The organism is Winogradskyella pacifica (genome assembly GCF_013403915.1).
GTDB lineage: Bacteria > Bacteroidota > Bacteroidia > Flavobacteriales > Flavobacteriaceae > Winogradskyella > Winogradskyella pacifica.
Map to the genome: position 1 here is coordinate 57672 of NZ_JABFDI010000001.1, position 115343 is coordinate 173014.

The window sequence follows — 115343 nt, forward strand, 5'->3', positions numbered from 1 at the left end:
TTTACGGTAAATGAAACATTACCATCTGCACTTCCTGTACAGGTAATATTGTTAGAACTAACCGCTGTTGCAGTTAATTTTGAGTTAGTAGGAATTGGAATTGTTGCTGGCTCATAATAACTACAGAATGTAGAGGCATCATAGACAATAAATGTATATACTACACCAGGTATTAAATTTGTAAATGTTGCAGATTCACTACCAGGAGCATCTTCACTTAACCACGTTCCAGCCGGATATACAGTACCAGTTCCTTCATAAATACTGAAGAAAAATGGTCCGGCACTAGTTAGAGTAGAGCCAATACTTACTTCTGCTTCACCACCTGTAGCACAATCGAATGATGGTAAAATATCAATATCTAAATCTGTTGGAGGTGATGCTACTAATACATCTTGAACTAAAATAGAACAACCATTAGCATCAACCACATTAATTTGGTAAAGTCCAAAATCAACCACATCAAAACTAACAGATGTTGAGCCCATATTATTAAATTCAGAATTAGAATACCCATTGGTACCTGTAACAAAATAGTTATAAGGAGGTGTTCCACCTGTTACAGAGTTTACAATTACTGATCCTTGAGAAACTCCGCCTGCACCACAAGTGATATCAATAGCATTATAATCGACAACTATAGGATCTGGTTGGTCTATAGTTACAGTTTCAGTTGCTGTACACAATTTTGCATCTGTAACAGTAACGGTATATATCCCTGCAGGTAAACTAGATGTTTGTGTACCGTAATCGTTTCCTGTACTATCAGTTACATTAATTACAAAAGGAGGTGTTCCTACAGACGTATCAATAGTAACATCAATAGCTCCATTGGTATCTCCATTACATAAAATCTCTTGTGTTTGTACAACCAAACTTAAAGCAGGTAATGATATTGGAGTTACAGTAATTACTGAAGATTCAGCTGAACAACCATTTGCATCTGTAATTTGAAGTTGGTACGTTCCGGCAGTTGCTGCACTATAAGTAAACGGTGTTCCTGTTGTACCTAAATCGGTATAAGCTGCTCCATCTATAGATACTGAATAGGTATAAGGTGCGGCACCAGTAACAGTTCCTGTAAGTACCGCATCTGGTGATGCAGCACAATCTAAATCCTTTGTTAACACCACAGATAATGTTGGAGATGGAGTAGGAACAATAGTATGTGATTCACTATATACACAATCGTTTTCATCTTTTACTTGAAAAGTATAAGTTCCAGGTTCTAAACCTGAAAAATCAGTAGATGTTTGATAAGCAGTTACTGCAGAAGCAGGTGCTGTAATTTGATATTCTAATATGCCGACACCGCCAGTTGTTCCTGTAATAGAAATGGTAGCTGTATTAGAAGGACAAGCTACTGGGGAGTTACTAAACGTTAAATCGGTTGGTGGGTTTAATTCGTTAATTGTAATATCAGCCATTGCAGATGCACAACCCGTTACATCCATTACAATAACGGTATATGTTCCTGCTGATAAATTACTGAAATTAGCATTATTTTGAAATGTTACACCATCAATACTATAGGTGTATGGTGCTTGTCCGCCTGTAACTGCTGTAACCGTAATTGCACCGGTTGAAAGACAGGTGTAAGGTGCAGCTAATTCAACTGTACCAGTAATTGCTGCTGCTGAACCAATTGAAACTGTTTGTGGACTTGATTCACAAACATCGGTACCAGAAGTGTATTCTACTACGACTTCGTAATCTCCGATAGATAATCCTGTAAATACATTTGAATTCACAAATGTAACTCCGCCATCAATACTATAATTAATACTACTACCATTAGCATTGCTAACATTGATTGTTAATGCACCAGTGCCATCAGAACCAGCACACGCTATATCAGTTGTATTCACATTAAAATCTGGTCCGGAAATAGCATCAACATTTATAGTAACATCTGTACTACAGTTATTAGAATCTGTAACGACTACATTATAAACACCTGTTGAACTCACTACAATTTGAGGTGTAGATTGAAAATCTGTAGCACCATTTACAAAGTAATAATAAGGAGGTGTTCCACCTACAGGATACACTGTAATCTCACCGTCAGAACAATTTAAAGGACTTGTTAAAGCTATAGTTGCTGTTAATATAGGTGGTTCAATAATGGTAATATCTTCAGTAAATATACAGCCATTCTCAGATTCAATAGTCGCTGTATACGTTCCAGGATTTAAATTTTGGAATGTATAATTATTATCAATAATAGGACCAACAGTATTTACTACAGTTGCACCTTGAGAAAGGGTAAATACATATTGCGGATCAGCATCATTAGCGGATAAATGTATACTTCCTTTATCTCCATAACAAAGAGGTTGGGTAATAGTTGTAGAACCAGTAAATTCTCTATCTCTAATTTGCACACTAGGAACAGTAAACACACAAGGGTTTGTTGTTAAGTCTATTTGTCTTACATAAACTGTATATGTTCCTGCCGTATCAATTGAGAATACATTACTGCTTTGGAAATTGGTTCCATCTATACTGTATTCATATCCAGAAGGCACATTATTTACCGTAATACTTCCGTTAGTTTCACATATAATGTCTGTTGAATTAACTGTTGGGTTTAATTCATTCTGATACACATTGAAATAAAACTGAACATTACATCCACCAGGATAATTTATTGTAATTCTATATTGTCCGGCTGTATCAACTAAAAATCCAGATTCACTAGGAACTGCATTCCATGTACAAGATGTATTTTCATTAGCACAATCTGAATTTGAAACGGCATCACAACTCGTTTCATCAAGCACTTCCCAAATAATCGAGGTAGAATCGGAAACGTTTGTTTGAATGATTCTTATATCATCAGCACCACATAAAAAGATATTAGGTAATAATTTTCCATCATTAGGACAAGTCACAACTTCATCGGCATAAGGAATTACAGGGTTGGTTGTATTAGAACCAAAAAGCTGTACATTAAATTGCTGAACAATAGATTGACATGGAGCCACTGCAGTATTATAAGAATAATAAGTACCCGTTTCTGTAACAGTGATAGACTGCGAATTTCCTATCACAGGAACTCCTGTAGGACTTGTAGACCATGCATAAGAATCGTAGCCATTAGCTGCTGTTAACTCTACACTATCTCCACAAAGAATTTCATCATACTCAAAAGTACAGTTAAGATCCGCTAAAAAGTTAGTAGCCTGAGGTGAAATTAAACACCCTGTATTGCTACTTAAACTTGGATCATCTGTAATGGTGAAATCAGGGTTTATAGTTCCTTGATACGTGGCATAAGCTTGATTATTAACAATATTTGAACAAGCATCTTCTAATTGTCCACAGTCATCTACAACTTGTACTTCAATTCTTATTTCATAAACAGGATCATTCTCCTCAACAAGTGAATTATCGATATCTAAAATAAGTTCTCTTGTTGCCGCATTATAGCTTTGAACTGTAACACCAGCTGGTAGAATTAAATCTGTTGGATGGTTATAAATAATGTTTACAGGTAGAATATCTCTTATTGAAAAGTTTGTAGCATCATCATTACCCGTATTCTGAAACCCAATAACATAATTTAAAGAGGATCCTAAACCTACTAATTGTCCACCAATATCATTTCCTAAGTCGTCTTCAACAATTTTTGTTAATACGATATTAGGAGCAATGATCTCAATCGCAAAGGCACTAAAATAATAATAGTAGATGTCTAAATTACTACCTAAACTAATGTTTGCTGTGGTTGCATTGTTGGCAATTAGAGAGTTTCCTGGATTGGGGATATTTATAATACCAGCATCAAATCCTAAGGTGTTAGAACTATTTGGCGTTCTTGTGGTAAATAATTCGGAAGTATTTGTAAGTGGGTTAATATCGGATACAGAACTATTAAAAAAGTTATTCCCAGGTCGAATTGTTGTACCTGCACTGTTAGTAGCACTGATAGTAGTTCCGTTAAGTTTTAAGTAATCACCAGTATAACTTCTATCACCTTCAATAGTACTAAATGCGAACTTTGCACGAACAGGACCGGTTGGTATGGTTGTAAAACCACTTACAGGAAAGGTTTCATTGATAGAACTTGTAATTTTAGTAAAACCATCAAAAGACGTAATATACTTACTAGGTAGAAGCGGATCTTCATAAACCACGAATAAAGACCACCCTGCAGATAGACCTTCAGAATTTGGTTTCGGACCGACTAAAGTTGAAATATTAGCAACAGCATATGTCCCTTCAGGATCTGGTAAAGCTGTAAGCATGTCCGTTACATCATGGTAATATGCATAAGTGTTAGATCGGTTATTATTAGAAGCGTTTTGATAGTAAATTTCAGTTCCGGTAATGTCTTCATAAGACCCTCCAGGGACTTTAAACTTAATATCGGACTTTGGTTCATCTCCATCAACAACCGCACTCCAATATAAACCCGCATAAACAATAACATAACAGCTATCATCGCCTGGCACATCTAAATCGGCACTACTAGAGTTAAATGTACTAGCATCACCATCGATATCTACATATACCGCAGCATTTACGCCGTCGTTTGTAGAGTTTCCATTGTAAGGATTAGAAACATGTAATCCCACATTACTATTTCCTATTAAAAGTATATCTCCTTTTATGGCTTGATCGTACCGTGGAGAAAATGGCACGAGGTTTTGTGCAGATATGTACTGTCCCAATATTAGAAACAAAACAATTACGACTATTCTAGAAAAAGTAGGTTTTTTCATGATAACTTATTTTAATTAATCACTTTATTTCTTGGGGCAAAGACGTAAGTGATAGTTGGCTTAACTATTATTAATTTTCTATTTTAACTATTGACATTTTTCCATTATATGGTCTATTTCCTTTAGCTTCTAAAGCTTTATTGGCACTTCCTATATCGTTAACTTTATCATAGTATATGTAATATTTACTAGTGTTAACATCATGGAAGAAATCAACATTGGTTTTTCCAGAAGCAATAACTTTGGTTATAAATTCATCTCTACTTTTCGTATCACTATGAACTGCTATTATAAGGTAGTAACCACTTTCAATATGTTTTATATTCTTTAATATCTTGATATTATTTCCTTGTGATTCTCCAAAATCAAAATCTTCAGCTTTTAAAGGAGTTTCAGCTAATGGTGTTGTTTCTCTTATGTTTTTCAACTTAGCTCTATCTTGAGTATATCTATCATCCTCACTATTAAAAGCAGCGCGCTTGATTCGTCTTCTTTTTTCAAATTCAGTAGCTACTTTAATAGCCTCTAATTTTGTTTCTAATTGTGTGTTGACTTCATTCGCTTTTAACTGCTCTGACTGTAATCTTTTAATTTCCTTTTTATAGAATAAGGTAACTTCATCTAGGGCAAATGAACCATTAGCAACACGTTCTTCATATAGTTTAGTTAATTCATCTATTTTTTCGCTACGAGATTCTATAACATTATCTAAATCTGTTTTAATTGCTCTAAGCGCATTGTTTTCTGCAGTTACACTTTTAAACGGTTTTGGTTGTACTGTAATTCCCTGATCGCTTAAATCATTTTCTTCTTTTAAGTCTTTAAGATCTTGGTCTTTGATCGCAATGATATCGTTAAATTGTTGTAATAAATCAGTTTGAATTGCCTTAGAGTCTTCAGTGGATTTTGCTAAAGTTTGCATTGATTTAGCAAGCGCATCTGTTGGATTAGAAATAGCATCTTCCTCAGCTTCTTGCTCTGCTAATAATGCAGCTTGTGCATCAACTTCTTCTTTAGCTTTTTGCTCTGCTAATAATGCAGCTTGTGCATCAGCTTCTTCTTTAGCTTTCTGTTCTGCTAATAATCCAGCTTGTGCATCAGCTTCTTCTTTAGCTTTTTGCTTTGCTAATAGTGCAGCTTGTGCTTCAGCTTCTTCTTTAGCCTTTTGTTCTGCTAATAGTGCAGCTTGTGCATCAGCTTCTTCTTTAGCTTTTTGTTCTGCCTGTAATCGTGCTCTAGTTTCTGCTCTTTCTGCCGCTTTTTTGTCTGCTTCAATTTTATCAGATTTAGCCTTTGCTTCAGCTAATTCTTTAGCTTTTTGTTCTTCTATTAATTTTGCTTCAGCTTCAGCTTCATTCTGTGCTGCTAATATTTCTGCTTGTTTGTCTGCTTCAATCTTAGCTTGCGCTTTTTTCTCTGCAGCCAATTTTGCTTGCGCATCTGCCTCGGCTTTTGCTTTAGCATCAGTAGTCTTTTTAGTACTAGCTATGCTTGGCTTGGTCTTTTTAACTACACGACGTTTCTTAGTTCCACCTGAAGATAAAATACTACTTACTTCATCCTCTCGACTGTAATCGTAATAATTGTTGTTTTTAAATCGGTAAGCTAATGTGATTTCGTGCGAAGGTCCATAATTACTTAAATCTCCAAATGCCGTTTCAAAATTATATTCTATCGCTATTTGTGTTGTAATATTAAGACCAAGTCCACCAGAAGCTCCATAAAGTGTATTATATCCAGCTTGTGCCCAAATCCCTTTAGGAACTGTTACCATCGCAACTGCAGAAATTATAGTTTCTTCTTTTTGAAAATCTGATCGTAATAAACCTGTAAACTTACTTTCATCAAAAAAGCCTCTACTATCCATATAACCAGTATACATGACATGTGCTTGAATACTTTGCTGTGGATTATCTTCTATAAGTGCTGAGGTCTGGAAATTATATAAAGCTAAGTTGTTAATCGCTAAACCAAAATCTAAAAATTCAGTTCCATAATTAATTCCTGGGTTAACTGTTAATAGAAAGTTTTCTGGTACGTTTTGTAACGATGGATCATCAAAATTAGTGATTACGTTTGCTGTGTTAACTCCACTTTTATAGGCTCCGATGTTAAGTCCAAAAGTTAAGTTGCTATCGTAACCTAATTGTGCATTATATGCAAAATTCAAAATACCACCAAAGGTGGTTAATACTCCATAATTTTGTTGAAACAAACCTAAACCAGCTCCAATATTTTCTCCAAAACGACCAGAATAACTAGCTAAATAGGTGAGTGGTGCGTTTTCAAATTGAACCCATTCTCTTTTATTGTAAATGCTGATATATTTAGTTTGTTCTCTAACAAAGCTAAATGTTGGGTTTATAGTATAACGATTAAAGGTTAATGAGTTTCGTGTTGGTATGGCAAATGAAACCACTCCGTCATCTTCTTGAGCGTAGAAAGTCTGTATAGAACATATACATAATATAAGAAGTAAGAAATAGGCTTTCATATTATTTCACTACGGTTATTGAACCTTTTTTTGTTTTATTATCAGATGTTGTAATAATGTAATAATACACTTGGTTGATACTGGTTAATTTTAAATCGTTTTCTGGCCAATTGTTTTGATAGTCATTTGTTCTTAAAACAACTTTACCTTGATTAGACATAATAATGACTTCCGTATCTGTACCGCTAACATAAATTGCAGGTATGATCCAGGTATCATTAATACTATCTCCATTTGGGCTGATAAGATTTGGAATGTCTTCGACTTCAGGAAAAAGATCAAGCTCCTCTTCAATAGAAAATAAATATTCAATTGAAGTTGTACAGCCTGTAGATTGCGTAATAACGACTCTATAATCACCAAAATTAGTAGCTTCAAATGACGCTCCTGTTGCGCTAGGAATTAAATTATCATTTAAGTACCATGTAAACTCAGGCGTTATAGCAGTAGTGGTAATAGTAACCATTAAAGAATCTTCTGATGACATTTCATTAAATTCTGGAACATTGATTGAGCTATCAAATAATTCGCTTATTAAATCAATTGAACCAGAAGCAGAACAGTCTCCTAAATCTACTTGTACCGAAAAGGTACCAGATTCATTAGTTTGATACATTTGACTCGTAGCATCTACTATTATATTTCCATCCTTATACCATTGGTATGAAACACCACTTATGGTACTTAAATTAGTGAAACCTTCTCCCGGACAATATGGATTTCCTAAACTTGACGCTATAGTAGCATTTGCTTCACCTGATACTGCTTCACTAATAGTTACACGATTAGAAAAAGAATCAGAAGTACAGCTTCCGTAATTTGTTCTCACAAAATATGTCCCTTCGGTATCAACTGATAATGTTGGTCCGTCAGCGACAAAAACAAAAGTTGTTGGTCCTGTTTCCTTATACCATTTAAATGTAAGACTTGGATATAGTAGTGGAGAATCATTATTTTCATCACCAGGATTATCTATAGATAGTAAATAACTACCTCCTGCACAATAAGCACCAGTAGAGACTAAGTTGTTAATGGTAAATGGAGAGTCTTGAATTTTATAATAAGCAGCAAATGGAACCGATCTAGAGCTAGTTGCCACTGGAGCACTACTTTTAATACGGATACGATAATTTTCACCAGCCGTTGTTTCTGGAAGAGAAAACGACAAGGTCGCAGGAGAAGTAGTTACAGAACCCGCTTCTGTTGTGTGTATAATTGTTGAATTTGTAAAATCACCATCAGCATCAGACATCTCAATAGAAAATTGATTAGAGGCATTTAACACAGATTCTGGTGAAAAAATAAAAGTAGTATAATAGGTATTAAAAGACGCACTTGCACAAGCTTGACTAAATCCTAAATTTGGCGTACCAATTACTATTTGCGCATTAGCTCGTGTAGACACAAAAACGAGACATAGGCAAATTCCATATAAAAACGGGGTTAGGTAAGTAGGTTTAAGCATTGGTTAGGAGTTGTAGTTTTTTAATCTATAAGCTGTTTGGGGGTTTATCAGTGTCATAACATGTTTAAATTTTCATCTAAACATGTTATGAGTTAAAATTTATTGTTTACAATAATTAGTAGTGAATTATGTTATTCATCCTCTTCGTCATCATCAAATAAATCATTTGATGCTATAATTTTATTAATTCGTAATCTAAAATCTGGATTTCTACTATTTTCAGAATCAATAAAAGTTTCATCATCTGGACCTTTAGAGTACACATTGTCAAAAGCTCTACTACCATACCAACTCTCTAAATCATCATTGTTAGTATTTCCTTTTTTGAAAATATTTCCTTTACAGTTATTAAAGTAAGAACGGGTAATTTTAATCTTATCTAAATTTTCACTGTTAATTTCAATTTTATCATCTAAAATTACAGCAGGCTTAAACCCAGAGATCACACTTTTATGAATGTTAAACGATGCATCTGGCCCAATAAAAATAGCTTCTTGCACCAAACCTATTTTAATATCATATTTTAAATCATTACTAACATTAACTAGCGTTAGGTTTTCTGCTTTTACAAAAGTTTCCTTTTGAGAAGAATCAGCGTTCTCTTTTAAATCATAAGAACTTACATACATACAGCGCGAGCCATCCGCACTTGAAATATAAGGCGACCTTACAGCCAATGCATTTTTAATATTACATTGTGTTCCGTAGTTAAAATTATAATCGTTTTTATTAGATCTATAAGAAACTGTTTTAGTTAAGTCAACTTCTCCGCCTAAAACATTAAAAGAGCTTCCTTCACAGTAACTAACCATAATGTTGCTTATTGCAGTTTTTAGTCCAACACCTGCAAGGGTAAGTCCACTAAAATTTCCAAATGCTTTGGTCTTTTTACCAGCGTATTCAATTCTAATATAATTTAATATACCAGAGTTACTGTCAGAATTGTCACCACCATAACTAATACTTTCTGTAGATGAAGGGTTTAGACCATAATTAAGAGATGCTACGCTTCCAAATGTATTAATAGGTGCATCACCTAATATAAATATCCCACCCCAATCTCCAGGCTTTTTATCTGTTCTGTTAGAAGTGAAAATAATTGGATCCGTTGGTTTACCTTCTGCTATAATTTTAGAGCCGTTAGCAATAACTAAAGCGCCTTTTGTTTTATAATCACCAAGTATAACTGTACCAGGCTCTATAGTTAAAGTTGTACTATCTGTAACAAAAACGTCACCTAATAATAAATAAGTGTTTCTTTTGGTTAATGTGGTGTTCTCAGTAATGTTTCCAGACAATATCTGAGTAGGTTCTTCATAGTTCGCTTTGTTAGGTTGAAAGTCTGTCCATGAATCTAGCCAATTGTTATAGCCAGTAATTCCCTTTTCTTGTTGGGCAAATAAATTACCAAACACTAAAAGAAAGAAAAGTGTAGTAAAAGTAATTTTTTTCATAGTAGGTAAATTTTGTATTGTAAGGGGTTTAATCAATTAAGTCCAAACATATAAATTTTATCTATGAAACACAAATTATATCGACAAAATACACACATTTAACTAAAATGTATTGTTAATACTACAAATACCGACTGTTTGTCGGGTATATTTACAATTATTAAGATAGTGTAAAAAAAGGCCAAATAAAAAACCTTGACACTTTACGGGTCAAGGCTTTTTTAAACACATAATAATTAAAAAACTAACTAATCCTTTTTATAATCTTCATAGGTATGTAATGCTTTTAACGTTGATTCATAAAAAAGAATAGCTGCAATTAAATCTGTGGTATCAGAATAGGGCAATATCTTTTTTTGGAACTCAATGGTACTATCAAAATAAGACGTAGAAGCATCAATATTATCTTCTAAGGCTTTTCTATTATCTTTTGTATCTGGGATTCCTAGGTTCTCCATGGTTACACCAGGTTTCGTAGCAAATGCTATATTTGGAAGAATATTTACAATAACTTCTATTCGTTCTATATAAAGAACTAGCAAGTCACCTTTTTTCATCTTTTTCAGATCTTCTCGACTGTGGTATTTTGAGATATTTACTTTACCACTAATGATGCTTTGAGACTCGTCTTTCTTCTGAGCAAAACTCATACTGATCATTAGAAAAAATAGAGCACAAAATAAAGTAGATTTGGTATTCATATTCACGCTTTTTAGTTAATCTTAGTGCCACAAATCTATACAATTTATTAAATAAAACAACTATAACACGGCAATTTTCGCAAAACATTTTCGCTTACGAAATACATATTTTAAGGTTAAACTGCGTCTTTGCTTGATTAAATGCGTATTTTATCGATGAAATACTTTGTGGTTTTTTGTTTCAATTTTCGACATAGAATGAATGAATTTTGATAAAAACTGATAATTTAAATATGAAAATAGAGATATAATTCAAGATTAGAAAACAATTCATTTTTAGTGAGAAAACTCCTAAATCTAACCATTAGGTTAAGTCATATTGCTTTTTATTTTTGATTTTTTTCAAGGGAATTATTTGATTGATTTAAGAATTAAAATTATCAACGAAAAATGACTGTTTTGTGTTCTTACTTTGCAATTAATAAGTAGTATTTCATCGGTAAATTTCGCTCATTTTTTCAGTTTATCGTAAAAATCAAGCATTGGTATGATTTTTAGATGATTACGAGATAAAAGCATCAATTTTGGTGAAACCCAAAAGCTTATCCTCATGAAAAACCTAATTGCTTTATTCTGTATTATATGCTTCAATAGCGCATTTCATATTGTTGCAGCACAAGAATTAAAATTGAATAGCCCTATATATGATCGTGCTATAAATCAAATGAGTAACACAGATACGATTCCCGATTTTAGATCTAAAACAAGTAAACTAAAGTTAACCGGGATTATATATCAAAGTGATGGTGTAACACCTGCAAAAGATGTTATCTTATTTATTGAACAACCAGACGAAGATGGTGATTTTGATTTGAGAAATACAGGTGATGCACGTTATGTTTTCCATAGAAGTTGGGTTAAAACAGATTCAGATGGCAGATACACATTATATACGTTTGTTCCTGGAGGAGATAGAAGATATAATCAAATGCAACAAATATTTCCGTTAGTTAAAGAGCCATCAAAACAAGAGTATCAAGTAGACTCATTTTTATTTGATGAAGACCCACTACTTACAAAAACATGCAGAAAGCGCATGGCTAAAAAAGGAGATACAAGTCGAATTCTTAAGTTAAAAACGGAAGATGGTATGTTTGTAGCGGAACGTAATATCACTTTAAAAGCTGATAAAACCTTAGCAAAATTATAAATTGAAACCCTAAAATATTACCTAAGCGTCCTAAAATTATTTAGGACGGTTTTTTTTGTTCCTATTTCGAATAAGTTTGATTTACATTCAACTTAGTGATAATAATTCCTATTTTTAGTCATACGAAATATAGATATAATGAGTAAACAGACGTTTCACTTAGGTCTTTCTTTAGCAGGCGCAGTATCTGCGGGTGCTTATACTGCTGGGTTTATGGATTATTTGCTAGAAGCTCTTTCTGAATGGGAAATAGCCAAACAAGAACAGGCGAATAATCCTAAGAGTAATATTCCAAACCATAGGGTTGTTATTGATGCGATTGGTGGTGCTTCAGCAGGAGGAATGGTAGGAATGATTTCTACACTTGCGCTTTATGCTGGAAATTGGAAACCTGTTAAAAAAGTTTCGAATGTAAAAACGGGTAATTATCTATATGATAGTTGGGTGTTTTTAGATGATGACTTAACCTCAAACAATAAAAAGAGTAGAGCTAAAGCTACATTCGAAAAAATGCTCGATACTTCAGATATTGATACAGACCATGGAGCTCCTTCACTTTTAAATTCTACTCCTATAGATGCAATTGCAGAGCGTGTTTTTGATGAATTACCAAAAGATGCTGGTTTGCATAAATTACCGAGCTTTATTTCTAAAGATTTAAGATTGTTAATTACACTTACAAGTCTAAGACCTTTAGATTATAAGGTAAAATTAAGTAGAATTAAATCGAAATTCTTAGATGAAACCCCGTCTCATCGTGTTAGTAGTCATGATGTGGTTGCACATTTTAAACTGAATTACGATAGTAAAACTGACAAAGCACACTATTTACCATTTCTTCCACACAATCTAGATTCTAGAAATTTTTTAATCAAAGTCACAAAAGCGACAGGTGCCTTTCCTATAGGTTTAAAGCCGCGTTATTTTAATGATGAATTTGCTACTGAATACTTAAACAATAGTCTTAAAGTTCGCAAATCACTCCTAGAGGATATGGATGTTTTAATTGATGAAGAGGAGACTCCTAATTTTCAATTTACAGCTATAGACGGAGGTACAATAAATAATGAACCATTTGATGAAGTTTTAAGACATCTCATCAATACACATGGTGCACCAAATATAGAAAACCCAAAGTTTGGAACAGTACTTATTGATCCTTTTCCAAGTTTTTTCGATACTATCAAAACAGATAAAATTAATTATAAGATATCTAGCATTGTGGGCATACTTGGTGCTCTTGTACCAACCATTCTCAACCAAGCACGCAATAAACAAACAGATACTTATGGTGTTGGTCTATTTAAATTGATGTCATTTCCTAGAAAATTGAAGCCCGGAAAAATGGAAGTTAGAGATCACCCTCCTTTAGCTACAGGAGCTTTAGAAGGTTTTGGAGGCTTTATTGATATTAAATTTAGACAGCATGATTTTTTCTTAGGTAGAGATAACGCTCGGAATTTCCTAAGAGGAATTCTCTTTTTAGAATGTGACCAAAATGATCCTGATAATTTGTTTTATGGTGTAAATGATGCTGCCATAGCTGAATTTAGACGGCTTGTAAAACAAGATGATGGAAGCGAAAAAGTGTATATGCCTATTATTCCAGATATTAGCAAGATTGAAGGAGATACCAATCCCACAAGTTATGAAGTGGAAGACTTCCCAAAGTTTGATTCTAAAGCTTTTAAAAAGCTTGAAAAACCAATTAAGAAAAGAATTAAAGCCATTTTAAAAGCAGAACTTAATGGACGAATTAGCAGTTGGATATTACGACCAATTGTTAGTGTTTTTAGAGGTGTTTTTGCTAGTAAAATCACAAAATGGGTTATGGAACAAGTTGAAGCTGATTTTAAACAACGGAAGATGTAGCTGAAATCTTCTTTAAATATCAGTTCATCAATTCAAAAGCTTGTTTTGCAATTTCTAATTCTTCATTCGTTGGGATAACCATAATTTTGGTTTTAGAAGTTTTAGTGTTTATTTCTCTGATAGCTTTAGATCTAATGTCGTTTTTATTGGCATCTAAATTAATTCCGAAATAATCCATGTCCTCACAGACTAATCCTCTAATAAGACTAGAGTTTTCGCCAATACCTGCTGTAAATACAATAGCATCTAAACCATTCATAGCTGCAGTATATGAGCCAATATATTTTTTAATTCTATAGGCATTCATTATTAAAGCTAATTTACAATCCTCATTGCCATTAGCAGCTTGTGCTTCAATATCTCTTAAGTCATTGTAACCTGTTAGACCGAGCATGCCACTTTCCTTGGTTAATAGTGTATTTACTTTATCTAAATCGTACCCCAAGCTATTCACCAAGTAAAACACAATCGCATGATCGATATCTCCACTTCTGGTCCCCATAATTAAACCGTTAGAAGGTGTAAACCCTAAACTATGATCTATACTTTTTCCATCTACAACGGCAGTCATACTGCAACCATTACCCAAATGAATGGTGATTATTTTAGACGTTTTTAGTTGTAAATAGTCAAGTGCTTTTTCTGTGACATATTTATGACTTGTACCATGAAAACCATAGACTTGAATTTGCGCTTCGGTAAAAAGCGCTTTAGGAATAGCATATCGTTTTGCTTTTTCTGGTAAGGTTTGAAAGAAAGCCGTATCAAAAATGGCAGCTTGTTTAGCATCCGGAAAAAGTTGCTCGGCGACAACAATCCCTTCAAGATTATTAGGGTTATGTAAAGGCGCTAACGAGCCAAACTTTTTAATATCTTGTTTTACAGCATCTGTAATCAATGTGGTATTCGAAAATGAATTCCCACCATGTACCACACGATGCCCAATAATTTCAATCTCGTTGGTGTTTTTTATCACCCCTTTTTCAGCATTTAATAATAAATCTACCACTTTTTGTAAACCGTCAGAGTGATTTTCTATCTGTTCTATTTGCTTAATATCAACAAGATCTGTTTTATAATTAAGTATGGCATCTTTTTGACCGATTCGTTCTACCAATCCGGTACATAGTAATGTTTCGGAAGGCATTTGAATCAATTGAAATTTTATAGATGAGCTCCCTGAATTGATTATTAAAATATTCATACTAATTCCATGTTTTTAAATGCCTTGTGCTTGAATAACCGTTACGATTACGGTATTAAAAATATCGTCTGTTGTACAACCACGACTTAAATCATTAACAGGCTTGTTTAATCCTTGTATTATTGGTCCGATAGCTAGTGCTTTAGTTTCGCGTTGCACGGCTTTATAAGTGTTGTTTCCGGTATTAAGATCTGGAAAAATAAAGACGTTGGCTTGACCAGCAACTTCAGAATTAGGTAATTTTGATTTTCCGACATTTATATCAACAGCAGCGTCATATTGAATAGGACCTTCTATTTTTAAATCGGGTCTCATACGTTTCACTATTTCTGTCGCTTTTCTTACTTTTTCGACATCTTCACCAACACCAGAAGCACCCGAAGAGTAGGAGAGCATCGCTATTTTTGGTTCAATACCAAATCCTATACTCGTGGTTGCAGAAGAGATTGCTATTTCAGCTAATTCCTCAGCAGTTGGGTTAGGATTAATAGCACAATCTCCATAAACCGAAACACGATCTTCTAAGCACATAAAAAATACAGAAGATACGATAGACGTTTCTGGTTTGGTTTTAATAAATTGAAGTGCAGGCCTAATGGTGTGTTGTGTGGTGTGAATGGCTCCAGAAACCATACCATCTGCATCTCCATTGTGTACCATCATAGTCCCAAAATAAGAAACATCTTCCATTAAATCTTTAGCCATAGCTAAATTTACATTTTTGTGTTTTCTCAGCTCGTATAGCGTTTCTGCATATGCTTCAAACTTATCAGATTCAATAGGGTTTATAACGTTTACAAGATTTAAATCTAAACCAATATCGTGTGTAATAATTTTTTCTTCAATTTCTTTTCTATTTCCTAGTAAAGTGATGTCAACAGCACCTAACTCTATAAGTTGTTTTGTTGCCATTAGGATACGCTCATCTATCCCTTCTGGTAACACAATGTGTTTTTTGTTAGTTCGTGCTCTCTTTAATAAGTTATACTGAAACATACGGGGAGTAATGCCGTTGGTTTGAAACGTTATTAAACGTTCTAAGAGCTCATCGACTTTTACATGGTCTTCAAATTCTTTAATAGAGGTTCTAATCTTCTCTGTGTTTTCAGCATAGATTTGTGATTTAATTGTGCCGATTTGGTTAGCGACTGCAAATGTTCCTCCTTTGGCTGATAAAATAGGCACCACATCCGAAAGCCCTTCAATAAGTTTAATAATTGACTCTTCGGGTTTTAGGCCACCTGTAAGTACAATTCCAGAGATAGAAGGGTAGTTCTCAGAGATGTTGGCTTGTAAAGCGCCAAGAATAATATCGGCTCTATCACCAGGTGTAATCACTAAACCGTTCTCCTTAATATGCGTTAAATAATTATGCAATTGCATAGCACCAACACTGAAATTCCCAGCCTGATTATTGATATGAGCCTCACCAAATAAAACTTCAGCATCAAGCGCGTCAACAATTTCTTTTATGGACGGATTGGCTAAAATAGGGTTAAGCGGAATGGCATTAACAACCACTCCTACAGGTAGTTCCTTTTCTAATTCAGAGATCGTAAAAGCCTGATTATAGGGTTCTACTTTATTAGCAATAACGGCCAAAACTTCAACACCTTTATCTCTAAAAGAATCGAAAGCCATATGTATATTACCCACAAGATCATTCATCGTTTTACCAACTCCGCTTGCAAGAATTATAGCAGGAACACCTAAATTTTTTGCGATTAAGATATTGATATCAAATTCTATGATGGCGCCTTCACCAACAAAACTACTACCTTCAACTAACACAAAATCGAAACGCTCTTCAATAGCTTTGTATTTATCTATTATGATGCTGATGATTTTATCATCTTTATCGTCGTTTTTCATTTTAATAACCTCACTTCTTGTAAAAGCATAGGCATCTTCAAATTTTAAATCGAGATTAAAATAAGTCGTTACTGTATTGATATGGTTGTCAATTTTACCTTCAACAAAATCATCTATAATAGGTCTGAAATAGCCAACTTTTGCTGCTTTACCAAGTAATAATTGCATTAAGCCTAATGAGATTATAGATTTACCACTATTAGGCTCTGTAGTGGTTATATAAATTGCCTTATTCGTTGCTTTTTTATTCATTTTTATAGATCTATAAGTGTTGAACACAAGGTGTTAAAATAAAGTACAAATTTAAGGCTTCTAAGATATTAACTTATGAGATATGTCATGTTTTGGGATCGTTTTCATTAAAATTAACTGGACTTATGAAGTCAAAAAGGATAAGCAAGCCGATGTAAGTAAACCGCTTCACGTTAGTTATTGGAATAGGCTTAATTATCTAAACTATATGATCCGCACGAATTATAATTAAAATAAATGCAATAAAACATTGTATGTTTAAAAAATGGCATCATCTTTGTTCTTTAATAAGTTATATAAATTAAATTACATTACAATGAGTAAAGGAACAGTAAAGTTTTTCAATGATGCCAAAGGATTTGGATTTATCACTGAAGAAGGAGTTGACAAAGATCATTTTGTACACATTTCTGGATTAATTGACGAAATTCGTGAAGGCGATGAAGTTGAATTTGATCTTGAAGACGGTAAAAAAGGATTAAACGCAGTAAACGTAAAAGTTATCTAATACATATACTTCAAAGTTTAATAAAAAAGCCCATCAGTTATGATGGGCTTTTTTTATAGTATTAATTTATGATTAGAGTTAACTAATCTTTAATTCTAATGGGTTTTAATTGAATTAGTCCAACAGCATCTAATATTTTTATGATGACGTAAGTTAGATCTATTTCATACCATTTTACACCAAAATTAGCTCTACTTGCATATTTATGATGATTGTTATGATAGCCTTCACCCATCATTAAGAAATCAAATCGGAATAAATTTTTACTTGTATTCTTCATTTTAAAATTCACATAACCATAAATGTGACCAAACCAGTTGATAATAACTCCATGTATTGGTGCCATTAAAAAGGTAATAGGCAATAATAACCATTGCCACCAAGCCGTCGCAAAAAAGGCAAAGAATAAAATATACAATGAAATCCATAGTAATCGAGAAAAACGAGAACTAGCAAAACTATCAAATGCCTTCCACTGTGGTACATTTTTTGTAAAGCGCTCATCTACTTCAATACGTTGTTTATTAATATCTTGATAGATGGTTTTTGTCTTCCACATCATTGCAAATACATTAGAATCATATGAAGGAGAGTGCGGATCTTTTTCTGTATCAGTGTAGGCATGGTGCATTCTGTGCATTATACCATAACCATAAGCACTTAAATAACTAGAACCTTGAAAAACCCAAGTTAAAATAAAGGTTATACGTTCCATGGTTTTAGACATTGTAAAAACTTGGTGTGCTGCATAACGATGCAAAAAGAAGGATTGAAAAAATAGACCCCCATACCAAAGTATTAAAACGAAAAGAATTATAATCATAGTTGTTTTTTTGCAAAGATAACGACACAATACGTGCCAAACAATGAATCTAAATCAATAAAATATATATTCTTTATGTCATAAATACGCTAAACAACTAAATTTAAGGTAGATAACTAAACGCGTTTTCTAATTCTACTTAAGGCCTGTGCAGTGACACCAATGTATGAACTGATATATTTAAGAGGAATTATTTTAAGTAGCTCTGGACGTTCCTTAAATAGTTTTAAATACCGTTCTTCAGCAGTTAGATTCAATAAGTTTTGTTCGCGACTAGATTTTAACAAAAAAAGACGCTCTGCTGTTAATCGTCCAACTAAATTTCCGATTTGTGTATTTTTATAAACCTCTTGTAAATCAGAATAGGTCATGCGTAATAACGTTGTCTCCGTAAGCGCTTGTAATTGATATGCCGAAGGTGTTTGTGTTAAGAACGAATCATAAGCACTAACAAATTGATCTTTAAAACTGAAGCCAAAGGTGATTTCTTTATTTGGATTGTCCTTAGGAATAAATAAACGGACGACACCAGACTCAATAAAAGAAATATGATTCTCAATCTCATTTACCTGTAAAAAAACAGCCTTCTTCTTTATCACATGGCGTTGCAATTTGGACGTAAAAAAGTCCCAATCTGCTTGCGATATTGCTGCTATTTGATCTAAGTATGCTTTTATTTGTTCCAAGTAATGTGAGGCTAATTATTGAGCTTGTAAAGATATAAATTCAAACATTCATTAAAATGAAAAATTAGAAGAAAACAACTATATATTAAGACTTTCTTACTAAATCTATTATTTATACTATTTTTGCAATTAATTAATGAAAGTGATTATAATAATATGATATTGCTTTTGAAATCTATAAATAAAAATTTAAGACAGAACGATGATTAGAAATTTCATAAATAAATTATTTAATCTTAACAAAGAAAGCGAGACAAAAGAAGGTGTCGTTAAGTTTTTTAATGCAAAAAAAGGATTTGGATTTATAACGCTCGACGATTCTAAAGAAGAGATCTTTGTTCATACTACTAATGTTGTAGGTAAAATAAGAGAGAAAAATAAAGTTACTTTTAATATCGAAAAAGGTAAAAAGGGTTTGATAGCTACTAATGTTCGTGTTGTAAAATAATTACGAACCAATTATATTCTACATAACCATCTTAATTGATGGTTTTTTTGTTACATAATTTACAGAACGCTTCTCATTTTAGACTTTGAATGAGAATTGTTGAGGCTTTATAGTGCTTACAGGCTATTTTTGTTAATTCAACTTTAATTTTGTAACGTCTTTTTTTATTCTAATACCAAGAACGGTATTCTTACCTTTGCAAAAATATTTTTTTATGTCCAAACGTTTTTCCGATTTAGGAATTAATGAACAGCTACAAAATGGTTTAGCTGATTTACAAATTTCAGTTCCAACCGATATTCAAGAAAAAACAATTCCTGTGGTATTGCAACAAACTGATGATGTGGTTGCTTTAGCCAAAACAGGAACTGGTAAAACTGCGGCATTCGGACTTCCATTAATACAACTCATCAATGTAGATGATTCTAATATTCAAGCTGTAATTTTAGCTCCAACAAGAGAATTAGGTCAGCAAATTAGTGCTAACTTAGAATCGTTTGCAAAGTATATACCTGAAATCTCTATAGCTACAGTCTGTGGAGGAGTGCCTATAAAACCACAAATCGAACGTTTACAAAGTAATACTCATATCGTTGTAGCAACGCCAGGTCGTTTAGCAGATTTAGTAAAACGAAATGCCGTTGACATCTCTAAGATTTCTTATTTCATTTTAGATGAAGCCGATGAAATGGTTAGTGCTCTAAAAGACGGACTCGATGCTATTATAAAAGAAATTCCGAAAAAGAGACGTACGTTATTGTTTACAGCGACGATGCCAGGCACCATAAAACAACTGGTTCAAAATTACATGTCTAAACATGTGGTGCATATAGAAGCCGATATGGCAACTGTTGGGCATCAAGGTATAGATCATCAGTTTGTGGTGGTTGAGCCTATAGAGAAATTAGATGTTTTATTGCATTTCTTAAACTCTAAAGCAGGACAACGTGGTATTATTTTCTGTAAAACGAAAGCTGCTGTCAATAAATTAGCTAAAAATTTAGCGATTAATAAATTCTCTTCTGGTGCCATTCACGGTAGTTTATCGCAAGGTATTCGCGATCGTATTATGGGACAATTTAGAGAAGGCCATATTGATATTTTAGTAGCCACAGATTTAGCGTCTCGTGGATTAGATATTAAAGATGTGGAATATGTGATTAATTATCACTTACCAGACACTTACGATGCTTACGTACATAGAAGTGGTAGAACAGCTAGAGCAGGAGCAAAGGGGCTAGCGTTAACTATTTTACAGCAAGAAGAAGTTATTGATATTGCTGATTTTGAAGATGAATTAGGTATTTCATTTAAGGAATACAAAAAAGCAGATGCGCAAAGTATTGAAGAAAACAAAGCCTTATTATGGGCTAAGAAAATATTTAAGACCAAACCAAATCGCACCATTTCTGAGCAGTTAAGAAAAGACGTCAGAACCGTATTTCATCATTTAACAAAAGAAGAGTTAATTGAGAAAGTATTAGCGAATCAATTGGCACAAACAACTTTAGGGGTCCAGAAATCAGAGGATTCTAAACCTAAGAAAAAGAAAAAATAGTTATGGCGAATAATATTAAAGCACAACAAGATATTCTTGAGAAATTAAACATTTACGCGCTTAATGCAATGCAAGAGTCCGCTTTAGCAGCAATTGAAGCTAACGATAAAACAATATTATTATCACCAACAGGAACAGGAAAAACATTAGCCTTTTTATTACCGCTCTTAGAAACCTTAGATCCAGAATGTGAAGAAGTACAAGCCTTAATTATCGTACCTTCTAGAGAATTAGCCATTCAAATTGAAACGGTTGTTCGTAATATGGGGTCGGGTTATAAAGCCAATGCTATTTATGGAGGTCGTGCTATTTCAAAAGATAAAATAGAATTAAAACATACACCTGCCATTTTAATTGGAACACCAGGACGTTTGGCAGATCATTTTGAACAAGCTCGTTTTACCACCAAATTCATCAAAACCTTAGTTATTGATGAGTTTGATATTTCAATTGAAGTAGGAGCAGGTGGGGAAATGAAAAATATAATGAGTTATTTGGCTAATGTAAATAAGCGTATTTTAACTTCTGCGACAGAAGGAGCATCGATTCCTAAGTATTTAAAAATGGACGGAGCCAAGACCTTAAACTTTTTATCTGAAAGGCCAAGTTCTAAGCTCGAAATTAAAACCGTCATTTCACCTTCAGCTAATAAACACAATACTTTAGTCGATTTATTACATCATGTTGGTAGTGATCCTGGGATTGTATTTTGTAATAAAAAAGAACGCCTTGAAGATTTAAGTCGTTTTTTAGAGAAAAAGAATATTGCACACACTTGTTTTTACAGTGGTATGGAGCAGCATGATCGCGAACGTGCATTAATAAAATTACGAAACGGAAGTGTATCTGTACTTGTTGCAAGTGATTTAGCCGCACGTGGTATTGATATTCCAGAGATGAATTATATTATTCATTATGAAATGCCCGAAGCTGTTCAAGAATACACACATCGAAATGGTAGAACGGCCAGAGTAAATTCTAAAGGAACAGCGTATTTAATAAAAGGAGAGCGCGAAGTGTTTCCTGATTTTGTAGGGAAATCTCAAAACATCCGAGTTAATGCTGCCAAAGAAATAAAACCTCCATTTTGGACGACCTTATTTATTTCTGGTGGTCGAAAAGATAAAATCTCTAAAGGTGATATTGCGGGTCTATTCTTTAAACAAGGGAACATCTCTAAAGATCAGCTTGGTGTTATAGAATTGAAACAAGACTGTGCTTTTGTTGCCGTGCCTGTTAGCATTGCCGATGATTTAGTTGACAACTTAAACAATACACGACTAAAGAAAAAGAAAGTACGCGTTAGTATTATCTAAGATTTAACTAAAGGACCTAAAACCTCCCAAACTGTATTAGCTACTATTTTATGACCTTCAACCGTTGGATGAATTCCATCATTCTGGTTGAGGGCTTTAATACCTCCAACATCTTTCAATATAAAAGGAACAAATTCTAAGTCATTTTTTTCTGCTAAATCTGAAAAAATTTGTTTGAATCCCGTCGTGTAATCTTGTCCCATATTGGGTGGCAACTGCATGCCCGCAAGGATAATTGTGGTGTCTGGACTTTTCTTTTTTACACTATCTATAATATCTTGTAGATTTGCTCTTGTTTCTGAAAGTGGTACACCTCGCAAACCATCATTAGCACCTAATTCTAATAAAAAGATATCGATGTTTTGATTTAAAATCCAATCGATTCGTCCTTTACCACCAGCTGTGGTTTCTCCACTTAATCCTGAGTTAATAACTGTATAATTTAAGTCTAACCCATCTATTTTCTGTTGTAAAACACTCGGAAATGCATCATTAGTATCATCTAGTCCATAACCAGCAGTGATACTATCTCCAAAGCACAAAATGGTTTTGGTATTAGAATCTGTCGCGACTATTTCTTCTGTTTGTATTTCAGACAGGGTTTCTGTCGTTTTCTCTGTTTTATTATCACCGCAAGAAACCAATAAAAAGGCTGTTATAAAATAACAAAACTTTAAGAGTTTAGAAGCTGTTGAGATTGGCAAATTTAAAAGCAAATGAGTATTTTGAGCCTTCGACATAAATGGTCTTATAAATTAAAATTAGTATGCCAAATATATTAAAGATTAATGGCCTAGAAAAGACATATTCTAGCGGTAACAAACAATTAACAGTCTTACAAAACATTTCATTCAACGTAGAGGAAGGACAAACTTTTTCTATTGTTGGCCCCTCAGGAAGCGGAAAAACGACCTTATTAGGATTGTGTGCTGGTTTAGACCAACCCAATTCTGGTACAATAGAACTTTGTGGACAAGACTTAAATACCCTAAATGAAGACCAACGCGCTCAATTGCGAAATAAGAATGTGGGCTTTATATTTCAGAATTTTCAATTATTACCAACACTTACAGCGCTTGAAAATGTGAGTGTTCCTTTAGAGTTACAAGGTTCTAAGGATGCTGTTGAAAATAGTTTGGCTTTATTAGAAAAGGTAGGTTTAGCAGATCGTGTACATCATTATCCATCACAACTGTCTGGTGGAGAACAGCAACGTGTGGCTTTAGCGAGAGCCTTTGCTAATGCGCCTTCCATTTTATTTGCTGACGAACCAACAGGAAATTTAGACGAGGAAACTGGCGAAAAAGTAATTCAATTATTATTTGATTTAAATAAAGAAGCCGGAACCACTTTAGTGATTATTACACACGATTTGGATTTAGCCAACCGAACGCAACAAATATTACGACTTAAAGGTGGTAAAATTTTAACCAACGAACGTACAGCGGTACAGTAATAATCCATTTATAGATGAGTAAAAATACCACCTGGTTATTTAAAATGGCATGGAGAGATGCTAAAGCGAGCCGTGTACGATTATTGTTATTTATGGCATCCATTATATTGGGTATCGCTGCAGTCGTATCCATTCAATTATTTAGTAATAATCTGAAAGACAATATAAAGCTTCAATCGAAAGCCTTAATGGGTGCAGATTATACGATAGATACTCGGCAAGAACCAACGGAACGTGCACAAGCCATTATCGATTCTTTGCAGCCTAATGCTAAAGAAATCAACTTTGTATCGATGATAGCTTTTCCTAAGAATGGAGGCACTAAATTGGTTAAGGTGCGTGGTTTAGATGGCGCCTTTCCTTTTTATGGAAGCATTGACACAGAACCAAGCTCTGCTGCAGATACTTATCAGGACTTAGGTGGAGCGTTAGTTGATGCCACTTTAATGCTTCAATTTGATGTAAAACCGGGTGATTCAATAAAAGTCGGAGCCATAACACTACCTATTTTAGGATCTTTAAAAGCGATTCCTGGCAGCACAGCCATTTCAACATCTGTGGCTCCTCCGATTATTATGCCTTATGCTTTAATGGAAGCGACAGGCCTCATACAGTTTGGGAGTCGTAAAGAATATCAGTTTTTCTATAAAACGGCTGAAACTTTTAACTTAGAAGCGTTTGAAAAAATTATAGATCCCCAGTTAAAAAAGGAAGAAGCAGATTTAGACACGCATACAAGTACTAGTGAACGTTTAGGAAAACGCTATGATAACGTTGGTAAATTCCTAAATCTAGCCGCTTTTATTGCCTTATTATTAGGATGTATTGGAATTGCGAGCTCTGTTCATATTTACATTAAAGAGAAATTAAGTGCTATCGCCGTTTTAAAATGCATGGGAGCCTCACGCATGCAAAGCTTCTTGATTTTCTTAATTCAAATCGCTGGTATTGGTATCGTTGGTGGATTAATTGGAGCACTAATTGGTATTGGTATCCAAGAATTGTTTCCCTATTTATTAAAAGACTTTTTACCATTTTCGGTTGAAATTTCAATTTCTGCACAACCCATTCTTATTGGTGTTTTTCTTGGATTATTTATGTCCGTTTTATTTGCCCTATTACCCTTACTTAGAACGTGGTATGTCTCGCCATTAGAAGTCTTGCGCGTGGATGAAAAAGGAGCTCAAGAACCCTTTAAAGTTCGTGTGGCAGTGATTGCCGCAGTTTTAATTTTTCTATTCTTGTTTTCATTTTGGTTATTAGGCGATGCGCTGTATGCTTTAGGGTTTATGCTAGCGACTTTAATTGCTTTTGCAGTGTTAACAGGGGTTGCCTTGCTATTTATTAAGGGGATTAAAACTTATTTCCCAAAACGATGGGGTTTTGCAGCACGCCAAAGTTTACTCAATTTATTCAGACCCAATAACCAAACCGTTGTTTTAGTCGTTGCTATTGGTTTGGGAACCTGTTTAATTAGCACTTTGTATTTTACTAAAGATATTCTATTAGCAAAAACCGAAGTAGGGCAGAGCTCTAGTAGTGCTAATATTATCATTTTAGATGTGCAATCAGACCAGCAAGACACTGTTGAAGCGCGTATTAAAGCGAAAGATTTACCTGTTGTAAATAGCATTCCGATTGTGACGATGCGTATTCATAAAATAAAAGGTCGCTTAGCAAATGACTTACGCCAAGACTCTACCAAACAAATGCGGAATTGGATATTAAATCATGAATTTAGAAGCACGTATCGCGATGCCATGATAGATTCTGAAGAACTCTTGGAAGGTGAATGGACATCGCACACCACTCCTAATGCACCTATACTAGTTTCTATAGCAGATAATCTTGTGGAAGACGGTATAGATATTGGTGATAACATTACGTTTAATGTGCAAGGTGTCCTTATGGAAACTACAGTGGGTAGTATACGGAAAGTAGACTGGAGACAATTACAGCCTAATTTTAATTTTGTATTTCCTGTTGGAGCACTTGAGCAAGCACCACAATTTCGTGTTATTTCTACAAATGCAGCTGATGAAGCTAGTTCTGCGGCATTACAACGCGATTTAGTGGCCGAATTCCCTAATGTGTCCATTATAGATTTACGTCAGGTTTATACTATCGTAGAAGATATTCTAGATAAAGTGTCTTGGGTTATTAATTTTATGGCGTTCTTCAGTATTATCACCGGTATTATTGTATTAATTGGTTCTGTTCGAACGAGCAAGTACCAGCGTATAAAAGAGAGCGTTTTGTTGCGAACCCTTGGTGCTAAAAATGCACAGATTCTAAAAATTTCAGCTTTAGAATACTTGTTTTTAGGATTGTTAGGTAGTTTAGTCGGTATTCTATTAGCCTTAATTAGTAGTCTTTGTTTGGCATTATTAGTATTTAATGAACCTTTTGCTCCGTCAATGATTCCTTTTTTAGTGATTTTACCAGGTATAACAGTGTTAGTAATGGCTATTGGTTTAAGTAATATACGATCGGTATTAAGTAGTTCTCCTTTAGCTGTATTGCGAAAAGAAGCCTAGTGTATGTTGAACGGTAAATTGTAGCTTAAACCGATACATTATATAATGATGTAAGAATTTTCAATAGCGAACCCGCTTATCACCCGCTTATGACCCGCTTAAGATACGCTTATGACCCGAGTGTGCGCATGGGGGATTTATTTTAAGGATTCGCTTTGAAAAAGTATCTGTCATAGGTCCTTAAAAAATAAGTATATTTAGACCTGTCTAACTTATTGATAATTAATGCTTAAGTATTATACGTCATTCTTGTTTTTTTTCGCCGTAGTAATTTTTCCATTGTGGTCACAAACTACCACGCTTACTAGTGATACCTATTTTAAACAGTACGAACAGATTAGTGATTCCATGGCATCTGTGTTTCCTGAAAATGATATAAAAACGTATCGACGCGTCTCGTTTTCTGATGCTGAAATGCAACGCTATTTATCACTTCATTTTAAACGTTTAGATCTCTTAAATCATATTGAAGGGCATGCCAAATTCGTTTTAGACAGTTATTTGCATTCTGGAAATTGGTTTAGAGAAGTGGGTTTTCCAAAAGAATCTATAAAATCATATCTTGACTTTTTTAGGTATTATGAAGCTCATGAAACTGAACTAAGCCTAACAGAACGCAACAAATTTATGGAGATGCGTAGTTATGCTCGAAGTATACTTGCTGAAAATTATGCTAAGCTAGGTTTATTAGATAGCGCCGCAATTCAGCACAAAGTGAATATATCGTTTTCTAAGAACCTGAATTATATTTACCATCCATCGTCCATAAATAATTATGGCCTCTTTTTTTATTGGCACAAGAAAGACCTTGATTCTGCCATGTATTTCTTTAAACGTGCTTATGCACTTACAACGTCTAAATTCCCTAAGCACACTTTAAATGGAAGTATACGCGATAATATTGCTGATATTTATACCGACCAAGAGGATTATGAAAAAGCCCAGGCCTTATATCAGCAAAATTTTGATTTTTTTAAAACAGCCATTAACGAAGAAACGTTAGAAAATGACATTCCACGGTTAATTAGTGCCGGATCGCAATTGGTGATGACCAATACACATTTAAACAAACTAGAGGCAGCACAGCGCACTTTGAATTTCTTAGACAACATCGTAAAGCTTCAAGAAAGCAAGAATAATCTAAGCTCTAGTTCTAAATTAGAATTTTTAAGAGCTAAAGAAGTACTCTTACGTGCTAAAACTAATATTCCAGCGGCATATACAACTGTAAAGCAAATTGAACATATTTCGGACAGTCTTCAAACGATATTGAATCATGCTGATAAAAAATGGCAAGAGGAATTGAATGATATTACGATAGATAAAATTGAATTAAATTTTAAAATCGACCGGATTCAAAAGGAAAACATGATTAAAAACCAACGTGCTAAACTTTGGTTTATAGGACTTTTGTCTTCGATTTTTATAATTGTCTTAGTTTCACTAATTATTAGTAGACGGCAGCACCTTATAAATGCTAAGAACAAACAGCTATTAGCCGAACAACTACTTGAAAACTCTGCCTTAAAGGTAGAACAGCTTAATTCCGAGATTAAATCTAAAGAACGCGACTTGTCTGATTTTGCCATTAAACTCACGCAAGATCAGGATTGGGCTAAGTCGCTCGCCGACCAATTAGAAGTTATAAAAGAAGCAAATTCTGAAGCGCGTCCGGAATTAATTAATGAACTCGATTTAGCCATTTCAAATAAAATAAGCGTTGATAGCGATACGCAAGAATTTTTTGAACGCTTAGATAAACTGAGCGATGCGTTTTACAGTAAATTAACAAAGCGCTATCCAAATTTAAGCAAAAACGAGATTAGACTGTGCTCGTTAATTCGATTAAAAATTGAAAGTCGAAGTATTGCTACCCTTCAAAATATCACCTTAGCGTCCTTAAACACCAGTCGTTATCGCCTAAGAAAAAAACTTCAACTCTCAGAAGAAACGGATTTAGATTTCTTTATTCAAAATCTATAAGTCTTTTATTATTAGGTAATTATAATTCAGATCACGAAGCTGTCTATTAAATGTCTATCGCCTGTACATCAGTGGTCTATATCGATTATGCGGTTGTGCCTTACTTAACTTTTACTTTAGCAGTGTTCTATTTATACAACGTGTTTATTTAGAATAATGCTATTACCACTTTAATTATTAAGTATCACTCTAAAACCGTATCACTTATGAAAACATGTCTTCTTGGTTTAATTTTTTTAGGACTTGCCAACCTTAGTTCAGCGCAAAATGATTTAGCAATGGAAACGTCTCAGTTTAACGACAAGGACTATACACCGCGTTCCATTTCAGTTCTCAACGAACAGTATTTAAATTTAGAACTTACAGCAGCGCAACCTTTAGCGGTTTCTATTAAGAAATTACAAAAAGTAGCAGCAGATTTTGATGTCTCAAAAGATCCTGTTTATAGTAAGAACAAGTCTATGACGTATACTGTTAATTTTCAATCGAGCGACAATTCTATCACTGCCATTTATGATACTAAAGGTGTTATTTTGAGTTCTGAAGAATACTACGAAGATGTACGAATTCCATTAACAATAAGCAGTCAACTAGCAAAAGATTATCCGGGATGGGCGTTTCTTAATAGCAGCTGCACTGTTAATTATGAGCATACTAATGGAGCAGAGATTACTTACGTTATAACCCTAAAGAAGGAAAATAAATCGAAATCTATTTCCCTAACGCTATAGATATCTTATTTTTCTGAATCGAGAACAGCGCTTTTATGGTGCTGTTTTCTTTTGTAATAGAGATTTTTATGTCAGTTTGAGTGTTTTGAGTGCGCGAAAAACGTATCGAGAACACCAACAACCAAAAACCATCAACCAACAACTAACCAACTACAAATCCAACAAACGCGATCTCAAAATCTTCTGAATATCCATATTGTTTTTCTGAGGAATCAGGAACGTGTCTAAATCATCGATGTGGTTTATAGATTCTGTTTTATCAACAAAACCATAACCTAAATAGTCTCCGTTTTTCACCATAACGAAGGCTTCCTCATTATCGTGTCTGCCTTTTTCTCTTACAATGATGTCATTCTTTTGATCTGACATATCATGAATAGCCTCAAGAACTCTGTTATTATAATCTTCTACAGTTTCCTCATCTTTACAAATCCCTTTACAGTTTTTGATGCTGAAATGCGAACATTCCGAAACGGATTCTTGTAAATGGCAGTATTTAGGACATAAGTTATGCTTCTCACACATCTTTTCTAAATAGGCACGCACTTCCCTTATGCTAAATAGTGTAACGATAGGATTGGGCACTAAACGGCCTTTATTGCTTGCTAAATGCAGAATTCCTTTTCGGTCTTCATACGAGAATATGGCAAAGGATTGTATAGTGCGTTTCGCGACTTTATTGTGCACGGGGAAATGATGTTTAATGGCAGCATCTTCCATAAGTAGTGCTATTAATTCGCTACCTGAGCATTCAAAATCGATATCGCGCGTTTCTCTCACCATATCTTGCGCCTTTTTTGTTTTACTATAAAAATGGCTGAGTACTCTTTTTTTAATGTTTATGGCTTTACCGACATAAATGACGGTTCCTTTTTTATCCTTAAAATAATAGATGCCTGCGGTATCTGGCAAGGCTTCAAACGTTTCTTTGGGTAGGTTAGGAGGTAAGGTGGCTTCTTTAGAATTCTTGTTTAAAAATTCCTTAAAAACATCTGAAGCTTCAGGTTGTTGTAATAGTAATTCAAATAAAATAGTGGTGGCTTCGGCATCGCCTCTAGCTCTGTGTCGGCCTACCAAATTAATCTCTAAAGCACTACATAATTTCCCTAAACTGTAAGACCGATGTCCTGGTAATAAGCGTCGTGATAAACGGACGGTACAGAGTTTTTTTCTATTGAATTCTAAACCAATTCTACTGAATTCTCCGCTAATGACTTTATAATCGAAATTCACGTTATGCGCCACAAATATGGCTCCTTCAGTAATGTTTATAATATCGTCTGCAACCTCTGCAAATCGCGGAGCATCAGCAACCATATGGTCATCGATCCCTGTGAGTGCTGTAATATGCTGTGGAATATAAGTTTCCGGATTTATTAGTGATGTAAACTCGTCTATTACGGTATCTCCGTTAAATTTAAAAATTGAAATCTCAGTCATGCGATTGCTTTGTCCTGTGGTTTCAACATCAATAATGGTGTAAATCATGCTTTTTTACCTTCTTTTATTTTTTGCATCAATTTATTAATGGATTGTGCTAATGGGTGTTTAAGACTTACTGTAAATTTACGGTAGTAGATCAAAGTGATTTACTTTATAACTTAAAAATACAGAAATTATGTCTAAACCATGGCAAGATAAAGCAAAAGGCAATTGGAATATTGCTAAAGGAAAATTAAAACAAAAATGGGGAGAACTTACTGACGATGATCTAGATTACCAAGAAGGTAAAGAAGATGAAGTTGTTGGCCGAATTCAGAAGAAAACAGGCGAAACAAAAGAAAACGTCAATAGTTTCTTAAACGATTTAAAGTTCTAAAACTTCCTCGTTTTAAAACAACAGAAAATCCTGATTAACTCAGGATTTTCTGCGCTCCAGACCACACCTTATTCGGTACCACCTAAATCATATTTAAGCTGTAATGCAACAAGGATATTGGTTTTGTCTCAATTTTCTAAAGTTTAAATCCCTTCACTTATTCAATTTGCTGATTTTATAGGAGTTATCACATTTTCTTATAGCTCCCCTTTAACACAAGTTTAACCTCAATTTACCGAGAATCTGTATGCGATTCACTACATTAATTTTAGTTGAAATATAACAACCTATAATTAATAATTTTAACCAAACCCCTTCCTATGAAACTCCAAATTAAGTTTAATTATCATAAATATCTATCACTATTTTAGTGTGGCTTTGAATTCAATATCACGGACTCCATTAAAATAGTACTTAAAATTTAATCATTTTAAAACATATAGGATCATGAGAATTCAATTTAATACAACGCAACTTAACTCTAATAAAACCATACATATTAGCGAAAAAGATACGGCTTATCTTACGGCATTATTTGAATGTAGATTAGAGAATTATGAAATACATATTGCAGAAATAGACGTTCATTTATCTAATGAAAACAATAAACAAGAAGGGGATCACAGCAATAGGTGTTTATTAAGCACTAACATTGTAGGGCGACCGCTTCAACCAATTAGTTTTGAAGCTGATAATGACAATATTGTACTTGCGATATTACATGCAATTGATAAACTTACGGTTTCACTGATGGCATGCATCAAAGCAGGAGAGGATGCGTTACGCAATAATGAACGTGTTTTTTGTATTCGATAAGAAGTTATACCTATCATTACACAAACATAACATTATAGCAATTAGCTCATTAATCCTTTTAATTGTACAGCTGCAAATATCGATTTATTCTTTAGAAGCAGTTGTATTGCTCAACCCAAAGTAAACCCGACGAAGTTAGTTGTGAAACTTTGGGTTTTCCTAAAGCAAAAGCTTTGCGATATCTTCCCAAGTAACCACTCGGTTGTAGCCTGTATCATTCACATTATGAGGAGAATTAAACAATAATGTATCTCCTTGAAACTTCTCTAAGTTATACGACCTGTCATCAATAAGGACATCTCCATTTAAGATAAACTTATCTCCACACATAATACGGTGTTGCCACGTAATAAAAGGCATATGCTCATCTAACCACTCGCTCTTTTCTAATAAGGAATTTGGAAACTGCGTTGCTGCCGTAGCAATATAAACTTCATGTCTATTGTACAACGCTTCCATGACCAATATACTATCTTTAATAGGTTTTAAATCTCTAAAAAAGCCAGGTTGTAGGGCATGTTGCATAATACTTTCTTGATGTACTTTTGGGACATTATGCCATATTTCGCCCGAAGAAATTTGCGACATGCGTAAGTCTTGCTGGTGCTCTTTATTATATAATTCTATGTGTTTGCCGTAAGTGTCGGCTAACACGTCGTCCATGTCTACGAATATTGTCATTGGGGTTGTTTTTTTGCGAAGGTCTAAATAATAGTGGGAAATGGCAAGGAGAGGTGGTTTATTTAATGGTAGTTTAATGTTTTGGTTGATTTATCTCTTTTATTTGAATAGACGGTTAAATGGGGAGAAAAACAATCATATTTACCTAAATTAATTATATTCAAATATTTATGGTTTCCCATAAAGAAAAGTCTTACAGCTTTATTATATTTGGATTTTTCCTTAATAATTAGTTGCAGTGAATTAGTTTACAAACTTACTTTTTTGGATTTATAGTTTGTTGAAGAGTCTTTGTGCTCAAAATTATAATTTAAAAATATGGTCAAAATTAAAATGTATAAAGCAAATGAAGGTGATGCTTTCTTAATCTCATTTGGAAAAGACAAGGATATTAATATATTGGTAGACATGGGGTTATCAGACACTTATATAAATCATATAAAAAAAGACTTAATTTCATTAAATAATAAAACTAAAAGTATTCAATTATTAATAGTAACACACATCGATAAGGATCATATAGAAGGAGCAATATCTTTTTTAAAAGAGAATGGTGATAATTCAAATATCATAAAAGTAGAAGAGGTTTGGCATAATTCATTTAGACACTTACAATTTAATAAACAAAAAGTTGATAAAATCCAGATAGAAGAATCTAAAGCTCTTACATTAATCAAGCATCAAAATTCGAATAATTTAAAAGAAGATGGTATTACTGATACTAGTGTAAGTGAAGGAGTTACGCTTGCAAGTTTAATATATGAGAATAAATATAAATGGAACCATATGTTCAATAATAAAGCCATTTGTTTTGAAGAGAAAATTAATAATACAATAAAAAATGTAAAATTTATTCTATTATCACCTGATCATGAAAAATTAAAAAAATTATCTAAAAAATGGGAAGATGAACTGGATAGAATTTTTTATGATTTTAAGCTTAGCGATGAAGTAATATTTGACGATGCGTTCGAATTGTATATGCAAAATTTAAGTGATACTGAAGTTGAATTAAAAGATACATCAAGTTTTAATGATGTATATGATATAGATAAACTTGCTATGAATGAAGAAAGTGAATACACTGCAACTAATGGTTCATCTATTTCTTTTATAATTGAATATGAAGAAAAAAAGATGTTGTTTTTAGCTGATTCACAATCTAATATTATATATAAAAACATGGTTAAACTTAAAAATACAGGTTACCAATTGATCTTTGACTTAGTGAAAATTTCACATCATGGTAGTAATAAAAACACTTCCAATAAATTGTTAAGCTTGTTTGATTCAAAAAGATACTTAATTTCAACTGATGGAAAAAAGAACTCACATCCAAATTTGGAAGTAATAGCAAAAATTTTAAAACAAAAATCAAACCATACTAAAGAAATAATTTTTAATTATAAACATCCAAAATTAGAACCTTTTCAGAGTTTAAGTTTAAAAGAAAAGTATAATTATGAGATAAAAGTTCAAAATGAAATAACTATAGATTAATGTTCAATTCAACCTTAACAAGCTTAGTATACCAAATTAACTGTGGCACAAAAAATGGAACTGCATTTTTAATAACTAAAAATTTTGCATTGACTGTTTATCATGTAGTTTCAGAGCATAAATCACAAGACATTAAGCTATCTCAAAACGATAAGTTAATTGTAAAAGCAAAAATAATTTCAGATGATATTGAAGAATCAAAAGTAAAGGATTTTGCTATTTTAGAATTAGAAGAAGAGGTTTTAAACGTTTCCTTTTTGTGTTTAGCTAATTCTACAAATATAAAACCAGGAACAAAATGGACATCAAGAGGCTATCCAAAAAGTAAAATGGATACAGGTGAGAATATGTATCAAGATGATAATACAGTACATCAACATTTGTCCTATCTTAAGAGTAGGAAAATTGACATAGAATTAAATCACAATTTAAAATGGTCTAGCTATGAAGGTATTTCTGGTGCTCCATTAATTATTGATGATAAAATTATTGGTATTATTAATTCTGAATTGATTGAGAAACAAAAGTCAAAGGAATTATGTGCTTTATCTATCAGATACTTAGAGAAAATTCTTAAAGAAAAGTGTGAAATAATAATTAATTCTGAAATAAGGTCTAAAGAAATTGATATAGTTGCTGAAACTAGTTATGAAGAATTAATTCCAAATGATAAAAGAAACTTACCCGAAAAATTAAAAGAATCTTGTACAACTATAAGCGATAATTGGATTAATTTATACTGTAGAGAACATGCTTCAGGGAAGTTAGAAATAGAAAGGTACACGGATCAAGAAATTAGATCTATAAAGTTTGTAGTATTTGAAGTTTGTCAATTTGAACTTTTAAAGTTTGTAGACTCTAATATAAACAAGGAATTAACTTTAGAACAAATAGAAGGATTGATTAATAAATTTATTAAAAAAGGTAATAAGGCAATTAAAGATAAATCTTCTCAATATAGATATGTTGCTAATAACAAAACCTTTATGAGGAAAATAGTACTTGATTTAATTAATGATTGTTTTCTTTCATTTGACAAAAACGGGATATATGGCTGATAAACAGAGTGCTAGAAAAAGAATGATGTTTATACAAAAAGAAGATTATAATTACCTCTGTTATAATTTAATTTTAATATTAAATAATCTTGGTTGCACAAAAGAATCAAACGAATTTAGAGATTTTAGGAAAATAGCATATTTGGTTGATTTTACGAGCGCAAGCAAAAAGATTGATGATTTTTCTCAGGATGAATTAGGTAGTATTTATTCTAAAGCACACATCAAAAAAAAATTATTATCTCATCTATTAATAGTTTTAAAGAACAAAGATTACTTAGGTATTTCAATGAACAAAAGACATAAGTCTTTTGATATATGGTTAAAGACTGATAACCTTCCAGATGATTTTTTAAGTAAAGATATGTTCCGTCATGAGTTGGAAAATATTGAAATATTAAAAAAAGAAATTCGAGGTCTAAGAACCACAACCATAAAAACAATGGTGAATACTTTATTTACTTCTAAGAATATACTGACATGGGAAATTTAATTATTAAAAGAGTAATATATTCTGGTGAGAAATATTCGTTTACCTCACCTGAGTTTACAGTTGGTATTAATATAATAGTAGGTGATAATGGTTCCGGAAAAAGTACATTTTCTCATTTTATTACTTATGGCTTAGGAGGTTCTGTAGCTCCATTCAATCCTTCTTCAAAACAAAAAAAACAAAATAACTCTAAATACAGTCTAATAACGGAAGACACAAATAATTATGTTATATTAGAAATATCAATAAATGGTGAAGATTACATTCTAAAAAGGTTCATTGGTAGTAATGATGTTTTTTTCGAAGAAAAAGGAGAAATAAATAAGCTGCCAATCAAAAGAGATATTAGATATGCTCCAAGAACTTTTTCAGATTGGTTATTAGAAAAGCTTGGAATTAAAGTCTTTGAGCTGTATTTAGGTGCTTCTAGTTGGTTAATTGGTTTTAAGGACTTGTATAGGTTGCTATATCACGATCAAGATTCTGATCCAAGAAAGATTTTTAAAGAACCTTCAGCAGAAAATTATATAGCAGATTCTTCAATTATTAGAAAATCAATATTTGAAATTCTAATAGGGGTATCTTCAGAAGAATATAACATAAAATTTAACGATTTTAAAGAAGCAGAAAGAAAAAAGAATGAATCTAAATCAATTTTTGATAGTTTTAATAGAGTTCATTATTATTTAAAGGAAGAATCTCTACATAAAAGAAAAAATAAACTTCTAGAATTAGAAAATCAGTTAAAAAAACTGAATAGTAAAAGAGATTCTTATCAAAAGGAAAATACAAATACGAATGATAAAACTGGACAGCTAACAAATATTCAAGCTGAACTGATTGAATTAGAAATAGCAATATCTGATAATTCAATTATTGAAAATAATTATGAAATCGAAAAGAATAAAATCAAAAAACTATTAGATAATCAGAAGAATGAAATTTCTCAAATTGAAAAAATTATTTTCACTCATGATAAACTAAATTTATTTTCATTAGAGATATGCCCATTCTGTATGTCGGATGTAGATCCTAAAATTGGTCATTGTATTTGTGGCTCAGAAATTAAAGATGATGATTATGAGAAATTCGTATATAAATCGAGTGAATATAAAGAGATTTTTGATCATAAAAATAAAAGTTTAAAGAGTATAGAAACAGCCTTCGAATCTTATAATTCAGAATTGTCTTTAGTAAAATCATCTTTAAAAATAATGAAAGAGAAAGCATTTGATTTAAAAGAGAGCCTAAAGAAAATAATTAACTCTATTGAGTTTTCAGGTAACTCGCAATTAATTGATAAATTAAATGATAAAATCTTAGAAGTAAGAGAAGAAATTTTAATAACAGGAAATATTGTCAAGCTTTTAGAAGAGAAAAATATTTTAGAGGATAAGGAGAAAATAGATAAAAGTGATTTTGATACGAAGAAAACGGAGTATGAGAAAATGCAGAAAGAGTTTAGTAAAAACAATAAAGAAACTATAAAAGAGTTTAGTGAAATTTATTCCAAATTACTTTCAAAGTCATCCGCTTCAAGTAATTACGCTGAAATAAATGATGATTATATGCCATACATTGATCGAGGTGAATACAAAGAACGAAGTACAATAGTGCCTATTAGGTTAATGTATTATTTTACTTTATTGAGTATGGGTTTAAAAAGAGATACAGTGAAACATCCTAGATTTTTATTAATTGATACACCAGAAAGAGGAGGTATTGATAAAAGTCGATTGAAAGACAATTTAATGTTGTTAAATGAAGCTTTAGAATTATCTCAAAAAGGACAAGATAATCGAATAGAAAAATTAAAAGATTATCAGGTAATATTAACTACAGGAAAAGGTAAATATCCAGATAAGTTTGAGAAGTATGTTAAATTGAGGTTTGACAAGGAGGACAAAGAGGAATATATACTAAAAAAGAAAGTTGACGAACTTTGATATTGATGAGAATATTGGAATTACCAATTGGTTATTATAATCAGTAGAGAGTTTTAAAAATTAGATTTAATATTTAATGATAAGATTGCCACGTCCTTCGTCCTCGCAATGACAGTGCGTAATTGTTGTTGTTCTTTCAATTTTATATTTACTTAAGGTTTAAGCTTGCATATATTTTAGTTAGCCGAAGCCCCAGAATCCGCTATGGTTTGCAGGGCTTGAGAAATCATTTCTAATGTGTCGTTGTTTTCAGTTATACCATGTCTTTCTCCTATATAAAATGGGTTATTATATATTATATTGACATCACCATCACTATTTTCATAAATCAACATTTTTTGGGGTAAGTCTAAAGCCATAGTTCTTGATTCTGACATTAACGGTGTTCCTAAAGCTGGGTTTCCAAAAATTATTAACTTGGAAGGCAATAAATCCATAGCAACACTTTGAGCGTTAACTTGGTGATCTAACTCTGCGATAATTGACACGGCGTCTAAACTGTTTAAGGTCTCTAAAATTAGATTATAGGTTGTATTGAAGTCGTTCGTACTCGTCACAGAAATAATTCCGTCGTTTAATATGGGACTAGAGGAATTTATAACAACATCTTTTTCTGTTGCGCTATTTACAATGTTAACAAGTGCATTGGCTATCATATCTGTTGTTGAAACATTACTCAAACTATGTCTGTTAACTAAGTAGTCTACTGAATTGTATGCCACAATGGTATCTCCATTTTCATCAGTAAACACGGTAAGGCGTTGCGGTAAATCTAATCCGGCAGAACTATTATTTTGCATTAGTGGAGTTCCTAATGTCGGATTTCCAAAATATACGGTACGTGTAAAATCTAATTCTAAACCGACGTTCTGAGCATTTTCAGAATGGTTAACTTCTGCTATAATACCAATGTTCTCGTTACTATTTAATTGAGATATAATGTTGTCGTAAATACCAGAAGGAGACGCATCGGTTTCTACGTATCCAATACCTGCTGTATTTGGAGCATTATTATTGAAATTATTTTTATCATCATCCTTGCAAGCCGAGAATAATAGTAGCGTGCTAAATAAGATGGAACTAAATTTGAATGTTTTCATATGGTATGTTTTTAATTAATATCTAAGTTTTTGTTTCAGAGACATTAGGGTATTTTGCTGGCGATATTAGCCACTAGTCATTGCCATTGCTTTAATATAACTTCCAGATTTATTACTAACTATTAGGTCTACTGCTGTAATAACTGATTTGTATGTCTCTTTTTTATTTTTATTAATCATTTCGTGATTATTAATCATAAAATCGTCTCAAATTTAAAGATTACGGGCTGTAAGTCTTGACTTATAACATTAAAGTATTGATGCGTTTAGGAAAGGTTAAATCTATATTAATTGCTGTCTATCCGCTAAATTGGTGTTTGAAAATCGTAACTTTATATTTCAAATTAACACGAAAAAACACCTATGAATACGCAACATTTATTAACTCCCTATCATAAAAATATCACTTTAAAAAACCGTGTTGTAATGGCACCTATGACGCGTAGTCGTGCGGATAACAAAGAAAAAGTCCCTACAGACGATTTACAAGGTTTATATTACGAACAGCGTGCTTCGGCAGGTTTAATTATTACAGAAGGTTCTCAGGTTTCTAAGGAAGCCGTGGGCTATATTAACACTCCTGGTATTCACTCTAAAGCGCAAGTGGAGGGGTGGAAAACGGTAACCAACCGTGTGCACGCTAAAGGAGGTACTATATTTATTCAGTTATGGCATGTTGGCCGTATTTCGCATCCCGATTTTCATGATGGTGAATTGCCTGTTTCTGCATCTGCGATTAATCCCAAAGCGCAATCTTTTACTCCAAACGGATTTAAGGAAACCGTAACTCCAAAAGCGATGACGCTTGGAGATATTAAACGCACCATTAACGATTTTAAAAATGCGGCTGCGAACGCTGTGGAAGCGGGTTTTGATGGCATTGAACTGCATTCGTCTAATGGGTATTTATTTCAGCAGTTTTTTAATGGCTGTTCTAACACCAGAACTGATGACTATGGCGGCAATATTGAAAATAGAACACGTTTCTTTTTTGAAGTTTTAGACGCTATGAAAACCGTGATTCCACAAGAAAAAATTGGAGTGCGTTTTAATCCGTCGTTACATGGCTTATTTGGGATTACGGTAGATGAAGAGACCATTCCGACATTTGAATATATTATTAAAAAACTGAATGATTATAATTTGGCTTATGTGCATTTGTCCGAACCGTTTACCGATGTTTCTGAGGTGCCGTTTGCTGTGAGTGCTATTGCTAAGCATTTTCGTCCGTTGTATAATGGAACGTTGATGGCTAATACTAATTTTGATCAGGAAAAAGGGAATAAAGTGCTTGCTGATGGTGATGCTGATTTAGTGGCTTTTGGTAAGCCTTTTGTTTCTAATCCGGATTTAGTGGAGCGTTTTGAACAGGATTTAGAATTAGCGGAATGGGATAAGGACACGTTTTATACTGCTGGTAAAAAGGGGTATACGGATTATCCGTTTGCTTCTGAATAATTTTAGTTTGTTTTGATATTAGGATTGGCATTGTAGAACTTTTGTTTTATGATGCCTTCTTATTTGTTCTTTTAAGCTAATGTTTGTTTTAAAGAGCTTCGTCAGTTCGAGTGAATTTTACGATTGCAATGAGTGAAATTAGTATCGAGAACCTGTATTCTTATTTGTGTTTTAGTGTTGATCGTGGTTCTTATAATAATTCGATTAGAAGATTGGGATATTTGATCTGTTGATTTAATACGTTCATTTTTGAAGGACCAAAAACGAACCAAAATGTCCTTTACTGTCGAAGGTATTTTTAATAGCACTTTGGTGCTCTTAAAACCATAATAAAAATCCTAAATAGCTTCCAAGGCTTCAGCTATTTTTAACGGATTTTGATTATATATACTGCCGACAGTGGTTCCGACGATGGCGGAATTTAGGTGTTGATTGTTGGCTTGCGGTTTGTTCTTTTGTTAAGGCTTCAGGCTTAATTTCAACAAAAAAGTTAATATGTATATTGTCCCCTTGAGGATTAGTGATAAACAAAATATATTTTGTTTTGAAACTACCAAGCAAAGCTTATTATGGGTGTTTTTAAGCTCACTAGGTTTTTATTTTATTAAATTGGTGTTCGTGAATGCTATCACATTTGTCTTGATGCAAACTGCGCAGCACATCATGAGTTCCATAAAATAAGCATAAGCGAATAAACGAACCAAAAGATCAAAACGATTTATTAGGAGTTACTCATCCATTCTTATTGTTTAAATAGGTTTTCGTGAATGCTGTGCATTTGCTGAAGCGCCATTCGCTAATGCATTAATATTTTAAGGTTTTTAATAGACCTATATTTTCAATACTTGATACTGTAAATTAACTTTGTGTTTTACTCATTATTTCTGAAAATCGTTGGTTCCGACGCTGTCGGAATTTAGGAGTTGATTATTTACTTGCTGTTTGTATTTTTCTTACTTCTCTTAACTCTTAACTCTTAACTATTCACTCTTAACTATTCACTCTTAACTATTCACTCTTAACTATTCACTATTCACTAATCACATAGCTATAATAAAAAAATCAAAACCCAAAATAGCATTAATGAATTTAGCTATTACTATGGATTTTGATTGTTTATGCGTTTTAGGATGACTACCTAAATAAGATTTTGAAAACTATTCTGTCTGTGTGTTTTCAATATCTTGCTCAAGGTTTTCATTATGTGCACTACCTAAGCTATGATGTCTGTTTTCTTCATCTGGATATCTTTCGTTTGTGAGAGGTCGTGCATTACGGCCACCAGGAATATCTAAATTTTTAGCAGCAAAATCTGGTTCATTTGGACGTTTTTTTAGTATTTCATCATCGCCATTATCCTGTCTTAAGTTTCCAGATTTGTCTCCTAGAATCTTTTCGTCTTCTTTTGTAATATCTGAATTGTATTGTGCTTTTTTGTCTTCGCTTTTCATAACTTTTAATTTTTAAGATGTACTCAAATTTAAAGATTATGAGGCGCAGGTATTGACTGAGAAGAACAAAATCTTAATGGTTTTGCTAGTTATAGCTATGCTTTATGTAATTCTATAGAAAAAACAGGAATCACTAGAACTAATGTTTGATAAAATGTTTTTTATATGTTCATTTTGCCTTGATGCAAACTGCGCAGCACATCATGAGTTCCATAAAATAAGCATAAGCGAATAAACGAACCAAAAAATCAAAACGATTTGTTAGGAGTTACTCATCCATTCTTATTGTTTAAATAGGTTTTCGTGAATGCTGCGCATTTGCTAAAGCGCCATTCGCCAAGGCATTTATGATTAAAGGTTCTTATTGAATCTATATTTCCAATACTTGATTGTGTAAATGAACTATATTTTGAGCTCATTATTTCTGAAAATCGTTGATTCCGACCGTGTCGGAATTTGGGTGTTGATTGCTTACTAACTATTTTCTTTCTTTCTTGGTATGCGCTTTTGGTTTTGAATATAAAGAGTTTAGTCGCAGGTATTAGTTTAAAAACATGATTGGTAATCTAAATCATTAAAAAATACTCATTTCAGAATGTGTCGTAACCGTTTCTAGCAATTTCATGCCTTTAAAAGAGTTTCCGTTAGGATTTAATTTTGGACTCCAAACGGCAATCGTAAAGTTATTAGGGTATAAGGCTACAATACCACCGCCAACACCACTTTTTCCTGGAAGTCCCACTTTAAATGCAAATTCACCTGACTCGTCATAGAATCCACAAGTGAGCATTAAAGCATTGATTCGTTTTGCCTGACTGCTCGTTATGATCCGTTTACCATCGCTTAATTTTCTACCTCCGTTGGCTAAAAACGAAAAGGTATGTGACACTTGTTCACAATTCATTTCTAATGAACACATATCGAAATAAAAATCTAACACTTCGGCGGGATCGTTTTTAATATTACCCAACGATTTTATAAAGTTGCATAAGGCTACATTTCGGTAACCCGTCGCTTTTTCAGAATCAGCGATGTCATCAGAATAGTTTAGATCTGGAATATCACTTAAATCTCTAACAAATTCAAGAAACTCCTCACGTGCATTTTCTAAATGTGTGATTAAGATGTCGCAAATAACAATGGCTCCAGAATTAATGAACGGATTACGAGGAATGCCTTTATAAGTTTCTAGTAAAAGAAGCGAATCGAATTTTGTACCAGAAGGCTCAACGTCAATACGCGTCCAAATACGCTCTCCTAGAAATTTAACAGCTAATGAAAGTGACAAGACTTTAGCAATACTCTGAATTGAAAATTTCTCTAAGTGGTCTCCAATTCCGAAGTTATTACCATCTATTTTAGTGATGTGCACTCCAAACTTATCTGGATTTACATTTGCTAATTCGGGTATGTAAGTCGCTAGTTTTCCGTGATCTTTAATCGGCTTAACGAACTTGTATGCGTTTTCTATAATTTGAGTGTAATCTGAATTCATTCGGTTTAATCATTTAAAAAATTATAGCAAGTTAAGTTTTAAATTAGTATTACTAAACCCATTTTTTCTCACTACTTTATAGTTTTTACAATTTGATGAAGCATAACAACCAAGAGTCTGATTCAGTTGTCTTAATGTTAAATACTCCTTTTTAATTAGAATATAAAATTAGAAAAACTCCCATCATAATTCCTGCTAAAGGCACTAATTTTTTGCGCTTATTCTGTTCTTTAAAGACTAAACCACCAACGACTACGGCAATTAATATCTGACTTCGTTTAATGGCTGATAATAGCATTATTAAGGCATCAGGATCTTGCAAGGCTTTAAAATAGAAGTAATCTGCGGCTTGCAATAAAATACCAACGGCGATAATGGACCAGCGAAATTTAAAGGCTTTTCGTTTTTCGGCATGGGGAAACCATGTGATGGTTAGGATGACGAGTAGAATCAATATGGTGTAAAGGCAAAACCAGAATTGTAAGGTTTGTGGGTTGAGACTTAGATTTTGAATTAAGAATTTATCGTATAAACCACTGGACGCGCCTAAAAACGTCGCTCCGATAATGGCGAAAATCCATTTGTTGCGTTTAAAATTTATACCTTCTCTTTTACCGATTTTAGAGTAAAGCATTACTGAGAATATGATGAGGAAAAAGCCAATCCATTGCAAAGGACTGGGTTGTTCTTGGTAAATTAAAATCGCACCAATAAAGGTGAAAAACGGTCCTGCAGAACGAATAGGTGTGACAATCGTAATCGGTAAATGCTTTAACGCTTGGTAAGCTAATATCCAAGAACTCGCCATAATCGCTGACTTTATAAGGATAAAACCATGAATTTTCCACGAAATCTTTTGAAAGTTATAACCGTGCTCCAGCGCGTAATCTGGATAATAAATAGACAACCCATAAAACGCAGCGACAAACAAAAAACCACTAGAAACGGTTCCTAAAAGCACAGGAAACACTTCGTTGCCTTGTACGGCATGTTTTTTACATAAGTTGTGTAATCCTAAAAAAAGAGCGGCTAATAAGCCTAAATACATCCACATACTGGACTATATATTTAAGTAGTTAATTGAAGGAAAGAAGTAAGGTTTATTTACTCAAACGTGTGACGAATCTCACCCGTTGCTGATGCTTTTAATAAAAGATTGAACTGTTTTATACTGTCAAAATTTTCAGTGATAGCATCAGATACCGCAATGCCCGAAATACCAGTTTCTAAAATAGCGGTCACGTCATCTGTAGTGATATCGCCAAAACCGATAATTGGTTTTGCTGTTATTAAAGCATTACTGATAGCCGTATAGCCATCTAGACCTAAAGTTATAGTTGAACTATCTTCAGCTGATGATTTAAAAGGTTCTAAAATAATATAATCGACGTTTTTGGCGATTAACGATTCGCAATCTTCCAAAGTATTTGCTGTACCACCAATAATTTGCCAGCTGTATAAATCTGGTCTAACTACAGTAGGGCAGATGTCTGATTTTTCTAAATGCACACCTTCCGCCTTAACGTCTTTAGCTATTTTATAATTAGAATTAATGATTAATCGTGTTTGAAAATGAAAGGTAATTTCTCGAGCAGCTTTAGCTATTTCCAAATATTTAGCATCCGAAACATCTTTAAGATGTAATTGTACTAATTCCGCACCAGATGTACACGCCTTTTGAATGTTTTCTAAATGCGCTTCAGGAGTATTTCCTTGAGATATGTAATGTAGTTTAGATATAATCATGTTGTGGTGTCTTAATATTAAGCCTTCTCTTTAAATGCGGCGCAAAAATACAAATGTTTGGTGGTGTAGGTCATTAATATCGAATAGAAATAGAAAGCTTCTGTGATGCTTAAGACTCTGAATCTTAATTCAACACTCAAACAGTCTTATGCAAACAAATAAAAAAGCCTGCAAACATTACGTTATACAGGCTTTCCGCTATTAATCAACTAGGGTAATTATTTCAATGTTTCCAATAACTTTTCAGCTACTAATTCTGATGATGCAGGATTTTGACCTGTAATAAGATTGCCATCTTGTACAGCATATGGTGCCCATTTATCTCCATTAGAGTAGAACGCTCCATTTTCAATCAACATATCTTCAAGTAACAATGGTACAACTTCGGTTAAACCAACTGCTGCTTCTTCTAAATTTGAAAAACCGGTCACTTTTTTTCCTTTTACTAAGGCTGTTCCATCTTCATTTTTAACGTCCTTCAATACAGCTGGTGCATGACAAACAAAAGCGATAGGTTTATTTTGGCGATCGAATTTTTCAATCAATGCTACTGAATTTGCATCATTAGTTAAATCCCATAAAGGACCGTGACCACCTGGATAAAATACAGCATCAAAATCATCTGGATTCATATCTGCTAATACTTTGGTGTTTGCTATTTTATCTTTTGCATCAACATCCTTGTTATAACGGTCAGTAGCTTCAGTTGCCGCATCTGGCGAATCACTACTTGGATCTACTGGTGCAGCTCCACCTTTTGGTGTCGCGATTGTAATGGTTGCTCCTTTATCTAATAATGTGTAATATGGACTTGCGAATTCTTCAACCCAAAATCCTGTTTTCTTTCCTGTATCTCCTAATTTATCGTGAGATGTTAATACGAATAATACCTTCATGTTCTTTTCTGTTTTTAATTCTTTTTGTCCTTCTGAAACGGTTTCAGAAGCTGTATTCTCTTTACAACTTGAGGCTGTAATTAAAGTTAGAATAACTACTATAGTTTGTAGTGTTTTCATTTTTATAAAATCTAATGTCTGTTTGAGTGTTGAAAAAATTGATCTTGATACATTCCGACGTCAACGTCGGGACACTCAAACGGACATTTCGTTTAAAATTAATACGCCATTTTTACAATTTTTTCTACCTTATCTGGGGAAAGCGATTGGTGTTCACCTAATCCCAACCATCCACGATCAGTAAAACGTTTTGCTATTTTTTCAGCCGTACCTTCATAATCTTTAGTGTAATCGGACAACTTAGTATCGATACCTAACTGATGAAAGAAAGCTGTTGTTTTTTCAATCGCAGCATAAGCTTTATCGTCTGTGCTACCTTCGGTAACATTCCAAACGCGCTCTGCATATTGTGCTAATTTTTCTTTCTTCGCTTCAAAATTAAACTTGTAATGGCTTGGTGCAATTACGGCTAAAGTACGTGCATGGTCAATACCAAACAATGCCGTTAACTCGTGTCCCATCGCATGAACAGCCCAATCGTTTGGTACACCTTTTTGGATTAATCCGTTTAATGCCATAGTACAACTCCACATAAAGTTAGAGGCTGCTTTATAATCTGTAGGATCTTTCAATACTTTCGGTGCCACCTCAATGATGGTTTGTAAAATACTTTCAGCAAAACGATCTTGTAACAACGCACCAATAGGATATGTCATGTATTGTTCTAAAACATGGGTAAATGAATCCATTAATCCATTAGCTAATTGACGTTCTGGAATAGAGGTGATCACTTGAGGATCTAATATGGAAAACTCAGGAAATAAACCAGGTCCACCCATCGCTAACTTCTCTTGTGTCTCAGCTCTTGTTACTACAGCACCAGAATTCATTTCAGATCCTGTAGCAGGAAGCGTTAAAACGGTTCCGAAAGGCATTCCTTTTTCAGTTCTAATATTTTGGGTTAAAATATCCCAAGGAGTCTCACCATCATAAACCGCAGCTGCTGATAAAAACTTAGTCCCATCAATTACTGATCCACCACCAACGGCTAATAAGTATGTAATGTTTTCGTCTTTTATCACTTTTAATGCTTCCATTAACTTAGCGTATTCTGGATTTGCAGGAATACCTCCAAACTCAACAACATCTACTTTAGATAAGGCTGTTTTAACCTGATCGTAAATACCGTTTTTCTTGATACTTCCTCCACCATAAAGCAATAATACTTTGGCGTCTTTAGGTATTTCGTTTTCTAGTTTTTCTATCGTGTCCTTTCCAAAAATTATTTTGGTAGGGTTTTTAAATTCAAAATTATTCATCTTCTTTTCTTTTTATATTTTTTATAATTCAACTACCATTTTTCCTTTGTTTTTACCTTCAAATAAATCGATAAAAGCACTCGGAATGTTATCAAAACCTTTAACTATGGTTTCTGAATAGGTTAGTTTGTCTTCTGCCAACCATGTTGATAATTGCTTCATAGCTTCTGGGAATTTGTCCGTATAATTAGAGACAATAAACCCTTGCATTAAGGCACTGTTTTTTACTAAGAACGGCTGAACGCTCAAGCTTTTTGGTGCTTCCGTGTTATTGTAAACCGAAATGGCTCCACAAACAATGATTCGTGCGAGTCTATTAATATTCACTAAAACCGCATCTGAAATTGGTCCACCTACATTATCAAAATAAATATCTACACCATTTGGTGCTGCTTCTGCAATGGCAGCTTTCATGTCTTTTGTGGTCTTATAATTGATACCAGCATCAAATCCGAATTTGCTTTTTAGCATTTCTATTTTTTCATCTGTTCCGGCGACACCAATTACTTTCAGGCCTAGGATTTTTCCAATTTGTCCTACAACAGATCCAACGGCACCAGCTGCACCAGAAACTACTAATGTTTCTCCTGCTTTCGGTTTTCCAATTTCGGTTAATCCTGTGTAAGCTGTTAAACCTGTCATACCTAAAATCCCTAAATAAGCAGATAATGGTGCTTTAGACGGATCAACTTTAGTTAATCCTTCCGCTTTAGAGACTTGTTTTGTTTGCCAGTTGAGCATGCCAGAGACAAAATCGCCAGCCTTAAACTTGTCGTTTTTAGATTCTAGTACTTCAGCAATTACGCCAGACTGAATTGGCTTATCAAGTTGAAATGGTGGCACGTATGATTTAGCATCACTCATTCGTCCTCGTAAATACGGATCTACAGAAACGTATTTGGTTTCTAATAGTAATTCTCCTTGGTTTACTGTGTTTTCAGATTCCTCTGTTTTAAATTCGAAATCTGACATTGAAGGTTTTCCTTCAGGTCTATTTTTTAATAAAATTGTCTTTGTCATGATTCTTTGTTTTTTAGTTAATTACAGTTACTAAATCTTCCATAGGTTTTCTCACCTTAACAAGATCTACTAACCAATCTTCATTTTCTTTTCTGTAGCCAACAGGTAATAATACGGCACTACGTAATCCTTTTTCTCTTAGTCCTAAAATTTCATCGACTGCAGCCGGATCAAAACCTTCGAGTGGAGTGGTATCTACACCTTCAAAAGCTGCAGCAGTTATCGCTTGTGAAAATGCGATATACGCTTGCTTAGCAGCATGGTTAAAGTTTTCTTCCGCATCTTTTTGTGGATATGAGCTTAGTAGCATTTGGCGATAGTTTTCCCAACCTTCATTTTTAAAACCACGAATCTCATTAGTTAAATCGAACATATAATTAATTCTATCTGCCGTGTACGTATCCCAAGCTGCAAAAACGAGTAGGTGAGAGCAGTCTGTAATTACCGACTGGTTCCATGCTACAGGTTTAATTTTTTCCTTCACCTCTTGGTTTGTAATCACCATAATCTCAAAAGGTTGTAAACCACTTGATGTCGGCGCCAAACGTGCTGCTTCTAAAATGCGTTGTATTTTTTCTTCTGGTACCACGTTTCCATTCATTGCTTTAGCGGCATATCTCCAATTTAATTTATCTAATAATTCCATATTTATAATTTCTTTTTTAAGCGTTGATTCCTAATTTATTAATGTCATCTGACGTTATAATCACATCAGCATAATGGTTTGTATTTGCTAAGTGTATCATAGCTTGCGCTATGGTTTCTGCATTCACTATTTTATATTTTTTTAATTTACCGATGAATAAAGGCTGAATTACTTTAAAAATCACCAATCCTATTTTTTCTAATAATCTAGATTCTTGTCTCTCACCACCAATTAAAGATGGTCTTAGAATAAATGTCTTTTTAAGCTGCTGCTTTAAGACGTTGTGTTCCATTTCTCCTTTTGTCTTATTGTAAAACACAGTACTATTTTTATTGGCTCCCATTGCTGAGATGACTAAAAATGCAGGGATGTTATTTTCTTTTGAAAGCTTTGCAGCGGCAACCGGAATTCCGAAATCTATTTTCTTATAAAGTGTTTTGTCTGGTGTCTTTTTCGCCGTGGTACCAATACAGCAATACACCTCGTCTGCTGTAAAATCATCTTTAAATTGGTTAAGCTCTAATAGATCGCCAATAAATTGTTTGACTTTATTTGGTAAACCTTCAATTTTTGAGCGTGAAAACAATTTAATGGTATCGTAACGGTCGTCTTCAATTAATTTTTGAAGTACTAAACCACCAGTTAAACCAGATGCACCTAATATGATTGCTGTTTTTTTCATACTATAGACACGTTTTTATACTGCTCCAAGCCGATTGATAAGCCTCTTCTAAATGTGCTTTATCTAAGGTAAATGATCCTCGTTTTTGAGTCATCATTAAAAAAGATAAAGGGTTGATAGCGTAAGCATATAATATATAATCTGAAAGCGGTTTTATAACCCCTTCTTTTTTACCACGTTCCCAAAGATCGAGTAGTGGTTGTAAGTGCTTAATGCCTTCTTGTCTGCTTTCCTCATCTATCATTGGAGTATTATCACACTGTGCTAAAAACATAGCATGCTCGCATTCATTCAGTTTAAAATCGGCGATGCGTTTCCATATCATTTCAAAGCCTTCTTCAATTGGCATGTTAGGATCAAAATCGGCAAATGCATAATTGGTGTATTCCGCCTTAACATCTATATACGTTTGATTAACTAAGTCTTGTTTGTTTTCAAAGTATAAGTAAATGGTTGCCGGCGACACATTAGCCATTTTAGCAATCTTACTCATAGGAGTCGCATGAAACCCGTTGTTGTTAACCAACTCTATGGTTGCCTTAACGAGTGCATTACGTTTATCTATACTTTTTTGAAGTTTTGCCATTGTGTTTTAATTCTGATGCAAATATATAGCAAAAATGAACGTTCATTCTTTTTTTAACAAAGGTTTATGTTTAACTACTAAACGAGCGTCATAATATTCTAATAAGATGAGTGAGTTCTGTTTAACCTAATCCGTTTTAGAGTTTACGTTAATTTTAGAATTGCTTCTGAATCCAATAAATAGAGTAGTAGACAACAGTAGCAAAACTAAATACCACGTATTAGATACCAAATCCACATACGTAATATTACCATTCGCGAAACTTAAAATCATTAATACTTGCGCGCCATACGGTAAAAGTCCTTGTGTAATACAAGCAAAGACATCTAAGATTGACGCCGTTTGTTTGTTATCTAAGCCGTATTCATCATTAATAGATTTAGCTATAGATCCTGAAATAATAATAGAAACCGTATTGTTTGCAATGGCCGTATTAATAGTGGAAACTAAAGCTGCAATGCCGAATTGCGCTGTTTTCTGATTTCTAATCAGGGTTTTAATTTTGACTAAAATAAATTCGATGCCTCCATTGAAAGCTACCAAAGCTGCTAAACCACCAGTTAATAGAGATAGCAGGAAAATTTCGGTCATGTTGGTAAAACCTGTATAGCTGATTCTTGTAAATTCAATGATTGAAAAATCTCCATAAAACACTCCTAAAATTCCCGCTGAAATAACTCCTAACATCAAGGTTGTAAAAACGTTAATACCTATTATAGATAAAACAATCACAATAACATAGGGAGCAATCTTTAATATGGAATACGAATAGGCGATTGTTTCTGTACTATCTGTTTGCAGACTTAAACCTTGATAAATAAGAATACCAATAGTTACAAGCGCTGCTGGTAAGGCTATTTTTATATTGGCTTTAAATTTATCGCTCATTTTACAGTCTAAAGATTGGGTAGCTGCAATGGTCGTATCCGATATTACCGATAAATTATCACCAAACATGGAACCACCTAATAAGGCTCCGCATAAAATCCCCAAAGAGAAATCACCAGTGTCCGCAAACCCAATCACTATAGGTGCCAAAGCTACAATGGCGCCAACTGAGGTTCCCGTTGAAACGGATAAAAAAGCAGCGATGATAAAGACACCAAAATAAATGTATTGGCTATTAATGAGGTCTAATCCTAAATGAACAATGGTATCTACACTTCCCGTGGCTTTTGTGACGGCCGCAAATGCACCAGCCAGTAAATAAATTAAACACATGGTGAGTATTTTAGGATCTCCACAGCCTTCTAAAAGTGTGCTAATTTTAGAATTGATGGACTGCTTAAACATGAGAAACGCTACAAGGATTCCTGCAATAACAGCAATAGGAGCAGGTAAGGCATAAAAGTCATTTTGAATAATTCCAACACTTAAAAACGTAATGATGAATACAAAAAATGGAATTAAGGCTTTAAAACTTGGGGTAATTGGTTTTATTGACGACATGAATCTGTTTTTTCAGAATCACAAAAAGTAGACAATAAGTAAATACGTGGGAATTGGTGTAACGTTTTTTCCAAAGTATTTGGCTTATCTTATTTAGCACCTTGCTCGTTACTGCAGGTTGCTATCTCTTTTTGAGATTCTTGATAATTAAGTGGGCAAAACTAAAGAGTTTTTAAATACTAAAACTTAAAATTGTGTTATTTTTTTAAACTAAACTTTAAGCTGTGTTTTTCGAATTAAATATTAATCAAGTAATTTTTATGATACATCTTTTTATAAATGTCTTTACTAAACATGTATAACTGTGCTGGTTTTTTAGACACACCAACTTGTTTTTCATCTAAAGGAATGATGTATTTTTTATTAATCAGTTTTCGTCTGAAGTTACGGTTGTCAATCTCTATTCCTAAAATGGATTCGTAAAGATCTTGCACGTCATTAATGGTGAATTTATCTGGAAGTAATTCGAATATAATAGGTTCAGCTAAGCATTTTGTTTTTAAATCTTCATGCGCTTCTTCAATAATCTGTTGATGATCGAATCCTAATTCTGGTAATTCTCTAAGCGGAAACCACTTGGCCTCATACTTATTATTATCAACATCAACATCTTCTGTTTTTAACAAGAAGTAATACGCTATGGTAATCGTTCTAAGGTTAAATTCTTGATTTTGAACCCAAATAAGATCCTTTTCATTTGATAAACGATCTGGATTTCCAAAGGCCTTAAACTGTTTTTTATACTGATTGGTCAAACCTGTTAGCTCCTTCAATACACGAGTTGCTGATTCATCTAAAGTTTCATCGTCATACACATGATATCCTGTAAGTACATAATCATCAACCAAGACATCCTTAGTCGTTTCAGATTCTAAATACCGTTTTATCAGTAGCACATTTAATGATTTGGTATTGGTATCGTATCCAAAAACCACGCAATCTACAGATAAATTAAGAATTTTATTAGGTGCCATAATATCAAATTATGTGATAAATGTAAATAATTATACCGAATAAACGTCATTATTACATTAATTATTAATTTATTGAATTCCTTATAAACAAAGCTTTTAAGTATCAATATACCATAGTATCAAGATAATATGATATATTTTTATATTTCAAATTAACAGTTATTCAAATATTATTTTATACATTTGACTAATAAACGTAAAAATGACGTTTATAAATATAACAGGATTAGAATTGTTAATACACAGAATTACAATTGCGTAATTCTTTATTCAGAACATAACCTAACGAGAAATACAATGGCATGTACGTCAGAATAAAATATTTAACAAGACTAATTTTAATTTATAAAACATGAGCGCAACCAATGATTTTCAGCAATTTGAAAGCTTAGAGGACGAACAATTACCAATTGCGAAACATAAATTACACAATTGGACGCATTTTGCTGGTATTTATGCCGCCGAGCATGTTGCTGCAACGGAGTTTGTTATTGGTGCTACTTTTGTAGCTCTAGGAGCTACAACAAAAGATATTCTATTAGGTTTATTAATAGGTAATATCTTGGCTGTTTTAAGTTGGACGTTCATTACATCTCCTATTGCTGTAGATACGCGATTAAGCTTATACACCTATCTCAATAAGATTGCAGGAGATTCAATGACCAAACTTTACAATTGGGCTAATGTCATTATTTTCACAGTAATTTCTGCAGCAATGATTACGGTATCTGCTACAGCTGTTAGGTTTGCGTTTGATATTCCACCACAATTAAACTGGTATCCCACCAATTCTTGGTTTGTACTTATCGTATTAATTGTTGGATCAGTCGTTGTTTCTATAGCTATTTATGGTTTTAAAGCCGTTTCAGAATTTGCTGGTATTTGTGCTCCTTGGTTATTTGTGATGTTTACGTGTGGTGCTTTTGTGCTGTTACCGGCCTTATCCTTAGAAGTATTAGGTAAGCCATTACCAAATGGATGGGCCGATTTTATAAGCTTAGGTGACCAATCTATCTGGACAGGAGTGAACAGTGATGGAGAAGCGGGTATCGGTTTAACAGAAGTCATTGGTTTTGCTTGGGCTGCAAATACCATTACGCATTTTGGACTTATAGATATGGCCTTATTCCGATTTTCTAAAAAGAAAATATACGGATTAACAACGAGTACAGGCATGATGTTTGGCCATTATGTCGCTTGGATTTCTGCCGGAATTATGGGGGCTGGTGCAGCTGTTATCATCGGGAAATCTATAGTAGAACTAGATCCAGGTGATGTCGCTTATTACGCCTTAGGATGGTCAGGCTTTGTTATTGTAATTGTAGCAGGTTGGACGACCGCAGTTGCTAATCTTTATAGAGCTGGTTTGGCAGCACAAGCGATATTTAAAAATCATTCGCGTAAAAAAACCACCATAGCAGTTGGTTTAGTTACTATAGTCGTGGCCTGTTTTCCGTTTGTATTTTCTCAAATACTACCATTACTTACTTATGCTGGTTTATTAGTGGTGCCGGTTGGAGCCATTGTGTTTTCAGAACATCAAATATTTCCTCGAATTGGTTACACACGCTATTGGTTACACTATCGCCAATTAACGGTTAGCACTCCGGCTATTGCTTCTTGGGCACTTGGTCTTGTGTTTGGTTTTGGACTCAACGCATTAAATGTCATGTCTTTCTTTTATCTGTTTATACCAACTTGGATATTCACAATCGTAGTCTATACCTTTTTAGCAGGACGCTATGGTGCTAAACGTAAGTATCCAGAAGCTGAAGAAAAAGAAAGAATACGCAACATCAACATCTCAAAATTTCAAGAGCAAAAAGCAGAAGGAGAGCGCATAATCATTAAAGACACATCACTTTTTACTAAATTATTAAGAGGTATTTCTTTACTTGTTTTACTCATTACGGTTGTCTTAGCCTGTAATGTGTTATTTGGCAGTGAAGATGCGGAGATGTACACACAAAATAGAGAGGTATTTTATAAGTATGCATTTATCTGTACCGTAATATATTTTGTAACAGCCTATTGGGCACTTAAGCGTGGAAAAATAAAAAACACCTAAATATCATGGAACATAACATTAAACTTAATCAAAAGAATTTAGGAGAAATTTCAAAAAGAATTTCTTGTCCAACTTACGATAGAAGCCAACTCAAAACGGGTATTGTACATATTGGTATTGGTGGTTTTCATAGAGCTCATGAAGCTTATTATACCGATCAATTACTACACAATACCGCTATAACCGAATGGGGAATTTGTGGAGTGGCCTTACTGCCTTCTGATACTAACATATATAACACGTTAAAAGCACAAGATGGTCTTTACACCTTAATGGTTAAAGAGTTTGATGGCTCACTGACCAAGCGTGTTATTGGCTCTATTACCGAAATCCTTTTTGCCCCAGCAAATCCGATACAAGTCATTCAAAAAATGGCGAGTCCAGAAGTTAAAATAGTCACCTTAACCATTACAGAAGGTGGTTATAACTACAATGAAGCTACAAAATCATTTGACAAAGAGAATCCTGCAATTCTTCATGATATCGCTAATCCATCAGCACCAAAAACCGTATTTGGCTATTTAACTCAAGCTTTAAAATTGAGAAAAGAGAACGGAAGTAAAGGATTTACCATTCAATCTTGCGATAATATACAAGGCAATGGAGATATGACCAAAACAATGCTTTTGAGTTATGTGCAAATGGCAGAACCAAGTTTGGTAGCGTGGATAGAAAAACAGGTGTCCTTTCCAAATAGTATGGTAGATCGTATTACACCGGCAACATCACCTAAAGATATTGAAAGGTTACAAACAGAAGCAGGTATCGATGATGCTTGGCCTGTGGTGTGCGAACCGTTTAAGCAATGGGTTATTGAAGATGATTTTGTAAACGGCAGACCACTTTGGGAAGCTGTAGGAGCGCAGTTTGTTGAAGATGTTGTGCCTTACGAAAAAATGAAATTAAGCCTATTAAATGCAGGACATACAGTCCTTGGTGTTTTAGGAGCATTATCGGGTTATGCAACAATAGATGAAGCGGTTCATGATACTCAAATAAGCATGTTTTTAAAACATTATATGGATACTGAGGTTACACCAACTTTAGCAGATTTGGAAGGTGTAGATTTAGAAGCCTATAAAGCATCCTTATTGCAACGTTTTGGAAATGTAAACATTAAGGATCAAATAGACCGGATTTGTTCGGAAAGTTCCGCTAAAGTCCCGATTTTCGTTTTACCAACAGTCACAAGCAATTTAGAATCGAATAGATCTATTGACTTTGCCGCTTTTTTAATCGCAGCTTGGGCAATTTATAGCTTAGGGAAAGACGACAACGGAGTAGATTTAAACATAAAAGACGCTATGGCAACCACTTTACATGATAAAGCGGTAGTCGCATCAAACGGAAATCCCACAGCATTTTTAGAAATTGAATCTGTTTTCGGACAACTTAAAACTTCAGAACGCTTTGTTGAAGCTTACACTTCAGCGTATCAAAATATAACAAAACTCGGTACCAAAAAGAGTGTTCTTAATTTGAACAACAAGAACTTAAATACGATCTAAATGAAAAACATAGTTTGTTTTGGAGAAGTGTTATGGGATGTATTTCCTAACCGCAAAAAAATAGGTGGAGCACCTTTAAATGTAGCCTTACGGTTGCAATCCTTAGAGAATAATGTGTCTATAATCACCCGGATTGGTGACGATTCAGATGGCGATGGTATTTTTCAATTTATAAAAGAAAATGGAGTTGCTGTTGATGATATTCAAATAGATTCAGAATTAAAAACGGGAGAAGTGGCCGTTTCATTAAATGAAGAAGGTTCCGCTTCTTATACAATAAATTACCCAAGAGCTTGGGATCGTATTCAATTGACAAAAAGCGCTAAAGCTATTACTTTGGCTTCAGATGCTTTTATATTTGGAAGTCTAAGCGCTAGAGATTATAATTCTAAACAGACACTTTATTCCCTTTTAGAAATTGCTTCTTATAAGGTCTTTGATGTCAATCTTAGAGCTCCATATTACACTAAGGAGGTTTTGAATCATTTGATGGAGTCTTCGGATTTTATTAAGTTTAATGATGATGAAATCATAGAGATCGTTACACATCTTATTATGAAAGCTGCCGATTTTAAAAAGTTCAGCAATCATGAAATTTCAGAAATCATTGATAAGCTAAATTCAGAAACACAGAACTTAGAAGGTAGTATAAAATTTATTGCGCAGCAGACCCATACAAAATCAATTTGTGTCACATTAGGCTCAAAAGGAGCGATACTATTTTATAATGACACGTTTTATTACAATAAGGGACATAAAATTAATGTCGTAGATACGGTAGGTGCAGGGGATTCTTTTTTAGCCGCTTTAACGGATAAATTACTCAAAGGAGAAGCACCACAAACCGCTATTGATTTTGCTTGTGTCGTTGGTGCTGTTGTAGCGAGTAGTGAAGGAGCTAATCCTAAACTGAATCCGAATGACATAGACGCCTTATTAGCTAAACATATAAATTGCTAAACTCTAGAACCCTAACTAGTAGCAATTTCAGAAAAGCTTTGTGATGTAATCATAAAGCTTTCTTTTTTAATAAAAATCTAAAAACGCATCGCTTTTCTAAATAAATTTTTCTTTAATATCCTCTAGTTTTATAACCTTGGTTTTAGCAATAAAATCCATAAATAGATACATGGCTATTATATGGCAACTCACTGCTAATACCGTAAACGTTTTATCATATAACAAAAACTCATTAATAACAATTAAGGTAATTTGAAAAAAGGTAAAAATACTAGATGCTAATAAAACGGTACCATTATGGTACGTGTCTCTTATATAAATTATAGCAACCGTTATGTTGTAAATGATTAAACTAACACTACATATAATAAGAAAGAACACGTCAATACCGGGTAGAAAACTAATAACCAGGTCCAAAATGGAATAAAGGACATAAAAAATCAATATTGAGCTAACTATAACTGAAAAGGATAATAACGATTTTAACTTACCTTTATGTAAATATTTCTTGAGACTCAACGCGCAGCATATTAAATATACAGAAGCAAATATAGCAATCCAAACAAAACAATTTTCAAAACAAGAAGACGCTAACAGATCAGAAACTAATATGGCCAACAAGGCTATAATAAATAACGGATTAGCTTTCTTTTTGGTGAGATTTATGTATTTGAAAATAATAGAAAAGATAACAATAGGTAAAACATAAACAAGCTGTTCTCTTTCTAGGCAGATACTCACAATTACGGTTGCTAAAAATGAAATATAAAATAGACCATCAATAAAAGTTGTCTTATTAAAAAAACGAATATCGACGTCTCTAGTTTTAGTCATTAAAAGAAAAAGTATTTGTTATCATAGTACCAAATATACTTAATTTGTTTTTTAAAAAAGGACTCAATCCATTTAGAATCAGTCTTTATACTGTTTATTTATGTTTCCACAATATAAAATAAATTGTCCGAAAAAAAGTACATTTACAAGTAATAGTTATCCATTAAGACAAGGGGTAACTAATGACAAGAGAAATATATATTAGACCTATGCACGAATAGTCGGTACACAAGTTCCTCTTTTTAGCATCATATATTCACCGTTATTTTTAAACTCACGGATCGAAGTGCCAGCGTAACGCTTAAAGGTTTTAGACAAGTGACTAACATCTGTAAATCCGAGCTCATCAGCAATCTGAGTTAATGTAAAATCGGAATTTAGTAAACGTATTTCCACTAACTTCAATTTCGCTTTAATAATGTATTCGCGCAAAGACATGTGGACTTGTTTTTTAAAATATTCACTAACATAAGTCGAAGACATCATAAAAACATCCGCTAAGTTTTCGACTTTTAGTAATTCTGTTTTGTCTATGTTTTCATTAATATAAGTAAGCATTTTGACAATTCTGTCGTCACTGTTGTTTGGAACTTCAAAATAATTACTCTTTTTAATATTTCTGATAAGTATTTCTAGAACACTCGTCATAAGACTTGTAACAAGGTTAATTGAAGACTCCCCGTAACTTCTAGATTCTTGCAAAATCATTTCTATTAAACTTCCTAAATGATTTCTATCGATTTCGTTTTTAATAATATCTCCTGGCAATTGATTGTAGTTAGATAATATATAGGACGCCTCTTTAAACCATTCATTTCGGTCTATATTGATTCTATTTACATTCTTAAAAAAAGAATCCGTAAATTTTAGAAATACAAATTTTGTTTGTTTTTCTATGTTGAATGAATGACATTTTAAAGGAGGTAATAAAAAGATACTGCCTTTGCTGTAGCTGACATCATTATAGTTAATACACTGAGTACCGTATCCGTCTTTAATTAAAACCAATTCGAAAAAGTTGTTTTTAACAGGACGCTGTTTCCATTCTGTTAATTCTATTTCTTGTATTTCGAAAGGCTTAAAAGCTTCAATTATATGCATTTTGGTGTGTATTAAGGATAACTTGAAGCAAATTTAGTTGAAAAAGAATTACAAATCCATAATTCCACTTTACAAACCTTTTAAAGTACATTATTATCCCGCTTATGTACAAAATAGGTTTCAATTTAGGGAGGCAGGAATTAGGATTTACATTCTAATCCTTATTTTTGCATAAACCTAATTCTCTTGATTTTAAAGCTTCTTAGAAAACATTCCATTTTATCTATTTCTGTAGGCATAATATTCACCTGTAGCTTAATCGTGTTTTTTGCAACAGAAGCAAGTTATAGCGCCATTGAAAGTGCTTCTTTATGGGTTCGGAATTATTTTGGCTATTTCTATTTATATCTAGGTTTTGGATGTGTGTTGGCACTCATATTTATTGCTTTTTCCAAATATGGAAACATAAAACTTGGGAAACCCTCCTCTAAACCAAAATATTCACTTTGGTCTTGGACAGCTATGTTATATAGCGCAGGAATGGGGTCTGGTATTTTATTAAGAGCAGTACAAGAACCTGTTTTTATGCAGCAAAATCCACCTTATGCATCCGAACTATCACCTAATATTTTAGCACTAGAGTTTACCTTTTATCAATGGGGACTAACAGCTTGGGCATTTTATGGTCTTTTTGCTATGGTTGTTGGCTATGCGTTGCATGTTAAAAAAAAGAAAGTCAGAATTAGTGCGACTATTGACGACCATATAAAAAGTAATTTTTTAAAAAAAGGCGTCGATGTTACGACAATTATAACCACTGTTTTTGGACTAATCGCAGCAATTGGTCTTGGAACAACCCAAATTAATGGAGGCCTCAATCATATTTCAGATTATGACTTCGGACTTACAACAACCATAGCGCTTTGTGTTTTTATTTCAACAGTAGCATGTTATTCTGCTTGGCAGGGTGTAAATAAAGGAATTAAAATATTTTCAACACTAAATATCATTGTCACTTTTGCTATTTTAATATTTGTGTTTACAACAAGCGATATGGGGGCTATTTTGGTTGCATTTGCTAAAACAACCCTAAATTATATTGTAGATTTTGTTCCCATGAGTTTAGCATTGGGATCTTATAATCCTGGTTTAGAGTTTTTAACCGATTGGACCTTCTATTATTGGGCATTTTGGTTGGCATGGGCGCCTTTTACAGGAATATTTATCGCCCGAATATCCAAAGGTCGCACCATAAGACAATTATTGTTAGGGGTTTTAATTATTCCTTCTTTAGGTACCTTTTTTTGGTTCTCCGTTTTTGGAACCTCTGCTTTTCATTTAATTGAAGACTGGGGCGTATATAATAACGAATTTAGTAATGTATTTGCTTCTATATTTGTGTTCTTTGAGCACTATCCGTACGCAACAGTTTTAAACATTACATCCCTGTTTTTATTGATAAGCTTTCTAATAACCTCTGTAGATTCTGCCGTATTTGTATTGAGCATGTTTACGGATAAAGGATCTAAAAACCCAAGTAAAATGCATCGCCTTATTTGGTCCGTTTTCATTTTACTAGCAACAATCGCTTTGATACTTTTAGGAAATTCTAAAGCGAATATCAATGTTTTAGAAGCTGTGCAACGCTTATTAATTATAACCTCATTGCCTTTTTCTTTTTTCATCATTATTATGTTGGGCTATTTTATAAAAGACCTCAGGAAAAAGACAATTGAAAGAAGTAAATAACACATGATTTTTCTGTTAGTTTTTTACTTTTTTCGCGATTAACCTATAAATTATTTGGAGCATAATAACATGGATCTATTCAATCAAACTGACTTATTTTCTACGGATGAAGTTATTAAAACAACATTTGATTTGCCAGGCGCTGATGTAACTTTATTTGAGAATTTTTTCTCTACAAAAGAAAGCAATAGACTTTACGCTAGCTTACTTAAAAATACCATTTGGGAACAAGACTCCATGACCATTTATGGTAAGCAAGTTAATTTACCTAGATTAACAGCTTGGTATGGAGATACAGCAAAAACGGTGTCTTATGCTGACAACAATCGTAAAATGCTTCCATGGAATGCCGATTTAAAATGCATCAAAGAACGGGTAGAGCAGGAGGTGAGCATAAAATTCACCCGCTGTTTACTTAATTATTATAGAGATGGAAAAGACAGCGTCGATTGGCATCAAGATTATGAAGAAAGTCAACGTGAAAATACAGTTATTGGATCTGTTACTTTTGGAGCCACAAGACCTTTTCAATTAAAACACGCAACGCGCAACGATCTAAAACGAATTTCTATTCCGTTAGCTCATGGAAGTTTACTACTCATGCAAGGTGCGACACAAAATAACTGGAAACACAAAATACCTAAAACTTCAAAACCAATTCAACCTAGAATTAATCTTACTTTTAGATGGATCAAATAAACTTCTACACGTAAGAATAGAGGTTTGTTTGTTTCTAAAAGGTATAAACAGGAGTAAACGACAGTGTTATTTTACTTAAATTATAAAAATCACAAGGTTTAAAAGCATCAAAACCTTTATTTCTACCAATATCACCTTTTTTCGTACTTAAATAAGAAGAAGGATGCCTCTACATTTGCGTTAAAATACTAAACAACCTTTTAAAAAACATATAAAATGAATACACCAAATATTACAAAAGAAGACATCTTAAACGCGTTTAATTTTAGACATGCAACAAAGGAATTTGATGCCACTAAAAAAGTATCAGATGAAGACATGAAATTCATCCTAGAAACAGCACATTTATCACCAAGTTCATTTGGTTTTGAACCTTGGCATTTTATCGTAGTTCAGGACAAAGAATTACGTGAGTTATTAAAACCTGTAGCTTGGGGAGCACCTTTAAAATTAGATACTGCAAGTCATTTTGTATTAGGTTTAAGTATGAAAGCACCAATGGTTAAGCACGATTCAGAATATATTATGCACATGATGAAGAATGTAAAACAATTACCACAAGAGGTTATTGATATGTACTCTACATTTTACAGAGAGTTTCAAGAGCGTGATTTTGATTTAGATACCGATAAAAAGTTATTCGATTGGTCTTCTAAACAAACCTACATTGCTTTAGGTAATATGATGACTGCTGCCGCCTTAACAGGCATTGATTCGTGTCCAATTGAAGGGTTCCATCAAGAAAAAGCAGAAGCCTTATTAAAAGACAAGTTTGGAGTCGACACAGATAAATACGGGTTATCATTTATGGCTGCTTTTGGGTATAGAAAAGCAGATCCAGAATTCGGAAAATCAAGACGTAATTTTGAAGATATCGTGACGTTTAGATAAACATTTCTGAAGAATTAATTTTTTGTCATTTTGAAGGCAGTAAAGAATCTTTCAAAACATAGCCCTCTATGGTGAGAACTTCGGAATTATTAATGCGAAAAAAATAAGCACATTATTAAGTATCACAAACTCAATAGTAGCATAAGGTATTCATCAATCAAATCTTTTTCAGTTAAATTTGTCAGATGAAAAAAATATTAGTCCTTTTTTCCCATCCTAAATTTGAGAAATCTAAGGTAAATGCGGCGCTCGTTAATCATATAAAAGACATGGAAGGTATCACGTTTCACGACTTATATGAACGTTATCCAGATTTTCATATCGATGTGAAAGCTGAAAAAGAACTACTTGAAGCGCATGATATTATAATCTGGCATCATCCATTTTACTGGTATAGTTGTCCTCCATTAATGAAACAGTGGATTGATTTGGTTTTGGAATTTGGTTGGGCTTACGGTCCCGACGGAAATGCGTTGTTATCTAAAACATGTTTAAATGTGATTACAACTGGTGGCGCAAGAGAAGTATATTGTTCTGAAGGCACAAATAGTTTTACGGTGAATCAGTTTTTACGACCATTTGAACAAACTGCAAATTTATGTGGTATGAATTATTTACCACCATTTGCTGTCATGGGAACACATACGTTAACTGAAGACCAATTAGCAAACCATGTGAGTCAATATGGAAAATTAATTTATTTACTTCAACAAAATTTGACGTTAGACGATTTTAATGGCTGCTTTTTTCTGAATGATATTCCGCAACTTCAACCACAATAATATATGACAGGAAGTATACTTTTTGAAGCTATCGTATTTCTATTAGGTGCCATTATATGTGTATCTATAGCCAAACGATTAGGATTAAGTTCGGTAATAGGATATTTGTTGGCAGGTGTTTTAATCGGTCCTTATGTTTTAGGTTTTATAGGAAATGAAGGAGAAGATATTATGCATTTTGCCGAATTTGGTGTTGTCGTTATGCTGTTTTTAATTGGATTAGAAATTGAGCCCAAGAACTTCTGGAACATGCGAAAAACCATTATTGGAATGGGTGGTTTACAAGTAGGAGGTACGATGCTGCTTTCTTATATGCTATTTACCTTTTTGGGTTATGATTGGAAAATAGCGCTTGTTATCTCTATGGCTGTCGCGCTATCGTCTACAGCAATTGCAATGCAAACCATTAAGGAAAAAGGGTTGATGGATACCACATTTGGCACGTCATCGTTTTCAATTTTATTGTTTCAAGACCTTATTGTTATTGTGATGCTTGGAGCAATGCCTTTGTTAGTGAGCACAGATGCTGTTTCTTCTGCAGATAATCATAAAGAACATATTAATTTATTAGATAATTTACCAATGGGTTTTCAAACCTTGGCTATTATTTTATCGGTTGTCTTAATCATTGTTGCGGGTAAATACTTAATTGTACCCATGTTACGTAAAGTCGCAAAAACAGAAGTACGAGAATTATTAATTGCGGCAGCACTTTTAATTGTCTTTTCTATTTCTTTTTTGATGGAGTATGTGGGCTTAAGTCCAGCTTTGGGTGCATTTTTAGGTGGAGTCGTATTATCAAATAGTGAATTTAAACACGAACTTGAAAGTACGCTTGAACCTTTTAAAAACCTACTATTAGGTTTGTTTTTTATGGCTGTAGGTGCCTCAATTAATTTTATTGTTATTGCAAAAAGCCCGCTGACCATTGGCGGAATATTACTGGCTATTATCGTCATAAAAGCAGCTGTCTTATTTGTAACGGGTTATGTTTTTAAACTGAAATTAGATCAGAAATTATTGCTGACGTTTGGATTGGCACAAATTGGTGAATTTGCATTTGTATTATTATCATTCGCTTTTGGGTTGAATATTTTAAATCAAGAACAAATGGATATGATGCTTGTAATAACAGCATTAAGCATGTCACTCACTCCAATTATAAGTATTATTAATGAACGATTGATTCTTCCAAGAATTGGAACTAAAGAATCTGTACAACGACCGATGGATCATATTGCAAAATCGCAAAAAATAATCTTGGTTGGTTTTGGACATTTTGGGAGTACAGTTGGGCGTTTTTTAAGATCACATGGTGTTGAAGCTACCATTTTAGATCAAGATTCTAATCGTGTAGATTTTCTAAGAAAGATGGGATTTGAAGTATATTATGGAGATGCCACTCGTTTAGACTTGTTAGAATCTGCCGGAATAGCCGAAGCCAAAATCCTAATTTGCGCAATTGACAATCCTAGTGTTACGAAGCACGTAACTAAAATGGTCAAAGAAAAATATCCACATGTTGAGCTTATGATTCGTGTTAAAAATAGATATGAAGCCTACGATTTATTAAATTTAGGAATGGAAAACATATATCGCGAATCGCTAGAAACCTCTTTAGTTTTAGCAAAAGATGTATTAAGCAAAATGGGCTTTAGAAAACATACCTTAAATACACAAGTTCATAATTTTATTAAATATGATGAAGCGATAATTAGACGTTTAGCTAAAGAACTGAAACCAGGTGACGACAGCTATATTTTTAAAGCTCGACAAGAATTAGAGCAACAAGAAAAATTCTTAAATGAAGATTTTAAAAGAGGCATTGTAGAGTTTGATAATCAATGGGATAGCGAGCACATTAAAAAAGCTTTAGAAAAGACCAAAGATTAAATACGGTTGTTTTTCACTAGTACCTGCTGATGCTTAGGATACAATAAAAACCAATGATCTATTCAATAGAACTCTTACCATATAAAAAAGAAACGCTATTTAATGAAGCATTTTCCATAAAACGTATCAAATTTTGTATCTTTTGAAACGCAATACATAATATTGATTTAAATCTTAATAAATAAAATTAGTTAAGAGATAAAGAACTAGTTTTGCTTTTTTTTTTGAAAATCAAAATTTTCCGTCAAATGGATAACTTAATTACATTTTGTATAACCGTATTTACCGGTTTTTTTGCCATCACAAATCCGATATCAAACATGACGGTTTTTGTGGCCTTAACCCAAGGTGCAAATAAAAAAACAAAAGAAGACATTAATAAAAGAGCAAATATCATTGCCTTTATAATTGTTACGGTCTTTGTATTGTTAGGGAAATTTATTTTTGAGTTATTTAATATTAGTATCCCTGCCTTTAAAATTACAGGGGGGATTTTAATATTTTATATTGGTTTTGAAATGCTGCAATCTAAACAATCTAATGTTAAGAGCCTTAAACATGTAGATATTGATGAAAACATTGCTGTATCACCATTAGCCATTCCTATTTTAGCAGGCCCAGGAACTATTGTTACAGCGATGAACTTTGTAGCTAATGTAGAACCGATTCACATTATTTTAGTCATAGCTATATTTGGGCTGATGAGTATACTTGCTTATATCACATTTAGATTAAGTGATAACATTGTTAGATTGGTAGGTAATAACGTCATCTCTGTTATTGGTAAAATTATGGGATTAATTATTGCCATTATTGGTACTGGTATGATTATTCAAGGTATTAAATTATCTTTCAATTTAATGTCTTAATTCACACATAAAACTTACAAGTCATTAATATTAATGTAACTAAATACGCAGAACTACAGACCTATTTAGATATGCGTATCTGCATTGACCTTAAATATATTACACGTATTTATACCATCATTTTATAGTCTTTTTTTAGTCCGTTAATTATTTTAACATTCATTTAACTTCGATTAGTTCGGTTTGTTCCGAACCTATAGATATATTTGCATAGAATTTTACTGTTCTTGATAATTTTAGTTTCAAAATCAGTAGCAAATAGTTAAACAATGAAAGAAAATATCTGCCAAAAAAAAATGGGCTTAGTTGAGAAACTCGGTGTTCATTTGGAGAACAGAGAGCAATTGGCTCCTGTCGCTGCGCGAATTTTGTCTTACGTTATACTCACTGGTAAAAGAGGAGCTACATTTGAAGACTTAGTAAGTCTTCTTTGTGCAAGTAAGAGCACCATCTCAACGCACCTTAATCATTTACAAGATTTAAACAAAATTGAGTATTTCACAAAAACAGGAGATCGCAAAAAGTATTTTGTCATTAATAAAGATACTATAGTACAACATGTAGACCGAATGATAAGTCATTGGCAAGAAGAACGCGAAGTGCACATCGAAATTAAAAGTTATAAAGACAAACAAAACAACGAAAAAATCGAAAATGAAGACGAGAAGTTCGATTTAACATTTCATAACGATTATATCATGTTTATAGACGAAGCGTCTTCTTCTGTAAAAGCCCTAAGAGAAAAATTAATAAACAACCAATTCAAAATTTAAAGTAAAACGAAATGAAAAAGACTAATTTATATACTATCCTAGGATTATTCTTAGTTATTGTCAGTTGTGGCGATAAGCAAAATGCTACAGCAGCACCATCTCAAGCTCCACCAGCTCCTTTTCCGGTGACTCAAATACAAACGATGACAGTAACAGGACATACAGAATATCCTGCAACGATTGAAGGTATTGTAAATAGTGATGTAAGAGCTAAAACATCTGGTTATATTGAAAAAGTATATGTTGATGAAGGTCAGAAAGTACGAAAAGGACAAACGTTATTTAGACTAGAAACTCAGTCTTTAAGTCAAGATGCTGGTGCAGCAAAAGCTCGTGTTAATGTGGCACAAGTAGAAGTTGATAAATTAGTGCCTTTAGTAGAAAAGAACATTATAAGTGCTGTACAATTAGAAACAGCAAAAGCTAATTTAGCTCAGGCCAAAGCTAATCTAAGTGGTGTTTCTGCAAATATTGGTTATGCAACAATTAAAAGTCCTATTGATGGCTATGTGGGTTCAATTAATTTTAGAGAAGGAGCTTTAATTAGCCCAAGTGACGCACGTCCATTAACAACTGTAAGTGAGATTGATCAAGTATATGCTTTCTTTAGTTTTAACGAAGCACAATACATCAACCATTTACAAAGATCTGAAGGAAAGACGAAAGCAGAGCGTATTAAAAATTCTCCAGACTTGAGTTTGATTTTAGCCAACGGAAAAGAATATTCTGAAAAAGGAAGAATTCAAACTAGCACAGGGCAAGTCAATCAAAATACAGGAACTATAAAAATAAGAGCCGCTTTTGATAATCCTAATGAAATTTTAACCAATGGAAACAGTGGTAAAATAAAGTTTCCAATAGAATATAAAGACGCCATCGTAGTTCCTCAAACGGCAACATTTGAGCAACAAGGAAATATTATGATTTTTAAACTTGGTGCTGAGAATAAAATTGAGACTGCAATTATAAAAGTACAAGGTACTGTAGACAATCTATATGTTGTAGAATCTGGCTTAGATACCAATGATAAAATTGTAATAACTGGAGTTGGTAAATTAAGAAACGGTATGGTGATTTCTCCGCAAGACACACCTTTTGAAGAGGCTATTAAACAGATACCTACTTTATTTAAAAACTAATTAACCTAGAAACATAGTAATCATGTTAAAAACATTTATTGAAAGACCTGTGCTTTCAACAGTAATCTCTATTATTATAGTGTTACTTGGAGTTATTAGTATTTCAAGTTTACCTATAGAAGAGTATCCAGATATTGCACCGCCAACCATTAAAGTTACGGCGAATTATACAGGTGCAAATGCAGAAACCGTTTTAGAAAGTGTTATTATTCCTATTGAAGAACAAATCAATGGAGTAGAAGGTATGACGTATATTACCTCTACAGCATCTAACACAGGAGCGGCGGAAATTACAGTGTATTTCGATCAAACCATCGATGCAGATATTGCAGCTGTAAACGTTCAAAACCGTGTGGCTAGAGCAAACCCATTATTGCCTCAAGAGGTGATTCAAACAGGTGTAACCACTCAGAAACAAGAAACAAGTGCATTAATGTTCATTTCTATGTATTCTGAAAGTGAGGATTATGATGCTACATTTATTCAAAACTACTTAAAAATTAATGTTATCCCAGCAATGCAACGTATTAGTGGTGTTGGTGATGTTAGTGTCTTTTCACAACAAGATTACGCCATGCGTATTTGGTTAAATCCTGAAAAATTAGCCTCATATGGTTTAATACCTTCTGATATTTCTGCCGCTTTAGCTGAACAAAATTTAGAAGCAGCTGCAGGTTCTTTAGGACAGAATAATGGGGAATCATTTTCGTACACATTAACGTATAGCGGTCGTTTTAAAGACGAAAGTCAATACAGTGATATTGTTATAAAAGCCTTAGGAAATGGTGAATTTTTAAGATTGAAAGATGTTGCAACTATTGAATTAGATGCACAATCCTATTCTTCTAACGCAATGAGTTTAGGAAATCCTGCAGTATTTATGGGGATTTTTCAAACTAAAGGTTCTAACGCCCAAGAGATTATTGAAAATATTAAAACCACACTAGAAACGGTAAAAGCGGATCTACCAAAAGGTTTAGATATTTTTGTACCATACGATACCAGTTTATTTTTAAATGCCTCTATAGACAAAGTAGTAACCACGTTATTAGAAGCCTTTTTATTAGTATTCTTAGTTGTTTTCATCTTCTTACAAGATTTTAGATCAACTTTAATTCCTGCAATTGCAGTACCCGTTTCTATTATTGGTACCTTCTTTTTCTTGAATGTATTTGGGTATTCCATTAACTTATTAACGCTATTCGCATTAGTACTCGCCATTGGTATTGTGGTAGATGATGCCATTGTTGTTGTAGAAGCCGTCCATGCGAAAATGGATGAAGGAGAACACAATCCTAAAAAAGCAACGTTAACAGCGATGAACGAAATTTCTGGAGCGATTATCTCAATTACGTTGGTAATGGCAGCCGTATTTATTCCTGTAACATTTGTAACCGGTCCAACTGGTGTGTTTTATGAGCAATTTGGTGTCACCTTAATTATTGCAATTCTTATTTCGGCAGTAAACGCCTTAACTTTAAGTCCGGCATTATGTGCCTTATTATTAAAAGGACATAAAGAAGATGAAGAATTAAAAGGCAAAGGTCCTTTAAAACGTTTTTATACCTTATTTAATCGTGGGTTTAATGCTACTGTAGAGCGCTACGGAAGATCACTTCACTTTTTATATAGAAGAAAAATTGTTTCAGTACTACTTTTAGTTATTGCAGGTGTCGGAATTTATTGGGCATCTAACACCACACCTACAGGATTTGTACCAAATGAAGATAGAGGAATTATTTTCGCGAATATTGAATTACCTCCTGGAGCATCATTAGATAGAACAGATGCCGTATCGAGACAATTATATGAAAAAATTGAAGGTATAGAAGGTATCGTAGGTGTTAACTTTATTAAAGGTCGAAGTTTAATTAGTGGTGCTGGTAGTAACTTTGGTTTCGGAATTATAAAATTAGAAGATTGGGGAGAGCGTAAAGACGACGCACTTTCTGCACAAGCGATTACCGGAAAATTATTTGGTATTGCAGCATCAATTCCTGAAGCTAATATTATTTTCTTCTCACCGCCAAGTATTCGTGGTTTTGGTAATTCGGCTGGTTTTGAAATTAACTTATTAGATAAGTTTGGTGGCGAATTTGCAGATTTAGATAAAGCAAAGAATGATTTTACGATGGCTTTAATGCAACATCCTGAAATTAAATATGCGACGTCTTCATTCAACACTAACTATCCACAGTATGAAATGGAGGTTAACGTTCCTTTGGCTAAAGAAAAAGGAGTTTCGATAACGAGTATATTTTCAACTTTACAAGGGTATATCGGTGGAATTTATGCTTCAGATTTCTCTAAATTCGGAAAACAATTTAGAGTGTATATTCAAGCATTACCAGAAGATAGAGCAGATGAAAGTGCTTTAAATAGTATGTATGTTAGAACTGATTCTGGTGAAATGACACCAATTACACAGTTTGTAAACTTAAAGCGTGTGTATGGTCCACAATCGGTAACGCGTTTTAATTTATTCAACTCAACAACTATTACAGGTGCTACCAACGATGGCTTTAGTACAGGTGATGCAATTAAAATAATTGAAGACGAAGTTGCTAAACTACCGAGTAATTACACAGTTTCTTATTCTGGTTTAACACGAGAAGAGGTGAATGCTGGTAACCAAACGACCTTTATATTTATACTAAGTATTCTGTTTGTGTATTTCTTATTAAGTGCACAATATGAGAGTTACTTGTTACCATTTGCAGTGGTATTATCATTACCGTTTGGTGTATTTGGAGCGTATATAAGCACGAAGTTCTTAGGCTTAGAAAACAACATTTATTTCCAAATTGCATTAATCATGCTTATTGGTCTATTAGCTAAAAACGCCATACTTATTGTGGAGTTTGCGCTGCAACGACGAAAGAATGGTGAGTCGATTGTAGATGCAGCAATCCATGGAGCAAAAGCACGTTTACGTCCAATTTTAATGACATCTTTCGCCTTTATTTTAGGATTGATGCCATTAGTATTAGCAAGTGGAGTTGGAGCCGAAGGTAACAACTCAATAGGAACAGGTGCAGCAGGTGGTATGCTTATTGGAACTATTATGGGAGTCTTTGTAATTCCTATATTATTTATATTATTTCAGTGGTTACAAGAAAAAGTTTCAAGTAAACCAGTAACACAAACTATTGAAGATTAAAAACTATGACATCGATTATAAAACATAGAAATTTTAGTAAAGGCTCATTATTGCTAATTGTTGCGATTACATTACAAAGTTGTTTTGTGGCGCAAGATTATGTAAGACCTGAATTAGAATCGGAAACTGAAACCTTATACAGAACAGATAATCTGCCAACAGATAGTATATCTATGGCAGATGTATCTTGGAAAACATTATTTACAGATCAATACCTTCAACAATATATTGAAGAAGGTCTACAAAATAATATGGACGTTCGTATAGCGATTCAGCAAATGGTAGCAGCAGAAGCTTATGCTAAGCAAGGTAAAGCGGGTTATTTACCATCTGTAAATGTGGGTACCAACTGGACGCATCAAGAATTATCTAAGAACACCCAATTTGGTGCATTCTTAAGTGATACGTCTACAGATCAATTCGATATTACAGCAAACTTATCTTGGGAAGCTGATATATGGGGAAAAATCCGAAGCAATAAAAGAGCAACACAAGCTGGTTATTTACAAAGCGTAGCAGGACATCAAGCTGTAAAAACACAGCTGATTTCTAGCATTGCAAACACCTATTATAGTTTAATAGCCTTAGATGCTCAGTTAGAAGTGACTAAGCAAACCATTGCAACAAGAGAAAGCGGTGTAGAAACTATTAAAGCGCTAAAAGATGCAGGTCAGGTGACACAAGTGGCAGTAGATCAAAATATCGCGCAATACAATAATGCAAAAGCATTACAAGTAGATATTGAAACTGCTATTTTTAAAACAGAGAATACATTAAGTATTTTATTGGGTAAATCTGGGCAAGATTTTGAACGCAACAGTTTAGATATTCAAAAAATTGAGCAAGACATAAAACTAGGTGTACCAGCAACTTTATTGAGCAATAGACCAGATGTTATGGCGGCTGAGTATAGCTTAATTCAATCTTTTGAATTGACTAATGTAGCGAATAGCAACTTGTATCCATCTTTAACCTTAACGGCAGCTGGCGGATTACAAAGTTTAGAGTTAGACGATTTATTTAGCGCCAATTCATTATTTGCTAATATTGTGGGTGGATTAACACAACCGCTTTTAAATCAGCGTAAGCTTAAAACTCAAAAAGAAGTGGCTATTGCACAACAAGAGCAAGCCTTACTTCAGTTTAAAAAGACCTTGTTAGTTGCAGGAAGTGAAGTGTCTAATGCCTTATTTTCTTATGAATCTGAAACTAAAAAATTCGAGTTTAGAAAGAACGAAGTTGAAGCCTTACGTACAGCCGAAGCTAATTCAGAAGAATTACTTAAAAATGGTTATGCTAACTATTTAGATCTTTTAACAGCAAGACAAAGTGCCTTAAGCGCAGAGCTTAATATTATAGATAGTCAATTGCAACAATTAGTATCTATAGTAGATTTATACGAAGCGCTTGGTGGTGGTTGGAGATAAAATAGTGTAATATGATTACTAAAGCAGAATTGTTAGAACGCTCTATTGCAAAGTTTACTCAATTTGGGAGTAAGCATGTCACTTTAGACCAATTAGCAAATGAACTTGGTATTTCTAAAAAGACTATTTATACCTTTTTTGACAATAAAGAAGACTTAATCACTTCTGGTGTTGAGAGTTTATTTAATGCATATAGAGAAAATATAAATGAGATTATTGCGAATCATGGTAATGATCCTGTTTTGAGTGTTATATTAATTTACAAAAGAGGGTTTGAGTATTTAAGATACTTTAAACCCTCTTTTCTTTTTGGTTTAGAAAAGTACTACCCTAAAGCGAATCGTTTATTTGACGCTTTTGTTGAAGAATTAGCAAATACCATAGTCTATGACTTACTGAAGCAGGCGCAAGATAAAGGCAACATCAAAAAAGAGGTGCATATAGAATTAGTCGTTAAAATTTATTTTTTCAGAATCGACAACCTCGTATTTAAAGACAATAATTTATTTGAAACCTATCAAAAAAAAGATTTATTTAAACATATGGTCATTTATAACTTAAAAGGAATAATAAGTGACCATTATTCTAATTCGTATTTTGATTAAATCTTATCAATTAGTTTAAATTTACGCAAAAAAGATTTAAATAAAACAGAAGTATATCATTAACACTAAACCCTAATAATTGTGTTTACTTATGACAAAGAAATCCATAGCATATTCCATATTAGACCTTGCATTAGTTTCCGAAGGTTTAACACTAAAACAAACCTTTAACAACACCCTAAAATTAGCGCAACATGCTGAAAATTCAGGATTCACGCGCTATTGGTTAGCAGAGCATCATAATGCAGCTAATATTGGAAGTAGTGCAACGTCGGTATTAATTGGTTATGTTGCAGAAGGTACAAATACGCTACGTGTTGGTTCTGGTGGTATTATGTTACCCAACCATTCTCCTTTAATTATAGCAGAACAATTTGGCACTTTAGGTGCCTTATACCCTAATCGTATTGACTTAGGCTTAGGTAGAGCTCCAGGTACAGATCCTGAAACAGCAAAAGCCATACGATCAGATTTTATGCAAGCGGCTCAGTCATTTCCAGAGGAAGTAGAAAAAATACAAACTTATTTTTCTATAGAAAATGAAGACGCAAAAGTACGTGCAACAGTCGCTGAAGGCGTCGATGTGCCAATTTTTATTCTCGGTTCTAGTACAGATAGTGCGCATTTGGCAGCAAAAAAAGGCTTGCCTTATGCTTTTGCGAGTCATTTTGCGACCACGCATTTATGGGATGCCATTAATATTTATCGAGAAAAGTTTCAACCTTCCGAAACTTTAGAACAACCTTATATAATAGCTGGCGTTAATATTATTGTCGCTGATACCGATGAAGAAGCCGAACGCTTAGCAACCTCATTAATTAGAATGATAGTTGGCATATTTACAGGCAGACGCGCTAATGTGCAACCACCAACAGCTATGACAGAAGATTTACGAGATATTATGAGAAATCCTCAGGTGCATCAAATGTTGAAATATTCGTTTATTGGAAGTAAAGCTACAGTTAAAGCTCAGGTTAAAGAGTTCTTAGAGCAATCTAAAGTTGATGAGCTTATTGCTGCCACTCATATTTTTGATATAAATGATAAGATAAGATCTTCAGAATTGTTCGCTGAAATAATGCAAGAATTGAATTAAGTTTTTGCGCACCTATAGCTGATACTTACGCGTTATAAAAACGATTTAAAATAGTCGATTATTTTGAATATAAAGTAACCGATTTTTAATAAAACGAAACCTGCTCTTTAGCAGGTTTTTTTTATTGTCACAACACAACAGTTAAGTGCCATCAATTTATCCACGATCAACTAATACTAAACTCCAAAAAAATCTCATCGATAAAATACCACAATTCATATAGTGAATTAGCGCAAACGTCTATCGCTTTATATTAAGATTGGATATCGTTTCATATTTGTAGTGTAAAATTAAATACACGTAAAAATGAAACATCTTTTTATCATCATAACACTGCTAGTAACTCAGCTTATCTTTTCGCAAGAGACTAATTCTGAAACCTCAAAACTTTGGACTTTAGAAGCGTGTCTTCAATATGCCTTAGAAAACAATATTACTATAAAGGATGCGGCTTTAAATTACGAGCAAGCGGCTGTAGATTACAGCAAAGCGAAATCATCTAGACTTCCAAACCTATACGGTACAGCATCTGAAACATTTTCTAACGGAAACTCTATTGACCCGATTACAAGCGATTATGTTACGGATCAAATCTATAGTACAAATGCGAGTCTTAATAGTTCTATGACCTTGTTTCAGGGCAACCAGATTAATAACCAAATTGCTCAAAATGAATTATTATTAAATCAAAGTGTGTTTCTAGAAGAAGAAACAAAGAACAACATTATTCTAAGCATCTTAGAAAATTATTTACAAATTCTATATGCTAAAGAAGCTGTTACTATCGCCGAAAACAATGTTGCAGCATCAGAAAAGGAAGTTGAGCGTGCCAAAGCAAGATTAGATGCTGGCACTATTGCGTTAAGCGATTACACCGAAGCACAGAGTCAAACGGCAACAAACAAATATGCTGTCATCACGGCTAAAAACAACTATCAACAATACATTATAGCCTTAAAACAATTATTAGAGTTAGACCCAACTCAAGATATAGAGATTGAAACTTTAAATACCGATACAGATTACATTATGCTAGAGCTAGATAAAGTGGCAATATATACTAAAGCACTTGGTATTCTGCCTGAAGTTAGCGCGAGTAAAATTGGAGTAGAGGTAAGCGAAAAAGGTTTAGACATTGCTAAAGGAGCGTATTTACCAACCTTATCTCTAGTGAGTAGTTTGGGATCTGGATTTACAAGTGTTAATGATAATAACTTCTCAGATCAGTTTAATGTCAACTTTAATCAACGTGTCGGACTGTCTTTAAACATTCCCATCTTTAACAGAAACCAAACAAAAGCAGCGGTACAATCGGCACAAATTAATATTGAAAAAGCACAGATCAATCAACAACTGACCGAAAAGACGGTGTATAAAAAAGTGGAGACCGCGTATCAAAATGCAGTGTCAGCACAAGAGCAACTGGTCGCAGCAGAAGCATCGCAAACAGCAGCTGAACAATCTTATAATCTAGCGCAGAAAAAATATGAATTAGGAGGCTTAAGCACTACCGATTTAGTAATTAGTCAAAACACCTATACTAATGCACAACAAAATTATTTACAAGCGAAATACTTAAGCATTTTATACCATCAATTATTACAATTTTATCAAGGAAACTCTATTAAACTTTAATTCAAACAATCATGAAAAAAAATAAGAAAACCATCATAATAACCAGCATAGCAGTCATAGTAATTGCTTTTGCGAGCTACGCTTTTCTAAAAGGAGACGACGGCATGGTTATCGAAGCTAAAACAATAGTAGCAAAACAAGCTAACGTCACAACTATGGTCACTGCAACCGGAACCATGGAGCCTATCACACAAGTAGAAGTGGGAACACAAGTATCTGGTGTTGTAGAAAAAATACATGTAGATTATAACAGTGTGGTTACGGAAGGTCAATTGATTGCTGAATTGGATAAAACCAACTTAAATGCAGCTAAAACGCAAGCACAAGCAGTGTATGATAATGCCGTAAGCCAAAGAAGTTACACACAAACTATTTATGACAGACAAAAAACATTATATGATAATCAAGTGATAAGTAAATCAGATTTTGATGATGCGGCATTCAACTACCAAACAGCAAAAGGAACGGTGACACAGCGTTATTCAGACTTACAACAAGCCAAAACTAATTTAGGTTATGCCAATATTTATTCGCCTATAGATGGTGTTGTATTATCTAGAGCTATTGACGAAGGACAAACCGTAGCAGCAAGTTTGAGCACGCCAACCTTATTTACCATTGCACAAGACTTAAAAGAAATGCAAGTGGAAGCGGATGTGGATGAAGCTGATATCGGACAAGTTACAGAAGGTCAACGTGTAGAATTTACTGTAGATGCTTACATAGGTGAAACCTTTGAAGGTGAAGTGACACAAGTACGATTAGACCCAACAGTTACTTCAAATGTAGTGACGTACACCGTTGTAATTAAGGCAGATAACCCTGACTTAAAACTAAAACCAGGATTAACAGCGACGATCTCTATTTATACTTTAGAATTGAATGATGTATTAACAGCAGAAGCCAAAGCCATCAACTTTAAACCGGAAAGAGAAACGCTAAGCGCGTATAACCTACAACATCAGTTAGAGGGCAATACGAGCGAACGGTCTAGAGAAGAAACTGCCCTTTGGGTATTGGGAGCTGACGGTTCTATAACACAAAAAACAGTAACTCTTGGAGCTAGTGACGGAGTTAACGTACAAATTTTAAGCGGTATTTCTAAAGGAGATCAACTCGTTTATAGTTTAAAAGAAGTTGACAAATCAGAAGTGAGTACGGCAGCTAAAAGCACAAGCCCATTTATGCCACAACGTAAAAGGTAATAGAAAACAAAGAATCATGAGCAAAGCAATCATAAAAATAGAAGATTTAAAACGAGAGTTTACCATGGGAACCGAAACGGTACATGCGTTGAAAGGTATTTCGTTTGATATTAAAGAAGGAGAATTTGTGACCATTATGGGATCGAGTGGTTCGGGTAAAAGTACCATGCTGAATATTTTAGGATGCTTGGATCAACCGACTTCAGGAACCTATGAAATTGATGGTGTACGTGTAAAAGACCTCAGCAGAAATGAATTAGCAACCATCAGAAACGAAAAAATTGGATTCATTTTTCAATCCTATAATTTGTTAGCAAGAACATCGGCTATTGAAAATGTAGAATTACCATTATTATACAACAGCAAGGTATCTACAGAAGAACGCAGAAAGCGCGCTATTGAAGCTTTAGAAAAGGTAGGATTAGGTGAACGTTTGCATCATACACCGTCACAGCTTTCTGGTGGACAACAGCAGCGTGTAGCCATTGCGAGATCTTTAGTGAATAACCCCGTAATGATATTAGCCGATGAAGCTACGGGAAATTTAGACACACGAACCTCATACGAGATCATGTCCTTATTTCAAGAGTTAAACAAGCAAGGGATTACCATCACGTTTGTAACACACGAACCTGATATTGCCACCTTTAGCAGCAGAACCATTGTATTAAAAGATGGACAAGTCATGCAAGATTATAACAATCATAATGTACAATCTGCAGCAAACGAATTAGCCAAATTACCTAAACAAGATGATTAATTATAAAATGCCATATCAAAATTCTAATATGAATTTATATGTAATTGTGGCATTCCATTTTGACCTTAAAAAAACTATAAATATAAACAGATGAGACTATTAAATTTATTTAAAATCGCAACAAAAGCCATCATTCTTAACAAAACAAGAACGTTGTTGACGATGCTTGGAATTATTATAGGTGTAGCATCTGTTATCGCTATGTTAGCCATTGGAGAAGGATCAAAGGAAAGTATTCGTACGTCCATTTCTGCAATGGGTTCTAATATGATAACTATAAAAGCGGGAGCTGATACCAGAGGTGGTGTAAGACAAGAAGCTAGCGTCATGGAATCGCTAACATTAAGTGATTATGAAGCGATTAAAGCACAATCAACTTTATTAAGTTATAGTTCGCCAGTGGTAGAAGGTAGAGGTCAGGTTATAAACGGTTCTAGTAACTGGCCATCATCAATTTATGGTGTTAATCCTGAATATTTAAACATTAAAGTCGTCGGTTTACAGAGCGGAAGCATGTTTACAGATGCAGAAGTTAAAACCGCGTCAAAAGTAGCTGTAATTGGGCAAACCGTTGTAGACAATGTGTTTCCTGACGGTCAAGATCCGGTCGGACAAATGATTCGTTTTAATAATATCCCGTTTAAAGTGATTGGTGTTTTAGAAGAAAAAGGGGAGAATACTTTTGGTCAGGATCAGGATGATGTGGTTATTGCGCCTTATACAACGGTACAAAAACGTATTTTGGCTATCGATCATTTAAATCAAATTATGGCTTCTGCGATCAGTGAAGAAGAAGCGCCAGAAGCCGTTTTAGAAGTTTCTAATATTTTGCGTGTGCAACATAAATTAACGGATAGTAATAACGATGATTTTACGGTGCGTTCTATGGAGGAATTAATTTCAACATTTAGTTCTACCAGCGAAATGTTAACCATTTTATTGGTCGCCGTTGCAAGTATTTCATTATTAATTGGAGGTATTGGTATCATGAACATCATGTATGTTTCTGTAAAAGAACGTACTAAAGAGATTGGTTTACGTATGGCAGTAGGAGGTAAGGGATCCGATATTTTAATGCAGTTTTTGATCGAAGCCATCCTAATTAGTATCACAGGTGGTGTATTAGGTGTATTATTAGGACTCGGAGCCACCGTGTTCATCGAAAAATTCTTAAATTGGCCTACAAGCGTGGCATTGTATTCCATTGTGATTTCGTTTGCAGTTTGTGCTGTAACGGGTATCTTTTTTGGATGGTATCCTGCACGAAAAGCATCGGCTTTAGACCCAATCACAGCTTTACGTTACGAATAATAAGATTATGTACAAGAATAAAACAATTACAGCCCTTTTGCACCTGCTAGTTTGGTTAACACTATTTAGTTTACCTTACCTGCTGTCTTATGGCCAAGAACAAGAGTTAGATAGAGTTAAAGCGCACTTCTGGATCCCTTTAGTATTTTCTGTGATTATATTCTACTTCAATTACTTTGTCCTAGTAGATCGCTTTTTGTTCCTTAAAAAAATGCTGCATTTTATAGTTATAAATGCAGCAATGATTGCCTTTTTCTTGTTTTTAAAAGAATATATTGAAGATAATTTCTTTCAACAAATTCTAAAAAAACGCTTTGAGAACTCAAACAGAGTTGCGCCACCATTTAAAATAGCCGTCTACATACAAGTCTTATCTTATATGGCACCACTGTTATTTTCAATTGCTTTAAAAACAACAAAACGTTGGAATAAAACCGAAGCGGAACGTAAAGAAGCAATGCATGTAAAGTTAAAGTCCGAGTTACAGCATTTGCATTACCAATTACAACCGCATTTCTTTTTTAACTCCTTAAACAATATTTATTCTTTAGTCGATATTTCGCCAGACCAAGCCAAATCATCTATACACAGTTTAAGTAAACTAATGCGTTATATGTTGTATGAAACTAATGTAGAGTCCATTCCTCTTACTAAGGAAATAGACTTTCTTAAAAAGTATATCGATCTAATGAAGTTGCGTGTTTCAGACAAAACATCTGTGAGTTATAGCTTTCCTTTTAAAGAGACGGGCATTCAAATAGCTCCATTGTTATTTATTTCATTGATCGAAAACGCCTTTAAACATGGTGTCTCAGCAACGAAAACAAGTAATATTGACATTAACATGACCAGTGATGATAACACCGTTTTATTTTCAGTGGAAAACAATAATTTCCCGAAGAAAACTGACGATAAAAGTGGCTCTGGTATCGGACTTCAAAATTTAGAAAAACGATTAGAACTGTTATACCCAGATAAATTCAGCTTTAAAACAATTGTAAAAGACGACCGTTTTTTAGTCACTTTAAAAATTGAAATCAACTAAATATGAGCAACTTTAAAATCACCTGTAGTATTGTAGACGATGAGCCTATGGCGCTCAATTTAGTAGAAAGTTATGTTGAAAAAACTCCGTTCCTAGATCTAAAAAACAAATTTAGTAGTGCTATTGAAGCGATGGAGGTGCTTAAAAACAATCCAGTAGATTTACTCTTTTTAGACATACAAATGCCAGATCTTACAGGTATTGAATTTTCTAAAATGCTACCTAAAGAAACCCGTGTTATCTTCACCACAGCCTTCGATCATTACGCTCTGGAAGGTTTTAAAGTAGAAGCGATAGATTATTTACTAAAACCATTTGATTATGCTGAGTTTTTAGCCGCAGCCAATAAGGCTAATACCTGGTTTGAATTGGTAAAAGGGAAACGAGAAAGCATCCTATCTAAAGAAAAAGAATTCCTCTTTGTTAAATCCGAATACAAACAACTACGCGTCAAATTAGCAGATGTCTTATATTTTGAAGGCTTAAAAGATTATATCAAAATATGGTTAAAAGATAACCCAAAGCCTATCTTAACGTTGATGAGTTTAAAATCGCTAGAAGAAGAACTCCCTGAGTCTCAATTCATGCGTGTACACCGATCATTTATTGTATCCTTACATAATATAGATGTTATTGAACGTAGTCAAATTATCATTAACCAACAGCGGATTACAGTGTCTGAACAATACAAATCAAAGTTTTTAGAGTTCATTAACAACAACTCCTTATAAAACAAACCACATTTCTGTTTCGTCTATAAAATATTCGTATTCAACGATGAATACATAGGGTATGTATATTGTTTTTCTAAATACCATTCTGTAAAATTACATTTGCGTCTTCAATTAATTAAATCCTTCAAACATGAAAAAAGTAGTACTATCATTAACTCTAGCCGCTACACTATTTAGCTGTAATAGTGTAAAAGACGTTAACACATCAACGCTATCTCAGGCAGCAACGTTATTAAGCTCATTAAGTTCTAATTCAACGGTGCAGCAAATTACAAGTCTGTTTAGTTTATTAGATACTAATAACGATGAAGCAATAAGCTCAACAGAGGCAATTGGTTCAGTTGCTGAGAATTTTAATGTATTAGATACTGATAGCAATTCCAGTTTAAATCTAACGGAATTAACAGGTTTATTAAGTTTATTAAAATAAATACCCTAGTTTATTTAATAGCTGAAAAGGGTGTGCTTGTATTAAGTATACCTTTTTTTATGACCAATAATTAAGGCTTAAGTATAAACCTTAAGATGGCTATATCGATATAATTTTCTTGTTCGTAGATACAATTGTAGCAACCGTCTATTTGCTTTTTATTTCAGAAATAATACAAATACCTTTAAACTATCAATTACAAATAAAGTCTTATTTAAAGATTGAAAAAGTTGAACATATTAAAAACTAAAATTATGAAAGCACTTATCAAAACAATAGTATTACCAGCATTGGTGCTGATAGGAATGTCAACACAGGTTTCAGCGCAAACAAAACGTAGTAATTCTAAAACAGTAACTACGACCACAACAAAGCGAACTAGCGCCATTGCAAAAAAGACAACAAACAATAGAGTTTCGAGTTCAAATGTCACTTATAAAAAGCCGACAAAAAAAGTGGTATCCGTAAGAACGGTACCAAATAAAACAGTAGTTAAACATAATGGTCAAAATTACTATTATGGAAATAATAAGTATTATACCCAATCTAGAGGACGTTACATTGCTATAGCACCAAAAGTAGGGTTTAGAATAAAAACATTACCTGTAAACTATACACGTATTAGTTACAACACGCGTAACTATTACAACTCCCAAGGTATCTTTTATGTTCAAATAAATAATGAATATGAAGTGGTAGATCCAGAAGTAGGGACAGTCGTTTACGAACTTCCAGAAGATTATGAAAAAGTAACCATAGACGGACAAACGTATTACGAATACGCAAATATACTCTACGAAAAAGTACAGGTAGATGGCACAAGAGCTTATGAAGTGGTAGGCATTATTGATATGGAATAGAACAAAGAATGAATTAGATTAGATTAGATTAGATTGTTGATTGGAAGAAAAGGAGGATAGTTATTGCAACTAAGCCTCCTTTTCTAATTTTAGAATAAATCGTCTTAATATAGGACTGTAACAACCATCAAAAACCATCGTATTAATTCCGAAATGATTAAATTTGAGTTTCACCACTGAAGTAGCATTATGGGTTTAGCTAATTTTAAAAAGCATCTTATTGAAAAAGGCGGATTATCTGAAGACGAATTTGCGCGAATAGAACCTTTTATTCAAATCAGAAAGGTATCTAAGAACGATTATCTTTTGCAGCAAGGTGATATCTGTTCACATTCCTTTTTTGTAGAAGAAGGAGTCTTGCGTCTGTATGACTTAAGTGAAGATGGCAAAGAAAATATCTTACAATTTGCAACCGAAAAATGGATTGTAACCGACCGTGGAAGTGTTTATTTCCAACAACCTTCAACCTACTATATAGACGCTATTGAAGATACTGTAGTGGTAATGCTAGATGATGCTTTTGTAAATGAAGTCGTCAAAGTAAACATCGGGTTCCGAAAACAAAACGAAATACTATTACAAAATCATATTCGCCATTTATACAAGCGTATTAGCTTATTACTAGGAGCATCTGCACGCGTACGTTATTTAGAGTTTGTAAATATGTATCCAGATATTATGCTCAGAGTACCACAATGGATGATTGCATCTTATTTAGGCATCACTCCAGAAAGTTTAAGTCGGGTGAGAAAAGCCCTAGCCGAAGAAAACTTCAAATCTTAGAACACAAACACGCTTACCATAGGTCAATGCATAGCGTTATAGCTTGCTGTAATTTTACAGTAATAAAAACAATGCATTATGAGACATTTAGAAGTATTAGTGGTGACCCCACAGACTACAACACCAAAAATTTTAAACTGGAAAGTTTCTAACGTCAGTAATGTTGAAATAGCCATAGAAAAACTACAACAACGACCGTATAAGGTTGTGGCTATTAACAAGACAATTACGGCTATAGATAAAACCAAATTTAAGCAAATTGCAACCATTCTCAATACGGATGCAATAGTGGTAGAGTACACTGATGATAACACATTAGCAGATACTGTGAAACGAGCATACTGGTCAACACACACGCCACAGAGAGAACGCAATTATTTAGATAATGCATTCGAAATTAAACTAGCAAACAGTATCAATTTAAATTAAAACACAAATCAGATGAAAACGAGACACATAGAAAAAGTAACCCAACCTGGCACACCACATTTTGTAGGTGATGGATTTAGAGTTCATAATTTCATTCCTGGGACATCCACAATGCAACGCATGGATCCATTTATTATGCTAGATTATAATTCAAAATATAATTTTCCGGCAACAGACCAACCAAAAGGTGTCGGAGTTCATCCCCATAGAGGATTCGAAACCGTAACCTTAGCGTACAAAGGTCGTGTAGAACATAATGACAGTTCTGGTGGAGGTGGAGTCATAGACGAAGGAGATGTACAATGGATGACAGCAGCTTCTGGTGTATTGCACAAAGAATTTCACGAAACAGAATGGAGCAAAAAAGGAGGTGAGTTTCAAATGGTGCAACTGTGGATAAACCTTCCTGCTAAGGATAAAATGAGTCCACCAAAATACCAAGCCATTTCTAATACACAAATAACAAAAGTAGCCTTACCAGATAATGCTGGTGAACTTGAAGTTATTGCAGGCGCCTACAACGGACATAAAGGAGCAGCATCTACATTTTCTCCAATAGAAATGTATAACCTGAGGTTAAAGAAGGGAGCAAAAACGCAATTCACCTTTCCAGAAAACTACACCACAGCTTTAGTAATGGTAGAGGGAGATGCTAAAGTGAATGGAGATACCGAGGCACCACAAGATCATTTTGTAATGTTTAGCAACGATGGAGATACCTTTACTGTAGAAGCCTTAACCGATACCGTAATTTTAGTACTAAGTGGTGAACCTATTAAAGAGCCTATTGCGGCACACGGCCCTTTTGTAATGAATACCCAAGAGGAACTTATTGAAGCTTTTCAAGATTTTAATACAGGTAAATTTGGATATTTAGAAGACTAATTCTAAAAAACAGCTCATATCTTTTGAGTTGTTTTTTTTATCTTTAAAATAATCATAAAAAGAAATACCTTGTAGCTCAATGCTATAATGATGACTAAAACGAATAACAGATGTCAAACACCAAATTAATTATAGAAGAACGTGCGGCCAATATTGGTAATTTCATGGTAGGTCGTTTATTACCATTTAAACAAAAGCGCATGGTTGGCCCATTTATCTTTATAGATCACATGGGACCAGTGAGTATGAACGAGGACGAAAATATGGATATCGCCATGCACCCACATATTGGTTTATCTACACTAACATTTTTATTTGATGGAGCCATAATGCATCGCGATAGTTTAGGCACAGCAGTAGAAATTAAAGCAGGAGCCGTAAATTGGATGACAGCAGGAAAAGGAGTGGTGCATACCGAACGTACCCCAGAGCGCTTAAGAACGTCTAATAAAACGCTACATGGTTTACAAATTTGGGTGGCTTTACCCAAAGCACACGAACAATGCGAACCATCGTTTACCCACGTCGCGGCAGATGACATTCCGAGTTGGCAACATAACGGAGTTCATTTTAAACTCATTGCAGGCAAAGCCTTCGGAAAGCAATCCGCAGTACCCGTTTATAGTCCACTTTACTTTATTGAAATAAAAGCGAGCGACACTAAAACGGTGTCTATTGGCGACTTTTTATTTGGAGAAAGTGCCTTATATATTTTAGAAGGAAGCATTACTAGCGATGGACATACTTATGGTCCTAAACAATTGTTAGTGGCTAAAGACAGTACACTTTGTGCATTTGAAATTGAAGCAAATTCCACTGTTTATATTTTTGGAGGAGAAGCATTTCCTGAAGAGCGATTTATTGAATGGAATTTTGTAGCCTCAGACAAAGCCTTACTTCAGAAAGCTAAAGACGATTGGAAAACAGGTAAATTTCCAGAGGTTCCTAACGAAACAGTTCGTATTCCATTACCACCACCCATACGGTTTGGCAGTTAAAGCATAAACTCACCATTGTTTATTTTGAAGAATAAACTTGGTGTCTAGGCATGCAATTTTAACGAAGTTTTAAAATTACAATTCATAGAACTCATTTAAAATTCAGTATCTTAAACATCAACCTTATAATCAATAGACATGCAAACCATATCTCAATTATTAAACATACAAATTCCAAAGGGCACACCAAACCCTGGTGAAAACACAGGCTTAGATTTATCTAGACCTTTCGATATTATTGTATTTATCATTTTACCAATTCTTATTGTCATACTCTTCCTAATATGGAGACAGAGGAGGCGAAGAAAATAATACCACAACACATTACTGTTATCTTATACAGCATTGACGTTTCAAACACGCACAAAAAAAACTCCTATCACTACGATAGGAGTCTTTTAAAGTTATATGTTGACAAATTTAAATTACCGCGTAGTAGCTGCGGCTTTCTTAAATTTATAAATCACTCCAAAATTAATTCCGAAGGACGAATAGGGCACTTTTACGGCTAATTGTTTTGATGTATCTGTATTACCTGCAGGTAACTCATCTACATAAGTCGTGGTTCTGTTAGTACCTTGTGGTAAATTATTTAAAGTATAAAGGCCTTCTACGGCAACCGTTCCATCTGGTAACACAACGTTAGTATTAAATTCAGTAATCTCAGAATCTTTTCGTTTTAAACTAATTCCATAATATTCCGCTTCTGCAAAAACACTAAAATTAGTATCTATAGGATATTCATAACCTAGTGCCGCAACAAAACCTAAAGGAAACTGGCCATGAAAATCTTCAACGTAGTTGGTCTCAGAATACGACCCCAATGGCACACCAATAGCATCAGCTTCAGCCTGCGTAAAATCGGCTTGCTGTTGCACAACGGCTTCTGTTTTACCACCTAATTTTACAAGGGCTCCAATACGGCCATAGACGTTAGGATTAAATTTATAAACAATAGAAGCTGCAGCACCAAAAGCGCGCGCTCTAGCAATAGCATCGACCTCAGTAAAAGGTAAGGTCACTTTAGATACCGTTTGGTCAGAGCCATGTAGATATCCCAAACTTAAATCCACACCAAAGCTGTCATTAAAAAAATAAGTCCCGCGTAATTGCGCATTTAAACCTTCTCCATAACTGCCATAAGAATTTTCTATGCCGTTAACCGTTAGAGTTTCACCTAATTTCATTCCGGCGCTACCGATGGCATAGCCACCACTGGCAGAAACTTGAAATTGGGCATAAGAGGTTGTGCTTAATAATAGGGCTGCAAGTATTACAATAGTTTGTTTCATAATTGAAGTTTTTTTTAGAAGTGATTGAAGATTTGGACTTCAAATGATGGTGACCACAAAGATACTTTTTTAAAAAAAATTAGTTAGTTAAGGTTTCCTTAATTATTCCATAAAATAGATAGCAGCGCTGTGTTACTAAAAGGAATGAACACAACTATTTTTGTTGCATATTAACTTAGTAAATAGGGGATTAGAACCTGCTAAAATAGAAACTAAACTAAGAGCCACTAAAACCGATGATTATCTATGGCTATTAAAAACAGATTTTTCTAATGGACTCTCAGATGGTTTTGGCAGATTTATTGGGTTTAGAGAATATGACGTATCGTTTTGTCTTGATTGTTTGAGTTGGAGCGATTAGAGAAAAGTGAAGGAATCAAAGGTGTTTAAACCTTGGTATTTAAATATCAATCGTCAGTCCGAGTGTCCCGCCTTTTTTGTCTGGGTGTATCGAGAACCTTATGAAATATGATAATTGGATAACTTTTAGTTAAGGAGATATAATAAAAAATAACACTGCTTTTTATTTTTAGAATTGATTTAATAAATTCATGAACAACCAAAATCCACCAAAATTTCTCGTTAGGTACTTTTTTTATCCTAATTTTAGAGGCACAATTAACCCTACTATAAAAAATAATCTTCCAAAATGCATACCTTAAAGTTCATTTTTGGCTTCATAGCAGTCTTGCTTTTGCAACATAGCCTGTGGTCTCAAAATTTAGATTCGCTGACTAAAGTACTCGAAACGAAGATGAGCAATCATAATGTCTATGAGCTTCAAAAAGAAGAACGCATCAAAAATTACCTTGCCCAGAGACATAACACTAAACATCTTAAACAGCAATACGACATAACAAACACCATTTTTCAAGAGTATCAATTTTACAGCTTTAACGACGCCCTACAACATATTGAAAAAAACATAGAGTTAGCAGAAACACTAAATGATGATCTATTAGTCAATGAAGCCATCTTAAAAATGGGATTACTATTAGTAAATACTGGTCGATTTAAAGAATCTATTGACGCTCTAAGCGAAATAGACAGAAACGCCCTCCCAGAATCCTTAATTAATGATTACTTTATTGCCTACGAAGAAGGCTACTCTGGGTTGGCATACAATACCGCTGTGAAACGAAGCCAATCTAATTATTCCCAATTATACACGTCTTACAAAGATTCATTATATGCCAGAATACAACCAAACACCGAAGAAGCCTTACGAATAAAAGAAAAAGAACATAGAGATAGCCGTAACTTAGATAGCGCTTTTACTGTGAATTCACAGCGCTTAGATATGGTAGAGATGGGATCGAGAGGCTTTTCCCTTGTTACTTTCGAACGCTCTTTGTTGTATCAATTAAATAACCAAATCACAAAGCAAAAAGAATATCTCATGCTTTCTGCTATTTCAGATATTCAGGCTGCTGTAAAGGATAATGCCTCTATGGGAACCTTAGCAAAACTCTTATTTATAGAGGGTGATATCGATAGAGCCCACCAATACATCAATTTTTCATACGATGATGCCGAGTTTTACAATTCGCAATTACGCTTTGTAGATATCGCTAATAACATGCCTTTAATAACGAAGGCCTATGAGCAAAAAAGTACCAAACAGAAAAACAAACTTCAGAAGTCATTAATCTTTATAAGCATCTTAGCGACTTTTTTATTAGTGGCTGTCTACCTTATTTTTAAACAGGTAAAAAAAGTATCTATTGCAAGAAATAATTTAAAAGTAGCAAACGAACAACTGAAAGTATTCAATGAAAAACTAAACACCTCTAACGAAGATTTAAAACGTTTATATTCTGAACTGTCCGAAGTCGACAAAGTAAAAGAACATTACATTGGCAGTTTTTTAAATCTGTATTCCGAATATATAGACAAACTAGATGTATACAGAAAGCTGGTTCGCAAATATGTAAACGCCAATCAAATGACGGCGCTTTTAAAACTGTCAAAGTCAAAACAGTTTATAGACGAAGAACTCGAGATTTTTAACCGCAACTTTGATAGTTCATTTTTACATATTTATCCTAATTTCTTAAACGACATTAATCAACTGCTTAAACCAGAACATCAAATAGACCTCAAAAACCAAAGTGAACTCAATACAGAGTTAAGAATTCTGGCCTTAATAAAATTAGGAATTAACAACAGTTCTAGAATTGCAAAAATCTTGCGATACTCTGTAAATACCATTTATAATTATCGGGCAGCGATTAATAAATCAGCAATTGATAAAGAAAATTTTGAAGAGATGATAAAATCAGTCTAATAAATAGCGCTTTTTAATAAAAACCTAACACCTTTATTGTTGATTTAGCAGTACAATCTAAAATATCCGCCTTAAAAATCCACTTATTCCGCATTCAAAAATATTCACAAACACCTACTAAACAGATGTTTGTAAATAATTACGCGTTTCAAAAATCCACTATTTAGAATTTAGCTATTGGTCGTACAGACATATCGTAGTAATTTGCTATCGCTTATTAATTATGTATATCAACTAATATCTCTACATTCAAATGATCTATAAAAAAATAGTTTTCATCACAGCAATTTTAATGTCTTTCTGGTGTGCTAATAAAAGTATGGCACAATCTAAAGTTACTGGTATCGTAACCGAAAACGGAATCATGCCTTTACCAGGCGTTTCTGTTATTATAAAAGGAACCACAATAGGAGTCAGTACAGACTTTGACGGTAAGTATGCCTTTTCGGAAGGTATTAACGACAACTCCATATTGGTATTTAGTTATCTCGGATTTAAAACCCAAGAGATTCTAGTCAACGGTCAATCAGTAATCGATGTACAATTACAAGAAGATGCAAGTCTTTTAGACGAAGTCGTACTTGTCGGTTACGGATCACAACTAAAAAAAGATATCACAGGATCTGTATCCACTATAGATAGTGAGGCTTTTGAATCACGACCAAATACGCAAGTCGGTTCCTTATTACAAGGGCAAACGGCAGGTGTACAAGTCATATCAGGTTCCGGAAAACCGTCGGGCGGATTTAGTGTACGTATTAGAGGAACCAATTCAATTAATGCCAGTAGCGAACCATTATATGTGGTTGATGGTGTTCCAACAACAGATACCAGAGCTATTAATCCAAGCGATATCGATACCATAACAGTCCTTAAAGATGCCTCGTCTGCTGCAATTTATGGTGCACAAGGTGCTAATGGTGTTGTTTTAATCACCACTAAAAGAGGAACCACAGCAAAACCAAAAGTAAGCTTAGACGTCTATACTGGTGTCTCTCAAGTTTGGAATACCCTACCCGTTTTAAATGGAGAACAGTATAGAGATTTAATGACCGAAATGGGCCTAACAACCGATTGGGACAGCTATACAGAACGTACCGATTGGCAAGATGAAATTTTCCAAAATGGATTCTCACAAAATTACCAAGCCTCAGTGTCTGGTAAAACAGAAGGGACTAACTATTTTGTATCTGCAGGGCATTTGTCACAAGAAGGTGCTGTAAGAAGTTCAGAAATAGCCCGAAGTAATTTTAAAATCAATTTTGATCAAGACATCAATGATTGGTTAAAAATCGGAACGAGAATAGCTTATACCTCATACAAAGATGTAGATGTCAATGATAATAATAGCGTCAATCAAGGTGGTGTGCTTTTAGGTGCATTAACCACACCATCCATAATTGGAGTATACAATGATAATGGCATGTTTACAAGTAACCCGTTTCAAAACTGGGAAAACCCATTAGCAAGTACAGATGGCTTAGATAGAGAGTATAATAACGAACGCTTTTTAGGAAACATCTATTTAGAAGCCAAGTTTCTAGAAAATTTCAAATACAGATTCAATTATGGTATCGACAACAGCAATGGGATTTTTGATTCTTTCTTAGATCCATTTAGAACAGGATTTGGTGTCGCTATTGGTGGACAAGGCATTAGTAACACAGATAAGAAATCCTACTATATTGTAGAAAACACCTTGAGCTTTAATAAAAGATTTAATAAACACACTGTAGAAGCTTTAGTAGGTTCTGTGGCGCAAAAATTCAGTTATGAAAACAGTTCGATACAAACAAGAAATTTTGCTAGTGCATCGGTAACAACACCAAATGGTGGGTCGGAACTATTTGATGCCTCAGCATGGAAATCAGAAAGAGCCAATGCCTCTTTTTTAAGTAGAGTGAATTATAGTTTTGATGATAAATACTTACTAACTGCCAACTTTAGAGCTGATGGTTCTAGTGTATTCGGTCCAAATCAAAGATGGGGCTATTTTCCATCCTTCTCTGTGGGCTGGAGAGTGTCTAACGAAAATTTCATGAAAGAAGATAGCTTTATAAATGATTTTAAAATTAGAGCAGGCTGGGGAATTGTTGGTAACGACAATATTAATGCTTACAGTTATTTAGGACGTGTAGGATCTGGTGCTAATTATCCTTTTGGTGGCGCTGCGCAACCTGGTACATACCCAGCATCGATTGAAAATCTTGAATTAAAATGGGAAGAATCTGAACAAACTAATATTGGTTTCGACCTTACCATGTTCGATAACAGAGTGAATCTTACGGCGGATGCTTACATCAAAAAGACCAACGATTTACTGCTAAATGCTCCTTTACCAACCGCAACAGGTTTCGATAATGCCATTAGAAATATTGGTGAAATTCAAAATAAAGGAATTGAATTCGCTTTAAATACAGTGAACATCCAAACTGAAAGTTTATCATGGAAAACAGGTTTTAATATCTCATTCAACCGCAACGAAGTAATTAGTTTGGTGGGTCAAGAACTCTTGCAAGGTGGTATAACAGGTGGTAGAGGTGAAGCCAGCTTAGTTAGAGAAGGGGAGCCTCTAGGGTCCTTATATGGCTATATTTTTGGAGGTGTAGACCCTACAACAGGAGATGCCTACTACGTAGATAAAGACGGGAATTCAACCTTTACACCAAGTGCTGATGACCGTACGATTATCGGAGATGCTAATCCAGATTTCTTCTATGGAATTACTAGTAATTTAAATTATAAAGGCTTTGGACTATTTGTATTCCTTCAAGGGTCTCAGGGTAATGATATGTTAAACGTAACACGTATTGACACGGAAGGAATGATAGATCCTAAAAATCAATCTATAGCAGTATTAAATCGCTGGAGACAACCGGGAGATATAACAGATATACCTAGAGCAAGTTTCGGAAATAGTGACAACTCTAGAGTTTCAACACGCTTTATCGAAGACGCATCCTATTTAAGATTCAAAACAATAACCTTAAGCTATGATTTACCTCAAACTATAATTGATAAGCTAGGAATAACAGCATTAAAGATTTATGGCACTGGCGAAAATATGTTTACCATAACGGACTATTCAGGCTTTGATCCTGAAGTGAATGCCTTCGGTGGAAGTAACACGGTTCAGGGTATCGATTTCGGAACCTATCCACAAACAAGGAATGTAATTTTCGGAATCAACGCAACTTTTTAAGGGATCATAAAATAATTAAATAAACATAAACCATGAAAATATTTAAAACAGCAATAATAGGATTACTTCTATCTGCAACTATGGGTTGTGAGGATTATTTAGACCTGCAACCAATTTCAGAGGAAACGAGTAGTAATGCTTATGACACTGCAAGTCAAATAGAAGCGGCATTGGTGGGTGCTTACGAGTCCTTTCAATCGTCAGAGTATTATGTTTGGGATAATGTATTATTACAAGATGTACGTTCAGACAACTGTTATGCAGGTGGTGATAACCCAGAAATATTCCAATACGATTATATCGATATTGCTCCGACACATTCAAGATTATTTACGCATTGGTCTAACCTCTACAACGCCATTTCAAAAGCCAACTTAGTAATAGAACGTGTTGATGGGATCAATGACCCTTTACTTACAGAAGAACGCAGAAACCAAATTAAAGGGGAAGCCATCTTTTTAAGATCATACCACTATTTTACTTTAGTTAAACTTTGGGGAGGTGTACCATTAATTACCAACACCATAACATCTACAGAAGCTGCAAGCGTAAATATCCCAAGAGCATCTATAGAAGCCGTTTATGCGCAAATCACAACAGATTTAGAGTTAGCCGCAACGTTATTACCAGACGTTTATGGTAATGATGCAAGTGTTAACAAAGCAAGAGCAACTGCTGGTGCAGCGCATGCATTGGCAGCAAAAGCCTATGCACAACAACCATCTCCAGATTATGACGCCGTATTAGGACATATCGAAGCTGTTGAAAGTAGTAGTGCCAATTATACCCTGATTCCTTACGACCAACTATTTAATGGTAATAATTATAACAATGCAGAGTCGATAATTGAGGTGCAGTACCTAGGAGGTAACGAAGGGAACTATGGACCACAACTACTGTTACCACCGTCTGTAAGTGGTGACTCGTGGAGGAAATTTGTAACTCCATCTGTCGACTTGATTAATACGTTTGATGCTGAAGGAGATACCGTAAGAAAAAATGCTAGTGTTTTATTCGAGTCGGTGCAATGGGTCGATGAGTTTTGGGAAAACACCCAAGGGGCAACAATTCCTTTTAGTTACAAATGGAAAAATGCAAGTGGTTTCGCTAGTGCCGACAATACGTACCTCATAAGATATGGTGATATCGTATTACTTAAAGCCGAAGCCCTAAATGAGACCAACCAACTACAGGCTGCTATAAATGAAGTCAACAAAATAAGAACTAGAGTACAATTGCCAGACCTCACCAATGCGCAAAGCAGTTCGCAACAAGTATTACGTCAATCCATATTAAAAGAACGTCGCTTAGAGTTATTTCAAGAAGGACAACGTTGGGACGATTTGGCTAGAAATAATGCTTTAGTCGCAACAATGAACGCGCTCGTAGAAGTCGATTTAAGAACGGGGAACACCGTAGATTATAATATGACGGAGGCTAAAAAGTTACTGCCAATACCACAACAAGAATTGGATAGAAACCCAGCATTAGTTCAAAACCCACTATAACATTTAGAAACTATGAAAATGAAAAGACTATTGTTAAAAACAGGCATCCTCATATTCGCGTTTGCGTTTACAGCGTGCGAAAAGGAAGACAACTTACAACCAGAAGGGCAGTGGGACCTAAGTGAAGCAGTCATATTAGCTCCTACAGCAGACCAAACGATTATCTTAGATGAAGATACACCCAATGAAACTATAACCTTTAATTGGGACCCAGCAGAATCCTCTGCAGGCTATGCCGTAACTTATGAAGTACTCATAAAACCTTCTAATGCAACTGATTTTTCAGCACCGATATTTGCTTCAGAATCGTATAATAACGGTACAGCAACAGCATTATCTGTAAGTTATGCAGATATGGATGAGGCATTGGCCTTTGCAGGCTTCCTTGCGAACCAAGAAGCAGAGATCACATTTGCAATTAAAGCAATAAGTTTAAGTAAAACGAGTATGGCAACCTCAGAATTAAAGGTGACGCGTTTTGAAACAGAAGCCTTGCCACAAACATTATACATCTCTGGTACTGCAACAGAAAACAGTAACGATTTATCTCAAGCCATAGCCTTAAAAAGACTAACAGATAGCAACGGTGCTTTATCTAATAATTATGAGGTCTATACCAGTTTAGTGGCTGGTGAAACCTATATGTTTTATAGTGAGCGCTCACTACCTGCGTTGCAGTTTGGTGGTAGCGACGGTAGCATAGAGCCTTTTGGAGACGCCATTGTTGCAGAAAACTCTGGCGTCTACAGAATAACTGTGAATTTAGATAACAACACATACCAGTTACTTCAAATTGACTTTTGGAGTATGGTAGGCACCCCAATCAATGGGGGTTGGGGCGGAGACGAACCTCTAGATTACAAAGGAAATGGAATTTGGCAAGCGTCTATCAATCTCATAGAAACAGGCGGATTTGTCTTCAGAGCGAATGGCGATTGGGGGTATTTATTAAAGCGCGTTGTAGGCACACCAAATTCTTTAGTCTTAGAAAGCGATGCGGGCAATCAAGGAGTAACTGTTGAAGACATTCCAAACAATCAAACCGGACTCTATATCGTAACCTTAGATTTATCGGCTGAAAATTACAATTACGCTTTTGAAATGGATGATACCGTCGTAGCACCGATTGAAACTCCAGCGCAATTATTCCTGTTCGAGAATGGGACAATGATCCAAGAGTTAGCATTAAACGGCGATGTATTTAGTACCGATAGATTTATTCCTATGCAAGCCAGTAATAGCTATACTTTAAATAGCGCATCTGATGGGAGTGGAATAGCTTATTCAGTTAACGGCCTATTGGGTGATAGTCTTATACCTGATGGTGATTTGGTATCAGATGCTCTAACCTTAGTTGAAAACAACAATACCTTTACATTGGTATCCGATAGAGCCATACGTTTTAGTATAAACTTTAGCACGCCAGAACTCACCTGGAGCTATTACAACTTTAAATTATTCCATTGGCAGAATTGGGATGATAGAGTAGAATTACCAATGACATACAGTCATCCAAACACCTTTACCATAACCGCAGATCTTATAGCGGGCTCAGAAAGTAAATTTATCAGTCCTTGGGATTTTGATATGGGAAGCGACAGTCCTACAGAGTCAACAGGTAACCTAATCAACGGAGGAGGATCAAACTTAGTAAACATCAATAGTGATGGATCTTATACCGTAACCATAATTCTAGAGGACGATTACCAATCTGGGACTTACGAATTTGCGCAACAATAAAAAACATCGAACTCATGAATTTTAAAAATAGACATACATTGAAATTTTATTTAACACTTGCCGTAATAATAGCGCTTCAAGCCTGTGACAAAGAAGACACAAAAACATATGCACCACCTGTAGTGGGTGAAGTTAATGTTGACTTTTACCTCACCACACCAGATGAAGCTAATCTTTTAACTCCAACAACTAGCGGTATATTCCCATTAGCGACAAACACTAATTTTACAATTAATGTTTCAGAAAACACAAGCTATCAAGAAATGGATGGTTTTGGATATACATTAACTGGTGGTAGTGCCACGTTAATGAATAGCATGTCATCATCTTCAAGAGCAGATCTATTACAAGAGCTTTTCGGGTCAGGCGACACAAGTATTGGACTCAGTTATTTAAGAATCAGTATTGGGGCATCCGATTTAGATGCGACAACCTTTAGCTATAATGATTTACCAAACGGACAAACCGATGTCAATCTAGATAACTTCTCCATAAATCCTGATATGGCGAATCTGATTCCTGTATTACAAGAAATCCTAGAGATTAACCCTAACATCAAAATACTGGGTTCTCCTTGGTCAGCACCAACTTGGATGAAGTCGAATAACTCCACTATCGGAGGAGAGTTATTACCACAGTATTACGATACCTATGCCATTTATTTTGTAAAGTATATCGAAGCAATGGCAGCACAAGGCATCATTATCGATGCCATCACCATACAAAATGAGCCAGAAAATCCATATAACAACCCAAGTATGGTAATGAGTGCAGAGCAACAAAAAACATTTATCCGCGACCATTTAGGGCCTACTTTTCAAACAGAGAATATAGCAACAAAGATTATTCTTTTCGATCATAATTTAGATCATCCAGAATACCCTATTTCAATATTAAATGATGCCACAGCAAAAAATTATATAGATGGTTCTGCTTTTCACTTGTATGCAGGGCAAATTGATAATATGTCGCTAGTGCATAATGCACATCCAGACAAAAATGTGTATTTCACAGAACAATGGATTCAAGCACCAGGAAATTATGAAGCAGATCTAAAATGGCATGTTAGAGAACTATTGGTCGGAGCACCAAGAAATTGGAGCAAAAACGTATTGCAATGGAATTTAGCCGCAGACCCAAACAACAATCCACACACCGATGGTGGCTGTACGGAATGTTTAGGTGCTATTACAATTGATGGCAATTCAGTACAAAGAAATGTAGGCTACTACATTATGGGCCATGCCTCAAAATTTGTACCTGCAGGCGCTGTAAGAATTGAATCTAATACCGCCTCTGAGTTCCCTAATGTAGCCTATAAAACACCAGATGGTAAAATCGTTGTCATCGTTTTAAACAACTCCGATGTCCAAAATGCTCTAAATATTAACGCCGCAGATAACCCTATAACCGTAACCATGCCAGCAGGTGCCGTAGCCACGTTTGTTTGGTAATTAAAAAATTAAGAAATGATTAAAAAGTGTTTATATACCCTAGTCCTCGTCGCAACGTTCACAGCGTGTAAACAGAAAGAAAAGAATACCGAAGTTACAACGGATGCTGTTGAGACTAAGACCAAAGTAAAAACAAAGGTCTTAGGTAAAACTGTTGAGGTGTACACCACAGCTGAGGGAACAGACAAAAGACTCTCGTCAGAAGCCCCAAAAACCTTTACTGAGGCACAGCAACCTTTAGAAACGGAAGTCGCTATTTTTGTGAATCCTGAAAAACAATTTCAAGAGTTTTTAGGCATCGGTGGCGCTATTACAGATGCTTCTGCAGAGGTGTTTTCTCAACTGAGCAATGATAAGCAAGAGGAATTTTTAAAGGCGTATTTCTCAGAGGAAGGAATTAACTATAACATCATTAGAACCAGCATTCACAGTAGTGATTTTGGCTTAGGTAGTCATACCTATATCGAAGAAGGGGATAAGGAACTAAAAACCTTTACAATTGAAAAGGATAGAGAAAAGCGCATCCCTTTAATTAAACGTGCGCAAGCACTTATTAAAGACGATTTGGTATTCTACGCGAGCCCTTGGAGCCCACCAGCTTTCATGAAAACCAATAATCACATGCTACAAGGTGGTAAATTATTACCAGAATATTACCAAACTTGGGCGGACTATTTTGTAAAATTTATTGAGGCTTATGAAGCGGAAGGCATACCGGTTTGGGGTGTCACTATCCAAAACGAACCAATGGCCGTACAGCGCTGGGAATCTTGCATTTACACTGCCGAAGAAGAACGCGATTTTCTAAAGAATAACTTAGGCCCAACATTCGAAAAGAATGGAATGGCAGATAAGAACATTGTGGTTTGGGATCATAACAGAGATCTTATTTCACATAGAGCCAATACCATTTTCGAAGACGAAGAGGCTATGAAATACGCATGGGGAATTGGATTCCATTGGTATGAAACCTGGACAGGTGGCGAGCCTAAATACGATAACTTAAAAAATATTAAAGAATCGTTTCCAGACATGAATTTATTATTCACAGAAGGCTGTCAAGAAAAATTCGATCCTACACAATACCAACGTTGGTCTAACGCAGAGCGTTACGGCAATTCTATGATTAATGATTTTAATAGTGGCACAGTGGGTTGGACCGACTGGAACATCCTATTAAATGAAAAAGGTGGACCTAACCATGTGCAAAACTTTTGCTTTGCGCCGATTCATGCAGACACGCAAAACAATGAACTAATTTATACACCGACCTATTATTATATCGGTCACTTTTCAAAATTCATCAAGCCAAAAGCAAAGCGTATAAGTACAACGACCAGCAGAAGTACTATAGAAAGTACCACCTTTCAAAATCCAGACGGACAAATCGTTACAGTCGTAATGAATAAAACCGACGAGCCTATTGATTATAAAGTAATGGTTGGGGATTCTGAAATCAGAAACAACATCTTGCCCCATGCAATGCAAACACTAATTTATTAATTAAAACACGTTTCTATTATGAAGAAAAATGACATTATGAAACTAATGATGCTACTTATGCTAGTAGCGTTTCAAGCAAATGCTCAAGTAGATGTCACGCTTAAAGTAGACATGTCCGCAGAGACCGTCAGTGCAGATGGCGTTCATGTGGTGGGTACTATTAATGGGTGGTCTACAGATGCTACAATGTTAACGCAAGAAGGAGCTACAGGTATTTATTCGGTAACCGTACAATTAAACGAAGGTTGGCATCGGTATAAGTTCTTAAATGGAAATGCTTGGGGCACCGAAGAAGCGGCAAGTTACCCTTGTGCTCCTTCAAACGGAGATCGCTTTTTGTATGTCAATGATTCGGGTATGCCGCTTACTTTAGAAACAGTACCGTTTAATGGATGTAACCCTTCTGGTACAGGGTTCGAAGTCACCTTTAATGTCGATATGGCAAGCGAAGGCACCATTCCTTCAGGCAATGTCCATATGGCAGGTTGGTTTACGGATTGGAATCCAGAAGTCTTAAACTTCCCAAATGCTAACGGAGATATCCATAGCGGTACCTTACGTTTTCCAACACCAGCAAACTATCCCATAGAATTTGAATATAAATATTTAAGTGCTGCAGGTTGGGGTAATGAGGAAACACCAGGACCAGAGGCTTCATGCCCTTCAGTAACAGGTGTCAACAGATTAATTACTGTTAATACATCTGGCGAAAACATATACGATGTATTCAATGCCTGCACCTATGCCTTAAGCATAGAAGACGTTATGGCGAATACCTTCACAACGACGTATAACAAAGCAACACGACAAGTGAAGATGTCTAGTATAGCATCACAAGCTGAGGTAGCAACGCTAAGCGTTTACGACCTTAATGGCAAATCGGTACAAACTAATAATAGCTTAAATACATTAAATGAGATCACTGTTAATTTTCAAAACCAAGCTAACGGTATCTATTTTATAAGAATAGAATCTGGAGCCAAACAATGGATGAAGAAAATTATAGTATACTAAAGTCAAAACACAAGTAACGTAGTCTAAAGCGTTCTGTATAAGCAATTATACAGAACGCTTTTATGTAAACAACTACCGATTACAATAGCAAATCAAAAAATCTCTACGTCAGTTCGAGTGTCCCCACCTTTTAGTCGGGATGTATCGAGAACCCTCTAAAAAACATATTACAAACTATAATACGATACATAATCATTGTAGCCTATACAAATCCAATCATCATAAGAAAAAACAGGGTTTAAATGCTTAGCCTGGCCTCATATTATTTTAGCTAAAACGATAGGTAAGTGCAGTGTCCATGGTTTAGGGGTATACAAATATATTTTGTTAAGTGTCCAAATTTCTAATAGAACAACAGTGCAATCTTATAAGTCCAAATGTTTCCTAAAGCATAGCGGAATGAGCCGTAATCGTTTCCAAAATCATATGCTGCCTTGATTTTTTTGTTTAGCTCACGCGTTAATATTGTTTTAAGTGTTCGTGAATCTTCGATGTCTTTTTTTATCAAGAAAAAAAGACATAATAAAAAAGATATAGAAGCTATCACTCAAACTCCTAATGTCAATTCGAGTGTCCCGACCTTTTAGTCGGGATGTATCAAGAACCTTCTAAAAAGCAGATCATAAACTATACAGTACATAATCTATTTTTCCACAAGACTTTCTAAAGCATAAAACAAACGGTTTTTAGCATTTCCTTGAGAACCAAAAATAGAACGAAACAGCACACCATCTTCAGAAATTAAAACCCATTGTGGTGTCCCTTCAGATTGAAATTGATCAAATACATAACGATTCTTATCTATATAAATAGGAAACGGAATATCACCACTAGTAAAAATACTTTTGATATTAGCTTTGGTGCCTATTCTACCCGGAAAATCAGCATGGATACCTACAACTTGTATAATAGGATAGGTCTGTTGAAACTCATAAGCCAAGGGAATAGCGCGACCTGTGCAACCTAAACAATCATTATTATAAATGATCATCAAGAGAATCTTGTGTTTATAGACTTGCATCAAATCTACAGGAACACCATCTAAGTCTACAGCGTTTATGGAGGTAATAGGGTTGGTCATGGTACAAAGTATAAGGGAATAGTGAAGATAATCGTTTTCTAAAGACCGACAAACATTACATACTAATGACGTCATTTTTCTGAAAGATGTTATGATAAACCTTTCAACTACACATGTAAAGTTACTCTGATTATTTAGATATTTCAACTTATTAACCCTCTACGTCAGTTTGAGTGTCCCGACTTTTTTGTCGTGATGTATTGAACTAATTAAATAGTATTTATTACAAAAACACCAGCTTAAGTAAAATGCGCCTTATATTTAGTACGTTGGAGAAATGTGATTTATGTATTTCAAAAAATACGCAATAGTTCCTTAAAATATTTTAATTTTAAACAAAAACAAATGACTTAGATTTATGAATTTATAATTCTATATATAATTAATATCTACGATCAAATCACAATTACTTCAAGCATCATATATAATTATGTCCCTGAAGGAAAAATATCATTAAATGAATATAAAGTTTTCAAAAAAATTTTCAGACAAACATTTAGATGAAATTATAAACAGAGTTTACAATAATTTTAAAATTGATAAAGATGATAAGTATATTTTTGATTTAACAGAAACTGAATATATTGCCAATCAAGAATTATTAGTTTTATCTTCACTATTCTCAATATTCGTTAATAACGATATAGAATTTGAAGTTTTACTTTTTAAAAAGGGAGTCTCAACAAATGACATTCCTACAAGAGTAAGAAAACAAATAATTGAACTTTGGACGGTTTGGGAAATATGGCAAATTATCCCAAATAAAGACTATATCAAATATTTTGGTTTAGATGGTAAGTCAATAGAAATACTGCAAAGAGAAGACAACTATTATCCATTAAAAGCTGAACTCTATGGTAGATACGGAATAACTCCATTTATAACCTTAGATTTTATTAATAATTATGATGCAAATGAAATTCAACTAAGGATTGAGAGAGTTTTTAAGCTATCTGATGCCATTGAAGAAATTTTAAAAGATAATAACTGTATCCATCCATTTACCAGTAATTCGTTGAGTTCTATAATATCAGAAGAATTATACTTAAATTTTCTTGATCATTCATTACAATCCGCTTTTAAAGACTTTTCCCCATTCTCTGCTCTCAGTATTTCTTTTAAGAAAAAGTATAGGGATCAATTAAAATACCAGAACAAGAACAATTTTGAAACGGAACAAATACCTGAAACCAAATCATTTTTCTACAACTCTGAAACTAAAGAATTTCACAATAGAGGTTATATTGAATTTTCTTTTCTTGATTTTGGCTCTGGAATACCTGAAACACTTAGATCAAAATCTCTGAAATCAACAGATACAGATAATGATATATTAAAATTTGCATTTCAACACAATTCATCTAGACATCCAATTACAATTATAGATGATAAGCCTGAAGAATACATACCAAGAGGTTTGTTTGATGCACTTACTATTGTTCGCAGATATAAAGGTCTTTTGATAGCACGAAGTAATTCTGGGAAAATACTATATGATTTTAGTAAAACTGATAATATAGAAAAGGCATATAAAACTTTTGGAAACACTGAACTGTTTTTTCCTGGAACTTTAATTAGTTTATATATTCCTGCCATTGAAAACAAAGATTCAATTAATGAATCAAGTATAAAGCCTGAGACTTCTTTTGAATATATAAAACCAAAAAATAAAATATATGTAAACCTTAATGAAGTATTAAAGGATATCCCACAAGATAAAAAAAATCTATATAGCCTTTCTTTACAAGCGTTAAGAAAAGCAATTTTATTTGATCATGGAGAGTCAACAGTTGTATACTTAAGTTTTCTTGGATGTAAAATTGAAGATAGAGTAGCAAGAAAAATTTTAGTTTATTTAATAACTGATTATGAGATAAATATAAAAACTAATGTTGTAATAATACATGGTCCAAAAGTAGAAGTAGTTAATAGTGTTTCGGAAATTATTAATTCTTTAAGTTCTGTCTATAAAAATTATAAAATTCATCCTTTACCTATTATAAATTATCAAAACCATCAAGATGAAATTCATATTCAATGGCTAGGTGTATATGACAAACTTGATATTGAAAAATTAAATGAACTATTATTAACAGAGTATTCAATTGCGAAGTCAGACTTTAATGACCCTTCAAATATTGAAGGCCATATTCTATCATTTGATACGTATGGTAACCTACAGTCAAATTTACCTAATGAAGGTGAATTAATTAAAATATTTAAAGAAGAGGAAGATTATATTATTAGTGCTAATTTTCTAAATATTTTGATAGATAATGAAGGGATTGTCAAAGATAACGGAGAAGATTTATATTTATGCAACGGCAATTATTATCAAAAAGAATATATTGAAATAAATAATATTATCAACAGTAGGGAAGAATTAGAAAACTTAACTAATCTATTTTTTAAAAAATTACAAACTAAAATTGACAATATTGATAATGTTCATTTTATAGGTATTACTTCTACCAGTAATAAAATGTTACAATCATTATTAGATTTAAATTTAATTACAAAAGAACAACATTGGAGTTTCGATAATTATGATTTATTTAATAGCAAAGCGAATAGTTTACCTAATAATTCTGGAATAGAATATATCTTAATATGTGATGTAATATCTACAGGTTTCTTAACTAAAAAAATAGAAAATAGACTAACTGAATTTGGAGCTAAACTTAATTATGTTGGTGTTTTAGTTTCTGTTATTGATGTTAGCTTTAGAAACACGGATAATAATTTAGATAATATTTTAAAAAAAACAATTAGTTTATTGGATTACAGAATTGATAAATATGAAGCTGTAGATATTAAAGATGATATAATTAGTAAAAATATTATTAGAATTAATCCATATACAAATATACCAATTAGGTTGAGCTATGAAGAGACTAACTATAATGACTCTATCATATTTCATTCAGAAATTAACTATAATAAGGATTCAAATGAAATTATCTTTGAAAATGAATTTCTTGACACTGTTGAAGAAGAAAATTTAAAAGTTGGATATTATAAATTTAATAATGTAATTCATCCTTACTTTTTTGATACAACACCAATATTAGAAAACTTGAAAGTTGATCTTATTAAAAGCATATTTGATAAGATTAATAAGTCTAATCTTAAGTCAGATAAAGTTCAAGTGTTTTATCCAAGAGACTCGGGAATTAAATCAGATATTTTTTTTACTAATATTAAGTCAGGTTTAGGTAATGATAATATAGAAGTTATTGAGATAGATAGGATAAACACCAATGAAGGATGGAGATTTCCACATAATTCAAAACATCTTTCATCAAAGGTCGATGATAAATTATGTTTAATAATTGATGACGGTTCTTCTACAGGCGATTCATTAATTCAAATGATTGATGAAATTTCTTTCTATAATGCTAAGGAGATAATCTTATTATGTTTCATCGGAAGAGTTAATGACCATAAAAGAGAATTTTTCTCAAGATTAACTTCTATTAATGTTCAAAAAAACACTTCAGTTGATTTATCTATATATTTTGCTACACATTGGCATATTCCAACATATTATTTAGACAGTAATCCTATTAGTAAAGAAACGAATTGGTTAAAGGAACTAATCAGTATTTCGAATACACCTAACAACGTTAAGAGAATTGCAAAAAAGATTCTTGAAGAAATAGAACCAAAGGATGACAACTTTAAGGACTACAAATACCTTCCTAAAATAAAAGGTACTAATCTAATCCCTAAGAAGGAATTAATTAAACGGCGTGAAGAAATTGGAAAAGTAATAGGGTATAGGTTGTATAAAGAAAGTTTCACCTATTTTGATTCATTTATCAAAAAGTATAGTCAAGATGAAAGAAATACTGAAGTCAATAGATATAAAGAGATTGAATTAATATGCGGTTGTATTGTTTATGAACCATATCTTTATGATAAACTGGCCAAAATACTTCCAGATGTAACTAATTTGATAGAACAATTTGTTAAATACTTAGTTTATTCATATGACAATTATGAAATACATAAAGCATACGATTGGGATAAGAAAGATGTTATACATTTATTTTTTGTAGTTTTTAAAGAGGATAAACTTTTTACTGAATTAACAAATGAAAAATTCATTAAACTGATTAAGTTTACTCAGCCGAAAGAATCATCACTAGACTACATTTTGTATAAATTAACTAGATATTTACCTTTAAAGAAAGTAGATTTAAATACTACAAAATTTGATTTAGAATTAACAAAAATGATAACTAAATTAATTGATGCAAAGATTCCGCATTACGATATTTTAAAACAATACTTTAACTTCATATCTACCTTGCCATCAAGAGATGATTTTGGGTCACAATTAATTAATTTATTAGCTCATTACAAAAAACAACAAGAACTAGATTTGCATTCTAAAAAAGAACAATTTGGTCACTATGTTAGTAAGTTTAGCAGTAAAATAGGAAAATTAATTGCCACTATAAATAAAAAAGAAAAGCTTTTAAATGACGATATAAAAGAACTTAAAAAGCAATGGATGCATATTACGGAGTTTATAACACCTATTTTAAATTTCACAAGCTCATTTCCTGATATCCTGACACCTTATCCTTATTTTGAACTTTATAAAAAAATTGAGGAAGGAAGCTCTTCAGTTAGAAGTAGAATCGGATTTATAAATGATTATATATATATTATAAATACCTGTTTTACAGAAACTGAAACATTAGAAATAATGGATTTAAATATTAAAAAAATACAAGAAGAAGTTGATGAAGAATCAATACTCTATAAATTAATATCAAATAGTACTACAAATTTAAAAGAATTTATAGAAGATTTAATAACTGGTTTAAAAAACGAAAAATTAAAAGTCCAACACAATGAACTATTAACTATTCTTGATGTAGAATGTTCGATTCCTTCAAATTATACAAAAGAACTGATTATCGAAGAAATAATCAAGAATATGGTTAATCATAGTATTTCAGAAAATGAGATTATGTTTACAATGAAAAAAGAGTCTGACACTCTTAGTATAACTATAAAAAATGATATTAAACCTAAAGATTTCTCAAATAGTACGAGAGAGGGTATTAGATGCCTTAAAAATCTATCTGAAAGTAATATTTATGGGTTCTCTTATGAAAATCAAATAAGTAAAAATCAGTTTACACAAACACTTAAATTCACAATAAATGGATACAAATAATATTAATATAATTGTTTTTGATGAAGATGATAACTTTAAAAAATCTAAAGAACTTCTTGGAGATGAAGGATACACTATTAAAAGGTTTTTTTGTATTCAAAAAGTAGATCAACTAGATCACATCATAGAAAACCAATTGAAAAGTGATGATTATATTTTTTTAGTTGTTCACGTGTTTGGAAAAACTGATAATCTAAAAGGAATTTCAAAGTTTAAAGGGTCTGGAATAATAGAAAAATATCCAAATTTAGAATACATGTTTATATCTGAAGGAAATAAACAAGATGATATAAAAAAGTTAATGATTGACAATAAGCATAATGAATTCTTATTAAAAAATGTTTTTAAATATCATGAAGTAAGAGACGAATTAAAAACTGATAGAGCTAAAGCTATAACAATAAAAGACTTGTTGAATTCGAATAACAAAGTAGAAATGGAAGGTGAAACAAAACTAAATAGTAGTAATAATCAAAAATATCCACAAATTAAATATGCCGTAATAACCGCATTGTTTGACGATGAATTTGAAGAGTTGAAAAAGGTATTCAATTTTCCAGAAGATAAAGAAATTCACACTAAAAAGAAAGTTTTTTATCGAGGTTATCTAAAAGAAAACCCTGAAATTGAAATAATTGCTGCAATACCAAATGCCACAGGGATGTTAGATACATCAATAATTGCAACTCAACTTCTTGAATTTTTTAATCCTGAATATTTACTAATGTCAGGTGTTTGCGGAGGCTCTGAAGACACCGATTTTGGTGACATTATACTAGCAAAACAAATTTTCACATTTCAAAAAGGGAAAATTTCTGATGTTAAGACAGAAAATAGCGAAGGAAAAGTTGTTGATATTACTTTATATGATTTTGATAAAAATGTAATTGATTATAATAAATTATTTGATCAAAACGGAAATCTAATAAGTGTCAGTATAGAAAAATTTGAAAGAGAACATGATTCAATTATTTCTTTAGATAGTTTGTTTGAGGACAAATTAAATCCTAAGTTGGACATTGTAAAACAAAATATTAATAAAAACATTAAAGAAACATCATTTATTGATAATAAATCCATTAATATAATTATAGGTCCAATGGCATGTAGTACTATGGTTATAAATAAAAATGGCTTCTTTGAAGATACCATAAAAGGCATTCATAGAAAAACGGTAGCAGTAGAAATGGAGAGTTATGGAGTGGCCAGAGCTTGTCAATTTGCAAATAACGGCAAAACAATACCTATAATATTTAAATCTGTAATGGACAAAACGGTTAATAAAGAAGATACCGTAGATGGTATTAATTATAAAAAATTTGCAGCCTATACAAGTGCTCAATTTATGAAAGAATTATTTTTAAATAAAATTATATAAATTTAGATAGAAATATTATATGTGATTTTCAAATCCTTGATTCTTTTTATAACTTTAAAAACATAACCAACACCAAATCAAATGAATAAATAAATAAAATAAAACAACAAACCATCCTCTTGAGCATCAAAACCAACAAATCTCACCCTTTAAAAAGTTTATGGTTAGAGTTGGTACTATAGGCTATCATCAAATCACCTCATAAAACTTTATATTAAACCACTAAAAAGATTAAAAGCATTCTATTAATTTTGTGCTTTATAAACGTCGCATAAATTTAGAAGCTTGCTAGAAAAAAGACAACAATTACCCCAAGAACAGATCACAGAAACAGATTACTTTATTTATTGCTTAGAAGGAGTAGATGATGTAGACGCCAACACGGTAACCGAAGCACAAAAAAACTTAGAGCAATTGGCCCTAAACTATGGCATAGCAAGCATCTATAAAACCTGCGACACTATTGAAGGCCTAGAAGATAGCTTAAACGCACTGGTATTAGATGATCATAACTTTAAGGATTATGAAATCATCTATTTGGTGATTAAGGGCGAAGCCAATAACATTTGTTTAAATGACTATTACTATAGTTTACAAGAAATTGCAGAACTTTTTGAAGGCCAGTTAAACGGAAAGATTTTACATTTTTCAAATGCCAAAATTCTGGATCTAGACGAAGAAGAAGCACAATACTTTTTAGATATCACTGGGGCAAAAGCGATTTCCGGCTATGGTCATCCATACAATGGCATAGCAAGCACAAAACTTGATGAAGCTTTCTTTAATCTATTTAAAGAAGATGATGATATGTTTGCTGTGGTAGAAGAGTTGCACCAAAGACATTATAACGTCTGCAAAGTATTGGATTTCAGATTGTATTATTAAACACAGTGCTTTACAAAGAATCACCAACTAACAACTAACAACCGCCAACTAAAAACCTCTCTTTATTCTAGATTCTTGTATCTTGGCTCTATATTCTATACTCTTGGCTCTTGGCTCTTGATTCTAAAAACCTTCCCACTGAACACTGAACACTTCACACTGAACACCGAACACTGACCACTTCCAACTTCACACTTTACATTGAACACTTTACACCGAACACTGAACACCGAACACTTCAAACTTCCCTCAAAGCCCCTCAATCACAGCCTTTAACTTCATAGTAATCTCCTCAGCAATCCCTTTTAAAGCGTCATTTTCCACCGCTTGCATAGAAGCCATAGGATTAACAGCAGCCACTTCAATATCACCAGAATCTAATTCCTGCACAATAACATTACAAGGCAACATGGTCCCAATTTTATTTTCCGCTAATAAAGCTTTATGAGCATAAGGCGGATTACAAGCCCCTAGTATTTTGTAATTATTAAAATTAACATCCAGCTTCTTTTTAAGCGTGTCTTTAATGTCTATTTCCGTTAACACGCCAAACTGTTCTGTTTTAAGTGCAGCGATAACTTTTTCTACGGTATCGTTAAAATTACCTTTTAAAATTTTACTAAAATAATAGTTCATAATACGTTGTTTTTAAGGTCAATAATAAACACAAATCACATACCATAAGGTACAAAAAATCAACCTAAAACACGAAATAGTAATGGTTAAATAATTAATAATTGTGGTTGGGCAATGGCACTCCTATTATCAAACAAATTCAAAAAGCATAAACAACATTGTACATACGATTCAAATGAAATCATCTATTTGTTAATTTCATACATTTGCAGTATGTCACACGATTTACCTAAAATAGCCTATAAATCAAACATTGAATTAGATATTGAAGTAATGACTTTTGCAGAAACTTACAACAAGTTAAGCAAGTCTTCGCACGATCCCTTTTCTTCACATAGAATCTTATTTCATCTTATTCTAATTGTAACCAAAAACTCGTATTCTCATGTTGTCGATTTTAAATCTTATACGCTAGTTGAAGGAAGTTCTATTTTTATTGCTAAAAATCAGATACATCATTTTACCAAAGAATTAAAAAATGCGGATGGCTATTGTATTGTTTTCAATAGTGCTTTTGTAGACAAATCGCATTACTTGTTAAGCAACCTCAATCTAAATCGGTTATTTAATTACCATATTGAAGCACCAGTGATCCATCAAAAAGAAATGGACAATGATAACCTTATTAATATAGCCAATGATTTACGTAATGAATACACGTTTTCTAATGATTTTGGAAAATCAGAGATCTTAAGTAATCTACTACATGTTTTACTTCTCAAAGCAGAGAGAGCTAAAGAAAATCAGTCTGTTAAAAATATCAATTTACAGTGGTTAGAAAAATTTACAGCATTTAAAGATATGCTAGAAATAGATTACCCAAAAACTAGAAGTTCAAGAGATTATGCTTCAAATTTATTTATTTCATATAAGTTTTTAAATGATATTGTAAAAACCTTAACGGGCAAAACTGTAAAAGCTTTTATTGATGATTTTGTAATTATTGAAATTAAACGCTATTTGGTAACAACGTCACTATCTGTTAAAGAAATAAGTTATAAAACAGGATTTGAAGAGCCTGCTAATATGGTGCGGTTTTTTAGAAAAAATACAACATTTACACCACTCAAATTTAGAGAACAAAAATAACACTCGGTTATACTATTACCATTTTTATCATCATTTTGATAATCTTAATACTGAAGCATTACTACACCTTTGCAGTATTAATAATTAACATAAAAAATAAAAATGATGAAGTATTTTAAATTAAAATTTATAGCCATTGTTATGTTGGCTTTCGCAGTGTTCTCTTGTAGTAATGATGATGATTCAAATGCACAACAAGTTATTGATTTTGGAACTGCTCCTTCAAGTACCATTATAACTACGGGTTCTGTAAACGTAATTACAGAAAACACTGTAAGATACCACACTATCAATTTTGATACGGCACCTTACACAGTAACCATTGTAGAGACAGAAAACAATGTTGTTTTGGTAGATTTAGGACCTGCACCTTTTTTCGCAAACGAACTAGAAGCTTATGTAGATGTTATTAATAAGCCAGGTGCAGTTATTATAACCCATAATCATGGAGATCATTATGGTGGTGCTACAAATTTCACAGATTTAGATGTTTATGCAGAAAGCACCGTTGCTGCACAGTTAAACAGTACAACCGATTTTACTAGTATCTATCCCAACAGTGTAATTGGAGTGACTGGTGCTCAAGAAATAGGAGGTTTAACATTTGTTTTTGACAAAGTATCTAACGCCGAAACAGGAGAAAACGGTTATATCTATAATGAAGAACATAAAGTTGTGTTTGCAGGAGATCTTATTTATAACTTATCGCATCCGTATTTAAGAGAATACACACCAAATAATGGAGATGATGAGATTGATAATTGGATCGCTGGTCTAAATGTATTAAAAGCAAACTTTGCGAATTACAATCATCTTTTTGTAGGTCATAATGGTTCTCGCTCTGATGTAAGCACTGTAATCGATGAAAATATTGATTATTTACAAAATGCGCAAGGCATTATAAAAGGTACTCAAACCATTACTGGTGGTGGTACAGCTACAACACAGCAAGAAGTTATAGATGAACTAGAAGTGTTATATCCAACCTATTTAGACGGTGGACTATATTTATCATTACCAGACGCCTTTTTCCCAGGAGATCCAGGAGCAGATTGGTTCTAAAAAACTTTGTTCTACGATTTGTTTAAAAGACGAATGGAAAAATATGAACATAAGATTTAACTTTTAAAAACAATAGAAATGAAACTGAAACTAATCACTTTTTTTAGCCTTGTAACATTTTGCTTAGGTTTTTCACAAACCAAAACAACCGAGACCAACAAATTTCAATTTGGAGAAGCTGAACACCTTTTAGATGGATATGCATTGAACTTCCAATATCAAGATGGCAAAGCCATACACATGGAATTTCACAATGGTAAAGCAAAATATGAATGGATTGCTGGTCCGGCTAAAGGACGCGGAAACGAAGATATTCCATATCGTTCCACTAAAATGGATGATAATCTTTATCTAATCAATTGGCATGAAACAGGCATCAAAGATTATTTAACCATTGTCTTCGATTTTGATAAAATGATAGTACACAGTTCTATTATTATTGGTTACGAAAACAAACCTGAAAGACCATTAAAAACCGTGTTTAAGAGCGGAATTATTGATCATTTAAAAATAGCTGAATAGTTTATGATTATGCAATCCGTTTAGATTTGAAAAATAGACGAATAGTAGAACATTGGGATGTGATTACACCAATGTAACCAGAGTCTGAACGGAAAAATACAAACAGAAAATTTTGAATAAATAGTGATTAATAGCATGAAGGAATATCAATATTATTTTGATGTTCCTTCTTTTATAGAATAGAAAATATGATAACCTCACAACAAAAACAAATACACACTACCATAAGCGAACTCTTTGAAGACTCAAAATACGATAAGCTAAAAATAATGAAAAGTGCAGCAAAAAGTGTTTTCAGAGCCATGCAGCCTTTAGATTTTAAAAATGCATATCTGTCTATTTCAAAAGAACAAGGAGAAGATTTAGTAAAACTAATTACAGACAATAAACTCAAAAATAGTGTTGAATTTGGAACCTCTTTCGGTATTTCAACACTGTTTTTAGCGCAAGGTGTCATTGAAACTGGTGGACATATAATTACTACAGAATTAATTGAATCAAAAGCCCAAAAAGCAATAGAAAACTTTGAAAGGGCAGGAGTGAGTGAGCTTATTGAAGTAAGAGTAGGAGACACTATGGAAACCTTAAAAAATCATGATAAACCAATAGATTTATTGTTACTAGATGGTTGGAAAGATTTATACTTACCATTATTTCAAATGCTTGAACCTAATTTTCATTCTCACACAATAATTTATGTAGACAATGCAGATATGAAGGAAACAAAAACATTTTTAGAAACCATTGGTGAAAATAGTACCTATCAATTACAACCAAAATTTAATGGTAAGGTTGTGTTAATTACAATTAAAAAATAATATTAAGATGAAATATATCAAAAAGAATTATGGCTGGATGATTATTACTATACTGGCGATACTACCTATGATTCCATTATTGAACATGGTATTAGAAGGAGGTAAAGAAAATTTAGATATGTTATACCATATTTCAGGAGAGTTTGCCATTCGATGGATGACAGCTGTACTAACATGCACACCGTTCTTTATTCTCTTTGGCATCAATAATCTTTTTGTAAGACAAGCAATGGGTATTGCAACTGCTGTTTGGAGTTTTTTGCACTTCATTATTTTTATTGTAGCAGAAGGATTTATGGAAACATTTACACAAGTCAACTATATTGCAGGATTTATAGCCGTTTTAATCTTAATTCCTTTATTTTTCACTTCCAATAGAAAATCCATGAAACGTCTTAAAGTCAAATGGAAGAAATTACAAAGCTTTGCTTATGCAGCTATATTTTTAAGCTTGTTGCATGTCGCTATATTAGAAAAAACGTGGCTCATTTATGCTATAATTGTTGGAGTTGGTTTTATCATAAGGTTACCTATAATTAAAGATCAATTTATATCTCGTCGTCAAAATAGAAAAAGCACTAATTAAATAATTATGAAATTTATAGAACTCATTCAAAATCAAGACTATAACAGTATCCTTTCACATCTCACTGAAGATGTAGAATTCAATTTACAAACCGTTGGTGAAGCAAAAGGGAAAACGTCGGGTATTGCATTATTAAAAAAGCAAGCTGAATATTTAAAAGAAGAAATAAAGGACGTAAAGGTTTTTAGGAAGTTTGAAGATGAAAAACATCTCGTAATTGAGTATGATATCCTATTAAATAATACGTTCGATTTACCTTTAGTGGTTATCCTTGTTAAAGCTGGAAATAAATACAGCGCATTACGAACTTACCATTCAGTTTATCCGATTACAGAAGGCCATGTATTTAGGGCATCACTATTTACAGAACTTATTGAGTTAACAGAACCTACAGAAGTCGTTAACTATTTTGAAGGCATCACCATAGGTTCAACCGAAGACACTATGAAAACGCTTTCTTTTGAAGATAATGTTTATTTTAGAGAACCTGCAGGATGGCGCTGGAATCATAAAACCGAAAAAGGTTTAAAAGAACATTTCAATCATTTCTTTGCGGATGGAGGTGTACCGCTAAAGTTTCATAACTATATTCTAGATAAAGATCAAGGCACTTTTGCAGGCGAATACACTTGTGATGTTTGGGGAAGCGCAACTTTTAAACCACAAGCTGGTATATCCATTTACGACATTAACAAAGAAACAGGAAAAATAACAGGTATTCGTGTTTATGATAATGTGGATCCTAGTTATACTTAAGTTATAACATAATACCAACAACGAATCTAAAATAGAATAACTAATGCAATCGATCATGGCACGGCTCACAAATAGACACTAACCATTTTATAGGTTCTTTACCAATATTTTTCTTGGCATAACGCTTATGATGCACTTGCGTAGCATAGGCACCACAACGCACACAACTCCAATTATCTCTTTTTAAAACGACATAGCGTTTATGTTTCCAAGCATCCGATTTTAAATAAACATTTCTGTAGTAAAGTTGGCGTCTAGATAATATTTTAGAGGATATATATCTATAGACAACACCTATTATAATAACACAAACAACGAGTAGTATGAGTCGGTAAGTCTCAACATTAAGATTAAATAGTTACTCCATGATTATGGTCTTAGATCTATAAATCTAACAATTAGCAAGTTAACAGGCAATTTTCTAAACAAAAAAAATCAAATACTGTCTTAATTCTTACCTCTAGGTTCTTGTATCTTGTATCTTGTATCTTGATTCTTGATTCTTGATTCTTGATTCTTGGCTCTTGTCTCTAGGCTCTTGACTCTAAGTTCTTGATTCTAAGTTCTTGATTCTAAAAACCTTCCCACTTCCCACTTCACACTTTACACCGAACACCGATATATGCCGAGCCGTTTAACAGGCTGTTGCCGTAAAATCATTCAAAAGGGGAGTGGTGCCTTCGGAGAAAGAGAGGCCAACCTTTTCAACAGTCCATCAGAACTCATAGGTTTTCAACTGAATAAAGACCTGGAGTTTCACCAGCTATATAACTCAAAAACAAAAGTCACAACCAATACACATCGCAACGAAATTTCAGTACAGATTCCAGAAAGCATAGCAAACGAACATTATAAAATTCCCAAAAAGGCCACACATTATCAGCTCACAGCAGCCATAAGTTGTGTCTCTAAATTACAATGGCAACCCCAAATACAAGCCTATCAACCAACACATCCCGAACACCATACATTGGGAGGTATTATAGAAAGTCAACCATTAGCACTTAATACAACACATCATAATATCAGTCTGGAATGGCAAAAGCCAACAGCAAAAGGCATTCCAACCGTTGTGGCCATGACGGTATGGTTAGGTATCGCATACCTAAAACAGCAAAACGATTCCTTCCAAACATTCAAAACACCACAAGCCATGCAGTGCATTGCCATAATCTAAAACGATCAACCAACAACCAACCAAACACAACCAACCAAACACAACCAACCAAACACCAACAACCAAGCACCAATAACCAAACACCAATAACCAAAAGAACATTATGTAAAATAGAATTAAGTCACCTAAATCACACCTTAAACCAGTAATAACAAGGGCTCAACACGCATCCACAGCCATACCAAATATGAGGTTCACCCGTAGTTACTTCGGGTCTAATCCATATCTAAGCCGTATATGAGCCGTATCTAATTCGGGTCAGCCATAATATATCACCAATTGAAGGCCATATCTTAACAAGAATTCAAAAACCATCACCTTGACTTAAAGCCTTATAATTCGCGTATATCGAAATAATAAGTCTACAGCTCAGGATATAAAAGTTATCAGTAACGGACAAATCAATACATTTAAAACGCACAAAGTATATAACCCACAATGAGCGTTTACATATAATCAGTCACGTTTTAGAACACTAAAAATCATTGTAGAACTGCGATGATATCAAATAACGCGTAAAAACGTAATTACTATAATTATACAGCCCGCAATTAGCTTGTACATAATCATAAACATTATAGAACACTGAGTGTCACTAAAACAATGATGATGTCAAATAGATCTCAAAAGCACTATGACGCTAATTATATTTAACCGGCAATTAGCTTGTACATAATCATAAACGTTATAGGACACTGCGTGTCACTAGAACTATGATTATGTCAAATAGCGCCCAAAAGCGCTATTACGCTAATTGCTATACATTGTCCTATAATTTATATTATGTAAAATAGAATTTAAAAGAACACTCTATCTTTAGTTTTGACGCGAATCAAATATCACATTAAACTTTTCGGTCTTTACCAACGTCTAGCCCCATTACCAATTTCACTAATGCCAATATTATTAATAAGATTAATGCATAATTCCACATAGCTGTTAAGTCATAAATCACACCAACCACAAATGGTCCTGCAGCAGCAATAAAATAACCGATAGATTGTACAATACCAGAAAGTTCTGCAGCGGTTTCTGCATCATTAGATCGTAAAACAATAAGTAATAATGCCAAACCAAATGTGCCACCAAGTACTAAGCCTATCAGCCCAACCCAAAGTTCAATCATTCCCAGTCCTGGTAACAATAACCCTATTAACG

At 33.7% G+C, this 115343-nt stretch carries 93 protein-coding genes and 1 riboswitch (2 of these 94 cut by a window edge); of the genes, 62 read left to right on the forward strand and 31 right to left on the reverse strand.

Annotated elements, in window-relative coordinates:
- From HM984_RS00240 to HM984_RS00260, 5 genes are all read right to left on the reverse strand, one after another.
- Positions 1 to 4727, reverse strand: partial view of a T9SS type B sorting domain-containing protein gene (locus HM984_RS00240; RefSeq protein WP_179347648.1) — the 5' portion only. It extends 3484 nt beyond the left edge of the window; the window shows 4727 of its 8211 coding nt (coding positions 1-4727); its start codon is at positions 4725 to 4727; the stop codon falls past the left edge of the window.
- Between the two features lie 70 nt (positions 4728 to 4797).
- Positions 4798 to 7221 (reverse strand): PorP/SprF family type IX secretion system membrane protein, encoded by a 2424-nt coding sequence (locus tag HM984_RS00245; RefSeq protein WP_179347649.1) that lies wholly within the window; start codon positions 7219 to 7221, stop codon positions 4798 to 4800.
- A 1-nt stretch (position 7222) separates the two neighbouring features.
- Complete coding sequence (locus HM984_RS00250) at positions 7223 to 8686, reverse strand: T9SS type B sorting domain-containing protein (protein WP_179347650.1); 1464 nt, start codon at positions 8684 to 8686, stop codon at positions 7223 to 7225.
- 131 nt (positions 8687 to 8817) lie between these two features.
- Positions 8818 to 10140: a beta-helix domain-containing protein gene (locus tag HM984_RS00255; protein WP_115808916.1), complete on the reverse strand. Its 1323-nt coding sequence runs from the start codon at positions 10138 to 10140 to the stop codon at positions 8818 to 8820.
- A 248-nt stretch (positions 10141 to 10388) separates the two neighbouring features.
- Positions 10389 to 10841 carry a hypothetical protein gene (locus tag HM984_RS00260; RefSeq protein ID WP_115808915.1) on the reverse strand — a complete coding sequence of 151 codons (453 nt, stop codon included), beginning with the start codon at positions 10839 to 10841 and terminating at the stop codon, positions 10389 to 10391.
- A gap of 550 nt (positions 10842 to 11391) precedes the next feature.
- Here HM984_RS00260 and HM984_RS00265 point away from each other — a divergent pair.
- Together HM984_RS00265 and HM984_RS00270 are read left to right on the forward strand one after the other, a co-directional pair.
- Positions 11392 to 11991: a peptidase associated/transthyretin-like domain-containing protein gene (locus HM984_RS00265; protein ID WP_115808914.1), complete on the forward strand. Its 600-nt coding sequence runs from the start codon at positions 11392 to 11394 to the stop codon at positions 11989 to 11991.
- A gap of 138 nt (positions 11992 to 12129) precedes the next feature.
- A complete protein-coding gene (locus HM984_RS00270; RefSeq protein WP_179347651.1) occupies positions 12130 to 13863 on the forward strand; it encodes a patatin-like phospholipase family protein in 1734 nt (577 codons plus the stop codon).
- A gap of 19 nt (positions 13864 to 13882) precedes the next feature.
- Here the strand turns inward: HM984_RS00270 and HM984_RS00275 are convergent, their stop codons facing one another.
- Positions 13883 to 15067, reverse strand: coding sequence for an acetate/propionate family kinase (locus HM984_RS00275; protein ID WP_179347652.1), 1185 nt, complete (start codon positions 15065 to 15067; stop codon positions 13883 to 13885).
- 15 nt (positions 15068 to 15082) lie between these two features.
- Complete coding sequence (gene pta / locus HM984_RS00280; RefSeq protein ID WP_179347653.1) at positions 15083 to 17191, reverse strand: phosphate acetyltransferase; 2109 nt, start codon at positions 17189 to 17191, stop codon at positions 15083 to 15085.
- 316 nt (positions 17192 to 17507) lie between these two features.
- Here pta and HM984_RS00285 point away from each other — a divergent pair, with 316 nt between their 5' ends.
- Positions 17508 to 17699 carry a cold-shock protein gene (locus HM984_RS00285; protein WP_020897234.1) on the forward strand — a complete coding sequence of 64 codons (192 nt, stop codon included), beginning with the start codon at positions 17508 to 17510 and terminating at the stop codon, positions 17697 to 17699.
- Positions 17700 to 17781: 82 nt separating this feature from the next.
- Here HM984_RS00285 and HM984_RS00290 read toward each other — a convergent pair whose 3' ends face one another.
- On the reverse strand, positions 17782 to 18522 hold the full coding sequence (locus HM984_RS00290; RefSeq protein ID WP_115808910.1) for an acyl-CoA desaturase: 741 nt from the start codon (positions 18520 to 18522) through the stop codon (positions 17782 to 17784).
- Between the two features lie 116 nt (positions 18523 to 18638).
- Positions 18639 to 19208, reverse strand: coding sequence for a Crp/Fnr family transcriptional regulator (locus HM984_RS00295; protein ID WP_179347654.1), 570 nt, complete (start codon positions 19206 to 19208; stop codon positions 18639 to 18641).
- Between the two features lie 202 nt (positions 19209 to 19410).
- On the opposite strand from HM984_RS00295, the gene HM984_RS00300 reads away from it, so the two are divergent.
- The 3 genes from HM984_RS00300 to HM984_RS00310 all read left to right on the forward strand — a co-directional run bounded on the left by HM984_RS00300 (position 19411) and on the right by HM984_RS00310 (position 22530).
- Entirely contained in the window at positions 19411 to 19656 is a 246-nt protein-coding gene (locus HM984_RS00300; RefSeq protein ID WP_115808909.1) for a cold-shock protein, read from the forward strand.
- A 214-nt stretch (positions 19657 to 19870) separates the two neighbouring features.
- Positions 19871 to 21214, forward strand: coding sequence for a DEAD/DEAH box helicase (locus tag HM984_RS00305; protein ID WP_115808908.1), 1344 nt, complete (start codon positions 19871 to 19873; stop codon positions 21212 to 21214).
- Between the two features lie 2 nt (positions 21215 to 21216).
- The gene (locus HM984_RS00310) at positions 21217 to 22530 is read left to right on the forward strand and encodes a DEAD/DEAH box helicase (RefSeq protein ID WP_179347655.1); all 1314 of its coding nucleotides are present in this window, start codon (positions 21217 to 21219) and stop codon (positions 22528 to 22530) included.
- Here the strand turns inward: HM984_RS00310 and HM984_RS00315 are convergent.
- A complete protein-coding gene (locus HM984_RS00315; RefSeq protein WP_179347656.1) occupies positions 22527 to 23270 on the reverse strand; it encodes an arylesterase in 744 nt (247 codons plus the stop codon). The two genes, HM984_RS00310 and HM984_RS00315, sit on opposite strands and share 4 nt — an antisense overlap.
- 26 nt (positions 23271 to 23296) lie before the next feature.
- On the opposite strand from HM984_RS00315, the gene HM984_RS00320 reads away from it, so the two are divergent.
- The 4 genes from HM984_RS00320 to HM984_RS00335 all read left to right on the forward strand — a co-directional run bounded on the left by HM984_RS00320 (position 23297) and on the right by HM984_RS00335 (position 29237).
- Entirely contained in the window at positions 23297 to 23986 is a 690-nt protein-coding gene (locus tag HM984_RS00320; RefSeq protein WP_179347657.1) for an ABC transporter ATP-binding protein, read from the forward strand.
- A gap of 44 nt (positions 23987 to 24030) precedes the next feature.
- Positions 24031 to 26523, forward strand: coding sequence for an ABC transporter permease (locus HM984_RS00325; RefSeq protein WP_179347887.1), 2493 nt, complete (start codon positions 24031 to 24033; stop codon positions 26521 to 26523).
- 279 nt (positions 26524 to 26802) lie between these two features.
- Positions 26803 to 28506: a transcriptional regulator gene (locus HM984_RS00330; RefSeq protein ID WP_179347658.1), complete on the forward strand. Its 1704-nt coding sequence runs from the start codon at positions 26803 to 26805 to the stop codon at positions 28504 to 28506.
- A 206-nt stretch (positions 28507 to 28712) separates the two neighbouring features.
- On the forward strand, positions 28713 to 29237 hold the full coding sequence (locus tag HM984_RS00335; protein WP_179347659.1) for a hypothetical protein: 525 nt from the start codon (positions 28713 to 28715) through the stop codon (positions 29235 to 29237).
- A gap of 150 nt (positions 29238 to 29387) precedes the next feature.
- Here the strand turns inward: HM984_RS00335 and HM984_RS00340 are convergent, their stop codons facing one another.
- Positions 29388 to 30725, reverse strand: a complete 1338-nt coding sequence (locus HM984_RS00340; protein ID WP_179347660.1) for an exonuclease domain-containing protein — start codon at positions 30723 to 30725, stop codon at positions 29388 to 29390.
- A 130-nt stretch (positions 30726 to 30855) separates the two neighbouring features.
- On the opposite strand from HM984_RS00340, the gene HM984_RS00345 reads away from it, so the two are divergent.
- Complete coding sequence (locus HM984_RS00345) at positions 30856 to 31056, forward strand: CsbD family protein (RefSeq protein ID WP_092467835.1); 201 nt, start codon at positions 30856 to 30858, stop codon at positions 31054 to 31056.
- A gap of 447 nt (positions 31057 to 31503) precedes the next feature.
- Positions 31504 to 31872 carry a hypothetical protein gene (locus HM984_RS00350; RefSeq protein WP_179347661.1) on the forward strand — a complete coding sequence of 123 codons (369 nt, stop codon included), beginning with the start codon at positions 31504 to 31506 and terminating at the stop codon, positions 31870 to 31872.
- Between the two features lie 159 nt (positions 31873 to 32031).
- Here the strand turns inward: HM984_RS00350 and HM984_RS00355 are convergent, their stop codons facing one another.
- The gene (locus HM984_RS00355; RefSeq protein WP_179347662.1) at positions 32032 to 32553 is read right to left on the reverse strand and encodes a 5' nucleotidase, NT5C type; all 522 of its coding nucleotides are present in this window, start codon (positions 32551 to 32553) and stop codon (positions 32032 to 32034) included.
- A gap of 318 nt (positions 32554 to 32871) precedes the next feature.
- Between HM984_RS00355 and HM984_RS00360 the strand changes: the two genes are divergently transcribed.
- From HM984_RS00360 to HM984_RS00375, 4 genes are read left to right on the forward strand one after another with little or no spacing between them, the layout of a single operon-like run.
- Positions 32872 to 34053 carry an MBL fold metallo-hydrolase gene (locus HM984_RS00360; RefSeq protein WP_179347663.1) on the forward strand — a complete coding sequence of 394 codons (1182 nt, stop codon included), beginning with the start codon at positions 32872 to 32874 and terminating at the stop codon, positions 34051 to 34053.
- The gene (locus HM984_RS00365; RefSeq protein ID WP_179347664.1) at positions 34053 to 35111 is read left to right on the forward strand and encodes a trypsin-like serine protease; all 1059 of its coding nucleotides are present in this window, start codon (positions 34053 to 34055) and stop codon (positions 35109 to 35111) included. Before HM984_RS00360 ends, HM984_RS00365 begins: the two co-directional genes overlap by 1 nt.
- A complete protein-coding gene (locus HM984_RS00370) occupies positions 35104 to 35604 on the forward strand; it encodes a hypothetical protein (protein ID WP_179347665.1) in 501 nt (166 codons plus the stop codon). The genes HM984_RS00365 and HM984_RS00370 overlap by 8 nt, the downstream gene beginning before the upstream one ends.
- Positions 35592 to 37550, forward strand: coding sequence for an SMC family protein (locus tag HM984_RS00375; RefSeq protein ID WP_179347666.1), 1959 nt, complete (start codon positions 35592 to 35594; stop codon positions 37548 to 37550). The genes HM984_RS00370 and HM984_RS00375 overlap by 13 nt, the downstream gene beginning before the upstream one ends.
- 176 nt (positions 37551 to 37726) lie before the next feature.
- Here HM984_RS00375 and HM984_RS00380 read toward each other — a convergent pair whose 3' ends face one another.
- Positions 37727 to 38650 (reverse strand): DUF302 domain-containing protein, encoded by a 924-nt coding sequence (locus HM984_RS00380; RefSeq protein ID WP_179347667.1) that lies wholly within the window; start codon positions 38648 to 38650, stop codon positions 37727 to 37729.
- A gap of 363 nt (positions 38651 to 39013) precedes the next feature.
- Between HM984_RS00380 and HM984_RS00385 the strand changes: the two genes are divergently transcribed.
- Positions 39014 to 40108: an alkene reductase gene (locus tag HM984_RS00385; protein ID WP_179347668.1), complete on the forward strand. Its 1095-nt coding sequence runs from the start codon at positions 39014 to 39016 to the stop codon at positions 40106 to 40108.
- A 1157-nt stretch (positions 40109 to 41265) separates the two neighbouring features.
- Here HM984_RS00385 and HM984_RS00390 read toward each other — a convergent pair.
- The 12 genes from HM984_RS00390 to HM984_RS00445 form a co-directional block, all read right to left on the reverse strand.
- Positions 41266 to 41559 (reverse strand): hypothetical protein, encoded by a 294-nt coding sequence (locus tag HM984_RS00390; RefSeq protein ID WP_179347669.1) that lies wholly within the window; start codon positions 41557 to 41559, stop codon positions 41266 to 41268.
- A gap of 574 nt (positions 41560 to 42133) precedes the next feature.
- On the reverse strand, positions 42134 to 43054 hold the full coding sequence (locus HM984_RS00395; RefSeq protein WP_179347670.1) for a glutaminase: 921 nt from the start codon (positions 43052 to 43054) through the stop codon (positions 42134 to 42136).
- A gap of 151 nt (positions 43055 to 43205) precedes the next feature.
- Positions 43206 to 44108, reverse strand: coding sequence for an EamA family transporter (locus tag HM984_RS00400; RefSeq protein ID WP_179347671.1), 903 nt, complete (start codon positions 44106 to 44108; stop codon positions 43206 to 43208).
- Between the two features lie 50 nt (positions 44109 to 44158).
- Positions 44159 to 44800 (reverse strand): thiamine phosphate synthase, encoded by a 642-nt coding sequence (locus HM984_RS00405; RefSeq protein WP_179347672.1) that lies wholly within the window; start codon positions 44798 to 44800, stop codon positions 44159 to 44161.
- Positions 44801 to 45018: 218 nt separating this feature from the next.
- Positions 45019 to 45816 (reverse strand): type 1 glutamine amidotransferase domain-containing protein, encoded by a 798-nt coding sequence (locus HM984_RS00410; RefSeq protein WP_179347673.1) that lies wholly within the window; start codon positions 45814 to 45816, stop codon positions 45019 to 45021.
- A gap of 98 nt (positions 45817 to 45914) precedes the next feature.
- Positions 45915 to 47075 (reverse strand): iron-containing alcohol dehydrogenase, encoded by a 1161-nt coding sequence (locus tag HM984_RS00415; RefSeq protein WP_179347674.1) that lies wholly within the window; start codon positions 47073 to 47075, stop codon positions 45915 to 45917.
- A gap of 21 nt (positions 47076 to 47096) precedes the next feature.
- On the reverse strand, positions 47097 to 48095 hold the full coding sequence (locus HM984_RS00420) for an NADP-dependent oxidoreductase (protein ID WP_179347675.1): 999 nt from the start codon (positions 48093 to 48095) through the stop codon (positions 47097 to 47099).
- Positions 48096 to 48108: 13 nt separating this feature from the next.
- Positions 48109 to 48741 carry an NAD(P)H-dependent oxidoreductase gene (locus tag HM984_RS00425; protein WP_179347676.1) on the reverse strand — a complete coding sequence of 211 codons (633 nt, stop codon included), beginning with the start codon at positions 48739 to 48741 and terminating at the stop codon, positions 48109 to 48111.
- Between the two features lie 16 nt (positions 48742 to 48757).
- Positions 48758 to 49423, reverse strand: coding sequence for an NAD(P)H-binding protein (locus HM984_RS00430; RefSeq protein ID WP_179347677.1), 666 nt, complete (start codon positions 49421 to 49423; stop codon positions 48758 to 48760).
- Position 49424: 1 nt separating this feature from the next.
- Positions 49425 to 50009 (reverse strand): TetR/AcrR family transcriptional regulator, encoded by a 585-nt coding sequence (locus HM984_RS00435; protein ID WP_115808885.1) that lies wholly within the window; start codon positions 50007 to 50009, stop codon positions 49425 to 49427.
- 126 nt (positions 50010 to 50135) lie between these two features.
- Positions 50136 to 51458: a Na+/H+ antiporter NhaC family protein gene (locus HM984_RS00440; RefSeq protein WP_179347678.1), complete on the reverse strand. Its 1323-nt coding sequence runs from the start codon at positions 51456 to 51458 to the stop codon at positions 50136 to 50138.
- Positions 51459 to 51512: 54 nt separating this feature from the next.
- A riboswitch (SAM-I-IV-variant riboswitch) is annotated at positions 51513 to 51610 on the reverse strand.
- An 84-nt stretch (positions 51611 to 51694) separates the two neighbouring features.
- Positions 51695 to 52432, reverse strand: a complete 738-nt coding sequence (locus tag HM984_RS00445) for an NUDIX hydrolase (RefSeq protein WP_179347679.1) — start codon at positions 52430 to 52432, stop codon at positions 51695 to 51697.
- A gap of 352 nt (positions 52433 to 52784) precedes the next feature.
- Between HM984_RS00445 and HM984_RS00450 the strand changes: the two genes are divergently transcribed.
- Genes HM984_RS00450 through HM984_RS00460 form a run of 3 tightly spaced genes read left to right on the forward strand, consistent with a single transcriptional unit; the run spans position 52785 to position 56968 of the window.
- Positions 52785 to 54500, forward strand: a complete 1716-nt coding sequence (locus HM984_RS00450; protein WP_179347680.1) for a purine-cytosine permease family protein — start codon at positions 52785 to 52787, stop codon at positions 54498 to 54500.
- A 5-nt stretch (positions 54501 to 54505) separates the two neighbouring features.
- Entirely contained in the window at positions 54506 to 56008 is a 1503-nt protein-coding gene (locus HM984_RS00455; RefSeq protein WP_179347681.1) for a mannitol dehydrogenase family protein, read from the forward strand.
- Positions 56009 to 56968: a carbohydrate kinase family protein gene (locus HM984_RS00460; RefSeq protein WP_179347682.1), complete on the forward strand. Its 960-nt coding sequence runs from the start codon at positions 56009 to 56011 to the stop codon at positions 56966 to 56968.
- A 96-nt stretch (positions 56969 to 57064) separates the two neighbouring features.
- On the opposite strand, the gene HM984_RS00465 is transcribed toward HM984_RS00460, so the two are convergent.
- Both HM984_RS00465 and HM984_RS00470 read right to left on the reverse strand, forming a co-directional pair.
- Entirely contained in the window at positions 57065 to 57802 is a 738-nt protein-coding gene (locus HM984_RS00465; protein ID WP_179347683.1) for a hypothetical protein, read from the reverse strand.
- A 207-nt stretch (positions 57803 to 58009) separates the two neighbouring features.
- A complete protein-coding gene (locus HM984_RS00470; RefSeq protein WP_115808878.1) occupies positions 58010 to 58903 on the reverse strand; it encodes an AraC family transcriptional regulator in 894 nt (297 codons plus the stop codon).
- Between the two features lie 186 nt (positions 58904 to 59089).
- Between HM984_RS00470 and HM984_RS00475 the strand changes: the two genes are divergently transcribed.
- From HM984_RS00475 to HM984_RS00595, 25 genes are all read left to right on the forward strand, one after another.
- Positions 59090 to 60592: a BCCT family transporter gene (locus HM984_RS00475; RefSeq protein WP_218844994.1), complete on the forward strand. Its 1503-nt coding sequence runs from the start codon at positions 59090 to 59092 to the stop codon at positions 60590 to 60592.
- Positions 60593 to 60661: 69 nt separating this feature from the next.
- Complete coding sequence (locus HM984_RS00480; protein ID WP_179347684.1) at positions 60662 to 61291, forward strand: alpha-ketoglutarate-dependent dioxygenase AlkB family protein; 630 nt, start codon at positions 60662 to 60664, stop codon at positions 61289 to 61291.
- A 216-nt stretch (positions 61292 to 61507) separates the two neighbouring features.
- A complete protein-coding gene (locus tag HM984_RS00485; protein ID WP_179347685.1) occupies positions 61508 to 62182 on the forward strand; it encodes an NAD(P)H-dependent oxidoreductase in 675 nt (224 codons plus the stop codon).
- Positions 62183 to 62367: 185 nt separating this feature from the next.
- On the forward strand, positions 62368 to 62964 hold the full coding sequence (kefF, locus tag HM984_RS00490; RefSeq protein WP_179347686.1) for a glutathione-regulated potassium-efflux system oxidoreductase KefF: 597 nt from the start codon (positions 62368 to 62370) through the stop codon (positions 62962 to 62964).
- A gap of 3 nt (positions 62965 to 62967) precedes the next feature.
- Positions 62968 to 64857 carry a monovalent cation:proton antiporter-2 (CPA2) family protein gene (locus tag HM984_RS00495; protein WP_179347687.1) on the forward strand — a complete coding sequence of 630 codons (1890 nt, stop codon included), beginning with the start codon at positions 62968 to 62970 and terminating at the stop codon, positions 64855 to 64857.
- Positions 64858 to 65105: 248 nt separating this feature from the next.
- Entirely contained in the window at positions 65106 to 65726 is a 621-nt protein-coding gene (locus tag HM984_RS00500; RefSeq protein WP_115808873.1) for a MarC family protein, read from the forward strand.
- Positions 65727 to 65995: 269 nt separating this feature from the next.
- On the forward strand, positions 65996 to 66499 hold the full coding sequence (locus tag HM984_RS00505; RefSeq protein ID WP_115808872.1) for a GbsR/MarR family transcriptional regulator: 504 nt from the start codon (positions 65996 to 65998) through the stop codon (positions 66497 to 66499).
- A gap of 11 nt (positions 66500 to 66510) precedes the next feature.
- Entirely contained in the window at positions 66511 to 67638 is a 1128-nt protein-coding gene (locus HM984_RS00510; protein ID WP_115808871.1) for an efflux RND transporter periplasmic adaptor subunit, read from the forward strand.
- A 22-nt stretch (positions 67639 to 67660) separates the two neighbouring features.
- Positions 67661 to 70798, forward strand: a complete 3138-nt coding sequence (locus HM984_RS00515) for an efflux RND transporter permease subunit (RefSeq protein ID WP_179347688.1) — start codon at positions 67661 to 67663, stop codon at positions 70796 to 70798.
- A 5-nt stretch (positions 70799 to 70803) separates the two neighbouring features.
- Positions 70804 to 72225, forward strand: coding sequence for an efflux transporter outer membrane subunit (locus HM984_RS00520; RefSeq protein WP_179347689.1), 1422 nt, complete (start codon positions 70804 to 70806; stop codon positions 72223 to 72225).
- A gap of 11 nt (positions 72226 to 72236) precedes the next feature.
- Positions 72237 to 72830, forward strand: a complete 594-nt coding sequence (locus HM984_RS00525) for a TetR/AcrR family transcriptional regulator (protein ID WP_179347690.1) — start codon at positions 72237 to 72239, stop codon at positions 72828 to 72830.
- Positions 72831 to 72921: 91 nt separating this feature from the next.
- Positions 72922 to 73926 (forward strand): LLM class flavin-dependent oxidoreductase, encoded by a 1005-nt coding sequence (locus HM984_RS00530; protein WP_179347691.1) that lies wholly within the window; start codon positions 72922 to 72924, stop codon positions 73924 to 73926.
- Positions 73927 to 74232: 306 nt separating this feature from the next.
- Entirely contained in the window at positions 74233 to 75561 is a 1329-nt protein-coding gene (locus HM984_RS00535; protein ID WP_179347692.1) for a TolC family protein, read from the forward strand.
- An 11-nt stretch (positions 75562 to 75572) separates the two neighbouring features.
- Entirely contained in the window at positions 75573 to 76766 is a 1194-nt protein-coding gene (locus HM984_RS00540) for an efflux RND transporter periplasmic adaptor subunit (protein ID WP_179347693.1), read from the forward strand.
- A gap of 16 nt (positions 76767 to 76782) precedes the next feature.
- Positions 76783 to 77526 (forward strand): ABC transporter ATP-binding protein, encoded by a 744-nt coding sequence (locus HM984_RS00545; RefSeq protein ID WP_092467530.1) that lies wholly within the window; start codon positions 76783 to 76785, stop codon positions 77524 to 77526.
- Between the two features lie 90 nt (positions 77527 to 77616).
- Positions 77617 to 78837, forward strand: coding sequence for an ABC transporter permease (locus tag HM984_RS00550; protein WP_179347694.1), 1221 nt, complete (start codon positions 77617 to 77619; stop codon positions 78835 to 78837).
- A 7-nt stretch (positions 78838 to 78844) separates the two neighbouring features.
- Positions 78845 to 79882, forward strand: a complete 1038-nt coding sequence (locus tag HM984_RS00555) for a sensor histidine kinase (RefSeq protein ID WP_179347695.1) — start codon at positions 78845 to 78847, stop codon at positions 79880 to 79882.
- Positions 79883 to 79884: 2 nt separating this feature from the next.
- The gene (locus HM984_RS00560) at positions 79885 to 80613 is read left to right on the forward strand and encodes a LytR/AlgR family response regulator transcription factor (RefSeq protein ID WP_179347696.1); all 729 of its coding nucleotides are present in this window, start codon (positions 79885 to 79887) and stop codon (positions 80611 to 80613) included.
- 133 nt (positions 80614 to 80746) lie between these two features.
- Positions 80747 to 81046: an EF-hand domain-containing protein gene (locus HM984_RS00565; protein ID WP_115808860.1), complete on the forward strand. Its 300-nt coding sequence runs from the start codon at positions 80747 to 80749 to the stop codon at positions 81044 to 81046.
- A 254-nt stretch (positions 81047 to 81300) separates the two neighbouring features.
- On the forward strand, positions 81301 to 81906 hold the full coding sequence (locus HM984_RS00570) for a DUF6515 family protein (protein ID WP_179347697.1): 606 nt from the start codon (positions 81301 to 81303) through the stop codon (positions 81904 to 81906).
- A 189-nt stretch (positions 81907 to 82095) separates the two neighbouring features.
- On the forward strand, positions 82096 to 82689 hold the full coding sequence (locus HM984_RS00575) for a Crp/Fnr family transcriptional regulator (RefSeq protein WP_115808858.1): 594 nt from the start codon (positions 82096 to 82098) through the stop codon (positions 82687 to 82689).
- 78 nt (positions 82690 to 82767) lie between these two features.
- Positions 82768 to 83118, forward strand: a complete 351-nt coding sequence (locus HM984_RS00580) for a hypothetical protein (RefSeq protein ID WP_179347698.1) — start codon at positions 82768 to 82770, stop codon at positions 83116 to 83118.
- Positions 83119 to 83130: 12 nt separating this feature from the next.
- The gene (locus HM984_RS00585; RefSeq protein WP_179347699.1) at positions 83131 to 84003 is read left to right on the forward strand and encodes a pirin family protein; all 873 of its coding nucleotides are present in this window, start codon (positions 83131 to 83133) and stop codon (positions 84001 to 84003) included.
- Positions 84004 to 84113: 110 nt separating this feature from the next.
- The gene (locus HM984_RS00590) at positions 84114 to 85001 is read left to right on the forward strand and encodes a pirin family protein (RefSeq protein ID WP_179347700.1); all 888 of its coding nucleotides are present in this window, start codon (positions 84114 to 84116) and stop codon (positions 84999 to 85001) included.
- A gap of 138 nt (positions 85002 to 85139) precedes the next feature.
- Positions 85140 to 85313, forward strand: coding sequence for an adenylosuccinate synthetase (locus tag HM984_RS00595; protein ID WP_179347701.1), 174 nt, complete (start codon positions 85140 to 85142; stop codon positions 85311 to 85313).
- A gap of 113 nt (positions 85314 to 85426) precedes the next feature.
- On the opposite strand, the gene HM984_RS00600 is transcribed toward HM984_RS00595, so the two are convergent.
- Positions 85427 to 86293, reverse strand: coding sequence for an outer membrane beta-barrel protein (locus HM984_RS00600; RefSeq protein WP_179347702.1), 867 nt, complete (start codon positions 86291 to 86293; stop codon positions 85427 to 85429).
- A gap of 649 nt (positions 86294 to 86942) precedes the next feature.
- On the opposite strand from HM984_RS00600, the gene susR reads away from it, so the two are divergent.
- The 7 genes from susR (at position 86943) to HM984_RS00635 (ending at position 99001) form a co-directional block, all read left to right on the forward strand.
- Positions 86943 to 88580 carry a SusR family glycan utilization regulator gene (gene susR, locus HM984_RS00605; protein ID WP_503328561.1) on the forward strand — a complete coding sequence of 546 codons (1638 nt, stop codon included), beginning with the start codon at positions 86943 to 86945 and terminating at the stop codon, positions 88578 to 88580.
- Between the two features lie 292 nt (positions 88581 to 88872).
- Positions 88873 to 91782: a SusC/RagA family TonB-linked outer membrane protein gene (locus HM984_RS00610; protein WP_257018427.1), complete on the forward strand. Its 2910-nt coding sequence runs from the start codon at positions 88873 to 88875 to the stop codon at positions 91780 to 91782.
- A gap of 32 nt (positions 91783 to 91814) precedes the next feature.
- Positions 91815 to 93290, forward strand: coding sequence for a RagB/SusD family nutrient uptake outer membrane protein (locus HM984_RS00615; RefSeq protein WP_179347705.1), 1476 nt, complete (start codon positions 91815 to 91817; stop codon positions 93288 to 93290).
- A gap of 18 nt (positions 93291 to 93308) precedes the next feature.
- Entirely contained in the window at positions 93309 to 95030 is a 1722-nt protein-coding gene (locus HM984_RS00620; protein WP_179347706.1) for a SusE domain-containing protein, read from the forward strand.
- A gap of 14 nt (positions 95031 to 95044) precedes the next feature.
- Positions 95045 to 96484 carry a glycoside hydrolase family 30 protein gene (locus HM984_RS00625; protein WP_179347707.1) on the forward strand — a complete coding sequence of 480 codons (1440 nt, stop codon included), beginning with the start codon at positions 95045 to 95047 and terminating at the stop codon, positions 96482 to 96484.
- 15 nt (positions 96485 to 96499) lie between these two features.
- Entirely contained in the window at positions 96500 to 97987 is a 1488-nt protein-coding gene (locus HM984_RS00630) for a glycoside hydrolase family 30 protein (protein ID WP_179347708.1), read from the forward strand.
- 18 nt (positions 97988 to 98005) lie between these two features.
- On the forward strand, positions 98006 to 99001 hold the full coding sequence (locus HM984_RS00635; protein WP_179347709.1) for a T9SS type A sorting domain-containing protein: 996 nt from the start codon (positions 98006 to 98008) through the stop codon (positions 98999 to 99001).
- Positions 99002 to 99644: 643 nt separating this feature from the next.
- On the opposite strand, the gene HM984_RS00640 is transcribed toward HM984_RS00635, so the two are convergent.
- Positions 99645 to 100082 carry a TlpA family protein disulfide reductase gene (locus tag HM984_RS00640; RefSeq protein ID WP_179347710.1) on the reverse strand — a complete coding sequence of 146 codons (438 nt, stop codon included), beginning with the start codon at positions 100080 to 100082 and terminating at the stop codon, positions 99645 to 99647.
- Positions 100083 to 100539: 457 nt separating this feature from the next.
- Here HM984_RS00640 and HM984_RS00645 point away from each other — a divergent pair, with 457 nt between their 5' ends.
- The 3 genes from HM984_RS00645 to HM984_RS00655 all read left to right on the forward strand — a co-directional run bounded on the left by HM984_RS00645 (position 100540) and on the right by HM984_RS00655 (position 107539).
- Complete coding sequence (locus HM984_RS00645; protein WP_179347711.1) at positions 100540 to 105276, forward strand: phosphoribosyltransferase; 4737 nt, start codon at positions 100540 to 100542, stop codon at positions 105274 to 105276.
- Entirely contained in the window at positions 105263 to 106654 is a 1392-nt protein-coding gene (locus HM984_RS00650) for a 5'-methylthioadenosine/S-adenosylhomocysteine nucleosidase family protein (protein WP_179347712.1), read from the forward strand. Before HM984_RS00645 ends, HM984_RS00650 begins: the two co-directional genes overlap by 14 nt.
- Before the next feature lie 285 nt (positions 106655 to 106939).
- Positions 106940 to 107539, forward strand: a complete 600-nt coding sequence (locus HM984_RS00655; protein WP_179347713.1) for a DUF6642 family protein — start codon at positions 106940 to 106942, stop codon at positions 107537 to 107539.
- Positions 107540 to 107788: 249 nt separating this feature from the next.
- Here the strand turns inward: HM984_RS00655 and HM984_RS00660 are convergent, their stop codons facing one another.
- Positions 107789 to 108175 carry a DUF302 domain-containing protein gene (locus HM984_RS00660; protein WP_115808836.1) on the reverse strand — a complete coding sequence of 129 codons (387 nt, stop codon included), beginning with the start codon at positions 108173 to 108175 and terminating at the stop codon, positions 107789 to 107791.
- Positions 108176 to 108388: 213 nt separating this feature from the next.
- On the opposite strand from HM984_RS00660, the gene HM984_RS00665 reads away from it, so the two are divergent.
- The 7 genes from HM984_RS00665 (at position 108389) to HM984_RS00695 (ending at position 114185) form a co-directional block, all read left to right on the forward strand.
- A complete protein-coding gene (locus HM984_RS00665) occupies positions 108389 to 109264 on the forward strand; it encodes an AraC family transcriptional regulator (RefSeq protein WP_115808835.1) in 876 nt (291 codons plus the stop codon).
- A gap of 105 nt (positions 109265 to 109369) precedes the next feature.
- On the forward strand, positions 109370 to 110326 hold the full coding sequence (locus HM984_RS00670) for an MBL fold metallo-hydrolase (RefSeq protein WP_179347714.1): 957 nt from the start codon (positions 109370 to 109372) through the stop codon (positions 110324 to 110326).
- Between the two features lie 78 nt (positions 110327 to 110404).
- Positions 110405 to 110848, forward strand: a complete 444-nt coding sequence (locus tag HM984_RS00675; protein ID WP_115808833.1) for a MoaF-related domain-containing protein — start codon at positions 110405 to 110407, stop codon at positions 110846 to 110848.
- Positions 110849 to 111036: 188 nt separating this feature from the next.
- On the forward strand, positions 111037 to 111666 hold the full coding sequence (locus tag HM984_RS00680) for an O-methyltransferase (RefSeq protein ID WP_179347715.1): 630 nt from the start codon (positions 111037 to 111039) through the stop codon (positions 111664 to 111666).
- Between the two features lie 37 nt (positions 111667 to 111703).
- Positions 111704 to 112252: a ferric reductase gene (locus tag HM984_RS00685; protein WP_257018428.1), complete on the forward strand. Its 549-nt coding sequence runs from the start codon at positions 111704 to 111706 to the stop codon at positions 112250 to 112252.
- 6 nt (positions 112253 to 112258) lie between these two features.
- The gene (locus tag HM984_RS00690; RefSeq protein ID WP_115808830.1) at positions 112259 to 113008 is read left to right on the forward strand and encodes a hypothetical protein; all 750 of its coding nucleotides are present in this window, start codon (positions 112259 to 112261) and stop codon (positions 113006 to 113008) included.
- A gap of 622 nt (positions 113009 to 113630) precedes the next feature.
- On the forward strand, positions 113631 to 114185 hold the full coding sequence (locus HM984_RS00695) for a hypothetical protein (protein ID WP_179347716.1): 555 nt from the start codon (positions 113631 to 113633) through the stop codon (positions 114183 to 114185).
- A gap of 844 nt (positions 114186 to 115029) precedes the next feature.
- On the opposite strand, the gene HM984_RS00700 is transcribed toward HM984_RS00695, so the two are convergent.
- Positions 115030 to 115343 carry the 3' end of a CynX/NimT family MFS transporter gene (locus tag HM984_RS00700; RefSeq protein WP_179347717.1) on the reverse strand. Its footprint extends 877 nt past the window's final position, so 314 of the gene's 1191 nt are visible here — the last part of the coding sequence; the start codon falls outside the window, past its right edge; the stop codon is at positions 115030 to 115032.

Coding starts and splice junctions, on each gene's coding strand:
- HM984_RS00300 (WP_115808909.1), top strand. CDS start 19,411: ATGATTAGAAATTTCATAAATAAATTATTTAATCTTAACAAAGAAAGC.
- HM984_RS00470 (WP_115808878.1), bottom strand. CDS start 58,903: ATGCATATAATTGAAGCTTTTAAGCCTTTCGAAATACAAGAAATAGAA.
- HM984_RS00530 (WP_179347691.1), top strand. CDS start 72,922: ATGACAAAGAAATCCATAGCATATTCCATATTAGACCTTGCATTAGTT.
- HM984_RS00430 (WP_179347677.1), bottom strand. CDS start 49,423: ATGAAAAAAACAGCAATCATATTAGGTGCATCTGGTTTAACTGGTGGT.
- HM984_RS00335 (WP_179347659.1), top strand. CDS start 28,713: ATGAAAACATGTCTTCTTGGTTTAATTTTTTTAGGACTTGCCAACCTT.
- HM984_RS00360 (WP_179347663.1), top strand. CDS start 32,872: ATGGTCAAAATTAAAATGTATAAAGCAAATGAAGGTGATGCTTTCTTA.
- HM984_RS00445 (WP_179347679.1), bottom strand. CDS start 52,432: ATGGCACCTAATAAAATTCTTAATTTATCTGTAGATTGCGTGGTTTTT.
- HM984_RS00505 (WP_115808872.1), top strand. CDS start 65,996: ATGAAAGAAAATATCTGCCAAAAAAAAATGGGCTTAGTTGAGAAACTC.
- HM984_RS00315 (WP_179347656.1), bottom strand. CDS start 23,270: ATGTCGAAGGCTCAAAATACTCATTTGCTTTTAAATTTGCCAATCTCA.
- HM984_RS00275 (WP_179347652.1), bottom strand. CDS start 15,067: ATGAATATTTTAATAATCAATTCAGGGAGCTCATCTATAAAATTTCAA.
- kefF (WP_179347686.1), top strand. CDS start 62,368: ATGAAAAAAATATTAGTCCTTTTTTCCCATCCTAAATTTGAGAAATCT.
- HM984_RS00265 (WP_115808914.1), top strand. CDS start 11,392: ATGAAAAACCTAATTGCTTTATTCTGTATTATATGCTTCAATAGCGCA.
- HM984_RS00550 (WP_179347694.1), top strand. CDS start 77,617: ATGAGACTATTAAATTTATTTAAAATCGCAACAAAAGCCATCATTCTT.
- HM984_RS00650 (WP_179347712.1), top strand. CDS start 105,263: ATGGATACAAATAATATTAATATAATTGTTTTTGATGAAGATGATAAC.
- HM984_RS00385 (WP_179347668.1), top strand. CDS start 39,014: ATGAATACGCAACATTTATTAACTCCCTATCATAAAAATATCACTTTA.
- HM984_RS00420 (WP_179347675.1), bottom strand. CDS start 48,095: ATGACAAAGACAATTTTATTAAAAAATAGACCTGAAGGAAAACCTTCA.
- HM984_RS00245 (WP_179347649.1), bottom strand. CDS start 7,221: ATGAAAGCCTATTTCTTACTTCTTATATTATGTATATGTTCTATACAG.
- HM984_RS00645 (WP_179347711.1), top strand. CDS start 100,540: ATGAATATAAAGTTTTCAAAAAAATTTTCAGACAAACATTTAGATGAA.
- HM984_RS00375 (WP_179347666.1), top strand. CDS start 35,592: ATGGGAAATTTAATTATTAAAAGAGTAATATATTCTGGTGAGAAATAT.
- HM984_RS00500 (WP_115808873.1), top strand. CDS start 65,106: ATGGATAACTTAATTACATTTTGTATAACCGTATTTACCGGTTTTTTT.
- HM984_RS00690 (WP_115808830.1), top strand. CDS start 112,259: ATGAAATTTATAGAACTCATTCAAAATCAAGACTATAACAGTATCCTT.
- HM984_RS00640 (WP_179347710.1), bottom strand. CDS start 100,082: ATGACCAACCCTATTACCTCCATAAACGCTGTAGACTTAGATGGTGTT.
- HM984_RS00290 (WP_115808910.1), bottom strand. CDS start 18,522: ATGATTATAATTCTTTTCGTTTTAATACTTTGGTATGGGGGTCTATTT.
- HM984_RS00320 (WP_179347657.1), top strand. CDS start 23,297: ATGCCAAATATATTAAAGATTAATGGCCTAGAAAAGACATATTCTAGC.
- HM984_RS00455 (WP_179347681.1), top strand. CDS start 54,506: ATGGAACATAACATTAAACTTAATCAAAAGAATTTAGGAGAAATTTCA.
- HM984_RS00390 (WP_179347669.1), bottom strand. CDS start 41,559: ATGAAAAGCGAAGACAAAAAAGCACAATACAATTCAGATATTACAAAA.
- HM984_RS00590 (WP_179347700.1), top strand. CDS start 84,114: ATGTCAAACACCAAATTAATTATAGAAGAACGTGCGGCCAATATTGGT.
- HM984_RS00565 (WP_115808860.1), top strand. CDS start 80,747: ATGAAAAAAGTAGTACTATCATTAACTCTAGCCGCTACACTATTTAGC.
- HM984_RS00435 (WP_115808885.1), bottom strand. CDS start 50,009: ATGGCAAAACTTCAAAAAAGTATAGATAAACGTAATGCACTCGTTAAG.
- HM984_RS00340 (WP_179347660.1), bottom strand. CDS start 30,725: ATGATTTACACCATTATTGATGTTGAAACCACAGGACAAAGCAATCGC.
- HM984_RS00600 (WP_179347702.1), bottom strand. CDS start 86,293: ATGAAACAAACTATTGTAATACTTGCAGCCCTATTATTAAGCACAACC.
- HM984_RS00345 (WP_092467835.1), top strand. CDS start 30,856: ATGTCTAAACCATGGCAAGATAAAGCAAAAGGCAATTGGAATATTGCT.
- HM984_RS00400 (WP_179347671.1), bottom strand. CDS start 44,108: ATGTGGATGTATTTAGGCTTATTAGCCGCTCTTTTTTTAGGATTACAC.
- HM984_RS00440 (WP_179347678.1), bottom strand. CDS start 51,458: ATGTCGTCAATAAAACCAATTACCCCAAGTTTTAAAGCCTTAATTCCA.
- HM984_RS00615 (WP_179347705.1), top strand. CDS start 91,815: ATGAAAATATTTAAAACAGCAATAATAGGATTACTTCTATCTGCAACT.
- HM984_RS00560 (WP_179347696.1), top strand. CDS start 79,885: ATGAGCAACTTTAAAATCACCTGTAGTATTGTAGACGATGAGCCTATG.
- HM984_RS00250 (WP_179347650.1), bottom strand. CDS start 8,686: ATGCTTAAACCTACTTACCTAACCCCGTTTTTATATGGAATTTGCCTA.
- HM984_RS00620 (WP_179347706.1), top strand. CDS start 93,309: ATGAAAAGACTATTGTTAAAAACAGGCATCCTCATATTCGCGTTTGCG.
- HM984_RS00665 (WP_115808835.1), top strand. CDS start 108,389: ATGTCACACGATTTACCTAAAATAGCCTATAAATCAAACATTGAATTA.
- HM984_RS00580 (WP_179347698.1), top strand. CDS start 82,768: ATGAGACATTTAGAAGTATTAGTGGTGACCCCACAGACTACAACACCA.
- HM984_RS00425 (WP_179347676.1), bottom strand. CDS start 48,741: ATGGAATTATTAGATAAATTAAATTGGAGATATGCCGCTAAAGCAATG.
- HM984_RS00525 (WP_179347690.1), top strand. CDS start 72,237: ATGATTACTAAAGCAGAATTGTTAGAACGCTCTATTGCAAAGTTTACT.
- HM984_RS00540 (WP_179347693.1), top strand. CDS start 75,573: ATGAAAAAAAATAAGAAAACCATCATAATAACCAGCATAGCAGTCATA.
- HM984_RS00675 (WP_115808833.1), top strand. CDS start 110,405: ATGAAACTGAAACTAATCACTTTTTTTAGCCTTGTAACATTTTGCTTA.
- HM984_RS00695 (WP_179347716.1), top strand. CDS start 113,631: ATGCCGAGCCGTTTAACAGGCTGTTGCCGTAAAATCATTCAAAAGGGG.
- HM984_RS00255 (WP_115808916.1), bottom strand. CDS start 10,140: ATGAAAAAAATTACTTTTACTACACTTTTCTTTCTTTTAGTGTTTGGT.
- HM984_RS00670 (WP_179347714.1), top strand. CDS start 109,370: ATGAAGTATTTTAAATTAAAATTTATAGCCATTGTTATGTTGGCTTTC.
- pta (WP_179347653.1), bottom strand. CDS start 17,191: ATGAATAAAAAAGCAACGAATAAGGCAATTTATATAACCACTACAGAG.
- HM984_RS00545 (WP_092467530.1), top strand. CDS start 76,783: ATGAGCAAAGCAATCATAAAAATAGAAGATTTAAAACGAGAGTTTACC.
- HM984_RS00495 (WP_179347687.1), top strand. CDS start 62,968: ATGACAGGAAGTATACTTTTTGAAGCTATCGTATTTCTATTAGGTGCC.
- HM984_RS00465 (WP_179347683.1), bottom strand. CDS start 57,802: ATGACTAAAACTAGAGACGTCGATATTCGTTTTTTTAATAAGACAACT.
- HM984_RS00660 (WP_115808836.1), bottom strand. CDS start 108,175: ATGAACTATTATTTTAGTAAAATTTTAAAAGGTAATTTTAACGATACC.
- HM984_RS00515 (WP_179347688.1), top strand. CDS start 67,661: ATGTTAAAAACATTTATTGAAAGACCTGTGCTTTCAACAGTAATCTCT.
- HM984_RS00520 (WP_179347689.1), top strand. CDS start 70,804: ATGACATCGATTATAAAACATAGAAATTTTAGTAAAGGCTCATTATTG.
- HM984_RS00570 (WP_179347697.1), top strand. CDS start 81,301: ATGAAAGCACTTATCAAAACAATAGTATTACCAGCATTGGTGCTGATA.
- HM984_RS00535 (WP_179347692.1), top strand. CDS start 74,233: ATGAAACATCTTTTTATCATCATAACACTGCTAGTAACTCAGCTTATC.
- HM984_RS00630 (WP_179347708.1), top strand. CDS start 96,500: ATGATTAAAAAGTGTTTATATACCCTAGTCCTCGTCGCAACGTTCACA.
- HM984_RS00395 (WP_179347670.1), bottom strand. CDS start 43,054: ATGAATTCAGATTACACTCAAATTATAGAAAACGCATACAAGTTCGTT.
- HM984_RS00310 (WP_179347655.1), top strand. CDS start 21,217: ATGGCGAATAATATTAAAGCACAACAAGATATTCTTGAGAAATTAAAC.
- HM984_RS00485 (WP_179347685.1), top strand. CDS start 61,508: ATGAATACACCAAATATTACAAAAGAAGACATCTTAAACGCGTTTAAT.
- HM984_RS00625 (WP_179347707.1), top strand. CDS start 95,045: ATGAATTTTAAAAATAGACATACATTGAAATTTTATTTAACACTTGCC.
- HM984_RS00380 (WP_179347667.1), bottom strand. CDS start 38,650: ATGAAAACATTCAAATTTAGTTCCATCTTATTTAGCACGCTACTATTA.
- HM984_RS00370 (WP_179347665.1), top strand. CDS start 35,104: ATGGCTGATAAACAGAGTGCTAGAAAAAGAATGATGTTTATACAAAAA.
- HM984_RS00480 (WP_179347684.1), top strand. CDS start 60,662: ATGGATCTATTCAATCAAACTGACTTATTTTCTACGGATGAAGTTATT.
- HM984_RS00270 (WP_179347651.1), top strand. CDS start 12,130: ATGAGTAAACAGACGTTTCACTTAGGTCTTTCTTTAGCAGGCGCAGTA.
- HM984_RS00575 (WP_115808858.1), top strand. CDS start 82,096: ATGGGTTTAGCTAATTTTAAAAAGCATCTTATTGAAAAAGGCGGATTA.
- HM984_RS00410 (WP_179347673.1), bottom strand. CDS start 45,816: ATGAAAACACTACAAACTATAGTAGTTATTCTAACTTTAATTACAGCC.
- HM984_RS00510 (WP_115808871.1), top strand. CDS start 66,511: ATGAAAAAGACTAATTTATATACTATCCTAGGATTATTCTTAGTTATT.
- HM984_RS00260 (WP_115808915.1), bottom strand. CDS start 10,841: ATGAATACCAAATCTACTTTATTTTGTGCTCTATTTTTTCTAATGATC.
- HM984_RS00305 (WP_115808908.1), top strand. CDS start 19,871: ATGTCCAAACGTTTTTCCGATTTAGGAATTAATGAACAGCTACAAAAT.
- HM984_RS00450 (WP_179347680.1), top strand. CDS start 52,785: ATGAGCGCAACCAATGATTTTCAGCAATTTGAAAGCTTAGAGGACGAA.
- HM984_RS00685 (WP_257018428.1), top strand. CDS start 111,704: ATGATTATTACTATACTGGCGATACTACCTATGATTCCATTATTGAAC.
- susR (WP_503328561.1), top strand. CDS start 86,943: ATGCATACCTTAAAGTTCATTTTTGGCTTCATAGCAGTCTTGCTTTTG.
- HM984_RS00585 (WP_179347699.1), top strand. CDS start 83,131: ATGAAAACGAGACACATAGAAAAAGTAACCCAACCTGGCACACCACAT.
- HM984_RS00405 (WP_179347672.1), bottom strand. CDS start 44,800: ATGATTATATCTAAACTACATTACATATCTCAAGGAAATACTCCTGAA.
- HM984_RS00680 (WP_179347715.1), top strand. CDS start 111,037: ATGATAACCTCACAACAAAAACAAATACACACTACCATAAGCGAACTC.
- HM984_RS00460 (WP_179347682.1), top strand. CDS start 56,009: ATGAAAAACATAGTTTGTTTTGGAGAAGTGTTATGGGATGTATTTCCT.
- HM984_RS00635 (WP_179347709.1), top strand. CDS start 98,006: ATGAAGAAAAATGACATTATGAAACTAATGATGCTACTTATGCTAGTA.
- HM984_RS00610 (WP_257018427.1), top strand. CDS start 88,873: ATGTCTTTCTGGTGTGCTAATAAAAGTATGGCACAATCTAAAGTTACT.
- HM984_RS00365 (WP_179347664.1), top strand. CDS start 34,053: ATGTTCAATTCAACCTTAACAAGCTTAGTATACCAAATTAACTGTGGC.
- HM984_RS00415 (WP_179347674.1), bottom strand. CDS start 47,075: ATGAATAATTTTGAATTTAAAAACCCTACCAAAATAATTTTTGGAAAG.
- HM984_RS00325 (WP_179347887.1), top strand. CDS start 24,031: ATGGCATGGAGAGATGCTAAAGCGAGCCGTGTACGATTATTGTTATTT.
- HM984_RS00350 (WP_179347661.1), top strand. CDS start 31,504: ATGAGAATTCAATTTAATACAACGCAACTTAACTCTAATAAAACCATA.
- HM984_RS00355 (WP_179347662.1), bottom strand. CDS start 32,553: ATGACAATATTCGTAGACATGGACGACGTGTTAGCCGACACTTACGGC.
- HM984_RS00555 (WP_179347695.1), top strand. CDS start 78,845: ATGTACAAGAATAAAACAATTACAGCCCTTTTGCACCTGCTAGTTTGG.
- HM984_RS00285 (WP_020897234.1), top strand. CDS start 17,508: ATGAGTAAAGGAACAGTAAAGTTTTTCAATGATGCCAAAGGATTTGGA.
- HM984_RS00595 (WP_179347701.1), top strand. CDS start 85,140: ATGCAAACCATATCTCAATTATTAAACATACAAATTCCAAAGGGCACA.